The sequence below is a fragment of the Ruegeria sp. HU-ET01832 genome (assembly GCF_040371315.1).
In the GTDB taxonomy this organism is placed as follows: domain Bacteria; phylum Pseudomonadota; class Alphaproteobacteria; order Rhodobacterales; family Rhodobacteraceae; genus Ruegeria; species Ruegeria lacuscaerulensis_A.
The window spans coordinates 288358-402254 of record NZ_BAABWL010000003.1 but is presented as its reverse complement, the minus strand read 5'-3'; the positions used below and the strand labels follow the sequence as shown (position 1 = coordinate 402254).

The following is a 113897-nucleotide window of genomic DNA, read 5'->3' as shown; positions in this document are numbered from 1 at the left end:
CATGATCAGGCGGATCGTCTCGGGGCTTTCGGGCCTCGGGTCGGCACCGAACCACTGATCGCCCGTACCAACGACCGAGAAATCTTCGAGCGGATTACCGTCGATCAGCAGGATATCCGCATAGGCACCTTCTTCGATCACACCCAGTTTCCCGGCGGTATACGGGTTCATGAAGTCACCTGACAAAGCGACCACCTCGCCACCTGTCGATGTCAGCGTGACCATGGATGTGTAGGGCCCGAAAAACTCGTTGTTCAGGTGTTTTTCATAGGCAATCTGGATATTGCAGGCCTCGACGGAACCAACGCAGTCGGTCTGGAACCCTCGCTTCACCGGACATTCCTTCATATTGTCGATGTAGCCTGCAAACGTGGCCGAGGCCGACTTTGCTTTAGCAAGGCTCGACGGGACGTTTGCCACTGCAGGAATATCGAGCAAACCGGGATCGAAGGCCGTCAGGTTGGTGGTAATGTATGCCCCTTTTTCGTTCATGACTTGGGCGATTTCACAGTCAAACGAGAAGCCGTGTTCGATGGACATGACACCTGCGTCAAGCGCACTGAGGATCGCTTCCTTACGATAGGAATGCGCCATGACATAGCTGCCATACTCATTTGCCACTTGTACGGCGGCTCGGATTTCCTCGGGCGACCCAGCCAGCAATTGCCACGGGTCGAAGGCCGAAACGACACCCCCGGATTGCATGAATTTCAACTGTGTAGCACCCATGCGGAAATTGTTGCGTGCAAACCTGTAAACGTCGTCCACTCCGCTAACTTCCTGCGCCATATTCAGGCGGCTCATGTTGGTTTCTGAGCCCGGTGGAGCGGTGAAATTCGCGAAGTCAGCATGACCGCCGCGCGTTCCAATAAATGCACCGGACGGAAAGTAACGCGGTCCGTCAATTTGGCCTGCGTCAATTGCGCGGCGTAACCCGCCATTGGCCCCACCCGCGTCCCTGACTGTGGTGAAGCCCTGCATCAAATACATCTCGGCCATCCGCGCACCGTGTATGGCAAAGTCTTCCCACGTTGTGTTGGCCTCCATCGCGGGCAAGGTCGGCCCCATCAGCATCAGGTGCGCGTGCAGTTCGATAAACCCGGGGGTCAGTGTCCGTCCCTCTCCGTCAATGACCGTGGCATTGGGGGCATCGATCGCATCAGTTGAGACGGCCTTGATAAGATTGCCCTCAACCAGAACGCTCGCATTTTCGATACGCTGTTCATTCACACCGTCGAAGACATGCACGTTGGTAAACAGCGTTTGGGGTTCTTCTTGATCCTGAGCCTGCGCGGACGCAGAAAAAGAAAGACCGGCAGCGGCGATTACCGCCGAGCAAAGCGACATTCGTAGACCGGACATGGGTACTCCCTTCATATTCATGTTCTGCCAACTGTAGTCCGGAAAGTTTTGCCTTGGTTGCCACTTTTGAATTAGGATGTTCGAATGTGATTATAAAAATGGCCACTGAATAAAACTGCCAATCCTCACAAGGATGACGAGCTTGCCTTTCAACGCCACCTCCCGAGAGCATAGCGAGGGCTTTATTCGCCTCTCCTTAGCTGCTCCGTTTCTGCAATATCTCACCGAACGTAAGATCAATCCGCAACCAGCTTTGGATCAGGTCGGGTTGAAGGCCGAACTGTTGTCTGACCCATCCGTGTTCGTTCACTCAGAGTTGGTCTACGGCTTGGTAAATGCCTTCTCAGAAGTGTCAGGGGATCGATACCTTGGACTGAATGTAGGCGAGACGTTTAACCTGCAAGAGTGGCCTCCGTTCGCTCAAGCCCTGCAAACTACAAAAACGCTGTTCGAGTTCTTTACCCGCTTTGTTGGGCTTGTCCCGCAGGAATCCAATTCTGTGCGGCACAGCCTTATCATTGAAGCGGACAAAGCGACTTATCGTATCGATAGACAACAGGAACCAACCGTTCCACCCATTCAGGTGACCGGTTTTGGAGCCGCAATCTATGTACGCCTATTGCAGACCGTTGTCGGCGATTCCTGGGATTCTTCGCGCGTGCGATGGGAAAGCAGATACATCAATGGTCTACCGATCGACTACAAGGGGATCGAGGTTGGCCTTGGATCCGATCCCGGAATGCAAATTAGTTTTCCGGTGGAATGGTTGTTTTTGCACCATGTCTCTGACGGCTCTGCCAAGCCGATCGCCTCACCGCAACAAGATGAAGAAGTAACCGTGGTGGCTGCCTTGCGCTCTGTCTTGCGCGACAAACTGGATGAAACCGATTTGGGGCCGGAGATGGTGGCCAGGTTGCTGGGAATACAGCCGGAACGCTTCCTGAAAGCGCTTCAGCAACAAGGTACAACACTACCCCGCGAAATCAAACGGCTGCGTGTCGATATCGCCAAGGAGCACCTAAAAGAAGACCGGATGACAATTGCGGAGATTGGTCTGATGCTTGGCTATTCCGACAAGTCCCACTTCACTCGCTTTTTCCGAGGTCAAACCGGAATGACACCGACCAAGTTCCGCCTTGGCTTGTAATTAAGTAGCAAATACCTGGAGTGGTTATCCACTACTTAACAAGTGTGGGCCGACAAGACAGTGTCAGACTTCAAACACCTTCAAATCGGCGAAAAGCCAAAGCGATCAACCCGGCTAGGACCATATAGACCAAGGCTAGCAACAAAAGCGGCTCGTATACGATAAACGTGTCAGATCGAACCCGCGAAGAGACGGCGTAAATCTCGACCACCGTGATCGTTGCAACCAAGGGTGTCGCTTTGAGCTGCAGGATCGTTTCTCCGCCCAAGGTTGGCAGCACATTGCGCACAGCCTGGGGCAGCCATATCCGGCGGAACATCGTAAAACGTGGCATTCCAAAAGACTTTGCAGCCTCAAGCTGCCCTTTCGCTACACTGGAAAACGCACCCCGCATCACCTCGCCTTCATAACCAGCGAAGGACAAGGTCAATGCAAGCACCGCGTAAGGCCATGCTTGGCGCAGGTAGGGCCACAGCTCTGACGACCTAATCCAAGGAAACTGCGGAAACAGCGAACCCAGTCCGTAATACAACAGCCAAATCTGCAACAGCAGGGGTGTGCCTCGGATTATGGTGCAAAACACTCGGGCAGGTGTTGCCAGGTACCAAGGGCCGATCGCCTGCGCCAAGCCCAGCGGCACCGCGAATAAAAACCCCAGAACGGTTGTCACCACCAGCAGCCAGATCGTCGTCCAAAGGCCCTGCAACGCCAGCGGCGCGTATTGCGGGATCCAATCCCATCGCAACGAAAAGGCACACCAGATAATCAGGGCTGCAAACAACAGCATCATGACGATCCGGTGCGGCTGCATCAGCGCTTTCACGGTGATCATGAGGAACCCCCTTTCAACGAAGGCTGACCACGGCGCGCCCATTTCTCGATACGGGCAAAAACCGCACCCGAGAAAAGGGTGACCATGAGATACAGAAAGCCCGCCGCCAGAAAGAAGGTAAAGTAAGCACGGGTACTGCTTGCCGCCTGTCGTGTTTCAAGTGTCAATTCACTGAACCCGACAACGGCCAGCAAGGCCGTATCCTTGGTCGCTATAAGCCACAGATTGGCCAAGCCTGGCACCGCAAATCCCATCATTGCTGGGATCGTCACGCGACGCATGATCATAAATGCGGGCATTCCATAGGATTTTGCCGCTTCGATTTGCCCGACGGGAACCGCCTTGATAGCCCCACGAAGTACTTCGGTGGCATAGGCTCCCTGCACAACGCCCAAGACCCAGATGCCTGCGGCGACACCGCTGATTTCAACTCGACCTCCTCCGAACGCCTCAGAGATCTTGTTGATGATATCGCTGCCGACATAGTACAGGATCAGGATCAACACCAGTTCAGGCACTGCCCTGATCACCGTTGTATAAATGGCAAGAAGGTCACGTGTGACCTTCCCCCCATAGAGTTTCCCGTAGGCACCGAACAGCCCGATTACCAGCCCCATTCCAAAAGCGCCCACGGCGATCTGCAGGGAATTGGCAAGCCCGCGCAACAGGTTGCCGCCCCAGCTTGACAGCGACAGCAACTCGGCGCTGGCGCCGAGGCCCAGTGTCTCGAATAGTCCGGTCACAACAGCGCCTTAGTAGATGCTGGTGGTGAAATAGCCCTCGGTGATTTTCTCGTGCGTACCGTCAGCCAGAATCGCCGCAATCCCTTTGTTCAGTGCTTCCAGAAGCTCGGTATCGCCCTTGCGTACGCCTGCACCCACACCACGGCCCAGAATCGCCGGATCATCCGCAACGGCTCCCTTGATCTCGCAGCAGCTGCCATTGTCCGAGTTCACGAAGTCCGCCATCGCGATGCTGTCTGCCTGGGTCGCATCAATTCGGCCTGCGAACAGATCCTGATTGGCTTCGTCCTGAGTCTGGTAGACTTTCAACTCGGCGTCCTTGAAGTATTCCTGCGCATAGGCTTGGTGAATCGTCGAGGCCTGAATGCCAATGATCTTGCCAGCCAGCGATTCAGGCGTAGGCTCGATATCAATTGATTTGTCGGCCACAATCACCGCGGGCGTATTGTAGTAAGCATCACTGAAGTCGATGGTTTTCAACCGCTCTTCGGTGATCGACATCGAGGCCATGATCGCGTCGATCTGCTGACCAGTCAAAGAGGGAATGATGCCGTCCCAGGCAACAGGCGTAATCACGCAGTCAAGTTCGGCCGCAGCACAAACCGCTTCGATGACCTCAATTTCCCAGCCGACCCAGTTGCCCGCGCTGTCCGGCGAGGCGAATGGTGGATAGGGTTCAGCTGCAATACCAATCTTGACTTGCTCGGCTGCAGCACCGCCTGCCGCCAGCATGGCTGCGGCAGAGACTGCAGTCAGGAATGCTTTGATTTTCATAAGTTTCTCCGTGTTGATAGTGTTTATTTTTTTGTTTTATCCGACCGAGCTGAGGAATTGCTTCAGCCGCTCGGATTGCGGATTTCCAAAGATCTCGGCAGGTGGGCCCTGCTCTTCGATACGACCTTGATATAGGTAGACGACGTGGTTCGCGACCTCGCGGGCGAACTTCATCTCATGCGTGACCAGCAGCATGGTGCGCCCCTCAGCGGCCAGGTCACGGATCACGGTCAGAACTTCTCCGACCAGCTCAGGGTCCAGCGCGGATGTGGGTTCGTCAAACAGCATGGCAGACGGATCAACGGCCAACGCCCGTGCAATCGCGGCCCGCTGCTGCTGACCACCCGAAAGGTAAGCGGGAAACGTGTCCTCCTTACCGCCCAGGCCAACCCTGACCAGCAATTCGCGCGCGCGCTCGATCGCTTCTGCCTTTGGGACCTTCAGGACATGCACCGGCACCTCGATCACGTTTTCTAACAAGGTGCGGTGTGTCCACAGATTGAACTGCTGGAACACCATCGCCAGTTTGGAGCGAATGCGCTCGATTTGCTTCTGGCTGGCCGGGCTGCCATCTGCCCGCATTGCGACCTCTTCGCCGCCGATGACGATTTTGCCCGACGTTGGCGTCTCCAGAAAATTGATGCAGCGCAGCATGGTCGACTTACCAGAACCCGAACCACCGATGATCGCAACAACATCACCTTGATGCGCGATCAGATCCACGCCTTTCAGAACTTCTAAATCGCCAAAGGATTTATGCAAATCCTCTACCCGGATCGCCTCTCGGCGGGTGTCAGGTTGCTGTGCTGATGCGGCAGCGGCTGTGTCCATTTTTTGCGACCCCAATTTTCCGATTGCAGTAAGCCGCGAACATCGTAATTATGCAAGCGTATAATTAATGCAATCAGCGAAAACGAACCAGTTGTGAGCGAAGAACGCAAAAAATTCAGGCGCGAGTCGGCCGAATCCCGGCAGGAAGCTTTGATTCTAGCCACGCTGGAACTAGTTGCTGAACAGGGCGTGCGCGGCGCCACGGTGCGCGGAATCGCAGAACGCGCAAATGTGACGGGGGGGCTGATCCGCCACTACTTCAGCTCCAAAGAAGATCTGATCGTCGCCGCCTACGAGCACCACATGAACACGATGACCGACCAGACCTTTGCACTTGCGACGGGCACAGAGGTCAGCGCGCAAACCAGGCTCGCCGCTTTCGTGACGGCGTCTTTGACACCACCCGTTGTCGACCCCCGCGCCATCGCCCTGTGGGCCAGCTTTCTGAACAAGGTGCAGCACGACCCACAGATGAAAGCGACGCATGAACGGACATATGCCTATTTTCGGGACCAGCTTGAGGAACTGATTGCAGCCTCGCTGAACGAAGTTGACCGGCCCGCGCGCCCTGCCCGTTTGCGGCAATTGGCCATTGCGTGCAACGCGGTGATCGATGGTCTGTGGCTTGAAGGCGGGGCGCTGCCGGACGCATTTGAACAAGGTGAACTGGTTGAAATCGGGCTGCAATCCGTTTCCGCCATTCTCGATTTGGATCTAACGCAGGAGAGCAAGCCCAAATGAGGCTGACAGCAATCACCGAACGGCTGGCCGGATTGGGCGGCGGCAAGTGGGAAGTCCACCTGAAGGCGCGCGCATTGGCCGAGGCAGGCGCAGACCTCGTGGAAATGACGATCGGCGAACCGGACGTGCCAACACCGCAAGAGTTGTGCGACGCGGCGGCCTTGGCATTGAAATCGGGCCGTACCGGATATTCAAACGGGCGCGGAGAGGCTGGGCTTTGTGCGGCCTTGGCCGCAACATACACCGAAAGCCGTGGGCGGCAGTTTCTGCCTGAAAATATTCTGTGTTTTCCCGGCACGCAGACAGCACTTTTTGCGGTGATGCAGGGCGTCGCCGAAGCCGGGTCCGAAGTTCTGGTCGGCGATCCCATGTATGCGACCTATGAGGGCGTCATCCGCGCCAGCGGGGCTGAGCCGGTTCCGGTGCCGCTGCGCGCTGAAAACGGGTTTCGACTTCAGGCCGACGATCTTGCCGCGCGTATCACGCCGCGCAGCCGGGCGATACTGCTGACCACTCCTCACAACCCGACGGGCGCGATCCTGACCGCGGAAGATATCAATAAAATCGGTAAAATTGCGCAACAACATGACCTGTGGATCATCTCGGACGAAGTGTACGAGCATCTGGTGTTCGATGATGCCAACTTTGTGTCGCCGCTTTCTGATCCGCAGCTGGCAGACCGGGTCATCGCGGTCTCGTCGATATCGAAATCCCACGCCGCCCCCGGTTTTCGCAGCGGCTGGTGTGTGGGCCCGGCCGAGTTTTGTGCAGCGCTTCTGCCGGTCTCCGAAACCATGCTGTTCGGCAATCAACCCTTCATCGCGGACATGACGGAAAAAGCAGTACGGGACGGGTCGTCGGTCGCGGCGGGCATGGCGTCCCGCTTTGCAAGCCGCGCCCTGATCCTGGAACATCGGCTACACGCCGAAACCGGGCTTGTCGTACACCGCCCAGAGGCCGGCATGTTTGCGTTGGTCAACGTATCAGCCTGCGGCATGGACGGGGATACTTATGCTTGGGACCTGCTGGAGCATGGCGTTTCCGTCATGCCTGGCTCGGCCTTTGGCGAAAGCCTTACAGATTGGGTCCGGGTCGCTTTGACGATTGACGACGAGCGTTTCGCAAAAGCACTGGACCGCATCGTTGCCCATGCAAACCTCAGCGATCGGAACGTCGCATGACCAACCAAACATTGGGCGAAGCCTTGGTCGCAGGGCTGAAGCAGCGCGGCGTGTCTTGTGTCTTTGGCATTCCCGGAGTGCATACGGTCGAGCTGTACCGCGGCCTTGCGGCCTCTGGAATCCGTCATGTCACCCCTCGGCATGAACAGGGTGCGGGCTTTATGGCTGACGGCTATGCGCGCGCGTCGGGCAAACCTGGCGTAGCTTTTGTTATCACCGGTCCCGGCCTGACAAACACCCTGACCCCGATGGCGCAGGCACGCGCGGACTCGGTGCCAATGCTGGTGGTCTCTGGCGTCAACGAAACAGATACGCTCGGCCAAGGATATGGCCATTTGCATGAACTGCCCGATCAGCACGCCCTTGCCAAAACTGTGGCGCTGGTTTCTGAACATGTGAGCCTGCCCGGTGATTTGGACCCAGCTCTGGAACGCGCTTTTGCGACCTGCTGCTCGGAACGTCCCGGCCCCACTCATATTCAGATCCCACTGGATGTGGCAGGACACGCAGCCGAACGCGCCCCTGTCGCCAAGACCCCACCCAGCCGGACCCCGGACGGCGACGTGATCCAACAGGCTGCCGCGCAGCTCTTGGCCGCAAAACGCATTGTCATCCTGGCCGGTGGCGGTGCGAAAACCGGCGCCGAAGGTCTGAAAGCCTTAGCCGAGCGCCTAGACTCGCCAGTCGTGCAAACCGTCAACGCGCGTGGGTTGATGCATGATCATCCATTGACCGTTCCCGCTAGCCCCAGTTTGAAATCTGTACGCGCACTGATCGAAGACGCCGATTGCGTTCTCGCTTTAGGGACCGAGCTGGGCCCAACAGATTATGACATGTACGCTACGGGAAAGATGCCCATGATGCCCGGTCTGATACGTGTTGATGTTTGCCCGGATCAATTGGCCCGTCATGACACGAAAATTGCCATACAGGCCCGGACTGATCAGACAATATCCGCATTGCTTGCGACCCTGCCCGACCGGCCCGACCAGCGGGATGGCGCAGGTCGCGCCGAAAAAACCCGCGCCGCAGCTTATGAAGAGATCGGCCCGGACTACCGCGCCCAGGTCGAGATCCTGGCAGCCATGCGCGCGACTGTCCCCAACGCGCTTATAGTGGGCGATTCCACGCAACCGATCTACGCGGGTAACCTCTATTATGACCACGACCGTCCGGGCGGATGGTTCAATGCCGCCACCGGTTATGGCGCGCTTGGGTATGGCATTCCGGCCGCTATCGGTGCAGGAATTGCCGATCCTCAGGCCCCTGTGATCTGCATCGCCGGCGATGGTGGCGCCCAATTCTCGCTGCCCGAGATTATGGCCGCGGTGGATCACAACCTGCACATTACCTTTGTCTTGTGGAACAACCACGGCTACGGCGAAATCGCGACGTCAATGCAGGATGTTGGGGTTGAGGTGATCGGATGCGACCCGACTCCACCTGATTTTGCCGCCACCGCAGCCTCGTTTGGCATACCATATGAACGGGTTTCTCAGAATCCCGCTGAGATAGCGGCCGCGTTGGCTTCGGCCCGCGCGCGAAACTGCCCTTCAATTCTGGAAATCGACATTACCGGGGATCGCCCGGATCAGGAGTAACTCATGCGGAATCCTACCTTTGAATTTGCACGTGCCATCACCCGCAAGCCCGCCACGACAATTGCAGAAGGGTTGCGCGCCGAGGATATCGGCAATCCAAACCTGGACGGGATGCTGGCCGCGCATTCGGCCTATGTCAGTGCGCTGCGCAGCACTGGGGCAGAGGTGATCGAGCTTGAACCGCTTGACGCTTATCCTGACGCACAATTTGTCGAGGATACCGCACTTTGCCTTCCACAAGGTGCAATTCTGATGCGTCCCGGCGCGCCCTCTCGCATGGGTGAAGTGGCGGAAATAGCATCGACGATCCGTGCCTGCTATGACGACGTCCGCGAGATCAAAGGCCCCGGCCATGTCGAAGGCGGCGACATTCTGGTGACCGGAAAGGAAATCTTGGTGGGCCGTTCGGATCGCACCGACGCGGCAGGCGTGACCGAGCTGGCGGAAATTGCCAATGAGTGGGGCCATGCTTTGCGTGAGGTGTTTACGCCTGAAGGCGTGTTGCATTTCAAGACCGATTGTTCGCTGATGGATGCCGAGACCATCCTTGCAACCAAGCGCCTGGATGCGTCCGGGTGTTTTGAAGGCTATCGGGTTTTGCATGTCGCCGACGGTGAAGAAGCGGCTGCCAATGCAATTCGTTTCAATAATCTGGTACTGATGGCAGCAGGTTTCCCGCGCACAGCCGACACTCTGGACAAGGCGGGATTTGAGGTTGTTCAGATCGACAATACCGATTGCGCTAAACTGGATGGCGGGATGTCCTGCCTGTCCTTGAGGTTTTGAGGGTCTCAGGGACAGGCAGGACAACTGGACTTGAAGCATAGTTTATGTCTCAAGCCTTTTGACAATCTGTTCTGGTTTAGGCGAGCAATTCCCCAGATTGACCGACCATTAGCGTTCCACCATTGGCCACCTCGACATAGACACCCATGTCCATGTGACCCATCACCTTTCGAATAAGATAGGGTACATTTAAGTCCCGCTCGGCCGTTATCGGGTTAACTTCAGTTGCTGCGCACCTTTTGGTTCGCGAGAGAATCTTCAGCTTAACATCACCAAATCTCAAAACTGAACCAACGGATTCCAGCTCGGCAAACGCAGGTAACCCGTCAATCTCGATATTTGATCGGAAGCGCGCTGGGTGGACATTCGCGTTCAGTTGCTTGCCCAGTTCTTCCACAGAAGCCAGATTCAATACGGATATCGCGTTCATCATTTTCGGTGATACCACAGAAACATCCGTAAACCGATGAGGCGAAGACGAGACGAACATTGGCGGTTCGGGATCTTTTAAACCAATCTCCGACGAAAGAAAATTTGCCGCGCTCATCCGATCTTCGGGCGTTCGCATATTAAAGCGTCGTATCTTGCTGTCAGATTTGATCTCAAGAGCTTGGGTCTCGGGGTCAAAATTTGTTTGAATGCCTGCCAGAGCAGCCTCATTTAACAAAACGACAAAACGATCTTTCGGCAGTGGCTTGGGGTTCTGCTCATCGAAACCCGAATTGTATCTAGCAAATCCGAACAACCGATCACCAGGAATGCCCTCTCCTGCTCGCAGCGTCACAGTTTGCATAGGCTCCGAACTCAAGCCTTTTAATGGGTAGCGGCTCATTCGGACGATAGAGAGATTTTTCATACGTCTGCACCTTACCAATCGAGTGACCCAATACCCAGAGCAGGCTGCGCTGTTTGACGCTATCTACAATTCGCAAAGGTATCGACCAAATAATCTGTGAGCGCTTCAGACGCGGCTTAGCTAAACCTACTGGTTGCATGATGACTGCGATCACGAGCTTCGCCAATTTTAGTCGATATGGCCATTTAGAATATCTCCGCCAAAACCACTCATGCACAAAACTGATTTTATAATATGCATAATAATCAGACGCTTATAGTAAACCTTTGCGATTTTCTCCTGTCTATTGAGGTACGAACCTCAAAAATTTCTGGACTTGAGGTGCGTACCTCAAATAGCCTTGGTCATATGCCGCGATTCGCACATCCTCGATTGACGGCGCAAAAAAGGGAGGAATGGATGACTTACACAAAACTGGCTTCGGCCAGCGCAATAGTCCTTGCCGCTACTACTCTTTCTACCAAGGCAAATGCTGAAGATCTGACACTATGTTGGGCTGCGTGGGATCCGGCCAACGCGCTTGTTGAGCTGTCAAAAGAATTTGAAGCAGAGTCTGGCCACACGATGAACTTCGAATTTGTTCCATGGCCAAATTTTGCGGACCGGATGCTAAATGAGCTGAACTCTGGGGGTAAACTCTGCGACCTGTTAATTGGTGACAGCCAATGGATCGGCGGTGGTGCCGAAAACGGTCATTATGTCCAACTTAACGAATTCTTCGATGCTGAAGGCATCAGCATGGACGACTTCGCGCCAGCCACTGTCTACGCTTATTCGACCTGGCCCAAGGGTACACCAAACTACTATGCGCTGCCTGCGATGGGCGATGCGAATGGGTGGTTCTACCGCAAGGACTGGTTTGAAAACCCCGATATCCAAGCCGCCTACAAAGAGGCGACCGGTCAGGATCTGCGCGAGCCTCAATCGCAGAAAGAGCTCTTGCAGATCGCGCAGTTCTTCCAAGGTCGTGAGATCGACGGCAAGACGGTTTACGGGGCCGCAATTTTTACCGAGCGCGGCTCGGAAGGTATCACAATGGGTGTGACCGGGGCACTGTATCCATGGGGCTTCAAGTATGAAAACACACCTGGTTCGTATGATATGGAAGGTGCCGTAAATTCACCAGAAGCAGTTGAAGCACTGGAATTTTACAAAGAGTTCTACGAAACGGCTACACCTCCGGGATACACCAACTCTTACATGGGTGAGAGCTTGGACGCCTTTAAGTCCGGTCAGGTTGCCATGGCGATGAACTGGTTCGCCTTCTTCCCTGGTCTGTATGCCGACCCCAATACCGGCGGTGACAAGATCGACTTCTTCGTGAACCCACCGCAAAATCAAGCGGGTTCAACACTTGGTGGACAAGGAATTTCTGTAGTCAGTTACTCCGACAAACAGGACGCCGCGCTCGAGTACATAAAGTGGTTCGCGCAGCCAGACGTTCAGGCCAAATGGTGGGAGCTGGGCGGTTACTCGGCACATAACTCAGTGCTGGAAGATCCCGGTTTCGTAGACAGCCAGCCCTTTGCCGGTGACTTCCTGGAAGCCATGGGCGGTGTGCAGGATTTCTGGCAAGAGCCTGCTTATGCCGAGCTTCTGCTGGCCATGCAGAAACGCATCCACGACTACGTGGTCGCTGACCAAGGCACAGCTCAGGAAGCGTTGGATCTTCTGATCGAAGATTGGACGGAAGTCTTCGAAGACGAAGGCAAGCTGTAACCCGGACACAGGTACGAGCGGGAGCAATCCCGCTCCACCTTCACCCGTGAGTCCGAAACCAACAAGAACTGGCAAAGAGATGTCTGACAGGACCGTAGATCGCGTTGCGCAGGCAACGCCCGAGCGAGTTGCGCGAAAAATCCGGGGATTATCCGACCGCGCGATCGCCTGGATATTCATCTCCCCAACGATATTTCTATTGCTGGCGATCAATATCTTTCCGTTGATCTGGACCATCCAACTGAGCTTTACCAATTACAAGGCCAACCGGATCGGGCGTGAAGTCAAAGATGTCGGTCTCAGGAATTACGAGCGTATTCTGACGGACTCGGACACATGGCTGAACATGCAGGCGACCGCGCATTTCCTGTTCTGGACGATCTTCTTCCAGGTCCTGATCGGGTTCACGTTGGCGTGGTTAATCAACAAAAAATTCAAGGGCAACGATCTTTGGACAACGATCATCGTGCTGCCGATGATGTTGTCTCCGGCTGTTGTCGGGAATTTCTGGAAGTTCCTGTACCAGCCTCAGATTGGCCTGTTTAACTACATCGTGTCCTGGTTTACCGGCAAGGACCCATCGAGCTTTGAAATGCTGGGATCCGTAACGTTGGCCCCATGGGCGATTGTGATTGTCGACACCTGGATGTGGACCCCCTTTGTGATGCTGATCTGTCTGGCCGGGCTGCGCAGCATCCCAGATTACATATACGAGGCGGCTGAGATCGACAGGGCCAGCAAGCTGCGGCAGTTCTTTACGATTACCATCCCGATGGTGCTACCGTTCCTTATGTTGGCGGTGCTGTTCCGGGGAATTGAGAACTTCAAGATGTTCGACCTGGTGGTTCAGCTAACTGGCGGAGGTCCGGGTTCTGTTACGGAACTCACCTCGATCAATCTAAAACGAGAGGCGTTTGAAAAGTGGCGTACGGGCTATGCCTCGGCCTATGCGATCATCCTATTCGTCACCGTGTTCGGCCTTGCGTCGATCTACGTCAAAGCCCTGAACAAGGTGAAACAGAGATGAGTGGTTTTTCCGTCACTGAACCTTCCAACCGGTCTAAGTGGATCGCAGGCTTCTTGGTCGTTACTTATGCGTTGATTACGATGATCCCACTGGTCTGGATTTTGCTGACTGGCTTCAAATCCCCGGCCGATGCGATCAGCTATCCGCCCAAAGTGGTCTTTGGCCCAACGCTTGAAGGGTATGTAAACCTCTTCACCACGCGCACGCGGCAAACGCAGGAGTTTCTGGAAGCCAACCCGCCGCAGAACTGGGCCGATGAGATCGTGCGCCAATACGACATGGTGATTGTCGGGCCATCAAAGTTCGGTGAGCGTTTTATGAATTCGGTTATCATCGGGTTCGGCTCGACCTTCCTGAGTATTTTCCTTGGCACGCTGGCCGCCTATGCGTTCAGTAGGTTCAAGGTCCCGCTCAAGGACGACCTTCTGTTCTTCATCCTGAGTACAAGGATGATGCCGCCGGTTGCTGTTGCTATCCCAATCTTCCTGATGTTCAGGAACCTTGGATTGAGCGATACGCACCTGGGAATGATCCTGCTTTATACAGGGGTTAACATCTCACTGGCGGTTTGGTTGCTGAAGGGTTTCATCGACGAAATCCCACGAGAGTACGAAGAAGCCGCCCTTATAGATGGCTACACGAGGTTTCAGGCATTCTACAAAGTGGTGCTGCCGCAAGCCGCCACAGGCATCGCATCAACTGCGATCTTCTGCCTGATCTTCGCGTGGAATGAATACGCATTTGCCGTGCTGCTGACCTCCGCGAACGCGCAAACAGCGCCGCCATTCATCCCGACCATTATCGGTATTGGCGGCCTGGACTGGCCGGCTGTGGCGGCAGGTGCCACGATCTTCCTTATCCCGGTCATGATTTTCACCATCCTGATGCGCAAACACTTGCTGCGCGGGATCACGTTCGGAGCCGTACGCAAATGAGCGAATTTCTTAGCGGATTGATGCGGCTCCGCCGCGGCCCATGGGAGATGGTCGCAACCATCCTAATTGCACTGGGTGTCTTCATGCTGATGCAGCCCTTTGTCCTTTGGGCCTTCACCTACTCTTTCATCGTCACGCTGATCGGAACCGTCATGTTCATCATCGTCAGCCATTTCCCGGAGTAGAAATGGCCCAGATCGTAGTCAAAAACGTAAAAAAGATGTTCGGCGACTTCACCGCTGTACGCGAAAGCTCGTTCACGATTGAGGACGGTGAGTTTTTCATGCTTCTTGGGCCATCCGGTTGCGGAAAGACGACAACGCTGCGGATGATCGCAGGGTTGGAACTTCCAACCTCGGGTGAAATCTACTTGGACGGTGAAGAGATCGGCCAGCGACCGCCATCAGAGCGGGACATTGCTTTCGTGTTCCAGATGTTCGCGCTGTATCCCCACATGAACGTGCGCAAGAATATCAGCTATCCACTGATATCGCAGGGCATGCCGCGTGCTGCTGTCAAAGCCAAAGTCGAGGAAGTTGCACGAATTCTGGGGATCAAGGACATCCTCGATAGCCCAGTAGGTGGACTTTCAGGCGGCGACAGGCAGCGCGTGGCGCTGGGTCGCGCGATTGTTCGCGAGCCCAAGGCGTTCATGATGGACGAACCTCTTGGTGCCTTGGATGCCGAATTTCGCGAGCATATGGCAGAAGAACTGCGCGCTCTTCATGATCGCATGGGCGCAACCACTGTGTACGTTACACATGACCAGCTGGAAGCCATGCAAATGGGCGACAAGATCGTGGTGATGAACAACGCTGTGATCGAGCAATTCGGTACTCCTCAGGAAATCTACGACAAACCGGCCACAATGTTCGTTGCAGATTTTATTGGATCTCCTTCGATGAACTTCCTGCCGTTTCAGGGAAAGGTCGCGCCTGGCTCGGAAATGGTTCGACTGAATGGCCATGACGAAGCCGTGCCCAAGCTGATGGAAGGGGCGGAAGGTGACCTGGTTTTCGGCGTTCGTCCCGAGCATGTTTTTCTGTCAGACGACAGCGCCTACAGGGCCAAAGTCCTGGCAGCGGAATATCTGGGAACCACCCAGATCGTGACTCTGCAAAGCCCGAACGGAGAGCTGAAAGCCCGCATTGATGCGCGCAAAGTGGTTAATCCCGGCGAGACGGTAGGACTGGAATTCCGATCACCTGCAGTAACCCTGTTTGAAAAATCTACCGGACGCGCGTTGAGGTCCGCTTTGAACGACGAGGTACTAAGCAATGGCTGAAGTCGTTTTGCAAAATATCTCGAAGTCATTCGGTAGTCTAAAAGCGGTGGATGGTATATCGATGACGATCCCCAACGGTGCCTTTGTGGTGTTGTTGGGGCCGACGGGCGCAGGGAAAACAACGACGCTAAGATTGATATCCGGGCTTGAGAAACTGGATTCAGGAACGGTGCACATTGCCGGTCGTGACGTTGGAATAGATACTCCTGCCCAGCGTGATGTAGCGATGGTTTTCCAGCAATACTCGCTATACCCCCATATGACAGTACGAGAGAACCTGTCTTTTCCCCTGCGGTCACCGATCCTAAAAACACCCGAAGATGAGATCGTCAGGAAGGTTGGCGAGGTCGCGGAAATTCTCCAAATTCCGCACAAGCTGGATAACAAAGCAACTGAGCTGTCCGGCGGCGAAATGCAGCGCGTTTCAATTGGACGGGCGCTTGTGCGGGACCCCCAGATATTCCTGATGGACGAACCCCTCAGCTCTTTGGACGCCAAACTTCGAGCGGATTTGCGTGTGGAACTGAAAAGGATTCAGGCAGACCTGGGATCAACCTTACTATACGTGACCCATGATCAGGTCGAAGCCATGACAATGGCGACGCATATCGGCGTTTTGGAAAACGGCAGGCTGGTTCAGTACGGTACCCCTCGCGACATCTATGAAAATCCCGGAAGTGTGTATGTTGCCAGCCGCTTGGGACTGCCACGGATTAACATCCTTCCGTCCGCGTTGTTCGGAGGCGATCACAAAGGTCCGCAGATTGGTCTTCGCCCAGAAAACATCATCGAAGGTGAAGGCACGGATGCACGTGTAGTGCGTGCCGAACACTTGGGAGATCAAACGCGGCTGCACCTAGACTTAAACGGCCACCCGGTTGTGACCCTGATTGATATCCATCAGGACTACCCCTCTGGGAAAGTAATAAAAATCCGACCACACAACCCATTGTATTTTGACGCGTCCGGCACGCGAGTGACTTAAGGAGCAAAAGCATGGCCCAGTTCCTCAACACGAAAGAAACTCTGGTGACAGAGGCCATAGATGGTCTTCTTGCGTCATCCGGAGGACAACTAACCCGGCTGGACGGTTACCCGCACATCAAAGTCGTCTACAGGTCCGATTGGGACAAGTCGAAAGTCGCTTTGGTTTCCGGCGGAGGGTCTGGGCACGAGCCAGCCCACGCGGGTTTTGTTGGCGCTGGTATGCTGACAGCAGCAGTATGTGGAGAAGTTTTTGCGTCCCCTTCAGTAGAGGCGGTTTTGGCTGGCATTCTCGCCGTTACGGGGGAGGCCGGGTGCTTACTTATCGTCAAGAATTACACAGGTGATCGGTTGAACTTTGGTCTGGCGGCTGAGCGCGCCCGCGCATTGGGCCGCAAAGTAGAGATGGTTGTTGTCGACGATGACATCGCCCTGCCCGACCTTCCGCAACCGCGTGGCGTGGCAGGAACGCTGTTCGTGCACAAGATCGCTGGTGCGCTTGCTGAAGATGGTGCTGACTTGGACACCGTTACCAATGCCGCAAGAACCACTATAGCGAAGGTCGTCAGCATAGGTATGAGCCTGGACACCTGCACCGTCCCAGGTTCTCCGAAAGAGGACAGGATTGCGCCCGGAAAAGCGGAACTCGGCTTGGGCATCCATGGCGAGCCCGGTGTACAGCAGGTGGAATTCTCGAATGCTGTATCGGCCATGTCCACAGTGGTGGGGAAGCTGAAGCAACGGGTGGGTTCCGGGGATTGTGTGGCGTTGGTCAACAACCTTGGCTCTACAACACCATTAGAAATGGCTGTTCTCACACATGCCCTGTCTGAGACTGATATTGCCAGCCATATAATTGGCCCAGCACCAATGATGACATCGTTGGATATGCACGGATTTTCTGTTTCTATTCTGCCCGTAGATCAACACGAATTGTCAAAACTAGAAGCTCAGGTTGATCTGGTTGCTTGGCCCGGTGTCAATTCCATCACCCCAATAAAAGTAGCGCCTTTGCCTGATGGTTTGACTCCGATCGATCCAATTCCTTCGAATAATTCTGCGACGAAGGAAACGATCTCTCGTTTGTCTGAACTTCTCATCAACGCTGAGAAGAACCTGAACGAGCTGGACGCCAAATCCGGGGATGGCGACACGGGGAGCACTTTGGCGACTGCAGCAAGGGCGTTGCAAGGTAGCCTTGACCGAATGCCGCTTGCTGACTTGACACAACTGTTTCCAGCGTTGGGCAATGAATTGAGCCAGACGATGGGTGGTTCTTCCGGCGTAATACTTGCAATATTCTTTAACGCCGCTGGAGATGCCTGTGCGAGCGGCGCTTCGGTACCGAAGTCTTTGGTCGAAGGTCTGAACCGCGTTAGCCAAGTCGGCGGCGCCAAGGTCGGTGACAGGACCATGATTGACGCCTTGGCACCTGCGCTTGCCGCACTCCCATCTGGCCTTACTCACGCGGCAAAGGCAGCTCGCGAAGGTGCAGACAACACGGCCAAAATTCGCCGTGCGAAGGCGGGCCGGGCAGCCTATGTTCCCGAAGAAAACCTAGTTGGACATAACGATCCCGGCGCTGAGGCTGTTGCTTTGTTGTTTGAAGGCTTAGCGCGGGAGATTGAAGGCTGAAGAACACGTGGAAGACCAAAAGCAAAAACTAGAATTGGTTAAAAAGCCAACTGTCAATGACATCGCGCGTGTTGCGGGTGTCAGTCTGGCGACTGTTGACCGGGTCTTGAACAGACGCCCTGGCGTGCGGGCCGTAACCGTACAGAAAGTACAAAAGGCAATTGATGAGCTGGGCTATGTGCGCGACACGGCTGCGGCCAACCTTGCGCGAAACCGAGTTTACAACTTCCTCTTTGTGTTACCGGACACGGATAACGAGTTTGTAGAGGCGATTAGCAGTCAGATCGCAGAGCAATCTCGTGACCAATTCATCGAGCGGACACGTACTTCGATAAAGAAGGTAGCTCCGTTTGAGCCGCAGGATATCGTCAACATTCTGGATACTGTCGAAAGCTTGGACGTTGATGGAGTTGCCGTTTTCGGTCCTGAAACACCTTCTGTCCGCGACGCCGTAAAGAGGGTCAGAGATAAGGGCGTTCCAGTCGTCGCCTTGGTGTCTGACTTGCCGAGTTCTGAGCGGGACCATTTTGTGGGAATCGATAACGTGTCTGCAGGACGCACAGCTGCCCAGTTGATGGGGCGATTTGTAGATCGCAAAGGCAAAGTACTGGTCCTGACAGGCTCTCGTTTGGCACGTGACCACCTAGAGCGTCGCCAAGGCTTTGATCTAGTTGTGGCTGAGGAATTTCCACACCTCGAAGTCGTAGCGTCTGTCGAGGGCCGGGATGACCCGGATCTGATTTACACGATGATGCCCGAGATCTTTGAAACCTACCCGGATCTGGTTGGAATTTATTCCTCCGCCGCAGGCAATGCAGGACTGATTCAATTTCTTTCAGAAAACAAGCTCAGCAAAGATCTGGTGATCATAGCGCATGAGCTTACTCCGCTTAGTCGTGAGGCGCTTACGCTCGGTACATTTGACGCTCTTATCTCGCAAGACACTGGGCACATTGTTCGTTCAGCCGTCCGTCTGCTGCGTGCAACTTCGGACAAAGTGCCATTCAATAAAGCCCAGGAACGTATCCGTATCGACATCTATCTGAAGGAAAATTTACCGCCATAGAGGCTTAGGTTTTGGGGAGGAAATTTTATGAAAACGATCAAAGGGCCAGCTTTGTTTCTTGCGCAATTTGCGGGCGATGAGGCGCCGTTCAATTCGTGGGACGCGATAACTAAATGGGCAGCTGACTGTGGGTATAAGGGCGTTCAGGTTCCCAGTTGGGATGGCCGGTTGTTTGACCTTGAACTGGCCGCGTCCAGCACCGGTTATTGCGATGACTTCAAAGGCAAAGCCAGGGAAAATGGTGTCGAAGTCACTGAGCTGTCGACGCATCTTCAGGGCCAACTTGTGGCAGTTCACCCAGCCTATGACAGTGCGTTTGATGGCTTCGCGGCCGAAAGCGTCAGGGGAAACCCGAAAGCCCGGCAAGAATGGGCAGTAGACCAGGTCAAAAAAGCACTATCCGCTTCCAAAAATTTGGGCATTTCGGCACATGCGACATTCTCAGGCGCATTGGCGTGGCCCTATGTCTATCCATGGCCGCAGCGACCTGCAGGCTTGATTGAAACGGCGTTTGATGAACTCGCTCGTCGTTGGGTACCGATCCTTGATCACGCCGAAGAATGCGGCGTTGATGTCTGCTACGAAATTCACCCTGGAGAGGATCTCCACGACGGCGTGACCTACGAAATGTTTCTTGAGAGGACAGGCAATCACCCTCGCGCCTGCATGTTATACGACCCGTCGCATTACGTTCTTCAGTGCCTCGACTACCTGGACAACATCGACATCTACAAGGACCGAATACGCATGTTCCATGTTAAGGATGCCGAGTTTAATCCAACCGGTCGTCAGGGCGTTTATTCCGGGTATCAAAGCTGGGTAGATCGGGCCGGACGGTTTCGGTCGCTTGGTGATGGCCAAGTGGATTTCGGTGCAGTCTTCTCAAAGATGGCCGCGAATGACTTTGATGGCTGGGCTGTGGTCGAATGGGAATGCTGTCTCAAACACCCCGAGGATGGTGCGCGCGAAGGCGCTCGGTTTGTGTCAGATCACATTATCCGTGTGACCGAGAAAGCTTTTGATGACTTCGCGGATGGTGGTGCCGACGAAGCCGCAAATCGTGCAATGCTGGGGATTAAGTGATGGTCACAGGACGCAGTGAAGAAACGTCAGGACGCATTCGGCTTGGCATGGTTGGCGGCGGAAACGACGCTTTCATCGGCGGCGTTCATCGCATAGCCGCGCGACTGGACGACAAGTTCGAGCTGGTTGCTGGAGCTTTGTCTTCGACACCACAGAAATCTCTTGAAAGTGGTGAGGCATTGGGCCTCGAACGAGTTTATGAAGATTTCAAGCAGATGGCGATAAGAGAAGCCCGGCTGAAATCTGGGATCGAGGCGGTGTCAATCGTTACGCCAAATCACGTCCATTATGCAGCCGCACGTGAGTTCCTGAAACGCGGTATTCATGTCATTTGTGACAAGCCACTCACCTCGACCCTTGCCGATGCAAAAAAGCTGGTCAAAGCGGCAGAAAGCGCGAACGCCCTATTCATTTTGACCCACAATTATACCGGCTATCCAATGGTTCGGCAGGCGCGTGAAATGGTTGCCAACGGCGATATTGGCAAGATCCGCGTGGTTCAGGTTGAATACCCGCAGGACTGGCTGACCGAACAGCAGGACTTCAAACAGGCGGAATGGCGAACCGATCCCGAACGCTCGGGCGCGGGTGGATCAACCGGTGACATCGGAACCCATGCTTACAACCTTGCCTGCTTTGTGACCGGGCTGACAGCGGAAAGCTTGGCGGCGGACTTGCAAGCCTTTGTGCCGGGGCGCAAAGTCGATGACAACGCGCATGTCTTGCTTCGCTTCGTAGGCGGAGCGCGTGGGATGCTGTGGTCTTCTCAAGTGGCGCCCGGCAATGAAAACGCACTTCGTTTGCGCGTCTATGGCGAAAAAGGAGGATTGGAGTGGTCTCAGGAAGATCCCAATTATCTTTGGTTCACGCCATACAACGAGCCCAAGCGCCTGATCACCCGAAATGGAGCTGGAGCCGGTGACACTGCCAATCGGTTGAGCAGAGTTCCTCCGGGCCATCCCGAGGGATATCTAGAAGGTTTCGCTAATATCTATGGAGAAGCTGCTGAGGCGATCCTAGCTTTCCGAAACGGGATTTCACCTGACGCATCCGTTGTTTATCCAACGGTTCACGACGGGCTCAATGGTGTTAAGTTTGTAGCCGCTTGCGTGCAAAGCTCTTCAAGGAATGCGGCTTGGGTCAAGTTGGAATAAATCCCGGTGCAACGTTCAGATCACACACCACTGCGAGATCTTCGAAACCGGGGATGAAAGCTGGCGCTTCAAAAACCGCGAAAAACGTTAATCCCAAACCCCGGAGGCCCGCCACAACGGCGTTAAATGGAGGTTACGCAGCGCCGGGCCTGTTCATCACTAAGGGTGTCAAAATTGGATGACGACTGACACAGCCCTGATTTTGTAAGCGTTGCATGTAGCACCGGACCAGAGCCTTTCGGCGACAGAACCGTCGCAGTAAGTTGGCCCCACGAACAATATACAGCACCCAAAGCGATGGCTGGTTTCTTCAGCAAGTCTTTAGAAATTTGATCGCAGCGAAGTGAACTGATCAGCTTGTCCGTTGCTTGTAATAGGTGTCTTTGTGCACAATTAGCCCATCGCGATAGGTCAGGATGTCGACGCTGAGGAACTCTTCTTTCGAACCATCCTTATGCGTCGCGGTGCGCCGGTATTCACAGTAGGCTTTGTTGCCCGAGATCGCGCAGTCCAGCGTTTCCCAGTGCACGTTTTCGACTTTTTCGAACAGCGCAGAAAATGCACCCCGGATCGTTTCGGCGCCTTCCAGACGCACGCCATGCTCGTCCGGACCGACGGCGTGATCAAATGTGGCGTCGGCTGCGAAATGCTTCATAACGGCATCGATGTCATTGGCATTAAACGCGTCGCCGACGGCGTCGACGAGGGCTCGGGTCAAAGCGGTCATGATTGCGGTCCTTTTCCTTGAAGCATATCGCAAGTGTGCTTGAAGAACGGGCTTGCCGGGTCGACAAGCACGTTCAATTCGTCAAAGTGATCGACGTCCGGGACGATGTAGAGGCCGACCTCGCGGTCCGCGGTCCCAAATTTTTCGACATACATCCGAGCTTGCCGGTGAAATTCGTCGGTTTCCGCGCCACCGACAACGACCAGCTGCGGTGCATTCGTGATTGGCGGGTGGTTGGTCATCGGGCTTTCCGCTTCGGCCTCTTCCGGCGTCATCCGGACACCGGCATTCAGCGCTTCAGTCAGGCGCACCGGTTCCAGATAGCTGAGCGGGGACACCGGGATGCCAGATTTGATCAGGTCTGCAGGAAGATCGTCGCCAAGCGAGGGCCAATCGGTCGCCATCATCATCTGCGTAATATGCCCGCCAGCCGAATGACCCATCACGGTGATACGGTCTGGATTAAGACCCAAATCACGCGCATTGCGCCAAATAAAAGCCATCGCTTCGCGGATTTCTTCGGAAATACGCGTGATGGTTACCGATGGGCACAGGTCATAGCCGACGATTACAACATTGCACCCTGCCGCGACAAAGGGCGAGGAGATGAAGCTGTAAATCGACTTGTCGCCGCGTTGCCAATAGCCACCATGGACATACACCAGTGTTGGGGCATCCACATCCGGACAGCGGAAAACATCGAGCTTTTGTTTCTCACCTTCGCCATAGCGGATATCGAGGCTGCAATCGGATGTGGCGCGCGCGGCCTCGCTGTCGCGGCTCCATGCGGGAATGACAGTCTCTTCATAGTCAGGCCGCCCTGCCCGCAGATTGTATTGCGCGTCGAACTCCTCAGGACTGAAGCGGGTGTGATAGGTCAGATGATCTTTCATGGCAGAGCCTCGGGTTGGGGTGCTGAAAAGAACGCGCCGCGGGAAAAGACAAGGGGCGGAACAGGTACATGGGTGTAGTTGATGACACGGCCTAGAAGGATTTCATGATCATTTGCGTCGACCCTGCTGTGAACCATGCATTCCAACTGCGCCGAGGCTCCGGGGATCAGCGGGGTCGCGGTTCCAGCGGTCCATTCGGTATCGGTAAACCGGTTTTCGACATCACTGGCGAAGTGCATCGCCAGGTCTTTCTGATCGGCCGACAGGATATTGACGGCGAAATGATCGCATTGCGCCAGCGCCGGAAAGACACGGCCGGACTTTGCGACGCAAACCGAGACAACCGGCGGCTGCAATGAGACCGAGGTAAAGGAATTGGCGGTCAGGCCCCATGGCGCACCGTCCGCGTCATAGGTGGCGATGATGGTCACCCCCGTCGGAAAGGCACCAAGGGCGCGGCGATAGTCGCGGACGTCCATCATAGCACCCCTTCGTTGGCACAGGCTTTTTCCAACTCGGCCCATTCGTCGGGGTTGGTCCCGAAATGGCGCATGACGTGATCCTGATATGCGGGACGGCCCGCAAGTCGCTGGTACCAAGCCTCGACATGTGGCAGCGGCGGGCGGTCGACCTCGACGTTGAAGTAACGATAGGCCACACAGCCCAAGGGAATATCTGCCATCGTAAAGCTGTCCCCACAGACATAGGCACGATCGGCAAGGTGTTGATCCAGAAGGGTCAGGGCCTCATGCGCCTCATCACGCAGCTTTGCGATCTTTTCCGGGTCGCGCTGGTCCAGCTGCGTGCGCACCGTTGCGAAGAACAGGTAGATCACCGGCCCAAAGGCGCGGCTTGCCGACCACTCCATCCACTGATCCGCAGTCGCACGGGTTTGAACGTCCGACGGGCTCAGCGTTCCCGCACCGTAGCGGTCACAGAGATAACGTACGATGGCGAGGCTTTCCCACAATGCAAAGTCGCCATCCCGGATCGCCGGGATCATCCTGTTAGGATTGATCTGCGCGTACATTTCAGTGTCGAGCTTGCCAAAGCTGCCGCCGGCAAGTTGCAGCGTATAGTCCAACCCCAACTCATTCGCTGTCCAGATCACCGGAATCACATTCGATGAATAGGGACGTCCCCATATTTCAAGCATGTTCCAGCATCCTTTTTTGCGCGATGGATTGCGTGCCGAACTTTGGAACCACGTATTCGAACAGGCGATGCCAGCTGGCCAGGATTTTCTCGTAAGCCACACCGGTATATTGCTGCATCAGCATGAGGTGATCGAGGCCGATGGTTTCCTGCCGCTCGGCAAAGCGATCCGCAACGTATTCGGCATCGCCCACCACAATGATCCCGCGCTTGTTGAGGAAGTCGAACCAGTCCATATCCTCATCTTCGGGCGTCATCTGTTCACCGACATCCAGATAGCCATGCTTGGTCCATTCTCCTTTGGGACGCGACCCGCCGAGGAATTCATAATAGGCATTGATCGGGCCGCGGATCGTGTTCACCGCCTCTTCCATGCTTTCACCGACATAAAACGCCGTGCAAACACCAACGCCCTCGCCCAGCTTTACTTCACGCCCTTCGCGTTGCGACAGGGTCTGACGATAAGGCTCCCAACAGGCCAGCGTTGCCTTGAGACCCGCCGCCATCGAGATCACGCCCCAGCCACGTTCGCCCGCCAGTTTGAACGTGGGCGGAGCGTTCGACATCAGCCAGACCGGCGGATGGGGGTTGGAATAGGGGCGCGGATGCACATACATCGCTTTGTATTCGCCGTCTTCGTCGTGGTAGCGCGGGTCCAGAGGATCAAAGAACCGGTTGGTCTCTTTCCATCCGGGAACCGGGAACTGATAGAACTCACCGTGATGAGTGAACGCCTCGTTGGTCCAGGCTTTCAGGATGATCTCAAGGCTTTCCTGATACAGTCGCATTACTTTAGCATTGTCGCGCCGGTCCGCGTCCTTATTGAATTGAAGGGTCGAGCGTTCGTTGATGCCCTTGGCAACACCAAAATCAAACCGGCCTTGGGTCATATTATCCAACATTGCAGCATCTTCGGCGACACGCAGGGGGTGCCAATCGGGCAAGATGATGGGGGCGGTCCCAACCCGCAGTTTCTTGCAGTGCGCGGCCACATGCGTACCGATCTGGATCGGGTTGGGCGGCGCATTCATATAGCCGTTATGGGCAAAGTGATGCTCGGTGAACCATGCGGTTGTGAAACCAGCCTGCTCGGCTAAAGAACACTGTTCGAGGATCATTTCCAGCGTGCGCGCCCATGGAATCGTCTCGCCGGGGCTGAAATTGGCAATCAAATCAAAGCGCATAGCTTCCTCCCATGCAGTCCAAGCGTGGTTGATTTTTTTCCTATATTTCAACTAAGTTGATTTTGTATCGATAAGTCAACTGAAATCATTTATCCTGAACACATGAAAAATGACGTGTCCCAGACTGACGCCCAACGGCTCGGCAGTGAAATTCGCGAAGTGCGTAAAGCGCGTGGACTGACCCTGCAGCACCTGTCCGAAGCGGTGTCATGTTCCAAAGCCTATCTCAGCAGGATTGAACTTGGCGCGGCCAAGGTATCAGAGGACCTGCTTGCAGAAATCAGCGATGCGCTGGCTGTTGACCCGGGTTGGTTCTTTCCCACACAGTCGGGAGAAGGTCCGCTGGAACGCAAGCACGTCGTGCGACGCGAAAACCGCAGGGCGCTGTCTGCGATGTATACGCGGTCAACAGATGAACTGGGCTTTGAGGACGAACTACTTTCCAGCACGTTGTCCGGCCAGTGTTACCTGATACTGTCGCGATTCCGTCCCGGCGCAGGACAACCGCCCGAGCCGCTGGAAGGTTATTCCTTTGAAGGCGAGCAACACGCCATCGTCCTAAGCGGTGAAGTTGAACTGCGTCTCGGGGACGAGACCATTTCTTTGCGTGAAGGAGATAGCTTCTCCTACCCGTCCATGATCGCGCACCGCTTTCGCAACAAGACACAAAAAGAAGCGACAATGGTCTGGGCGATGTCACCTATACGCATCACCTGGTGACGTTTGGTCTTATCAAAGACGATCCAAGAAAAGCTTTGCGTATGTAGCGGTCGCAAACGTTTTGGCTGCCGTTCGTCCCATCTGCTTGCATTCGACGGTGACCAAGGATTTAAGTTCGGACATTGCTGCCGTCCGCTCTGTCAATTCGAGCATCAGCGAGCTGCGTATTTAAGATTTTCTTGTTTGTTAAGACAGCAATGATCCCGCTGCGGGAAAAAAAAGCGGCGTAGATTTTATTGAAAGTGCTGACAACTATTCGGTCAGACGGACGGCCTTGTAAAGCTGCCGAAACCGCGTCAATCTTTCGAACAACGGCGCCAAATCTGCGGGCTCGAACCTGTCGGTTGATGGCGGTTGAACTGCAAGATCAGTTCTCTCCAAAGCGCCTACACCCAAAGCTGCCAGCCTTGCCGCACCATAAGCCGGACCGGAATCTGCCCCAGCTGACCGCACAATTGGCTTTCCGGTCACCGTCGCGATCAGCCTCAACAACAGATCTGATTTGCTGCCTCCTCCTATCGCTGCGAGCTCCGGCAAATCTTCGATTGTGCCTCCGAAACTCTGCGCCGCATCGGCAAAGCAGAAAGCAATCGCCTCTACCACGGAACGGCAGATGTCTGCGCGTGTTGTGGAATCCTCCAGTCCAAAGAAACAGGCTCGGATATGCGGGTCGCCATGAGGGCTGCGCTCACCCGTCAGATAAGGTAGAAAGACTGGAACTCGATCCCTGCTGGCCGTTTCAGCAAGCGCGACAACCTCGGCCGCGGACAGTTCCAACTGGCTGCCTATCCATGAAATCGGCCGTGCACCATTCAACATTGCTGCCATTTGATACCATCGGTCGGGCAGTGTGTGCGCAAAAGCATGCACATAACGTTCGGGGTTCGGCTTGTAGCTGTGATCTGCCACAAACAACTGGCCAGAAGTCCCCAGGGATATAAATCCGCGACCCGGTTCGGTGGCGCCCAAAGACACAGCGCCTGTTGCTGCGTCTCCGCCTCCGGCAACAACTGGAGTTCCAGGTTTCAAGCCGGTCTCAGTCGCGGCTTGCGCTGTCACAGTCCCAACGACACTGTGCCCATCGAACACCTGCGGCAGCCAATCCAATACTACATCTGTGGCTTCGGCGATACCTGCGTGCCAGCCACGCGACGCCTGATCGAGCCACATTGTACCGGCGGCATCGGACGTATCAGTTCCCAATTCGCCATGCAGCCGTAAACCGATGTAGTCCTTGGGCAGCAGGATGTGAGCTAGTTGGGCATAGTGCTTTGGCTCATGCTGTTTTAGCCATGTAATCTTGGGTGCGGTAAAGCCCGGCAAAGGGAGGACCCCAGCGATTTGACCAATCTCCGGCAAGGTCGTTCGCAGTTCATCGCACTCTCGCGCTGCCCGGCTGTCATTCCACAAGATGGCCGGGCGGATTGGGCGCAGGTCACGATTCAGCAATACGGCCCCGTGCATCTGACCTGACAACCCGATTGCCTTCACCTCTGACAGTTTGGTTTGCTTAGAAAGCTGGCCTAAGGCGTCGCGTGTCGCCTGCCACCAAAGATCTGGGTGCTGCTCTGACCAACCGGGTTTAGGAGAAGAGGTCTTTATACTCACCGAAGACGTTTCAAGAATTCGACTGGAATCCACGCAGACAAGCTTGACCGCTGACGTGCCGATATCGATCCCGAGATACATTCAAACCCCTTACCTGCACAAAAGTCCGGAACTTGTCTTGCTATTGATCTTTTTAGCGCGCGCAAAGAATATGTAAAAATAGGATAAGATCAAGGCGGCTGAGATCCGCAGGCAGACTGGCATGACCAAGATAAAGAATATGGAAGAATTCGCAGCCCTCAGCGGGATCTCGCGTCCCACTGTGTCTAAATACTTCCACGATCCAGACAGTGTTCGCCCATCGACGAGGGCTCGCATCGAAGAGGCGCTGGAGCGGTTTGACTACCGTCCTAACATCTATGCTGTGAACCAGAACCGTAAACTGACCAAGAATATTGGCATCGTCGTACCTTATCTGGCCGATCCCTTCTTTGCCGAAATCGCGCGTTATCTGGAACAAAGTTGCATCGCGGCGGGGTATCGCCCGTTTCTGTTTAGCTCTCACGGTGAACAAAAGCTGGAAAACGAAATCCTGGACGGCTTGCAATCTTTAAAGCCCGCGGGCGTTTTGTTGGCGCCATTGGGACGTATCTCAGACAAGTCCGCGATTGAGAAATTCTGCGCCACCGTGCCCACGGTTCTGTTTGACAGCAACCTCGACGGTTTGGGCGCCGCATTTATCGGGTCAGATAATTTCAGCTTTGTGTCTCAGACCGTGGAATACATGACCCGTACTGGCGAGCCGCCTTCGTTCTTCGAAATGCGGACACCTGCAAACCCCAATGCAAACAAACGGCGAAAAGCTTATATCGATGTGATGGAACGTCTGGGTTTTGAGCCGCATGTGATCAAAATCGAAGGTACAGGTTGGGCCTTTGAAGAGATTGGGCGGCTCGGCGCGCTCAAGGTGCTGGATGAACGCAAGTTGCGCACGGATTCAGTTCTGTGCAGCAATGACCGATTGGCCATCGGCTTTCTGGCAGCGTGCTTTGAACAGGGGATTCGCGTCGGGCGAAAAGACGATTGCGCTTTGCGTGTGGCTTCAAATGACGATCATCCCTTTGCAAAATTTACCTGCCCGTCACTGACTACCGCAGCGCACGATTATGATAATGTGGCGGCGCGAAGCGTCGAAACACTTTTCGAACTCATTGAAAACGGAGGGAAATTTGAAAATCGGACGGAGACTCTGTTCCCGGCTCGGTTGGTTTTAAGAGAATCCGCATAACACTACAAAATTAACGCGCGTAAAGTTTTTATTGACTGCGCGACAATTTGCGATCTAACCTCTCTGCACGACATCCAAGCTCAGGGAGGACAGGGATGTATCTGAAGCACGCACTTCATGCGGCGACTGCAATGACTTTCGTCGCAACGGCAGCGGCCCATGCGCAATCCATCACTATCGCGACTGTAAACAACGGCGATATGATCCGGATGCAGGGCTATACAGACAAATTTACCGAAGCGACTGGAATTGACGTCGAGTGGGTAACGCTGGAAGAGAACGTCTTGCGCCAGCGCGTCACCACCGACATCACCACCAAGGGCGGTCAGTTCGACATCATGACAATCGGGATGTACGAAACCCCGATCTGGGGTGCGAACGGCTGGCTGGTTCCGCTGGATGGTTTGTCCGAGGACTATGACGTTGGCGATATCCTGCCCGCAATGTCAGGCGGCCTGAGCCATGAAGGGAAGCTCTACGCGGCGCCGTTCTATGGCGAAAGCTCGATGATCATGTATCGCACCGACCTGATGGAAAAAGCAGGCATGGAAATGCCCGAAGCGCCAAGCTGGCAATTCATCAAAGAGGCCGCGGCGGCCATGACCGACCGTGACGCTGACATCAACGGTATCTGCCTGCGCGGCAAAGCCGGTTGGGGCGAAGGTGGCGCGTTCATCACAGCCATGTCCAACTCGTTTGGCGCGCGCTGGTTTGACGAAGACTGGAAGCCCCAGTTCGACCAGCCAGAATGGGCCGACACGCTGAATTTCTACGTTGAAATGATGTCGGAATCTGGTCCCGCAGGCTATGCCACAAACGGTTTCAACGAGAACTTGTCCCTGTTCCAGCAGGGCAAATGTGGCATGTGGATCGACGCGACCGTTGCGGCGTCATTTGTGACCAACCCCACAGACTCGACCGTAGCGGATAGCGTTGGTTTTGCACTGGCACCTGACACCGGATTGGGCAAGCGCTCCAACTGGCTTTGGGCTTGGGCATTGGCTATTCCGGCCGGCACACAGCAAGAAGACGCAGCCAAACAGTTCATCGAATGGGCAACGTCCAAAGACTACATTGAGCTGGTTGCCGAAAACGAAGGTTGGGCAAATGTTCCGCCGGGTGCGCGCACCTCTTTGTATGAGAACCCGGAATACCAGAAGGTTCCCTTTGCCAAGATGACGCTGGACTCGATCCTGTCCGCTGATCCGAACAACCCGACGGTCAAGCCGGTTCCATATGTAGGTATCCAGTTCGCTGCGATCCCGGAATTCGCAGGCATCGCGACCCAGGTCAGCCAAGAGTTCTCGGCGGTCTATGCCGGGCAGCAAACGGTCGAGGAAGCACTGGCCAAGGCACAGGCGTTTACCGCAGAAGAAATGGAAGCCGCAGGGTACTGAGGTCTTCTCCCCGCGGGCGGGCAGTAATCTGCCCCCCGCCTTACCCTTCCACAATTCGCGTTTTTCTCGCAGGCTGAGTTACGCCTGAACAGAGAGGGTTTGCGTTATGGCTACTCAACATTCCCGATCCGTTGCTCGCCTGATGATGGCACCTGCAGTGGTCCTGCTACTTGGCTGGATGCTCGTGCCGCTGACGATGACGCTATATTTTTCCTTCAAGAAGTACCTGCCTCTGCGGGGCGGTGATCTGGGCTGGGTCGGTTTAGACAACTATGTTCGATTTGTTTCATCCAGTTCATTCTGGCCGGCAGTTCAAGCAACACTTGTGATTGTCGGAGGGGTCCTTGTCATCACTGTTGTTCTGGGCATCCTTCTCGCGATGCTTTTGGATCAACCGATGTGGGGTCAAGGTGTTGTCCGCATTCTTGTAATCGCTCCATTCTTCGTCATGCCCACCGTGTCCGCCTTGGTCTGGAAGAACATGTTCATGGACCCGGTCAACGGCCTGCTGGCGCATCTGTGGCGCTTTTTCGGGGCCGAGCCAGTCTCATGGCTGTCCGAAGCATCCATGACCTCGATCATCATGATCGTCTCGTGGCAGTGGCTGCCCTTTGCGACGCTGATCTTACTGACCGCTATCCAATCTCTGGACAGCGAACAGCTGGAAGCGGCCGAAATGGACGGCGCACCGGTTTTGAAGCGCTTCTACCACATCATTCTGCCGCATCTGAGCCGCGCGATCACCATCGTGATCCTGATCCAGACAATCTTCCTGTTGTCGATCTTCGCCGAGATCTTCGTGACCACCGGCGGCGCATTCGGCACCCGTACACTCACCTACCTGATCTTCCAGCGTGTATTGGAGAGCCAGAATGTTGGTCTCGGATCAGCCGGAGGTGTCTACGCAATCATCTTAGCCAACATCGTTGCGATCTTCCTGATGCGCATTGTCGGCAAGAACCTGGACGCGTGAGGAGGTAAGATAATGGCCCGCACCGTCACAACCCGCCGCAAATCGCTCAATACCGCCTTGGCCTGGGCCGTTGGTCTGCTGATCTTTTTCCCGATCCTCTGGACCATCCTGACCAGCTTTAAGACCGAGGCGCAGGCGATCGCCAGCCCACCGCTGTTTTTGAACTTCAACTGGACGTTGGAAAACTACGCCATCGTGCAGGAACGCTCGGACTATATGCGGTTCTTGTGGAATTCGGTCATTATCGCCGGAGGCTCGACTGTTCTGGGTGTCATCATCGCGGTGCCCGCCGCATGGGCAATGGCCTTTGTGCCGTCCAAGCGCACCAAGGACATTCTGCTGTGGATGCTGTCCACCAAGATGTTGCCTGCAGTTGGCGTTCTCTACCCGATCTACCTGCTATTCATTCGGCTGGGCCTGCTGGATACGCGCGGAGGGCTGGTCGTTGTCCTGATGCTGATCAACCTGCCGATCATTGTCTGGATGCTTTACACCTATTTCCGTGAAATCCCCGGCGAAATTCTGGAAGCCGCGCGGATGGACGGGGCGACGTTGAAAGAGGAAATCCTCTATGTGCTGACCCCCATGGCCATCCCCGGCATCGCCTCGACCGTTTTGCTGAACTTCATCCTGGCCTGGAACGAGGCATTCTGGACCCTCAACCTTACTGCCGTCGACGCGGCCCCGCTGACGGCCTTCATCGCCAGCTATTCCAGCCCCGAAGGCCTGTTCTTTGCCAAGCTTAGCGCAGCTTCGACAATGGCAATCGCACCAATCCTGATCCTTGGCTGGTTCAGCCAGAAACAACTTGTCCGCGGCCTGACCTTCGGCGCTGTGAAATAAGGAACACGACACATGGGACGTATTCAACTCAAGTCCGTGACCAAAAGCTTCGGCGATGTGCAGGTCATTCCGCCCCTGGACCTGACCATCGAAGATGGCGAGTTCACCGTCTTCGTCGGCCCCTCAGGCTGCGGTAAATCCACCCTTTTGCGTCTGATCGCTGGGTTGGAGGATATCACCTCGGGCTCTATCGACATTGACGGCGCGGACGCCACCGATGTCCCGCCCGCGAAACGAGGGCTGGCGATGGTGTTCCAGTCCTATGCTCTGTATCCCCATATGACCGTGCGCAAGAACATCGCCTTTCCCCTTCGTATGGCGAAACTGGATCAGGCCGAGATCGACAAGCGCGTCGAAGGCGCCGCCAGCGTCCTGAACCTGACCGACTATCTGGACCGCCGTCCAGGACAACTATCGGGCGGCCAACGCCAGCGGGTTGCGATCGGGCGCGCGATCGTGCGCGAACCGGCGGCATTTCTGTTCGACGAGCCTCTTTCCAACCTCGACGCGGCACTGCGCGTTGGCATGCGGCTGGAGATCAGCGAATTACACGAACGCCTCGCCACCACCATGATCTACGTAACCCACGATCAGGTCGAAGCCATGACCATGGCCGACAAGATCGTCGTCCTTCAGGCCGGGGTAATCGAGCAGGTCGGCAGCCCGCTAGAGCTGTATCGGACACCGCGCAACCTGTTTGTTGCGGGTTTCATTGGCTCCCCAAGAATGAACTTTATCGAGGGCGACGAGGCCGCAAAACACGGCGCTCAGACCATCGGAATACGGCCTGAACATATCACAGTCTCAGAAACCGAAGGGGACTGGTCCGGGGTGGTGAGCGTTTCCGAACATCTAGGCTCGGATACATTTTTCCATGTCCACGAGACCGGGCTGGCTGACACAATCACTGTCCGCGCTGATGGCGAGGTCGGTTTCCGTCACGGCGACCGCATTCACCTGACACCACGCGCCGATGTGATACACCGGTTTGATGCGAAAGGCTTGCGGATCGAATGACACGTCTGGCTGGCAAAACCGCCCTGATTACTGGGGCCGCGCGCGGCATAGGGCTGGCCTTTGCGAAAGCCTATGTTGCGGAGGGAGCCCGTGTCGCCATAGCCGATATCGACATCCAGCGTGCGCAGCAAGCCGCGACTGAGATTGGTACTGCGGCTTTGGCCGTGGAAATGGACGTCACAAACCAGCCGAGTATCGACGACGCCATCACCTGCACCGCAGCTCAATTCGGCCAGATCGATATTTTGATCAACAACGCAGCAATCTTCACCGCCGCCCCGATTGTTGAGATTGAGCGCGCCGACTACCAACGTGTCTTCGACATCAACGTCGCCGGCGCCTTGTTCACCATGCAGGCTGTCGCGTGCCATATGATCGAGCATGGCACCAAGGGCCGTATCATCAACATGGCGTCACAAGCAGGGCGGCGGGGTGAGCCTCTGGTCGCCGTTTATTGCGCCAGCAAGGCGGCGATCATTTCCCTGACTCAATCTGCAGGGCTGAACCTGATCGCACATGGGATAAATGTGAACGCCATATCTCCGGGTGTGGTGGATGGCGAGCACTGGGACGGGGTAGATGCGTTCTTCGCAAAACATGAAGGAAAACCCCCCGGACAGAAGAAATTAGAAGTGGCCGCAGAAGTTCCCTACGGCCGCATGGGCCGGGCCGAAGACCTGACGGGGATGGCGGTGTTTCTCGCCTCGGACGAGGCAAAATACATCGTTGCACAAACCTACAATGTCGATGGCGGAAATTGGATGAGCTGATGAGCCCTGTGACACACGCAACCCCACCGATCCAACTGCGGCGAGACAAGCTTGCAGAGCTGCCATCTACCGTTGGAACTCCTAGCTATCAGCATTCGGACTTGACGCCCGGTATCGTTCATATCGGCCTTGGTAATTTCCACCGTGCCCATCAGGCTTGGTACATTCATCAGCTCATGCAGCAAGGCAAGGCCCGCGATTGGGCCATCATCGGAGCAGGAGTACGCGGTTATGACGCCGAAATGCGCCAGAGGCTGCTAGCGCAGGGCTACCTGACCACACTGATTGAGCTAGACCCCAAAGGCGTATCGGCGGAAGTCATAGGCCCGATGATCGACTATCTGCCGATTGAGGCAGGAAACGCTGCACTGGTCCGCGGGATGGCTGATCCGTCTATCCGCATTGTATCTTTAACTGTGACTGAGGGCGGCTATTTTCCGGATGCCAACACCGGCGCTTTCGACACGGATCACGATGATATTCTCCACGATGCGGCAAACCCAAATCACCCCCGCACCGCTTTCGGCGCCATTGTCGCAGCGCTCGGGATACGTCGTGCAAATGGCTTGACCCCATTCACCGCGCTGAGCTGTGATAACCTTCAGGGCAATGGCACTATCCTTCGAAACTGTATCGTGGGGTTGGCGCGCCTGTCGGACCCTGATCTAGCCGATTGGATCGACCGGAACGGCGCGTTTCCCAATTCGATGGTAGACTGCATCGTGCCAGCGACTACAGATCAAGTGATTTCTCAATGCCACGCGCTTGGTGTTGACGACCACGCCCCAGTTTCACATGAGAACTTTCGCCAATGGGTCATCGAAGATGACTTTTGTGCAGGGCGTCCACCTTTTGAACAGGTTGGGGTCACACTGACCAAGGATGTTCACGGATATGAGGCACAGAAGCTACGCATATTGAACGGAGGCCACCAACTGCTTGCGAATGTTGGCGAGATACTAAATGTCCCGACGATTTCAGCCTGCATGCAAGACCCCGACATACTTGCGTTTTTTAAAAAGGTTCAAATCGAAGAAATTCTACCCCATGTCGACGCTGTTCCTGGAACGACCCCGCAAGACTACCTTGGGCTGGTTGAACGTCGATTTGAAAACACGGCAATTCACGACACAACGCGTCGGGTCGCGTTCGACGGATCGGCGCGTCACCCTGGGTTCGTGCTGCCGTCGATACGCGATGCAATTGCTTCAGGCGCTTCCATAAACGGACTGGCTCTAGCTGAAGCTTTATGGTGCAGGATGTGCGCTGGGATTCGCGAGGATGGCTCAGAAATCGCCGCCAATGATCCTGTTTGGGAAGATCTGAGAAAAACTGCGCTAGCAGCCAAAACTAATCCCGGACTTTGGCTTGCGCAGGACCTGTATTGCGGGGAATTCGGCGATGACTCACAGTTTACCGTAGCCTTTGACCATTGGTTAGACGGGATTTGGAAAAATGGGAGCAGAGCGGCCCTAGCTGAATATTCTTCTCATAGCTCTTCTTCGAACTAGCTTCCCGCAATTCCAATCAAGCAGCTGAGCGAACACCGGTTCTAGCCAAGTAAAACAGCGTCAATTTTTGAGACAGTACCTAACAAACGATGCAGCTACAGTGATTTTCAGCTTCGCGCTCAGCCTTAAGTTTAGACATGTCTGCTTCAGGTCGAGGCCAGTCATCAGCAACCATTGAGCCAACGGCAATCCTAAGACAGGACATCACCGGTGCGGGGTTGCGACCAGCGGTTTCAACAATTTTCATGCCGCCATCGATGATCACTTTGATCAACGCCGGATAGTCCGGCGCGTTGACGGTTGGCAGGAAGGTGACGTTCACGGCGACTGGTTTATCGGAAATGTCCTTGCATTGCGCGATCTCATGGGCGAGGTCGGCGGGCGTCTTTTGCGCCAGCCCCGTGATGGTGCCCAAACCACCTGCATTTGAAACGGCGGTCACCAGTCTCGCAATTCCTGCTCAGTGCGTTCCGCTTTGAATAATTGGATGCTCAATTCCAAACATTTCAGTGATTGCTGTCTTCATCATGATCAGGACGAAAATTTTTGGAGATAGGCCAGGGATCTTTCAATCTCTTCCTTCATTGGTAGTCTGGACGCAGGAGAATTCGATGTTTGTCCGGCTTGAAAAGATCAATCCCGAAAAACGGCAGCGGCGGTTCTACGTGATGCGCGTCGCACAAACCCTATTCGGTGAGTGGTGTCTGATCCGCGAATGGGGGAGGATTGGGGCAGCCGGAGGGCAACGGATGGTCGACTACGCGGCGTCAAAAGAGGATGCGAAGGCAGCCCTTGGCAAGCTCGCGGACCAGAAATACCGCTGTGGTTATAGGGCACGCTCGGAGTGAATAATAAGTGGCGCCCGGTCAGTTTGGCGCTACCGATTTTGCGAACTTTTTGGAAGTATTTTGACGCCTCGCAAAATAGAGCAACCGGGCTTGGTTATAGCCTTCGCGCTTGCTCGAGGTCGTCGTGCTCAAATGCCCCGGAGAGAAATTCGATCTCTCGCGCGGGTGTGTTGTGCTGGTGTGCAACGACTTGCCATGCTGAGACAGCCTGTCCAACTTCAGAGGTGATCTGTCGTGCATCCTTCGTAGAGAGGCCGAATTCTTCTGCGACGCTCAGTGCGAGATTGATGTCACAGGTCCCCTCATCGAAATCGATGTTGGTCTGTAGGACGCGGGGCTTTTCCAAGGGTGATGTTGGATTGATGTCAAAGGCAGGTGAAAGGTGCCAGCCGCCTTGGCCGTCCCAGAGAAACCCGTGGTTGCGCAGGTGGTCATCGACGTTGCTGACAAGAATTGTGAAGATGAGACGTCGAAATAGTTCAGCCCGGTCCTCTCGTGCATTTGAGCCGTGCGTTGTTATGGCGTCGACAATTTCGAGATAGCTACCGTGATCCCCATCTTGGTGCTGGGTCATGCTCATTGCGGAGGTGTAGGGCACGCGCTGGCCATCCTCATTCCGATCATAGCGGTGACTGAGAAAGACAGGGACGCTGTTGACGTTCTCAAGGCTGTGCGATGCCATGTTGATGCCGGCCTGCCGCGCAAGCGTCGCCGCGATGGCTTCCCATCTCTCAACCGAGTATTCGTCGTCCTGTTTTGGGAATTTAGCGATCGACAGGTGCCCATTCACGTCATGGACAGAGCATTTGGGTCGTGCGCCGCCCAGAGAGGCGCCGGGAGCAAAGATCATTTGGATGTCTTCGTCGGTTTCTTCGCCAGCCTCGATACGGCGCGTGACGTCAAGCAGGTCGCCAAGGGCGATGTGACCGGGAACGCCGGTATTGGTGGAGGCTTGGAATTCTTCCTGTCCGGCCCACCGCATGCGGAGTGCGCCGATGCGACTGACGTCAGAGACGCCCATCACATAGTCGGTCTCAAACAGGGTGCGCGCCGCGCGCTGCTCCTGATTTGCCAATCGGCGCTCTCTGCGCTGCATGAGGCGACGACCCCATCGATCCGGGGATGTGTCCCCGATGACCGGGAACATGTCCATTCCAGCAGACGGAGGGAAAATGCCTCCCGTTAGAGGAAGGGCCTGGTCGATGGGAAAATTGTCGTTTCGCGCCAGCCATGTGGCGTCATACTCGAAGAGGACACGTTCGGTCCCGCGTGCGGGCGCGCAGCGTAAGAGGCCAACGGCACGGATCTCGCCCCCATAGTCGAGAAAGATTTCAACCTCGCGTGTCACTTCAAGCTCCGGTCTTCTTGCTGGAGGACAGATGAACGCGTTTCGGCAGGCGCTCAAGGGAGGTGGCGGAGCCCGTGGGGTCGTTCTGGGAATCTGCGATGCCGGCAAGCCCGTCCAAAAGACCAAGGGCCTGAAGCACAGCTGCATAAATGCCGATGGAGACGCCGGGATCGCCTTTTTCAACCTTGACCATGGTAGGCTTGGAAATGCCTGCACGCTCTGCGATGATACCCGCAGGCAAGCCGCGACGGAGCCGGGCATCCTTGATGTCCAGACCGAGCTTTCTAACGGTGCGTTTGGCTGCCGGAGGCGGCAGGAATCTGGCAGGCAAAGTAAACATCCTTTAACTGTATTGCAGGATAAGATAAGCGTAAGCTTACCTTAAAGCAACTTCCAATTAGGGAAGTGGGTCCTATACAACCCCTTGGTGTAGGTTCGGGCACAACTTTGCATTTTGGCAAAACTTTGGACGCCGGCGCGAACGCTTGGAGAACCAGGACCATGGCAAAGCTCAGATTTGTAGAAGCGGTAGGCGCAGCACTGGCGGGTCGGGGCGGATTCTGTTGAAGAACTCGCCGCAAATGATGGTGGGTTCGTCATCCGAGCATCTGCGCGGGTTGTTTGGGCCGGAAGCTGGTCCGGTCGATGCTCAGATGGGCTAAACTGACGCCTCAGATCATGCCGTGGCCTCTGCTTGGACAGTCTTGGGCCTGAGCTTGGCGAGTTTTCTGAGGTTCTGTGCGATAGCTGCGAGTAGGAACTCGTCTTTGGCCCCGTTCGGTCCGCGTAGTCGCAACCTGGTCAGATTCAGGATGCGCTTCAGATGCGCGAAGAGCATCTCCACTTTCTTCCGTTTGTCGCGGCTGACCTTGTAGGCCTTCGTCTTCCGGCTGGAGCGTGCGAAGTCCCGCGCGTCCTCGTGCTCTTCCCGACTGATTGATCGGCAGGTCGCATTGGGGCAGCACTTCTCCTTCGATGGGCAACCCTGACAATCTGACTTGAGGGCCCGATACTTCCGGGTGCCGCGGATGTTCTTACCGCGATTAGGTTCGGAGTAGTTCCGGCGGAACTGTTTCAGTGCGAAGCCTTCTGGGCAAATGTACTGATCATTGGCCTCATCATATTCAAACTCAAAGCGCGTCCATGCCCCATCTTGGCTCTGTTGCGAAGTTTCTGACTAAACGAAGAGTTGACACCGAACCCGCTGCCTATGCCGCCAGTTCTGCAAATTGACGAAACGGACAGATTCCGGGCGTGAGTTGACCTTTGCGGATCATGTGCGCCACTTCAATTCCATCCAACGTTGCCGCTGCTGATGCGAAGGCTTTGAACCCCAGCATCGGGCGAGTTCGTCTTTTGATGAAACGGTGGTCCTGTTCCACAATGTTGTTCAAGTATTTCCGCCGGACCATTTCAATTTGGACTGGGCAACCAAAGCCTTTCAACATCTTGTTTATGGCCTTGATGCCGGCTGTGTTGGCTCCGCTCTTGTCGATGACAATCTTTCTTGGAAGGCCGTTGACCTCCAGTGCCCGGGCAAAGAATTTGGTGGCGGCGGGTTTGTTTCGACGCTGCGAAAGCATGAAATCAAGCGTCTTACCGTGCTTGTCGACAGCTCGGTAGAGGTATACCCACGCCCCTTTCACCTTGATGTAGGTCTCGTCCACTCTCCAAGAACGATCGCAAGATTTTTTGCGGCGACGCGCGGCCTCGGCAATCGCGCTAGAGTATCTCTTCACCCAGCGGTTCAGTGTAGTGTGGTCCACCGAAACACCGCGCTCACCCATGATTTCCTCCAGGTCACGGTATGAAACACCATATCGAACGTAGAAGAATACTGCGAATAGGATCACATCTTTCGGATACTGTGCACCCTTGAAAGAAATCATGAACTGACTTTCGGCTGAATTACACCGGCCGCTATTCACTCTCTGCGTTCTTGAGCGTCAATGGCAAAAAGTTTGCAACAGATCCCTCAGCAAACGGGTATCGCCGACATGCCTGGTGACCTTCGAACGCAACCGGTACAGCGTGCCGGCCAGCTTTGCCAACCAGCGTATCAGCCTGCATGTCCACCCCGAACGTCTGGTCATCGTGGCTGAGGGTCAAACCGTTTGTTCACATGAGCGGATCATAGAGCGGTCACACCGTAAGCCTGGCAGAGTGGTCTGCGATTGCGAAACCCGCGACAGGCCGCCCTGCCGTTCGCGGGCGCTTTGGGTGGCATGGTGGTGCCGGTCGCGCTCTATATTTTGTTGTTGTCCGGGCAGCCCGGGGCGCACGGCTGGGGAACCGTGATGGCAACCGATACGGCGTTCGTGATTGGGTGCCTGGCGCTTTTCGGAAGCCGGATGCCGTCCACCTTGCGTCTGTTCCTTCCTTCTCTTGCCATTTTTGACGATGTCGGCGCAATTCTCGTGGTCGCCTTCGGCTACGGGGAAGCGTTGAACTGGTCGGCGCTCGGTTAAGGTCTGCTGGGAATTTGTATCGTCGCAAGCGCCTCGCGTCTCGGGATCAGAAGTGTCCCGGTTTATTTCCTTCTCGGAGCGGCAGTCTGGCTATGCATCGACGCCTCCGGCGTTCACGCGACCATCGCAGGGGTCATTCTGGGCCTTATGACGCCGACGCGCATATGGGTATTGTCGGCCTGGTGTTAGGAAAAGCGCCACAAGCACCGCAGAACAAGACCGGGTACCCTAGAATGGGAAGAATACCGGGATCACCCCGACCACGGCTGCGCCGACGATAAGATTCATCGGAACGCCGATCCTCAGGAAGTCGGAAAACCTGTAGTTCCCTGCGCCATATACCAACGTGTTGGTCTGATAGCCGACCGGAGTGGCGAAACTTGCGCTAGCGCCAAACATCACAGCGACGACGAACGGCTTTGCGTCGACACCGAGCTGTTCCGCAACACCGATCGCGAGAGGTGTAACGACGACGGCTACGGCGTTGTTGGTAACCGCCTCGGTGAGCGCCGAAGACAGTATGTAGATCGCAGCGAGCGTGACAATTAGGGGCAACTCTACGAGAGTCGGCATCAATGTCTCCACGATCAGGTTGACAGCTCCTGCATTCTGGATACCACTGCCGACGATTAGCATGGAAAAGATCAGCACAAGGACGCTGGCGTCGATGGACGCCCAGGCCTCGCCACTGTCGATGCACCGGAGCACGAGGATGGCAGCGACCGCGACAAGTGCGAGCACGCTGATCTCGGCGAGCCCGGCAGCGGCGAGCGCCACAACCGCGAAAAGCGCGAACAGAGCCAGCGGCGCTTTCCCGCGGCGGAAGGCGCGCCCCCCGGCATCCGTGATCGCGGCAAGATCGCCCGCCTCGGTCATTCGGGCAAAGCCTTCAGGCGTACCTTCCAGAAGCAGCGTATCGGCGGGGCGCAAAAGCGCCGTCGACAGGTCGGGTCCAAGCACTTCCCCATGCCGGTGGGCGCCAAGAACACGCATGCCGTATCGGTGCCCCATGGCAAGCTGGGCAATGCGCACGCCGCGGCTTCGGCGTGAAAGCGTCACGATAGCTTCGGCGACGATCAGCTCCGAGGTGTTTTCGGCCGCTGGCCCCTGGCGCAACCCGACTTCGATCCCTTCAATTTTCCTGAGGGTGAGCAGTTCTGATGTCGCAACCTTGGCAATGATCCTGTCGCCCGGTTCGAGTATGTGTTCACCCAAACCCTGTCTCTTGACTCCAGAACGCGCACGGATGCCGACGATTTCAATACCTCTTCGGCTGAGGGTGGCGATTTCTTGAATCGGTCGACCAATATTCGTGTAGTCCTCTTGCGGGCGTACCTCGGTCAAAAAAGTCGCTTCATCGTCGCCGCCCTGTTCCGCAATATCCTTTCGGTCCGGCAGCAGGACAGGTCCCAGCAGGAGGAGCGCAACACCGCCTGTGGCCGCGGCCACCAGACCGACGGGTGTGATCTCGAAAATTGAAAACGGCTCCAAGCCAGACGCCTGGGAAACGCCGTCCACCAGAAGGTTGGTCGACGTGCCGATCAGAGTACACGTCCCGCCCAGGACGGACATGTAGGATAGCGGAATCAACAGGCGTGTCGCAGCAAAGCCCAGGCTCTGCGCCAAACGAATGGCCACCGGTATGAGGACGATGACGACCGGCGTGTTGTTAATCAGACCCGAGGCGACGAGTGTCGCGATGAGAAACGCCGCTATACCGGCGACCGGGCGCTTGCTCCCTGCGGCGACAACCTTGTTCGCAAGTGCGTCGAGAAGCCCGGTTCGGACCAGCGCGCCGCTGATCACGAACATCGCGGCGATCGTTATGGGTGCAGGGTTCGAAAACGCGGCCAAAACTTCATTCGTGGGGACAAACCCCAAGACGACAAACAGCGCGGCGGCCCCCGCAGCGGTTACGTCCGGTTCGAAGCGCTCGGAAAGAAATGCTGCGAACAGAAGGACGACAACTGCGAGCGCAAGATAGGGTTCATAGTCGGCGATGAGATCAATCAGTCCGCCCTCCTTCATTCATACCTTTACCGCTGACGATATGGCGGTCGCAGCATCCACCTTCCTGATTAGAGCGACAACTGAAAAATCAGCCCAATTGTCCCGACAATACTGGCTCAGAAAGAAACCCAACTGGCACAGACGTGGCCGTCCGTGGAGCGACAAATGTCCTATTTGGGTGCCCCCAGTTTCCTATCCAACGCGCCAATTCACTGACCAGTGGCAATATTTCGCAAGGCTCAGGCGGGAAGTGCCCGGGCCTCTGCAAACGATAGCAATCTGCGGCTTTTCTCATCCCAAAGGTGGAGTCGCGCGCAGCGGAAGCTTTCCCAAAGCGTAATGCGTCTGGTCTGCGCCAGGGCGTCGTGATCCTTAACTACGTCGTGCAAACGGTAAAAGGGGATGCGGCTGGCCAGATGATGCACATGGTGTACTCCGATGTTCCCGGTGATCCAGCGCAGGATGCCAGGCAGAGCGTAGTGCGAACTGCCGTGAAGGGACGCGTCCCGGATGTTCCAGTCTTCCTCGTGCCGCCAGCTGGTTTTCTCAAACTGATGCTGCATGTAGAAAAACCACATGCCGGCTATTGCGGCCAGAAGCATCGTCGGCAGGAAGACGAACAGCAGTACTTCCCACCCGCCCAGCAAGACAATCACTGTCAGAGTGAGGCCTATGGCAGCGTTTGTCGCCATCGCACTCAACCAGTAGCGCCAGCCGGACCGCATCAGATGGACGGGCAGCCGGTTGTGCAGAAAGAACGTGTAAAACGGCACCACCCCGAACAGGAAAACCGGATGGCGTAACAGGCGGTAAAGCGTACGGCCGGGCCATCCCTTCCCGCGGTACTCCCTGACTGTCAGCACCGGCAGGTCTCCGATGCCCCGCCGGTCCAGGTTTCCGCTCGTGGCGTGGTGGATCGCGTGGGTCTTGCGCCAGACGTCATAGGGCGTCAGCGTGATAACGCCGATCACGCGACCGATCCAATCGCACAGACGCCGGTCGCGGAACAGGGAACCATGTCCGCAGTCGTGCTGGATTATGAACAGCCGGAGCAGGAAGGCTGCATTCGCCAACGCGAGAGCCAGTGCCAACACGGTGCTGATCGAGAGCACCCACCAGGCAACCGCCCATATTGCCACGAAAGGCACGAGCGTGACCGTCAGTTCGAAAATGCTGCGGGAGGGGATTGGCTGCCGGTACTTCATCAGGGTTCGTGTCCAGTCTGATGCGGTCAGCTGCGCCTCTTCCTGTCTCGGACCGGTTACACCGGAGGGGTATCCCGCGCCGGGTGCCCCACCCGTGACGGGCAAGGGACCTGGCTGGACCCGCGCTTGCCGCGCGGTCGAGGCAGATCCGGCTTTCAACATGTCAGTTTGGACGCTGCCGTCTTGGTGGCATGTGCCAACTGGCATGTCTTGATGACCGGGCTGTTGGCCCTGTGCCTTGTACGAGTTGGACGAAAACGGCATAGGCAATGTCCAACCCGGTGCAATTGAGCATGTCATCCCGGCGGCCTCCGAACGGAGTTCCCGCCAGCAATGATCCGGTTGATCAGAGCCGCCGCGGCCAGGTGCGCCTCTATCTCGTTGTCAGTGCCAGCCGCGTTCTCATGTGTCTTTGCCGCATCGCGCAGGATACCCACGATCTCGTGTTCAGGCAGGACTTTGTTATCGTTCATAGCCAGCAGCAGTGCTTCGCAGATCGAGAGGGCGGCCACTCCCGGGAAGTCCTTCTCGCTAAGCATTTTGTGGTTTCCTTCCAGGTAACGCTTAGAGTTACGCGCGACCGGGCGGCCTCGCTTTTCACCAGCATCTTCGCAGAAAAAAGGCTAAGCTGGGCTAACCGAAAGCAGTCTCTGCACGATTGCGTCTGGAGCTTTTCCGGCTTGAGAGGCCCTTATGACGGATATCTTAGAAAGCCCGCTGACACGGAAGCTGCAAGTCTTCGTCGCCTTGTCTGACGACGAATTGGACGTTTTGAAGCGTTTGCATCTGCGCCGCCGGTCCTTCACGGCGGGGCGTGATCTCGTGCATCAGGGGCAGTCTGATCAGGCCGCTTACATTCTGGCCGCCGGCTGGGTTTGTTCCTACAAGCTTCAGCCGGACGGAACCCGCCAGATTGTGGACTTCCAGATACCAGGGGACTTTCTTGGATTGCGCAGCGTGCTGTTGCGCACCTCCGACCACAGTTTCGAGCCGGTCACGGACATTCAGGCGGTGGAGGTTCTGGCGGACGACCTTCTGGATGCATTCACGAAAACCCCTCGCCTGGCGGCAGCCTTTCTTTGGGCAGCATCACGGGACGAAGCCATGGTGGTCGAGCATCTCGTTGGAGTTGGTCGGCGGTCCGCGGATGCGCGCATGGCGCATTTTCTTCTGGAACTGGGGGCAAGGCTGAAGTTGGTCGGAATGGGGAGCAAGGAAGGGTACGCCTGCCCATTGACACAGTATCATCTTGCTGATGCACTCGGCCTAAGTGCTGTCCATGTGAACCGTGTTTTGCGGAAGCTTCGCGAAAGCGGTCTGCTGACCTTTCAGGACGGCCGCGTGACGTTCGACAATTATGACGGATTGGTGGGCTTTTCGGGTTTCGATCCGGCATATCTGGATCAGACCGACCCACTTCTGAAATGAAGAAGGCCGCCCTTCGCTAAACTTGGGCGGCCTGATTTTCTTCTAAGACGAGATAAGTCAGTAATAAGACGAGATCAGTCAGATAATCTCTTCTGCAGCCGCGTCGAGTTCCCGGTTCGTCTCGTCGTAGTTCTTCGCCGCGTGCGCTTTCTCGGCAGCCTGGTAGTGTTCCAGCGCCCGATCCTTTCTGGGACCGGCAGGCGCTTTGTCACAAGCTGCTTTGACCGAGGTCATCTTCTCGGTGACATTGGTTTGTTCAGGCGTCATTAGAATGTCCTTTCCTGGACATTCCGAGAATAGGAGACGCTGGGCAGTGCAGCCCGTTTCAAGAACCGCACGCTTCACGCGCTTCTATTTTGCTCGGAAATGAGTGCCGCCGGAGATTCGGCAGGCACGAAGCCATGTACTCATCTTCTCCGCTCCGTTGCACTGACGCAGGTTAGCCTGGGACACTCGAAAGTTGTACTGTCCGCTTGGGCATCGGCTGTAGTGGTCAAGTTCTGGTCCTGAATCCAGACCCCAGGGGCCGGTTCACATGTCAATAAGTTCGTTAGAGGTTTCGCCCCAAGGTGAAGATTTATCCTGCTGGAGTCAGGTGGTGGGGGTTTGCTGATGTGACAGCCGCAGCCACCGACCGTTGTCCAGAAAATATGTGGACGCGCAGAGCGCCTCATAGATTGGTGAACCCGACTTTTCAGCGAATACGCGATAGGCGAGCACGGCAATGGCTCCTTGCCTGATTTGGCTACGGTCTTTCATTTCCACGGTTCGCCAGCCCGTGTTTTTCTTCATATGCTCCAGGATCTGTCCGCCCTGAAGGATGCCTGGCGGATAGGGAAGTATCATCACTGCATTTGTTGCAGTCACCGTGCGAGCGCTGTCCGCGCCGCTGGTCCAGTGTCGCGCCTCCAGATCCCAGAGGATCGCATTGTCCAGACCGGGCGTGCCGCCCTGCCTGCGGTCGCCGTCCTGTGCTTTGCCCAAGGTCATTGGCCCGTTCCCGGAGTGCCAGCGAGTATTAATTGCACAATCAGAAAGAAGATCGTCAGTACCGCCCATATCAATCCAGGAAAATTTGCCGGCCGGTTTTCCACACCACCAGAATCAGCCCTCAAACGCTTACGTCGTTTGGGAAGAAGACGGGTCAGTTCCCGCGCGAGCGTTCCGCTATCCTGTTTGAGTTCGGGCACGTCACGGAATTGCGACAACAGCATCTCCAGTCGCGAACCAGCGGCCTTTTCCTCCAAAGCGGCAAGCGCGGCTGCCTCTTCCCAAGGTTCGAGTTTTAGCCTTGCAAGGGCCGAAAGTACCGTAACAGCATTGCCTTTCCGGTCTTCACCAACGAAGGCCTGCAAAAAACGATCGAACTCAGGGCTATGCGGGTAAAGAATGCCACCTGCGGGCATCACCGTTTCCTCCTTTTCAATGTTTTCGGATCTTGGGAGCGAACGTGCCGAATGACCGGGGCCTCCTCTGGCAGGATCAAAATGTTTCGGATTGTTTTGATCATACCCGCATCGCCTGGAGCATGCGCTGACGCAGATCAGCCGGTGTCCAAACCTCTGAAGTCAAGCATCAGGGCAGCTCCAAGGTTCGCCAGCACTGCCCAGGGCCCAGCGGCGCTAACATGGGTCAGCGCGCATCGCCCGGTTCTGGGATAATGTATGATGACCGCAAATGCAGGCTACCTCTCTGCAATCAGGATACGGCAGCCTTTGCAGCGCGGAAGGCACGTATACATCGAGGAGACCGGAGATGGCGCTGCGTTCAATCAGATCCACCGTGACCTTCCCGCGCCCGTTTACCCTATCCGGATATTCGGACGAGCTGCCTGCCGGTGAATACGAAGTATTGGTTGAGGAAGAACTTATCGAGACGCTGAGTTTCCCGGCTTACCGCAGAACAGCGATTTTCCTGACTATAAACGGCAAGGGGCGTTCGCTGGGCCGAACAGAAATGCGGCCAATTACCTGGACCGACCTGGAAACGGCACTTGGCCGCGGCATTCAATATGACACCTGAAGATAGCGAGGCGGCGCTTTGCCGCTGGAGGAACTACAATGAACACTCCCGAATGGCTTAAACCTGGCCTCTACGGCGCCGTCATCGGCGCGGTACTTGTTAGTGTAGCTGGATTTTCTTGGGGCGGCTGGGTAACCGACCGAACCTTGAACGACAGGTCCGTGGCGATGGCCCGCGAAAATGTTGTCACCGCATTGGTGCCTGTCTGTCTGGACATGGCCCGATCCGATCCGGAACGGGCTGCCAAGATGGCGGCGATCCGGGCAGCCTCTACCTTCCGGCAGCGAGAGGCCCTCATGGCGGCTGGCTGGGCGACGGTACCAGGCACAGAGACCCCGAACCGGGACATCGCGCACGCCTGCCTTGCAGCCCTTGACGTAAACAAGTCACCGGAGCGTCCGGAAAACACGATCAATGAAGGATGAGCAGCGCCATGTCACCACCTCTGCCTGAAACAACCGATCTTGAACGGCGCGTTCTAGCCCATGAACGGGTTCTCCAGTCGCTTATTGCTTACATGTCCCACACAGAACCGCGTTTCCTTGAGCACTTGAAAAAGCGTTTTGTTGAGCCGATGGCCATGGTGCGGCACGAGCATGACCACCGGAACGCGGATGATTACGCGGAGGAGTTCATTCGCGCCGTGATGGCCCTTGGAGAAACGCAATTGCCAAAGGCGGCGAGCTCCAGGGATCTCAAGAAGCCATTACACCAACCGAAAAAAAGACAAACTTCGGCACACCCCTATTATCCAACCGCGCAAGCTGATCGTGTCCGTGTCAGAGAGAGGAATGGGATCTGGGAGGTCAAGGTGGATGGTGTGTTCCACGGGGACTACCACGACAAGGGCATTGCTCTGGCGGCCGCAGCCTTGGCCCGCTTGTCGCTTTGATGAAAGGACTTCTCCTATGAACGAGCTAGTCAGAAAGTCCATTGCGGTTTTCACCCGGCCCTTCAGGTTGCCTGGCTTCGACGAGACGCTTCCGGCAGGAGAATACGATATTGAAACGGAACTGTCCTCACCGCCCGACCATCTGCACCCTGAAGCCTGGAAAGCATCTGTAGCGGTGAGACTGCATTCCCGGGCATCCCACCCCGGTCTGACGAGAACCTTGGCCGTTTCACTGGCGGACCTCGATGACGCCCTGGCAAAGGACAAGCTGACGGGAAAAGATCTGGCAGAACTTTTCCTGGAAGAGATGCTCGCAGACCCGATGGTTCGGCTGGTGATGGAGGCCGACGGTGTTTCCGAGATGCAGCTTCGGCATCTCTACGCGGGCGGGCGCGCATCTCAGGCGGACAAAGAGGCACGGGATGCGGATACAACAGGTACATCGCCACAAGAAAACTCACAAATACAGGCTGCGGAGAACGAAGGAATGCCGACACAGAGGGAATAAGACACGTGGATCTACCCCGCCGACCGCCAAGGTCTGCGCCGGGTGCCGGTTCGCACGAGCAAGGGAGAAAACGATATGCCCGACCAGAACGGCGGCCCGGAAGACCGTGGGCCATGGCAAAGCAAACAGAAGAGCAATCCTCCCGAGATTGACGATCTTCTTCGTCAAGGCCGCGACCGCCTGAGCGGATTACTCCCTGAAGGGCGGCCGCCTCTGAGAGGGGTACTGGTTGCAGGAGCGATAGTCTTGGCGGCGGTTGCAGCCTGGTCTTCTTATTACACAGTCCCGAGCGACTCGGTCGCCGTTGTCCAGCGTTTTGGCAAATACACTGCTGAGGTTTCGCCTGGCCTGCATTTCAAATTCCCGTTTGGCATCGACGTTGCCACACTGGTGCCCGTGAAACGGCAGCTGAAGCAGGAATTCGGATTCACCACGCCGGGCAGGAGTGATCCCTTCCAAAGCCCATCAGACGGCCAGCGCGAAACCGAAATGGTCACGGGAGATCTGAACGCCGCGCTTGTGGAATGGGTGGTGCAGTACCGGATCTCGGACCCCCTGAAGTTCCTGTTCGAGGTACGCGAGCCAAGCGCGACTTTGCGTTACGTCTCTGAGTCGGTGATGCGCGAGGTCGTTGGAGACCGCACGGTTGACGAGGTCATCACCATCGGCCGGCAAGAGATCGAGAGCGAGGCACTTTTTAAGATGCAGGCTCTGTCCACGAAATACGCCATGGGCATCAGCATCGACCAGGTGCAGCTGAAAAACATCAACCCGCCGGGACCCGTTCAGGCGTCGTTTAATGAGGTCAACCAGGCCCAGCAGGAAAAGGAACGCCTGATCAATGAGGCGCGCCGCGAATATAACAAAGTCATTCCGCTGGCCGAGGGCGAGAAAGATCAGCGGATCCGCGAGGCCGACGGCTATCGCCTGAAACGGATCAACGAGGCGGAAGGCGACGCCGCGCGGTTCACCGCGCTTTTGGCCGAATACGTCAAGGCACCAGAGGTCACGAGGCGGCGGATATACATAGAGACACTGCAGGATGTTCTGCCCACAATCCTGTCAAAAATCATTGTCGAAGGATCGACTGCGAGCATCCTGCCGCTTTTGAACCTCGACAGGCTTCAGGAGGATCCGTCATGAGCATCAGACTGGGTCTCATTGCAGGGATTGCGGCTGCAGTTGGCGTGATTGCCTCCGGTTCCCTCTACACAGTTGGCGAAGTCGAACAGGCCATTATCACCCAATTCGGCAAACCCGTGGGAGAACCAGTTATAACGGCCGGTTTAAAGCTAAAGCTGCCCATCGTTCAGGAAGTCAACCGGATCGACCGCCGGGTTCTTGAGTGGGATGGCAATCCGTCCGACATGCCCACCAAGGACAAGCTCTACATTTCCGTCGATCTTTTCGCCCGCTGGAAAATCACCGACCCGTTGCAATATTTCCTGCGGCTGCGCGATGAGCGCAGCGCGCAATCCCGACTAGACGATATTCTCGGCAGCGAAACCCGCAATGCCGTCGCCAAACACGAGTTGATAGAGATTATCCGGACTACGAAAGGCCGGATCCCGCTGCGGGACACGCTTCTAACCGATGAGGAGCGTGCGCAGGACATAGGTTCTCTGGTTCCTATCCAGAAAGGCCGCGCACTTGTAGAACAGGAGATTTTCGCAGCCGCCTCAGAGAAGGTTCGTGTATTTGGGATCGAGCTTCTCGATATCCGTTTCAAGCGGATCAATTACAATGAGAGTGTGCGTCCGAAGATCTATGACCGCATGATCTCCGAGCGTCGCCAGATCGCTGAACGTTTTCTTTCCGAAGGCAATGGCGAAGCCGCACGAATTCGCGGCAACCGGGTTCGCGATCTGAACAAGATACAATCCGAAGCGTATCGCGCCGTCGAGGAAATCCGCGGCGTGGCTGACGCCTCGGCGGCTGCGATCTACGCAAAAGCCTACAACATCGACGCCCAAGCAGCCGAATTCTATGCGTTTACCCGGACAATGCAGGCCTACAAGGACATGATTTCAGGCGGAACGACGCTGGTCCTGACAACCGATAGCGAACTTTTCAGGTTTCTGAGAGGAATGGAGGCCGGAGAGCCGTCTGGGAGTACGTCTCCTCCCCCTCCCGGCCTGACGGCTGCGGCCGAACGCTGATGAATCGGAGGACAAAGAGATGACGGAAGAACCGGTGGATTTAGACGAAACGCGAAGCGCCGAACGCCAGATTGCGACCGACACCCGTTGCCGCAAACGCGGCGTTTGGGAGCAGACGCCATCCACTCCATCCGCGTCTCGTTTGTCCGACCTGACTGCAGCGAAAGGGCGGTTTGAGATTTGGGCATCGACGTGTCATTGAATGACCGGTCTGGCGACATCGGCTGCAACGCAGCGAAGAACTTGCCGCGCCTGCGAGCAGATGCTGCGCCGGCAAACACCCGGAAGGGCAACGGCGGTTTAGTCCCGCAGAGCGTTCGTTCGTACAAAGTGCAACGAATGACCGCGTTGAGTCCAACTCGGACATAGCATAATTGTTTTGCGTGCGCTCGCGGCGCAGATTTCGCTGCAAGCCGATCTGGAAGAATGGCTGCACCACTACAACCAAGAGCACACTCATCAGGGCAAAATGTGTTGCAGAAGAATACCCTTCCAGACCATGATCGAGAGCAAAGAGATCAGGAAGGAAAAGATCCGGAACCAAACTTAATCTGGCATACACCACAGGAAAAACGGCCAACTGTCAGATCACATCGGAACCACTACATGTCAGTACATCAGCGACGCCGAGCAAACCCAGGGCTTTCCGATACGCCATTTCGCCACGCGTTCAACCCCTTGCAGCGTCGACAAATCCGCTCTCCGAACCCTTCGCTCCAGAATGGAGTTCTGCAACGAAGACACGGGCGTTCTTGCGGCACGTCATTGTGGGCGCGAGCCATGATCGTATCTGCTTCGTCGTCGGAGTCTTCCATCAGTTCTTAGCCTCGATTTCTGTTTTGGTTTATACAGCGACTGGAAAAGAAAGTTCCGAGCCCTAAGCCTTGAGATTGAAGGAGCTGCCCACTTCAGTCTGTCCAATGGGACGGCCTGTAATCCGAGGGGTTTTAATAGGACGAACCGGCATTCCTTCGTTCTCAGCAGCTTGGACAGCGAAAGTATACCGAGAACCGTTTCCGCATCCTCGCGGTAGGGCTCGTTGATCTGATGATATGTCGTCTGCCTCAGAGATGAGCGACTCCGAGTAGAGGTGCCGAAGTTGAGTCTCTGAAACGCCATCCGCTTCCATAATCAATTGCACCATGGGATCGGCCAAAAGTTGGTCGAGCAAGAACTGCGACAACTGCTTTGAAGACAATTTATCCTTTGCGCGGGCTCTCTCCAAATCAGTAAGAGAAACGGTCAAGGTACGCGCCAGACCGGGGTAAGATTTCCGTGGATGCAGACAGATTAACACCGAGGCCTTCCAGGCTTCTGGGTCCGAATAATCTGGTGGTGCGGAAAGCTCAGTTTCTATGTCGTACTCGCCTGCCGGGAGTAATTCGTCGAAGCCAGGGAAAGTAAACGGCCTGGAAAAGACTGCGATTGTCTTGCTGATTATCTGGTTCATTTGGGTAATTCTCCTTTGCTGATACCGCTCGCTCGGAGATGCAGACAAGAACAAGCCACCCACTCCCGGCAGGGTATTATCAGTTTTGAGGTTTAGGCTTTGGTTTTTCGGGGACGACGTCAGGCGCTTCAGACGTAACTTCTTTTTTCGGCGCGTCCGCATCGTTTTCCTTCAGTGCGGCAGCCGCTCTGGTCGTCAGGTCTTTGAAAGACATCATTTTGATCCTTTGATTGTCCGCAACACCCACGAGCCCAGATAGGGTGTGAAAAGTGAATGCGGCTACGTCCAATATAGGGATTGGGTGCCTCATTTACTACGTAAAGCCGTAGAATAAGACGGATGGCTGAAGCAGAACCGAGGCGGCGGCACCTTGGCGCGCTATTTTCGATTCGAGTATGGGCGATCAGTGTTCGCTGCGTTGCAGTCAACCAAAGCGCTATCACCATGGAAGACTTTTGCTACATCGGGTGCAGCCATGCCGCGCGAGAGCGCGCTATACTTCATTCTCAGCTTCACCTCGCCACCAGGGCGAAGCAGCCAATTGGTGTTTTCTACAACGATATGATCACTGGTGGCTCCGACGAACGTGACGCCAGCAGGGAATATTAGACCCGCCGCATCAGTGTCCTGGAGTCCGATCGCAAGGATCGACCGAGTATTCGAAGGACTGTCTAAAGTCACACACTGCATTGAAGGTATAGGATAATTCATTTGCAAGGGATTTGGATTTGATTTGGTCTTCGTTTCGATCACTTCCGCCCAAAGCGTAAAAACATCTGTGTAAAGCCCGTCGATCGCGTATCCCGAAACGGGATCGGTACCCAGCAGGATGGCCTCACCCAGACGCAGGTTGTTGATCTTTCCGGTCGCCCCCTTGCCAAGCGCCCATGGCAAACTGGCAGAGCCGCCGCCTGACACTGTTTCCAGAGCGGGTCCACTTGCAAGTTCGGTGTCGGCGGCAAGCGACGAAAGCAATTCCATTGCCCCTGCAGAGGGTGCCACATGACCCAGACAGGCAAAATTTGCGCCAATCCCCTTCAGAGAAATCCCTTCCATTCTAAGAATTTGAGACACAGTGCTTTCAAGGTGTTCAGGCAAGATGCCATCCCGCATATCCCCCATTTCCACCATCAGGATAATATTGTGAGTAATGTTCTTCCCCAGCGCCTCGATGGCCAGGCTGGCGATAATGTCCATCTCAGTGTTGAAGCTGACATCGCAGTTATCAAGGACTTGCGCGACCTGGCTCAGCATGGGCGTTCGGATCAAGGATATGGAGCACGAGATGCCAGCATCGCGCATACGCATGATATTGCTGATCCGCGCGTCCGCCAGCCCTGTCACGCCACCTTCAAGCATAGCATTCGCAATCTCAGGATGACCGCAAACGGCCTTTGTCACACCTGTCACCGATATTCCGCGGGGTCTAAGGTGGTCGACCAGGAACCGTGTGTTGTACCGAATCTTGTCCAGATCAACGTCGATACGCAGCTTGCTCATTCAATCGTCGTAACACGTACGGGTTGCAGGCGCGGAAAGGCAGATAGAACCATATTCACCAAGTTTTTTGGAGGACGGTTCAATGCGTCGGTGACCGGGAGATACAATTTGCAGTTGTAGTCTGTGATGGCCTTTGAAATCTCAACATCATTCATTCCTTCATGGTTGATCGTCATGCCAATTACCTCTGTGTTCGCAAATGCCTCGATCAGGGTGATTTCATCGCAAGGGGCGGGCATAGTCATGTTGGGGAAATCACATCGACGTTTTCGTTTAGGCGCGTGTTGAAGAATAACTGCATGTGGCTGACTGCCTCGCAGAATGAAGGCTGATGTGCAAAAAGCCGGATGGCTTAGCGCGCCCTGGCCCTCGATCACTATTACATCCGGGTGCTCACCCTCGGATGCCGCAACGACAGCGCGCTCAAGTTCGCCACAACAAAATTGCGGCGGCACCGAATCCATCGCGACACCATACTTGGCGCCCTGCATCAAGCCAGTTTGGCCGGTGCTGACCAAAACTGTTTTGATCCCATGCGCGTTAAGTGCGCCGGTCAGGATTGTCGCGGTTGTACGCTTTCCAATTGCACAATCGGTGCCGAACACCGCGATGCGGATCGCCTGGACGTCTCCAATACTGCCATCTAACAGGCGCAGGTCGGGATTTGGCCGCGGCTTGCGAATGTCGCGTATCGTGACATCGTGAATTTTGGCAAATCCGGCGAGCTCCTTGTCATCGCTAAGAAATTCATGCAGCCCACTGACGATGTTCATTCCGAGCGTTATCGCATCCAAAACAACTTCGCGATCCTCAAGGGACATTCTGCCGCTGGCCGGCGCCATTCCGTAAATAAAAGTGTCGGGGATCGTAGCTTCATTAGCGACGGCGGCATCAAGATCATCGAAGATGGGAACCTGATTTGCGATATTATCAAGCACTTTGCCACTGTCACAACCGCCATACGTGCTGTCGATCACCGAAAGAACGCGATAGGCCTGTGAATGTCGAACGAGACCATTAGCCGTCTTGCCATCGATCTTTGCGAAGTTTCCTTCGCAATACACAATTGCAGTCGGTGTATCTGTCACGAGTGTCTTGCGGTGAAGCTCTGGAAAAACTGCTTGTTCAGGCGCCAGCTTTTGCGCATCGCTGGCAATGAACTGCTTGGCATCCGACGCAATGGGTACGGGTTTCATATTTGTTCCTTTTTAGAGTGTGAAACGCGCGTCCTTGGTAAGGACGGGCAAAAATTGTGAAGTTTGGGAAAGTGGGCTTTCTGTCTGAATTCTCACTGGTTCAGAACACACAGCCCTTCTGATCGATGATAGTTTTTGTGGCATTGCCACCCATTGCCGGATCGGTCGATATGGGCATTTGCCGGTAGCTCGATTGCATTGCAGCGATCACCGGACGCCTCGTAGCCACGTTCGCATTTCCATCCAACTCCATGGATCGCGTCATCGTAGAAAGCATTTTCAGGCACAAAGACGGCATCGCACCGTCCGTCGCGCTCAAAATACCCACGCTCGCACGTCCAGGGACGCCCGCTGGTTGATGCGTTCAGAAAAGCGTTTTCCGGCACCGCTACTGCCACGCATGCTTCTCCGTCTTTTTCGTAGCCACGGTTGCAACGCCATGCAGATCCATAAGTGCTGTTCGTCAGGTAAGCATTATCCGGCACCACGATTTTCTGGCAGCTATCGTCTACTCTTGTGTATCCACGCAGGCACCGCCACCTCTCACCTGATGGATCGAGATATCCACCCTCAGGCACAATCACTTCAGTGCATGAGGTGCCGCCAACTTCAACAAAGCCATGCATACATGCCCACCCTGAGCCATAGGTTCTGTTTGTGGGGTAGGCATTTCCCGGCACGACAATGGCCACGCATTCTTCGCCTTTCAACCGATAGGACAAATCGCATTTCCAACCGTCGCCATACTTTTTGGGATGCGCGTTATCCGGGATCGAATTTGTTTCGGCCGATGCGGGACTTGATGAGATAAAGGAGCCCGCCAAACTGCTGAAGACGACAACAAACAACGCAGCCATTAAGTGAGCGCAAAACCGGTACTGATTTTTTCGATTTGCCCTGATGCAAACGGCGTTGTCCGAATGTTGAGTGATTGAGTTACGATCCATCCAGGTTCAGCCCCTCGATACAGGCCTGCGCCAGGTCTTTGTTAGGAGTTTGGGATCCCGGCACCGTTGCCCAGCCAGCCGCCATGACGGCATCCTTCTGCTTGAAAGAAGAAGCCTCTTTGATCGTCGTTATTTTTTCGGCGCGTTGGGCGTCAGTTCTCGCCATGTCGACGCAGACCGGAACCAACGCAGCGATTACATTGTCGCGGGACATGGCGTTGGCCATCTTGTCCGCGCTACCGCCGGTCATCCATCCACCCCATGAAAATCCAACGACGCCTACGAAAACCCCGCCGATCAGAGCACCGTAGATTCCGGGTTTAAGCCATTCGGGCGTGTTCATAATCTATTCCTCCTGCGGGGAAAGCGCCGCATCGCTGTGATTGTTAGATGTGGCCAAGGTCTGGTCGTGCTTAAGCGCCAGTTCAAAATCTTCTGGGTCAATTGGGCGCATTTCCGTGCGGCCTGGCTTGCTGCCTTTGCCCCGAACTGTCAGGTAGGTTCCGGTTCTGCGATAGGCTTCGAAACTCAGGCCCTGCAGTAGCTCTTCTTCGACAACTACTTCATACTCGCCTGCAGGAAGTACATCCGGGTAGCCGGACAAAGAGAACGGATTTGAAAACGTCACCAAAGAACTGGACGATCTTGTGCTCACCTTTGTCCTCCATTTAGTTTGTTGGATCTTCCCCGCGCAGTCTGCCGCGGTACACGCTCGTAAGCGCCGCGGTAGTACTGGCGTTGTAATTTAGAATAATGTGCAAATGTCAGGCGCGCGCTGATCGATGTTAGTCGGCGGCCAATGACCTGAGATTTTATTGGAATCTCAAATGCATTTGGTGCCCGAGGATCAGGCACACTGCCAAAAATTGACTAACCTGCGTCAGTGCAACGATGTTTGGATTCCGGCAACGTGATGTGTGTTGGCGGGATATTTGCTGGCGTGTTCTTAACGAGTAATTGAGAAGCGCAGGAAATCCAGTACCGCAATCGGACTGTATTTATCTTGCGCTTCTTTTTCAGTGAAATCCCAAATCTGCCGAAGCGAATTCCGTCTCTAACAGGCAACGATCATCAAAATCCCGGCATCGCTGTAGGGGTGAACTTATTGCTTCAACAGTGGCCCGGCCTGATCCAGATAAGTGGGGTCAAAACCGGCCAACGTCACCAGTCCTTCATAATCATCAAATACCACTTGCCCGGATTGAAAAGTAACCAGCCCCTTCTCCCGCAGTTGCCGTAGGACACGATTAACATGTACGGCACTCAGTCCCAGTGCATCGGCAAGGTGGTATTGTGTCAGTGGGCAGGCGTATCCCGTCTTGCTTGCCATCCCGACCTGAGACAGCCTCACACCAAGTTCCAATAGAAAATGCGCCATGCGCTCACCCGCATCTCGCCGTCCTATGTTGACCAGGTGCTCAACCACCATCGCTTCATCTCGAGAGACCGCCCAAAGAATTGCTGTCGCCAGCCGGGGCGTTTGCGCAAATGCGTCCAGGAGATCATCCACTACTACTTCAATGGCTTGGATTTCCATGATTGGTTCTATGCTGTGATCCGAGGTGTGCAGCAGAACGCTTCGCAAGCCCAGAAAGTCACCCGGTATTTGGAAATCGACGATCTGACGCGACCCGTCAGTCTGGGTTTTGTAGGAACAAACCCAGCCCGAGGCCAGAATGTAGGCAGCCTGCTCTGATTGCCCTTGATGCACAAGGTCACGTCCGGCTTCAAAGGTTCTGCGACGCTTGTGCAGGCGTGCCAATGCCGCAAGTTCAACCTCAGTAAGAGCGACGAAGTTTGAAAGCTTTCGGGTGAGTGGACTGTTTTTGATAGTGCGCAAGTGTTCTTCCTTCATCGATGAGCAGCCCGCGAAACTATCCGACGCCAAGACTGCTTTCGATCAGTTAAGTATACAGCAATCTATGCCAGTATGATGCAATTCATTGTGGCGCTTCCTTGCTTGGACGCCTGTTAAAAAAGGACGTCTACCATGGCTGACCGGCAAGACCACTCTGGAATGGCCGCACTCTCAATTTGTGAAGCGCTTTTGCTTGCAATCAAAGATCGTGAGCTCCTGCCCGAACATGAAATTGTGGGAGTTCTGCGTGACGCAGCTGCTGCCCACGAAACAGCGGTCGGCAATAACGATGAAAAGGATATGCACCAGGCCGTCGCCTTTCTCATTAACCGGATCATTGCTTCCGGCTATCGGGTTCGGCAGTAGCGTAAAGTCCCGTATCGGAAAAACAAGATTATGCTCGTCAAAAAAGCTTAACAGCAAGAAGACACAAAATTGGCGTCTCGTTTCTAATCAGTTCAAACACGAAGCAAAAACCAATGTTTCAATACTTGCCATATCCCGCGTCTTGCTCGTCCGACCGAGCCGCGGCGAAGGTACGGTTCCCGTTAACGCAAATACAACGGCTGCGAATGACCTGATTGGTGACACTTGCCGCGACGCAACAATAAGTATGCCGCGACCGCGAGCAAGTGCTGCTTTAGCGAAGGCTCCAGATCGAAAGACGGCAAAGTCAGCTTACCGTGAGTTCACCAAAGCCCAGATTTCGCTTGCGCAGCGAACGGCAGGAACGCAGGCAGCAGCAGCATCCGAGGGGTGCACTGGATGTCTCCTTTGGGCCGAAATTTAACCCAAAAACTCCAGTGACCAAATCACAGGGCAATCTGTGCGTCAAACCCAGGGAATTTTTAACATAACTATCATTAAGCCCATCTGGCGAGAGGAAGCGAACACGTCCTAAACTAGGGTCGCCACAAATACCCTACCTTGCTCAAAGCAACTGAAACGAGGATGGGCCCAAACAGAGCTCAGTCTATGTGAGTGTCTGTCTGATGTCAGCGCCAATGGGACAGTTCGGGTCGATTTGATATGAGCGAGTTTCTGGCTCATCGTACGGCCCCAATGGCGGGCCACTTTTTCCAGGTCAGGGTCATCGGAATCGGTAACCGCTTGTCCCACCCGACAAAGTCGTAGGAGTAGTTGATATCGGCCCTGCCGTGGAATTGCTTCCTGTCCACAACAGGTAAATCCCGTCACAAACAGACGAGCATTTTCTTTACCAAAGCTCACTCGACACTCTGAGCATTGGTTGTTGCCAACCTCTCGGCCATGTTCAAAATCTGGAGCTTTGCGTTCATAGCAGCCCCTTCTTTCTAAGCCAGCCCACAAAGCCGCCACGAGACCTTGGAGCCATTTTTACAGCAACCGTTGCTGCGGCCTTTAGCTCTGTATCAGAAGCACCAGTTGCCCAGAGAAGTGTGATACTCAGCGCGTCTGACACGCCTTGAGGTCCAATGGCGGAACCAGTCACTGTGGTGTCCGTTGGTTCTCTCTACTACGTCATACCCGGTCTCAGTGGGTAACGATCTGAGGCAAATGTAAGCAAATCCTGCCAAGTCTTCTTCGGACAACAGGCGCGCAAGGACGTTCTGAGACCTTAGCCAATTTTCGGTATCACCAAGCACAAAACAGGCCCTTGTAGTCATCATGGCGCGATCCCTGCGGTCCAGTTTTGCCCGCTCTGTGGGCCAGGAGGCAACAACTTCGGCAAAGTCCTTCATTCGCCCTGCCCCTCCACCATTTGAGTCGCTAAAGCGATGGATGCCGCCCTTGCCAACACAGGAGGGGAAGGATGGCGATTAAGACACCGATAATCACAGACGAAGCTAAGTTCGTTACAGGCACTCAAGCCATTAGTTCAACCCGCTGGCCATTCGGCAGGCGCAAATTCCATGAGATGATAAAAGCGAATCTCATAAAGCCGCATTTCGCGCGTGCCGGCGCCCGGCCGATCTATTACGTGGAAGAAATCGACGCCGTTTTTCAGCCTCTAGCGCGTGAAAAGGTGGGGCCACAGAGGGGGCCAATACTATACAAACACTAATTTAATTAATGATTACAATGTATACTTGGTGCGGGTGGAGGGACTTGAACCCCCACGCCTTGCGGCGCCAGAACCTAAATCTGGTGCGTCTACCAATTTCGCCACACCCGCATCCTAGACAGAACCTGTCAGAGTGATCGGGTGAATAGCAAAGCTTGAAAGCAAGTGCGAGAGGGAATTTCATCCAGAGCAAAGGTTTATTCCACGATTTTCAAAGAATCCTACGCACGAAATTCACGCACCACATTTGCGCCACAATTCAAACGCCAAAAAATCTTATTCGCGTCAAAATAACACCGCCTTGCCAGTAGTTGATGGGGGCTGAGGACTTACCGAGTCTTTTTGCCTCTGGGCCACATACGAGTTTCCAGCTCAACTTCAACAAAAGGGTCGTAACTGTGACCAACATGATGAACTCTGCTGCTACCGAGCAAGACGCCGTTGGTCTTGCACGCGAAAGTTTTCTTGGTGAACTCAAAACCCTGACCAAAGATCATCCCGACACAGGGTTTGGTATCTCATTGCGGACCCATTCGGGTGGCCACTACCTGTTAGCCAATTCCCGGATGCCTCTGCCCAAGACCAAATCCGCAGGTTTCCCGACCGGCCGTCGTCTTGCCTGCCTGGAAAACAGTGAGTGTTTCAGCTCGATCGAAGTGCTTGCCGATTCCGGAGCCTATGAAACGATCACCCCTGTCGATGAAGCGGCGATACTGGGGAATGCTTTGAACCTGATCGCACGCATCGATACGCTGACCAGCACCCAGCCCGATCAGGTCCCACACCATATCGCCGCGACCGGAACCGGAGGCTGAACTATGGCGCGCAATGACCATCTTTTGTCCGTTGGCAACGAAGCTCTGACGCCTATGACGTCGGCCATGTCCGCGCTGACGACGCAGATCGACCTGCTGACTGAGGTGGCAGACGCGCGCTCGACCGCCCGGCTTGCCACGCTAAAGACTAAGATCGAAAATTTCACTGCCAGCGTTACGTTGGTTGGTCAGGTTAAGGCGGGCAAGTCTTCGATTGTAAACATTTTGGCCGGGCGCCCTGCCCTGTTGCCCTCTGATGTAAACCCGTGGACCTCGGTGGTCACGACGTTGAACATAAACACCCGGACCGAAGGCGATACACGGTCCAAGTTCACGTTCTTCGAGCAGGAAGAATGGGACAACCTGATGATCGGTGGTGGTCGTTTGGGCGAACTGGCAAATCGTGCTGGGGCAGACGACGAAATGGACGATATCCGCCGTCAAATCGGCGAGATGAAGGATAAGTCAGAAGAACGCTTGGGCAAGCATTTCGACCTGATCCTGGGGCAAAGCCACCAATACGACTACTTCGACGAAGAGCTTATCCAGCGCTATGTTTGTCTGGGTGATGAGGATGATCCGGACATCAATCCGAAAACCGGACGATTTGCCGACGTCACCAAGTCCGCTGACCTGTTCATGGACATTCCGCAGTACCCCATTTCGTTGAAGCTCTGCGACACACCCGGCGTGAACGATACCTTCATGGTGCGCGAGCAGATCACTCTGCGCAGCCTGCGGGGGTCCGAAGTCTGCGTTGTTGTGCTGGCTGCAAGCCAGGCGTTGACAACTATGGACATGGCGCTGATGCGCATTATCGCGCAGTTTGAAAACCGCCAGATTATCCTTTTCGTCAACCGAATTGACGAACTGGCGGACCCTGTAAATCAGGTTCCGGAAATCCGAGATCGCATCCAAGACACGCTCAAGCAAAACAACATCGACGCCAACACCAGCGTCGTTTTCGGCAGCGCGCTATGGGCCGAGGCAGCGATCACCGGGAATCCCGATATCCTGACCGAGGAATCGCGCGAGGCTTTGAACACTTTCTATCTGGCCGCCGGGTTTGGCGATCAGGCACCCTCACTGGACAAAATCTGGGCGCTTTCGGGCTTGCCAGACCTTTTGCTGGCCATGAATGAACGGATAGCTGAGGGGGCAGGCAACCGCCTTCTCGAGCGCGTCCGCCACAGGGCGCGCAATATCGCAAGCCAAATTCGCGCCACTGCAGTCGCCAAGAGCCTGTCTAATAGCGACGGTATTGTCCGAGATCTGGATGGGGTTTCGACCGAAGAGGCAATCGCAAAGATCACCGAACAATACGAAAAGAAAGTGGCGGAACTGACCACGTCACTACGTGACAAAGTGATCGAACGTCTGAAGTCGGCGGAATCCAATTTTGTTAAACGTGCAACGGACTCTTTGATCTCTCATCTCGAGCAGAATGGAGAAGAAGGCACGTGGCAATATGATCCGGCAGGATTACGCACCTTGCAAAAAGCAGCCTATTTCAGCTTTGCACGCTCGATGCGCAAGGAAGCTGGTTCGCTGTACTCAACCGCGGCCTCGGATGTCGAGGCCCTGTATCAGAAGCTCTTGGGCAATCATCTAGGCGAGTTTGCCATCGAAGCCCCCATCGTGCCACGGGTCCCGCCCCCATTGGGAATTGGTCGGACCATCGCACTGGATCTGCAAAGCACATGGTGGCGTCGTTGGTGGCAGCGTCGTAAAGGGTTCGAAGCCTATGCCGCGGACTATACGCGGTTGATAGCTTCCGAGGCGAATTCGATCACCAAAGACATCGAAGAAAACCAGGTTGCTGCAGTGTTGGAAAATGTCCGTGCCGTTCTGTCAGACTTCTTGCGTGAGCAGAAAGAGACATTGCTGAGCATTTCGGCCTCGGCCGAAGCGGTTCCAAATCCAAACGCAGCACTGTTGGCGGGTGGGGCGCCCCAGAAATCGCGGGACGATATCCTGGGCGATATCCTGAAAGATCTTAGCAACGAGGCAGCATAAGTAGCGACATGGCAAAAGATTCACAAACCCGCTTCGTTTCATCCAAGGCATGGGAACGCGTCGAGCAGTGGTCCCGCCGCAAACCTATCTTCGCTCTTATGGGCGAATTCAGCGCCGGTAAATCCACCTTGATGAACTTTCTACTGCGGTCGCACACGCTGCCAACGCAGGTGACGGCAACTCAACTGCCGCCGGTTTGGTTCAGCTGGGGCGATCAATCTGCTTACGTTCAGCGCCACGATGGCTCGCGCGATGATATCACCCTGGATCAACTGGAAACCGTCGGAGTGAACGATGCTCAGTTCATTCGAATTTTCCTTGAAGCTGACATTCTGGAGGCCGTTGATCTAATTGACACGCCCGGTATTTCGGACCCCAAAATCTCGGACGATGTCTGGCGGCGCGCGGTTGGTCAGGCCAATGGTGTGTTGTGGTGTACCCACGCGACCCAGGCCTGGCGCGAGACCGAACGCGCAACATGGGTGGCGTTGCCAGAACGGCTTCAGAATAACTCGTTACTGTTGGTGACGCGTGCCGATGTGTTGGGCCCCAAGGATCGGCAAAAAGTCCTGCGCCGCGTCAATCGCGAGGCCGGGCATCTGTTCAATCGTTCGATCTTGTTCTCGGCTCGTGATGCAATTACCGCACGCGACAAAAGCGGCGATGCCGAGCTTTGGGCACGCAGCGGCGGCGGCAAGATGGTCGACAGCTTCCTTGAGATTACGGAACAGATCATGGACCATCGCGCCGATCTTCTGGCGCGGTACCAGATCGACGACAGCCTATCTCCCATGGCGTTGCATGATCGTGTTGACGAGATTCAGCAGGATCAGTCTTCTCCATTGCAGTTGTTGAACCCGGAAGTCGATCCATTCGAACCAGATCGCGACGAAGTTGTCACCAGTTTCCCCGTGCGCCCTGCCCGCGTGGAATTGCGCGCTGACGACAGTGAACGCGCTCCTCGTATCGAGCCCGATGAGGCAGATCGCCTGAGGGCCGAGATGACCACCAGTACAGTTGACGCGGCACCGATTGCGGACACGCAGGAAGAAGAGGACGATCTGCGCGCTTTCTTCCGCGAGTCGCCGAGCCCTACGCTGAATCTGGCCGATGCACCGCTAAACACGTCCGACGAAGATGAGTATGACCTGTTGGATGAAGAGGACTTCGAAGACGAAGACTTAGTCGCAGAGGTCGCGGCTGAAAACGCTGAACAGGATGAAGACGTTTCCGACACCTTTATGGTTTCGCTTGAAGACAAACTGTCGGCAACACCTGAACAGACGGAAGATACTCGGGAAGTTGCAGAAGAAACACCCGCTGAAACATCGGTTTCTTCTATCACGGCGCTCATGGCCGAGCAGGCGAAACATAGCGAAGAGTTCGAGCCAGAACCCGAGACCTCGGGTTTGATCGATATGCAGGTCGTTTCGCTGCCGAACGGGTCCGAACCACCGGTCCACAAGGAACGATTGGAGGATGTACTGAACGCTCCCGCAGGCTCTCCTCTCAGCGCCGCCGCCATGTGGCGCGAGATCTCTGAAGATGAGGAGCTGCCGCAGGACGCCGAAGGTTTGAAAAAAATGTTCATGTCTTTCCTGGACGAATACGATCAGATCGCGGCGGAACACTTTGCGCGCGGCACCAAATCCACGGTGACACCATTGCCTGAGGCAAACAAAAACGGCGGGGCCGAGTGGCATGTATTGTAACAGGTTTCTGAATTAGAAAAGCAGTACGTAAGATGAAAATCGAAGCCGCTTTGATCACAGCCACCGAGACCATACCCGACTGCATCGCAGCCGGGTATGTCGATATGGAAACGGGCATGTTGCTGGGTGCTCATGCGCCCGACCCGCAAGACCAGAGTGTTCTGGACACTCTGGCAATTGCTGTTGCCAACCTGTTTCAGGGGCGCGGTGTCCGTGGGTTTGAGGCGCTTTTGCGCAGTATTGGAACGGAAGACACACAGGAAGAGGGCTTTGGCGAAATCGCGGTATTGGCTGGCGACCGGATCAATATCTTCCTGCGCACTCCTGCGTACCCGGATCACGTTGTCTGCTACATCTGCCGCAGCAGCGCCAATATCGGTTTGGCCCTTACAAAATCACATCTAAGCCTCGCGCCGGTTACGGCGGCGGTTTGAGCGAGACCAGAGGAGGTATCAGTATGATGGATGCGGAAATACTCCACCTGCTCGAGGATATTGGACGTTCGTCCGTGGCACGCCAGAACCCCGCCGTTACGTTGACAGGTGATTCAGCGCAGACCCGGCGCGATCAGGTCCTGCGCACCATTCGGGGAACGATACTACCGCGCCGTCTGGAGTTTACAGCGGCAAATGGCGATTGCCTGGCTATCGAAGTGAACAGCTCTAGGGTGACGGATGTATTTCGCGTTCGAACCGGGATCGCCCCTGACTTCGAAACCCAACCGCGTGATACACTCGCTAAGAAACTGGCCGAAATCGTTACGGATATCGCGTCAGCTCCTGGACCGCTGAGTTTGATATCGTTGCAACCAGACGCCGTGCTAGAAGCCGACGACGTCGGCATCACTTTCAGCGAGATATCGAAAGCCTGTTCTCAGGTCGAACTGCCATCTGAACCGATCGTTTCAATCGTGCCAGAGCCCGCCACAGACGACGTGCCAGCCGACGAACAGTCTACACTGACGAGCGGGTTCTTCGACGGTGCGGCATCTTTTGCGCTTGGCCGCATCCATATCGGGGATAAGTTCGAAGTCCGCACCGATGGCGTTTGTGCATCAGGGCAGCCAGCCCACGCCGACCAAACCGTTTTGGAACAATTCGTCAAAGACCTAGCCGGTTGGAACGAGGATTCTACAAATGACGATTGTGGTCCTCAGTTGATCGTAATGCGACCAGCCGGCGGCAAGGGAACTGCGCTGGCCGCCCTCAAGGATGGTCAACAGACCGCTATTGTGATCCATGAAAGCCGCAAACTGGGTGCTGCGGTAAACTTGTGGAAGTCTCTAACAGGCTCAGGCAGATGACCGGGCCTCAAATGTTCAAATTTTCGGCGAATTCAATTTGTGAGTTCGAGTAACCAGGGTAAATGTTATGAGTGAAAATCAACGTCGCGAATTGATAAGGGTTGCCGAAGATCTGAAAGGTCTGAGCAACGAAGAAACACGTCAGTTTATTTCCCGTATTGTCGCTGATCTTACGGATCTCAAGCCCTCTATTGCCTTTGTCGGGCAGATCAAAGCGGGCAAATCGCGGCTGATTAACGGGTTCACCGGTCAGGCAGAGTTTCTGCCTTCGGATGTGAACCCGTGGACGACGGTCATTACTGACATGCATTTCGGGCATCCTTCGGGCCGCACTAGAGGGGCTGAGTTTCATTTCTTTGACAACCGGCAGTGGCAATCTCTGATCGCCGAAGGTGAAGAGCTGCGCAATATGTTCCCCGATGACGAGGACAGTTATAAGCGCGAGATGATCGAAGAGCAGGTTGATGCGATGAAAGCGCGCGCCAAACTGCGTCTGGGTATGAGTTACAAGGACCTATTGGGTCAGCACCACGACCTCGAAAATCTGACGACCGACGATTTGGCGCGGTACGTTTGTGCAGGCGACGACCCGACCGACGACGGGAACCATGACCCCGGCTCGGATCGTGGTCTTTACAGCGACATTACCCGAAAGGCTGAGGTCTATTTTGACATCGGCCATTTTCCTTTTCCGCTGACAGTCACGGACACACCCGGAGTAAACGACCCGCTTCTGATCCGCGAAGAAATCTCGCGCCAGTACCTTAAAGAATCAGACTTTTTCGTTGTCGTATTGTCGGCGCACCAAGCCTTGTCACGGGCGGACCTGAAATTGTTCCGCTTGATGCAGGCGCTCGAACTGGGTCAAATCGTAGTCTTTATCAACCGCGTGGACGAGTTGGGCGGTGGTGCGGAGGATGCCGTCAAGGTGCGCGCCGACGTAATAGATGGGCTGGACAAGGCACTTGGCAATTCGGACATCGATGTGCTGATGGGCAGTGCGCAGTGGGCCCACTACGCGCTTACGGGCGACGATACTGGCGTCAACCATGACCACGTCCTTGCATGGCTTCGCGCCCATCCCGAACAGATGAAGCAATATCTGGACGGTGTTGAAGAAATCAAACAAGGTCCCGGTCCGATCAGCCGCGAAGGCGTCCTGAGGTTTGCTGCGATGATCGCATCCGGGCTTCCCGATCTGCGTCGCCACGTTACCAGCGCTTTGACCCACGGCCCGCGCGATGAACAGCTTCGTATGGCATGGCAACACTTGGACAGTTTCGCCAAGGGAGAGTTGGAACGGTCTCGTGCGCATCTGCGGGCCATCGAGGAAGAAATTTCTGGCAAACCCGAAAGCGAAGATGACAACGACAAAACTCTGGCCGGGTTGCGCGCGAAAGTGGCTGACAAGACGTCTGAGATCATCGGCGGAATGGATGAAGTTCTAGCCAATCTGCGCGGTGTCATGGACGATACAGTGGCCGAAGCGGTATCGGACGTGGTGCGTGGACCCAATGGGGATTCACCCTTGCTGGCAAAGGGCGGCGAAACGGAACTGAATTTCGGCCCGCTGCGCGATAGTATGCGCGAACTTGTCCAAGGCGCCACTCAGGTCATTCGCCAGCGGATGCTCAGCGAACTGTACGCGATCGACATGCAAAGCAACGCCGCCTTGCGCGCCCTGCCCGGCTGGCAGGATCAGACCGACAACCGAATGAACACAAGCGCTGTACGGTGGTTCCGGCCTGACACAACGGCGCTGACACGCGGAATTACGGTTGAGCTGCGCGTGACATGGCTATCGCGCCTGATTTCGCGTAAAAGCGTTGTTACCCGCGCTGAGAACATGATCGTTCAGGAATTTGAAATGATCGGGGATGATCTGGTCGACACTGCTCGCAGTGACTTGCTTGAGCGGTTGAACACAGTTCTGGATCATTACATGGCACTTTTGGCAGGGCACCTTGAAAGTCGCTCTGGTTCAAGCGAAACAAATGCCAAGGCCGAAGCGCAAGAGGCGTATAACAATGCCCGACGTGTTGCAGATGAACTGGACACCGTTTTCGGAGCTGACGCCGCGAACGAGACTTTACCTGAGGCAGCTGAATGATCGAATTTCCGGGAACCGAGAAGGAAGTGCGTAAGCTTGAGCACTTTCTGACCGCGACTGAAGACCTTCCCACTGACGCCAAGCTGGACGACATGCGCAATCGCGCATTGGCCCATGCCGAGCGCCTTTCGAACGCGGTCAATATCGGCTTCGCCGGAGAATTTGGTGCCGGGAAATCCAGCCTTGCCAATATGCTGGCGGGTGCCGACATTCTACCGACCGGCCCGCAGCATCTGAAACTGCCGCTGGTGATCGTTGCCTATTCCGAAACTCCTGAAACGACAGTGGGGTGGTGGGGCAAAGAACCCAAAGTGTATTCCGGTATTGCGCTGGAAAAGGCGGCTCAGGAAAATCCAGATTTTATCTCTGTGGGGATTAACACCCCTGCCCTGCAGGAGATTTCGTTGTTTGATTTGCCTGGAACCGGCGCATTGGACGACAGTTACAAGCCAACACTGGATTTGTTGAAATTCGTCGATTGCGCGATCTGGTGTACCAACGGGACCCACGCCTGGCGTGAGACCGAGCGCCATCTGTGGTCCCAGGTTCCTCAGGAACTGCGCGCTAACAGTTTGCTTGCCGTAACGCATGCCGATTTGCCACCTGTCCGTGATGCGCTGGACCGGGTCCTTGCGCGATTGAACAAGGAAAACGGCGAAACGTTCCGTTCGGTGGTGCCAATTGGTACGCCGGTGGCAGTACGGGCCATGGCGCAGGAACCCGAACCAGACTTCGCCCTTTGGGAAACTTGCGGCGGGCAGAACTTGGCCGAACAGGTATTGGAAATCGCGTCAAACCGCCGCCAGCATGACATCTCCGCTGCGCAAAGAGATCTTGAAAACGACTTTTTACCCTATCTGCAAACGCTGGATATTGACGAACCCGAACCAGCGCAGCCTGACACAGCCAAGATGCAGGCGGTCCTGGAATCCGCGCTGCCACCGCTGGAAAATCCGATCCTTGAAGACTGGCTTGCCGCGATCGCCAGTATCTATGAGGACTTGCGAGAATCCTCCGAAATTGAACCCACGGCCTTTTTGACCAGTTGCCAAGAAATCGTCGAGGATTTCGCCGAACGTTTGGAACAGGGCGGAGAAATAGATCCGCAGGCCGATTGGATTCCAGCTGAATTCGAAAAAGCCACGGATTTGCTGTTGCTGCTGCAATTTGAAAGCGGCGATGCGCCTTTGAAGGATGCGGTCAGTATTCTGGCCCAGCTCAGCGATAACCTCGCTTGGGCAGGCAGCCGGGTTGAGTCATCACAACCGCGTACCGGCACTTAACGCAATCACGTTAGGATTGTGCCTTTAAGCTGCGATTCGTCGTGTCAAGAATCATGCGTTCATTGTTTCGGAATCAGTGAACAATCATTCCAAAACCGGCCTTCAGTCCGCATTCTTTTGCACCAACACATCAACATTTAGCTTTCTGCCTTAGCACACCACCAGATGTTGATTATTGCGCCTTCCCGTTCTCAGTGAAGCCATGAGGCGGCCCCAATAAAGTCAAATTTGAATCGTCTAACATTCTTAGTTGTCCTGCGGTTGTGTTTGTTTGTGAGTTGACGCGCTGTTTTAGCAAAAATGCGGCCGCAAAATGATTAGAATGGGCGGGAAGAAATGAGCCATAATCAGGCTGTCGATGCGAGGCACGACGAACCTAAAATTGAAGGTCTGCAACCGGGCGCAAAGCTATTGCGCGGCCAGTACGAGATCCTGCGGTTTCTCAGCAATGGCGGTTTTGGGATCACATATTTGGCGCGTAACAGCCTGGACCGTGAGGTCGTGATCAAGGAATGCTATCCGGGCGCTCTTTGCCAGCGTAACGGTGATGCGGTCGAACCCATCGACCCCCGGCAAAAGGAAGATTTGCGCGCAATCATTGATCTGTTCATTCAGGAAGCCCGCAATCACGCACGGCTGGTCCATCCCAATATTGTCGATGTGCATCAGGTGTTCGAAGACAACGACACCGCCTACATTGCAATGGACTTCATCCAGGGTTGCGATCTTCTGGACTACGTCGAGAACACCGACAACAACGCCGGACCTGACTTTATTGTTCAGGTAACCGAGAAAATGTTGTCGGCGGTGTCATTCATCCACCAAAGCGGAATGTTGCATCGCGACATCTCGCCCGACAACATCCTGATTGACAGCAACGGTGAACCCGAACTGATCGATTTTGGCGCCGCCCGCGAGCAGGCCGCGAACCAATCTGCTGCACTTTTGACACTGCGGGTGATCAAAGACGGCTACTCTCCGCATGAGTTTTACGTACGCGGAGCAGAACAAGGCCCCAGCAGCGATCTCTATGTACTGGCGGCGACTTTGTATCACGCGATCAGTGGCGAGCGTCCGGTCGATGGGCAATCCCGGTTGAACGCCTTCAACAATGGCACCAAAGATCCGTACCTTCCTCTGGCTGGACGGTACAAGGGATATCCCGACGGCTTCTTGGAAGCGATCGACAAAGCGATGGAGGTTCACGCTACAGACCGTCTGCAAACGGCATTGGACTGGTTGCGTATGTTCCGCGGCCCCGGCGTGATGTTCGATACGTTTGAATATCGCCCTGTTTCCGTCATCGTCGCGATGGATCGTTTGGACGAAGAGGCAGAAAAAGCTCGGGTCAAAGCAGAAAGCGAAAACGCCGAGGCTGTCGTGACAGCCTTGCTTGCGGGTAATCCTGACATCGCCCTTGGTCATGAAGACAAGAAAGAGGATGAACTGGCGACTTTTCAAGCACCCGAGGAGCCTCCGGTCGCAGTTGACACGATCGTAAAGAACGGCTCAGGCGGCGGGGCTAAACTGATGGCCGGAGTTGCGGTTGTTGCTATTGCCTTAGCCGCAGGCGGCTATTTCGCAATGTCTGGCAAAGACGAGCCCGCAATTCACCCAACCGACCCCGAGGTCGCCCTCGCGCAGATTGCGGCGGCCGCCGAGATCCCGGAACCCGCCGCTATAGATGAAGCCGAAGTTGCAGAACCAGCCAAAACAGACGACGCAGTCAACGTCGCGATCGAAGAAACACCCAAGCAGGTGGAGTCAGAGCCGGAACCTGTCGAGCAGACCCTGGCTGAACCGGCTGTCACACAAGAGGCAGAAGCCCAGACAGCCGAACTCCCTGCCTCTGCGGATGACACCCCAATTACCCTTGCCGAGGTCCAATTCGCCTTTTCACATTGGGACGTGGAAATCCCATTTCAGATTTCCAAACGGCGTGTCTCGACTGGCAATGTAATCGCCGTCACTGGAATCGACCCGACTCAAGATATGTCGGTGATCGGCGAATGGGTCGAACGTGGCGCCGCAATCTATACCCTCAACGGAGAGCCAGTACAGTCCGACGCTAGTTTTGCAGCACAGGTGTTGAACGACCTGAACGTCGACCCCGATGGCTATATCCGCGTCACAGCTCGGTATCGTCCGCTGGGTGAAAAACGAGCGATGAACGGCCTTCTGGCATTGCCGGCGATGCGTATGGTCGGCCTGGAAAACGGCTATGGCCTGACAATCCGAAATTCAGACGGCCAGGGGTGGTCAACGATAGTCAAGACAGTACCGACTGACACTGCAGGCGGACTGCGCGAAGGCGATGTTTTGGTATCGGAAGCGCAGACGGGAAATGTGTTGGATGGCCCTGAAAGCCTGGATGCAATGCTGACGGCTCTGGTCGCCGAGAACCAACCACAAGCCCGCCTGACCGTTTTGCGCAACGGAGCCCAAACCGATGCCGTCATGCAACTAGCGCAGGAGTAATTCACCCGGTTCGTTTTGTATCCGCCAGTGTGTGTTTGCTGAGGATCGTGCGCAAGTTCGTACATCTCTGTCGGGGCCCGGCCCGTCGCGGAAAGTAACAGTGACTATGGTTTCCAATCATCAGTGCCATTGCGCAGACCTGCGCGAAGGTGAGTAGCAGCCCCATGGGACTGACGTCCCGTGCACAGAAGCAAAGGTGTCGTCACCATGTTCAAATACAAAAGCCCTCTGAGCCGGCTTCTAGAAGGTGCCGGCAAGCCGAAGGAACCCGAAACCGAAGAGGTCACCGAGGTCAGCGCTGACAAACCCGAACCGATTGCGGATTTCAATGCGCTGCGAGTCGCACTGGCGGGTAACAACATGCCGTCATCGGGTAGCTACGAAGACACAGAAGATCTGCTTCCCGAAGAGGACATGCCAGAGTTCGCTGAGAGCGAAGACGCGGCCGACGCCTCGGATGACAAAATCCTGTCTGAAGTTGTTGCCGAAGCGCACGAGCCTGCAGACGAGATTGAGCCAGAACAGGTCGAAGAAGACCCAATTGTTACGCTCCACGTAGCCGCCGAGGAAACCATTGCCGAAACCGAGATCGTTCTGGTCGACGCCACCCCTTCGGAACCCGTGATCGAAGTCGTTGCCGAGGAACCCTCAGCCCAGATCGAAGAAGTTACCGCGGAAGTAGTCGATGGACCTCTGGCGCCTCAGTCAGAAGAAACCAAAGCCGAGGTGGTTGAGACACCTCCCGCCCCGCAACCGGTACAATCGGATCGTCGTGGACGGGTCAAAACCACCTTCTTGGGCTTTGAGCGTGCCGACACGCATGTGCAGGATCTGATGGAAACATCCGAACCAGTGGCCAAGACGGAAAGCGCGCAGCAATCATTCCCGGTTGGTTGGTTGGTTGTGACGGCCGGCCCAGGACGCGGAGCCTGCATAACGCTGACTGAGGGCCTGATGCAAATCGGGCGCAACGACGATCAGGCCATTCAGCTGGACTTTGGCGACACCGGCATTTCCCGCAGCAACCACGCTGTCATCGCCTATGACCCCGAAGATCGCAAATGCTATCTGGGTCATGGCGGCAAAGCCAATCTGGTGCGCCTGAACGGCAAGCCCGTCCTTAGCACCGTAGCGCTGAACAGCGGCGACTTGATCCGCATCAGCGAAACCTCGGTTCGGTTCGCGGCCTTCTGCGATGATGGCTTTGACTGGCGGGACGCCTGATAGATGCTGGCAACCCCGGCATATGACATTGCGCTGATCCTGGATCAGGGTCGGCGTGAATCGCAGGAAGACGCGGTCGCTGCGCGCATGTTCGATGCAGCGGGAGCCGGGTATATCGTGGTCGCCGACGGCATGGGAGGGCACGCGGCGGGCGATGTAGCATCAGAACTTGTCATAACCGCATGGCGCGAGGCGCTGGACGCTGAACTGGAAGAAACCGTACCGTCCGAGAGTGCGCTGATCGACGCGTTGCCATTGGCCGCCATGCAGGCCAATGCCGCCGTGGCACAGCATTCCGAAGAACAGGGTGAGGGGTTCAACATGGGTTCAACCATGCTGGGTATCCTGCTTTTGGAACAGCGGGTTTTTTGGATCTCGATTGGCGACAGCCCCTTGTACTTGTTTCGGGACGGAATGTTGCGGCAAGTCAACGAAGATCACTCGATGGCGCCGATCATCGACGCGCAACAGGCCGAGGGCAAGTTGACCCGAGAAGAGGCGCTGTCGCACCCGGATCGGAACCAATTGACCTCGGTCATCATGGGTGCCGCTATCCCGAAAGTGGATTGCCCTGAACTCCCGCTGGAACTGACCACATCGGACGTACTGATCGCTGGCAGCGATGGGCTTCAGTATCTTAGCAACCCCGAGATTGAGCACATCCTGCAGACGCAGTCGAAGGCTTTGGCACAAGATATCGCAGACGCGCTGTGGCGCGCCTTGCGCGACAAAAACGACCCCGATCAGGACAATGCGTCCATCGCAGTTCTGAAACTGACAAGAAACGATTAAAGGCAAAGCGACAGGACACATGAGACCTCATCTGATCATCTCCAGCCTGGCTCTTGCGGCTGCGACCGGCACCGTCTCGGCGCAAGAGGCGTGCTCGACTTACGAAATTCAGCGCGGCGACAGTCTGCGCGAGCTGGCTATTCAAGTTTATTCGACCGAAGATTTTGGCATCATCTTTGACGCCAACCGCGATGTAATCGGGAACAATCCGAACATAATTCGTGTGGGTGACGTACTAACTCTGCCTTGTCTTGAAGATGTAGGCCGGGCCCCCACACCCCCTGCAACCGAGGCTGAGGCAATGGCCGCCGAGATGGCGTCCGAACTGGTCAAGGCCGCAGAGGAGCGTGCTGCAAAGGCCATTGCCGAAGCTGAAGCGCGCGTCGCGGCAGCCGAGGCAGAAGCCGAGCAAGCCAGCCAGGAAGCAGTTTTGGAAGCCAAAGCTGCAGCCCGGCAGGAAATTGAAGCTGCTCGGGCCGAAGCGGCCGCGCTGATCCGGGATGCGGATGAAAGCGAGCAGCCTGAAATTCGCGACCGTCAGCTGTTGCTGATTACCGGCGGCAACTATGCACCTTTCACAGACGAAGCTCTGCCGCATCGGGGGCTATACACAAACCTTGTGGAAACCGCGATGCTACGTGCAGCGCCGGAACAGGGATACAAGATCCAGTTCGTCAACGACTGGTCCTCGCATCTGGACCTTCTGATGCCGACACTGGCCTTTGACGCAACCTTCCCTTGGTCGCGACCGAATTGCGACGAACCCGCGGCCTTGTCGGAAAAAGACCGCAGCCGTTGCGAAACCTACGACTTCTCGAACCCATTCTATGAAGTGGTCGACACCTATTTCGCACGCGAAGGTTCTGGCTATGAACAGACCCTGACCTATGCTGATTTCGCCGGCACTACGATCTGCCGACCCGAAGGTTGGACGTTGTCCCACATGGACGCGGTTGGCCTTTACGAACCGGCAATCTCACTTTTGCGCCCAGTGTCCCCTGACGACTGTTTTCATGCAGTTATGGAAGGCCGCGCAGATATCGTGGCAATCGAAGCCCATCTGGCTGTCGAGGCGATATCGCGCCTGGGATACGAACACCGCATCATCGAAAACCCCAACCTTGCGGCGATCAAGTCGCTTAACGTCATGACCCACAAAGATAATCCGGATGGGGAAGCGATCCTTGAGACGCTCAACCAGGGTCTGGCGATCATGCAGCAATCCGGAGAGTGGCGCGACATCGTGTCAAACGCTCTGCGGTATCAAATGGAAAATGGCTAAGGCCCCAATTGGCCTAACAACAATAATGTCTGGAGGATGAGGACATGTTTAATATTGATCTGAAGAAAGTTGCGCTGTCGGCCACCGCCGTCACTGCCCTGAGCGCCGGAGCCGCCGCGGCACAGGAAGCCTGCACAAACTACACCGTTTCCGATGGCGACACGATGGCGACCATTGCAATCGCAGCCTATGGCACATCAAACTACCAGCCGATCTTCAACGCGAACCGCAACATTATCACCAACCCGAACGCTCTGGAACCCGGCCTTGTTCTGGCTCTGCCCTGTGAAGATGGCAGCCTTCCCAACGGTCAGTCCGCGCAAGAGATCATTGCAGCCGAAGAACAGCGCGCGGCAAGCGTCAAACGTTCGAACGTATATGCGCCGCCCATCAAAATGGTTGCGGGCAACGGCTGGGAGCCCTTCACCACTGAAGGCCTGAGCGGCGGCGGCATTATGACCCGTCTGGCGACAACCAGCCTACAGCGTGCGGGCAACCAGCGTGACTATTCTGTCAGCTTTGTCGATGACTGGTCTTCGCACCTGGAAACTCTGCTGCCACTCGGCGCGTTTGACATTTCGATCGCCTGGACTGTGCCGGATTGCACGAACCGCACCTATGAATGGTCCCCCGAAACCGAAGCACGTTGTACGCAATTCGTGGCCTCGGTGCCAGTTTATGATGTGGTTGGCGGCTTCTATACCCTGCCCGAAAGTGACTACACAAACGCCACCACTTTCAAAGATTTCGAAGGTGCAACTGTCTGCCGTATGCAGGGTTGGAGCATGGTCGTTCTTGAAGAAGTTGGCCTGAACTACGACAACACAACTGTGGTTCAACCAAACTCGGCACGCGAATGCCTGGATGCGGTTTTGACCGGTACTGCAGATGTCGCCGCATTCGAAGTGGAACTGTTCGCTGCGACCATGAAAGACATGGGCCTGACCTCGAGCGACATCGTAGAAAACCCCTATGTCTCAACACTGTCGTCGATGAGCTTCCTGGCGCACCGCACCAACCCGTTCGCTCGTGAATACATCGCTATGATGAACAAGGGTCTTAACGAGATGCGTGAATCCGGCGAATGGTACGCGATCATCTCGGATACGTTGCGCGAGCAGAACGAAAAGCTCAACGCAGCGTCCAACTAAGGCTAAACAAGAAAGGGCTGGTTGAAAAACCCGCCCTTTCTTAGGTTACCAAGCCCTAAAAGGAATCCTCGAATTACCAGACTTTTCTGGAAGTATAGGATTCAGCTAACACACCCGGTGAGGTTTCGACCTCTCCACTCACTCTAAAAGGGGCCGACTTTGGGGGTCGGCCCCTTTTACTTTTCTAATTTCTTTGCGCCCCACGCCATAACGCGGGCCAACCGATGTTAATCGATCAAACCGTTCAAGGTTGCGCTCGGGCGCATAACCTTCGCGGTCTTAGCCGGATCGGTGTGATAGTACCCACCCAGATCAGCAGCACTGCCTTGCGCGGATGCCAATTCCGCCAGGATCGTCTCTTCTCCGTCTGCAAGTGCCGTCGCCAATGGTGCAAATTCGGCGGCCAGTTCGGCATCGTCCGATTGCGCGGCCAAAGCCTCGGCCCAGTAACGGGCGAACCAGTAGTGGCTATCGCGGTTGTCGGGCTGGCCAACTTTGCGGCTGGGCGAGCGATTGTGATCCAGAATACCTTGCGTTGCGGCCTCGGCCGCAGCACCCAGAACGCCTGCCTTGGCGTTGCCTTTGCTTTCGGCCAGGAAGTTCAGTGATTCACCCAGCGCGCAGAATTCACCCATCGAGTCCCAGCGCAGGTGGCTTTCCTCGACCAGCTGCTGCACATGTTTCGGGGCCGAACCGCCCGCACCGGTTTCAAACAGGCCGCCGCCATTCATCAGTTTGACGATGGACAGCATCTTGGCCGAGGTGCCCAGTTCCAGAATGGGGAACAGGTCGGTCAGATAGTCGCGCAAAACGTTTCCGGTGATCGCAATCGAGTCGTTGCCCGAAGTGATCGTCTCCAGCGATTGACGGGTCGCTTCACGCGGGGCCAGGATCATGAACTTGTCAGCCACGCCAGCCGCCTCAAGCGCCGGTGTGACGTATTTGATTAGTTCAGCATCATGGGCGCGATTGGCGTCCAGCCAGAAGATCGCTTCGGACCCGGTCAGGCGCTGACGGTCCATGGCCAGCTGGATCCAGTTCTCGATCGGGGCTTTCTTGACGGTGCAGGAACGCCAGATGTCACCCTGGTCGACGTCGTGCGAATGCAGCGTCTCGCCATTGGCCAGAACGATACGGATAGTGCCGTCGGCAGGTGCCTGGAACGTGGTCGGGTGGCTGCCGTATTCCTCAGCCTTCTGCGCCATCAGGCCCACATTGGCGACCGCACCGGCGGTGGCCGGGTTCAGCGCGCCATTGGCTTTGAAAAAGTTGATCGTCTCGTCATAGACGGGTGCATAGCAACGGTCGGGGATCACGCAGTTGGTGTCACCCTTGGCACCGGCCTCATCCCAGCCTTTACCGCCCGCGCGGATCACGGCGGGCATTGAGGCGTCGATGATCACGTCCGACGGTACGTGCAGGTTGGTGATGCCCTTGTCGCTGTCGACCATATACATGGACGGACGGTCGGCCTTAATCGCGTCGATGGCGGCTACAATCTCGGCATTGTCTTTGACCCGCTCCAGCAGATCACCAAGGCCCGAGTTCGGGTTCACACCCAGCGCATCCAGCTCAGCACCAAATTTGTCAAACACCGGAGCCAGCCACGCCTTAACCGCATAGCCGAAGATAATCGGGTCCGAGACCTTCATCATCGTGGCCTTCATATGCAGCGAGAACATGGTGCCGTCTTTTTTCGTGTCCTCAATGGCCTCAGCAAGAAACGCGGACAGAGCTTTGACGGACATGAATGTCGCGTCGGCCACGGTGCCCTCGGCCAGCGGCCAGCCGTCTTTCAGAACGGTGGTGCTGCCGTCTTTGCCGACGAATTCGATTTTGGCATCGCCTGCTTGGTCTGCGGTGATGGTGGCCGATTTCTCGTTTGCGTAGAAATCACTGCCGGACATGGACGACACTTTGGTTTTGCTGTCCGACACCCATTCACCCATGGAATGCGGGTTCTTTTGGGCGTAGTTTTTCACGGCTTTTGCAGCACGACGGTCGCTGTTGCCTTCGCGCAGAACCGGGTTCACGGCCGAACCCTTGATGGCGTCATAGCGCGCACGAATGGCCTTTTCTTCGTCGGTCGAAGGTTCTTCGGGATAGTTCGGAATGTCGTAACCCTGCGATTGCAGCTCTTCGACGGCGGCCACCAGCTGCGGGACCGAGGCCGAGATGTTGGGCAGCTTGATCACGTTGGCTTCGGGGGTTTTAACCAGCTCACCCAAAGCGGCCAGATCATCGGTGATGCGCTGTGCATCTGTAAGGTTCTCAGGGAAGGTCGCCAAAATGCGCCCGGCCAGAGAAATATCCTTGGTTCCAACGCTCACGCCTGCGGCCGAGGCGAACTTTCGAATGATGGGCAGGAACGAGGCGCTGGCCAGCTCGGGCGCTTCGTCTACAATGGTATACAATATGTCGAAGTCTGATTTATCTGCCATATTCTTTTACCTTTTTTAAAGCCTTTCGGGGCGTGCGTTCCAAGAGCTGGCCACTTCTGCGTGGCCAAAGCGGGGCGCGACAAGATTACCGCCCCGACGGTGACTCTGATTTGACAGGGCCTCCCTTAAATCAGGATCGCCTTGGGATCAATTCCCTATCTGGGGCGCAAATTGACACGGGTGGGTCGATTGTTCCGCATCCAGCACGACAAAAACACAAACCGAAGGAAAAAACGCAACTATTGGTCAGGCGATTCCGACACCGGTTTCTCAAGTTGGAAGAAGCTCATGTCCCAGGCAACTCGCTGGACGTAGACCCGGACCACCTGATCCAAATGATCTTCGGACCCGGCATAAGCCGCCCATGGAACGGAAACGCCAGCCGAAGCGAACAAACCGCTCAAGATTTCCTTTCGCCCGGCATATCCAAAACTTTGCAAAGCCGTTTTGATATCTGGCCTCGCCAAGTCTGGCCTGCCTGCAAAAGCAAAAAGATAACCGCAAAACAACGGCTCTATTTCGCCGCGCCACAAGTACCAAACAATCGCAGAAAAATACCATCGCGTGAAAAAGGTGCCCTTATCTTTTTCAACGTCACCCTTCTGAAGGACGGCAATCTTCTTTATATATTCTATCCCCTTGTTCTCATCACCGATCTTGAGATGAACCAAAGCCGGCCAGTACAAATCAGATGCTTTGCCCGGCTCTAGCCGCGCAAGGTTATGTGCCGCCTCAAGCGCACTGTCGTGGTTCCCGGTGTATTTCAGGTCGTAAAGCAGTTGAGAGAAATACACCCAATCTTCGTCCGGCCAGCGATCCTTGGCCTGTTTTAGGAACTCCTCAACCCCCTCAAAGCCGTTCAATTCATAGCTTAGATCCAGCAACTCATAACCCGCCTTTCCATAGCCCGAGTCGATCTTCAGGGCCGTTTGCAACCCGCGCCTTGCTGCCTGAGCACGCCCGTTCCGTCTGTCAAAACCGGATTTGCGGTACAGGGCAAACAAACTGTCAGGATCTATCTGCAACGCGCTGTCATAATCTGCTGCTGCCGCCTGAGTGTCACCAAGGGCGTCATAGGCGAACGCGCGTCTTAAGAGTGAATTTGCGTCATTGGGATACACGGCCAAAGCATGAGTGTAATCCGCTACCGCCATGTCAAATTGCCGGTCGCGGTGATACGCCCACCCTCTGAATCTAAAAAGCGCATTACGATTGGCCTCGTTAGCTCCGTTCCCATTCAACAGCGTCGTACACGCAGACACTGCCTCGGTGTGCTTTGCCTTGCCGCCGAAACAAGTCAGCGAAAGCTCGGAATAATTGACCGAGGATCGAGACAGCGCGGTTGCTGATAACAGCAGCGCGGTTGCGACAATAAACAGGGCGGCAATCCGAATTTTCATGAGTATCCCTTAGCAGAGGCAACTCTCCTTAAGGTAGTAATGAGGCCTGCCGCTAAAAAGGTTTGAGCCGTGCAACAGATCGCACATGATGCCTGCAAGGCACGGTGTCGTCTAAACGCCCCAAGTGTCGCTTAACCGATACCCGCCTTGCCATGGGTCATCGGGATCCAGCATGTGCTGATGGGTGCCGGTGATCCAACCTCGGCCGCTGATCTCGGGGATAATAGCAGGTCTGCCTTCCAGATCCGCATGCCCGGTAATGCAGCCTGTGAAACGCGAACCAATGATCGAAACGGCCTCGAATGTTTGACCAACAGCCAGTTCTCCCTTGGCGGCCATCAAGGCCATTCGAGCCGAGACAGCCGTTCCCGTTGGCGAGCGGTCGATCTTGCACGGTTGAATCGCCACGGCAGATTTTCCGGTCAAGCCAGTCAGAGTCGCCTGAACCGGACCACAAAACGCGCAGAATGAGATATGGGTCCAATCCGGGTTCTGAGGGTGGGTAAAACCCAGCTGTTCATTCGCAGCATTGGTAATCGCTACCCCAATGCGCGCGAGGTCCCGAGCCTCGTGCGCTACGATATCAAAACCCAATGTCGCCGCGTCGACCACGACAAAGCTGTCGCCGCCATATGCTGTGTCAACGACCAGCTCCCCCACACCGGGCACATCCAGTGTAGCGGCAATTTTGTCCGCGAAACTGGGCAGGTTCCGAACATGAATACGTTCGGCTTTGCCATCGCGACATTCAGCACGAACCCGGACCAGACCTCCTGGCGCTTCCAGCGTCAGATGCGTTTCCGGCTCTTGCATCGGGATCATACCGCTGTCCAGCAAAACGGTGGCAACGCAGATCGCGTTCGAACCGGACATGGGCGGCGTATCTTCGGGTTCCATGATAATGAATGCGGCATCCGCGTCGGGATGTTTGGGCGGCACCAAAAGGTTCACGTGGCGAAAGACACCACCGCGGGGTTCATTGAGAACAAAATTGCGCAAAGTCTGATCCTGCGCAACGAACGAGCGCTGTTCCCACAGGGTATCTCCGGGCGGGGGCAACACACCCCCTACGATGACGTCACCCACTTCACCCTCTGCATGGGCCGATATGACGTGGAGTGTTTTGACGCTGCGCATTTGACCTCTCTAAAATCGAGTAGCCGCGTAAGGCGTCATCGGGATGGGCAGTTCATCGCCGTCGACCAGCCCTGCTACAAGTTCAGCCGTACCCGCCGATTGAGTTAGCCCCAGATGCCCGTGCCCAAAGGCGTAGATAACGTCAGGTGCGTGCGCAGCCGCCCCAATGACCGGGATACTATCCGGCAGGGATGGCCTGAAGCCCATCCATTGCGTTCCCCCCGCCGTGTTCAACCCCGGCAGAAATTGAGTCGCTTTGTTCAGCAGCGTGTCGGCGCGCTTGAAATTAGGAGGCAAAGTCAGCCCACCCAATTCGACCGCACCACCGATGCGCACGCCGCCGTTGATGCGGCTGGCGACAAACCCGTGTCTTGAAAAGGTCAGATGCATCCGCAGATCGAAAGCGCCGGGTGGCAGGGTTGTGTTGTAGCCGCGCTCGGTTTCTAGCGGGATATGGTCGCCCAGTGTTTGCGCCAGATGATGCGACCAGGCACCCGCAGCCACAACAACTTTTGTTGCGTCCAGTGTCCCGTCGTCAACGGTTATCCGCACACCATGTTCTAACGGAGTCAACGCGCGAATATTGCGCGTTTCGATCCGCCCCTGCCTTTCACGAAACGATTTGGCCAAATGGTCGACCCACTGCTTTGGGTCGATCACGTTAAGCCAGTTTGGGGTGAAACCAGCATAGGTGAACCGTCGACTAAGTCCCGGCTGTTTCTCGGCGATCGCCTCGGGTGTCTCAAGCAGTTCAAATTCGATTCCGTGCGCGCGTCTAAGATCCCAGGTTGGCAGGCTGGCGCGATATTCGGTCTGGGACTCATACAATTGCAGTTGCCCATCGCGCTGCATCATCTCTTCGCCATTAACAGAAGGGATCAGTCGCTCCAGAGCGGCGCTGGAAATCTTCATAAGGTTCGACTGGGCGCCCAACAAATCCGCATAGCGCGATGGCTGGCTAGCCCGCCAAAAGCGATACATCCAAGGTGCAATCTTGAACGCATAAGCTGGAGGTATCGACAACGGGCCCAGCGGGTCCAGCAACCATTTCGGCGCTTTGCGCATGATGCCTGGAGTCGCCAACGGTTCGACCTCGGGGAAGGCAAAAGCCCCGGCATTTCCGGCCGAGGTTTGCGCGGCGACTCCGTCTTTGTCCAGCACCAGCACCGAGTGTCCCCGGCGCTGTAACTCCAGCGCGGTTGTGATGCCGATGACTCCGGCCCCAATGACAATAACTTGCTGAGTCATAGGTGAATGCCGTTGCGGAACGGATCAGCTGAGGCAAAAATCAGATTGGCCTGAGCCATTATATGAGCCTGCCCGGAAATCGAAGGGATAACTCCACCTTCTTTGCCAGGCTGATACGACAAGCGATACGTGCTACCAATAATGCTCTGTTGAACGATTTCCTCGCCTGGGACCAAAGCACCATCTGCCGCCATACAAGCCAACAGGGCCGAGCATCCCGTCCCGCAAGGCGAACGGTCGTAATTGTCGTCCGGGCACAGCACAAAGTTGCGCCTGTTAAGGTCCGGGTCGATTGGCGTGTCCTGAAGGATGACATGATCAATCAGCTCGCCCTTTTCGCCCCCAATGCCCTGAGCGATCGACGCCTGGCGGATGGCAACAGTCAGATCGGTCAACGCGCGAATTCTGTCAGACGTTACGGGGATCGGGCTAGGATCAACGATAAAGAACCAATTGCCCCCGTAGGCAACGTCGCCCACGATTTCACCGTGGCCCGGTACGCTTATTGTCACGCCACTATGGACCCGTCGGCTTTCGATATTCCTGACTGTCACAGTATTTTCGTCATGCAGAGTAACCGCCACCACACCGGCAGGAGTTTCAATTCGGTGCTCTCCGACATCAATACGGCCCAGATGAGCCAGTGTAACCGCCAGCCCGATTGTGCCGTGGCCACACATGCCCAACACCGCATCCACGTCGAAATAGATCACGCCAGTCACGCAGGTCGGGTCGACCGGTTCAACCAACAAAGCACCGACCATTGCCGGTTGTCCACGTGGTTCAAGAAGGATGGAGCGGTAGAACTCTCTGTGATCGGACTCCAACCTCCGTGCACGGTCAGCCAATGGACCAGTCCCCAGATCCGGCGCGCCGTCAAGGATGACCCGCGTGGGCTCCCCGCCGGTATGGCTGTCGATCACATGCATTCAGCGATCACTCCACCCTGTTTCGACCAGTTTGCGAACCATGCACCGAACAGCGCGTATTGCTGTTCGCAATAGTTGCGTTGTGCATCTGTCAGTTCATCTGTTTCGTTGAAGTGCAGACGGTATTCCTCTTCCCCGTTTAGAACCAGCAGGTGTTTGTAATAAAGCACCAGATCCGGCCCTTCGTCAAAGCTGGACAATACATGAATTGCCTCGGTCAGCTCTTGTGCACGTTGGCGCGCTCCGGCGTGGCCTTTGGCTGCCTTTTTGGACAACGCGGCCAGCAATAGCGCTTCGCGCGGCAATGCAGTCCCAATCCCGGTGATCGAGCCGGTGGCACCGCAATTGACAAAACCGTGGTAAACTTCGGTATCAACCCCGACCATAAGCGTGACTTGATCGTCTTGGCTGGTGATGTTTTCAGCCGCATATCGCAGGTCATCCTTGCCCCCGAACTCTTTGAAACCGATCAGGTTGGGATGTTCCGCGCGCAAAGCAAAGAACAGGTCAGCGCGCGTTGCGAACCCATAATAGGGACTATTGTAAATAATCGCGGGCACGTCGGGCGCGGCACTCAGGATCGCTTTGAAGTGATTCCGCTGCGCAGTTGGAGAGCTACCACGGGACAGAACACGTGGGATCACCATCAGCCCCACAGCTCCGACTTTTTGTGCGTGGGCGGCATGGGCAACAGCGGACTTGGTGTTGATTGCCCCGGTGCCGACAACGACGGGCAGACCGGCAGCGACCAGACGCTCTACCCCTTCCATGCGTTGGGCATCAGTCAACAGCGGCCAATCCCCCATCGAGCCGCAATAGACAACCGCCGACATGCCTGCGTCTATCATCTGACGTCCTTTGCGAACCAAAGCGTCAAAATCCGGCTGGCGATCCGCTGTGCTTGGGGTCATGAGCGCGGGCATAGTGCCGGTAAAAACGTTGGTGGTCATCGGACAATCCTTCGAAAACACAAGTTTGAGAACGCAGCGCATGCGCTGCTTTTCTTTGCGTTATCGGATATTGGATACAAAATCCACACTCAAATAACTAAAAAGGCGTCGGACTCAATGCACGACGCCCTTATAGCCCAAAATCTACAAAGACTATCGCAGCCGTTCGCCTGTTTCGTTGTCAAACAACATCGCCCGCTCGGCCGAGAACGAGATTCCGATTCGTGCGCCTTGCTTGCTGCGTTCATCGTCACGCTCTTCGATGATCAGCTTGTCGCCATTTGCGGTCAACAGATAAGAATAGCTGACACCGCCAAGCGCTTCGGTCAGGTCCACGGTGCAGGTATCACCTGTACGATCGACCAGAAGGTGCTCAGGCCGTATCCCCAATGTCACTTTCGTCGCATTTGCGGGGACAGAAGACGTCACCGGTACAGGATGATTGAACGCGGGGTGCGTTACACGGCCATCAACCACGTCACATTCCAAAAAGTTCATCGCTGGCGAACCAATGAACCCGGCAACGAATCTGTTGTCCGGGTCGCGGTACAAATCCATCGGAGCCCCGACCTGTTCGATCCGACCGTCTCGCAAAACAACGATCTTGTCGGCCATAGTCATCGCCTCGACCTGATCGTGGGTCACATAGATCATGGTTGCGCCGATTTCATTGTGAAGGCGCGCGATCTCAACCCGCATTTCGACCCGCAATTCGGCGTCAAGGTTCGACAACGGTTCGTCGAACAGGAACACGTCGGGACCGCGTACAATGGCCCGGCCAATGGCAACACGCTGACGCTGACCGCCGGACAAGGCCTTTGGTTTCCGTTTCAGGTATTGATCCAACTTCAGAATGGCTGAAGCCTCCTGAACCTTTTGGCTTATCTCGGCTTTCGCCACGCCGTTCATGCGCAGACCGAACCCCATATTCTCGGCCACAGTCATGTGCGGATAGAGTGCGTAAGTTTGGAACACCATCGCAACGCCACGCTTGGCTGGGTCCAGATGTGTCACATCTCTTGCGCCGATGTGGATTTCGCCTTCGGTGGTTTCCTCAAGTCCAGCAATCATCCGCAGCAGTGTGGACTTACCGCACCCTGAAGGGCCAACGAAAACACAAAACTCTCCGTCTTCGATCTGCAGATCGATTCCATGAATAACCTGCGTCTCGCCATATCGCTTGATCGCACCGTTCAGAGTGACCCCTGTCATGTCCCTTGCATCCTGTTGCTATTTCCGTTTGGGCGGGTTTCCGGGAACCGCCATGACTGCGCCTCAGCTCCGATCTGATCGGCCACGCGGCGGACCCGAGGCACCCAAGCTTGTAGCTGGGCAAAACTCATCCGCTCGGTTGACCCAGTGATCGAGATCGCCCCCAGCATGCGCCCCCCTTCTGTCAGGACCGGGCAGGCAACGCAGATGATGCCGGGCTCATGCTCTTCATCATCCACAGCATATCCGCGCTCTCGGATCGCATCCAAATCAGCACGCAATAGCTGCTCGGAAGCGAGCGTCTTGTCTGTAAAGCGGTGAAAGCTCTGCTGTGAAAGAGCTTTGGTCAGTTGGTCAGGCTCCAAATGTGCCATCATCGCCTTGCCGACACCCGTGCAATAGGCAGGACCCACCTTTCCCGCTTGCGAATACATTTCGACCGGCTGCGTCGCGTTTCTTTTGTCTACGTACAGAACCTGACCGGAATCTAGCTGCGCCAAATGAACAGTTTCCCCGGTTTCACGGCTAAGCGCGTCCAAAAATGGCCGGGCAATCGGCGCGAGCGAGCTTTGTGTCCACGCTGCGTGGGCCAGACGCACCAGACGCAGCCCCGGCGCATAGGTCTGTCTGTCGGGGTCATAAGACAACATACCCTGATTGGTCAGCGATTGGAGAAACCGATATAGCGTGGCCTTTGGGAAATCGCTGTGTTCGAGCAATTCGCCAAAGCGAACCGGACGCGCGAAAGCCGCAACCTGATCCAGCACATCACATGCTTTACCTATCGTTCCGTCACCAGCCACGGGCGCGCATTCTCCTCCACTTACCCAATGGCCGAGGCCACGAGGGTCTTGACAAGACTAACCGAGTCGATGTGTAGTTTTCAACATATAAAACTGAGTTCCACAATATGGAACCATATGGAAGCTAAGGGAGGAAACCATGCATTCCATCTACAAGCGCACAACGGCCGCGCTGGCCATGAGCGTTGCACTTGCTGTTCCGGCATATGCCGAACTGACCGGCGAGCTGCGAATCTTCCTCGATACATCGAACCCGGCGCCCCGCGCGACGATGGAAGCGATGATCGACCGTTTCGCAGCCGAGCACCCCGGACTGGAAATCGAAACCACGGTGATCGACCGTGAGGCGTACAAAACGCAGATCCGCAACTTCCTGACGGCTGACACGCCTGATGTTGCCACTTGGTATGCGGCCAACCGTATGAAACCCTATGTCGAAGCTGGCCTGTTCGAAGATGTCTCGGACCTGTGGGCGGAGCCTGAGATCGCGGAAAACCTTGCCTCGACCAAAGGTGCGATGACCATCGACGGCAAGCAGTGGGGCGTGCCCTATACCTATTACCAGTGGGGCGTTTACTACCGCAAAGACATCTTTGATGAGTTGGGCCTGTCCGAGCCGACCACCTGGGAAGAAGAACTGGCGAACTGCCAGAAGATCGTCGATTCAGGCCGCGCCTGCTACACGATCGGTACCAAGTTCCTTTGGACCGCAGGTGGCTGGTTCGATTATCTGAACATGCGTACCAACGGCTTCGATTTCCACAACCAGCTCGCCAATGGCGAAATCAGCTGGGAAGACGACCGCGTCAAACAGACTTTCGCCAACTGGAAACAGCTGATCGACATGGGCGCGTTCATCGACAATCACCAGACCTATAGCTGGCAAGAAGCCCTGCCCTTCATGGTCAATGGCGAAGCAGCGGCATATCTGATGGGTAACTTCGCCGTGGCGCCGCTGCGTGAAGCAGGCCTGTCCGACGACCAGCTGGACTTCTACCAGTTCGTGGCCATTAACCCGGACGTTGAACTGGCCGAGGACGCGCCGACCGACACGTTCCACATCCCTGCCAATGCTTCGAACAAAGAAGCCGCACGTGAATTCCTGCGCTTTGTGGTCTCGGCTGATGAACAGACCGAAATCAACAACGGTTCGAACCTTGGTCAGTTGCCGGTGAACGCCAAATCCTCGGTGGACAATGACAAGTTCCTGCAGCAGGGCTTCAACATGCTGTCATCGAACAGCCCCGGCGGCGTTGCCCAGTTCTGGGATCGTGATGCGCCTGCTGAAATGGCCAAAGTATCGATGGAAGGGTTCCAGGAATTCATGGTCAAGCCAGACAACGCTGACCGTATCCTGGCCAAGCTGGAACGCGCACGCCAGCGTATTTACGACAACTAATCCGGGCAGAGCGGGGCAAAGCCCGCTCTGATCCAGAACCTGCGTAAGGCGGGTGCCAACCCGCCTTACTCCATTGACCAAACCCCGAGATCCAAAATGTCCGCTGTCGACGTTCCCGAACAAGAAAGCTGGTTCCACAGAAACCAACAGCGTATCGCACCGTGGCTGTTTCTGGCCCCCGGCCTGCTGTTCTTCATGGTCTATGTGATCATCCCCGTCTTTCAGTCTTTCAACCTGTCGCTTTACGAATGGGACGGGCTGGGCGCGGCCGAATATGTGGGGTTTCGCAATTACGAAGACCTGTATTGGGAATGGGTCGACCGGGATGCGTTCTATACCTCGCTCAAGAACAATCTGATCTGGCTGATCCTCTATCTGGCCGCGATCCCGGCGGGCCTGTTCATCGCGCTATTTTTGAATCAGACAGTTGCGGGCATACGCCTTTATAAGTCGCTGTTCTTCTTTCCCTTCGTAATCTCTCAGGTCGTGGTAGGGCTGGTCTTTACATGGTTCTACGACCCAACCTTCGGCCTTCTGAACGAGTTTCTGGGCTTCTTCGGCCTAGGTCCGCTGAACGTGCTGGGGGATGAGCGGTTCGTGACCTATGGCATCATCGTCGCGGGCCTCTGGCCGCAGACGGCCTATTGCATGATCCTCTACCTGACCGGCCTGAACGCCGTGGACCCCGAACAGATCGAGGCCGGACGTCTGGACGGTGCAAAAGGTTGGCGGATGCTGTGGCACATCATCCTGCCCCAACTGCGCCCCGCCACCTTCATCGCCTTTGTCGTCACAATCATCGGCGCGCTGCGCAGTTTTGACCTGATCTCGATCATGACCCAGGGCGGACCGTTCGGATCGTCCCGCGTGCTGGCCTATTACATGTTCGAGGTCGCCCTGTCCGAATACGGCTTCCGCATGGGATATGGCGCCGCCATCGCCGTGATCCTGTTCCTGATCATGCTGTGTTTCATCGCTTATTTCCTGTGGTCGATGTACCGCGAAGAAAGGGGGCACTGACATGTTCCCCAAACCCATCGAAAAACAACCCCGCGCGGCCCAGATCACCTATCAGGCCATGCTGCCCATTGCCCTGCTGCTGTGGCTGGGGCCCTTGCTGGCGGTGGCGCTGTTTTCGGTCAAACCAGCGGCAGATTTCACCAATGCAAACTACTGGGGCCTGCCCTCCAGCTTTGAGGGCGCGGTCAACTATGGGCAGGTGTTCTTCAATTCCGACATGCCGCGCTACCTGCTGAATTCATTCCTGATCACCATCCCCACCGTGATCGGCGCGGTGGCGCTCAGCTGCATGACCGGCTTTGCATTGGGCATCTACAAGTTCCGCTCGAACCTGTGGATTTTCTTTCTGTTCGTCGCAGGCAATTTCGTACCCTTCCAGATCCTGATGGTGCCTGTGCGCGACCTGACGCTGGAACTTGGCCTCTACAACACCAAAACCGGGCTGGTGCTGTTTCACATCGCGTTCCAGACTGGGTTCTGCACGCTGTTCATGCGCAACTTCATCCGCGCCCTGCCCTTCGAGTTGATCGAAGCCGCACGGGTCGAAGGTATCAGCGAAGTCCGCATCTTCTGGTACGTGGTCCTGCCGCTGATGAAACCGGCGATTGCCGCGCTCAGCGTGCTGATCTTCACCTTCATCTGGAACGACTATTTCTGGGCCGTCGTGCTGACCCAAGGCGCCGAAAGCCAGCCTGTCACGGCGGGCATTACCAGCTTCAACGCCCAGTTCCGCGCAGCCTACCAACTGATGAGCGCGGGTTCGATCGTCGCAGCCCTGCCGCCTGTGGCCATGTTCTTCCTGATGCAGAAACACTTCATCGCGGGCCTGACGCTGGGGGCTGTGAAATGACATCAAATCAGAGGTTTGCAACATGGTAAAGATCGCCTTTATCGGCGCGGGCTCGACCATCTTCATGCGCAATATCGTGGGTGACGCGCTGCTGACCCCATCTCTGGCCGACAGCCACTTTGCCCTGATGGATATCGACCCCAACCGGCTGGCCGAAAGCGAGGTCGTCGCTCGCGCCATGATCCGATCGATTGGAACGGGGGCCAGTGTCACCACCCATACAGACCGCCGTGCGGCGCTGGAGGGCGCAGATTTCGTAATCACCGCCTTTCAGGTCGGTGGCTACAAGCCCTGCACGGTGACGGATTTCGAAATTCCCAAGCAATACGGCCTGCGCCAGACCATTGCCGATACTTTGGGTGTCGGCGGCATCATGCGCGGGCTGCGCACCGTGCCTGTGCTGTGGGACATCGCCCAGGACATGATGCAGCTGTGCCCCAATGCCACCCTGCTGCAATATGTGAACCCGATGGCCATCAACACCTGGGCCTTGGCCGAGCAATTTCCGGCGCTGAAGCATGTGGGCCTGTGCCATTCGGTCCAGAACACAGTCGAAGAGCTGGCCCATGATCTGGATCTGCCTAAGCACGACATCCGTTACAAGGTCGCCGGGGTGAACCACGTTGCCTTCTTCCTGCGGCTAGAGCATCAGGGGCGCGACCTCTACCCCGCCTTGCGGCAGGGATATGCCAGTGGGCAAATTCCGAAGCCACCGCTGCTGATGCCGCGATGCCCCAACAAGGTGCGGTATGAGGTGATGGATCATCTGGGGTATTTCTGCACTGAAAGTTCTGAACATCTGGCCGAATATGTGCCATGGTTCATCAAGGACGGACGCCCGGACCTGATCGAGCAGTTCTCGATCCCGCTGGACGAATATCCCACCCGCTGCGAGGAGCAGGTCGCCGCTTGGCAGGAACAGGCCAAGACACTGACGGATGGGCGCGATATCGACGTGACCCGCAGCCATGAATTCGCCGCCGACCTGATGAACGCCATCGTCACTGACACGCCCTATGTCGCTTACGGCAACCTTCCCAACACGGGCCAAATCCCGCAATTGCCGCTGGGCGCTGCGGTCGAAACCCCCTGTCTGGTGGACAGCAACGGTGTGCAGCCTTCGGTCGTGACCGACATCCCGCCGCAACTGATCGCGCTGATGCGCAGCCAGATCAACGTGCAGGAACTGACAGTCCGCGCGCTGGTCGACCAGAACCCTGAACACATCTATCACGCCGCGATGATGGACCCCCACACCGCCGCCGAGCTGGACCTGCGCCAGATCCGCCATCTGGTCAGTGATCTGCTGACCGCGCATTCCGACTGGTTGCCGGACTGGTGCCAGCCCGCCAAAGCCGCTTGAAAGGGCTTCGCAAATGACCAAGAAACGCCGATCAGAACATTGGTATGGAAAGCTGGACAAGGACGGGTTCATCCACCGCTCGTGGATGAAAAACCAGGGCTTTCCAGACCACGCTTTTGATGGCCGCCCCATCATCGGCATCTGCAACACATGGTCGGAACTGACACCCTGCAACTCGGGCCTGCGCGATCTGGCCGAGGGCGTAAAGCGTGGCGTGTGGGAGGCAGGTGGCTTCCCTGTCGAATTCCCGGTCATGTCGCTGGGCGAGACTCAGATGAAGCCCACCGCAATGCTGTTCCGCAACCTGCTGGCCATGGATGTAGAGGAATCCATCCGCGCCTATGGCATTGACGGTGTCGTCCTGCTGGGCGGGTGCGACAAGACCACGCCGGGCCAGTTGATGGGCGCGGCCTCGGTCGATCTGCCGTCGATCGTGGTCAGTTCCGGCCCGATGCTGAACGGCAAGTTCAAGGGCAAAGATATCGGCTCGGGCACGGATGTGTGGAAGTTCTCGGAAGAGGTCCGCGCTGGCGAAATGACCCTACAGGATTTCATGAACGCCGAATCCGGCATGTCGCGCAGTAAGGGTGTCTGCATGACCATGGGCACGGCCTCCACTATGGCGTCCTTGGTTGAGGCAATGGGCATGTCCCTGCCCACCAATGCTGCTCTGCCCGCAGTTGATGCGCGCCGCATGGCACTGGCGCATCTGACCGGAAAACGGATTGTCGAGATGGTGGACGAAGACCTCAAACCCTCAGATATCCTGACCAAAGAGGCATTTCAGAACGCAATCCTGACCAATGCCGCCGTGGGCGGGTCGACCAACGCGGTGGTTCACCTGCTGGCGCTGGCGGGTCGCGTGGGCGTGGACCTGACGCTGAAGGATTTTGAAATCGGGTCGGAAATCCCGCTGCTGGTGAACTGTATGCCCTCGGGCCAATACCTGATGGAGGATTTCTGCTATGCCGGTGGTGTTCCGGTGGTGCTGAACGAGCTCAAACCCTTCCTGCGGCCAGCGAAAACGGTTCTGAACAAGGATATCTCGGCCCATTTTGACGGTGCTGAGTGTTATAACTCCGATGTTATCCGGCCCTTTGACGATCCGGTCAAACCTGCGGCGGGCCTGCGGGTTTTACGCGGCAATCTCGCGCCCAACGGAGCCATCGTGAAACCTTCGGCGGCGACAGATGAATTGCTGGAAACCGAAGCCGAAGCCTATGTTTTTGAAAGCATCGAAGACCTGAAGGCCAATATCGACCGCGATGATCTGCCGGTGACGCCCGAGACCATTCTGGTGCTCAAGGGCTGCGGCCCCAAGGGCTATCCGGGCATGCCCGAGGTCGGCAACATGCCGATCCCGGCCAAGTTGGTCAAAGAAGGCGTGCGCGACATGATCCGCATCTCGGACGCGCGCATGTCGGGCACCGCCTTCGGCACCGTCATCCTGCATGTCAGCCCCGAGGCGCAGGCGGGCGGCACGCTGGCGTTGGTCAAGACCGGTGACCGCATCCGTGTATCGGCCAGCAATGGCGAACTGGAACTGCTGGTGGATGAAAAGGAGCTGGACGCCCGCCGCGCCGCGTGGCAACCGGACGATCCGCATTACACCCGCGGCTATGCCCGGCTTTACATCGACCATGTTCTGCAAGCCGATCAGGGCGCGGATCTTGATTTTCTGGTGGGCAAAGACACCCGCCTTGTCACCCGAGAGAGCCACTGATGACCCAACCCGCCACCTTCCACGACCTGAACGGGGCCTCGGTCTACATCACCGGCGGTGGGTCCGGCGTGGGTGCAGCCCTGACCGATGGGTTCATGGCGCAAGGGGCCAATGTAGCCTTTATCGGACGCTCAGACGCCAGCGAATTTGTCGAGCAGATGCGCGACAAGCACGGTCGCGCACCCTTGTTCCTGCAAGGAGACATGACCGATACCGACTTGCTGCACGCCACCATGCAACAGGCCGCCCAGGCACATGGCCCCCTGAACGTGCTGGTCAACAACGCTGCCAATGACAAGCGCCACTCGCTTGAAGAAACAACGCCCGAATTCTGGGACTGGATGATCGAGGTCAACCTGAAAGCTTATTTCTTTGCCTGCCAGCAGGCCGCGCAGCAGATGACGGCGGGCGGGGCGATCATCAATTTCAGCTCGATCAGCTACATGATGGGGAATGCGGGCTATCCCATCTACACCACCGCGAATGCCGGTATCACCGGCATGACCCGGTCGCTTGCGCGTGAGCTCGGGCCCCAGAACATCCGTGTCAACGCCCTGGCCCCCGGCTGGGTTCTGACGCAAAAACAGCTTGATATGTGGGCCACGCCCGACGATCTGGCCGCCCACATGGAACGGCAGTGCCTCAAGGAGCACTTGACCCCCGAAGACATGATTGCGCCTACCTTGTTTCTGGCCTCAAACGCCAGCCGCGCCATGACCGGACAGTGCATGGTGGTGGATGGCGGCGTCGTGGTAACGGGGTAGCACCATGAGTATTGAATGGATTGCAGCGGATTGGGGCACCTCTCACTTGCGGGTTTGGGCCATGCAGGGCGGCAACGTTCTGGATCAGGCTCAATCCGACAAAGGGATGGGTAAGCTTCCGAAAGATGGGTTTCAAAACGCGCTGTTGGAACTGATCGATGACTGGTTAGGTGACGCACCGGTCGATGTCGTCGCTTGCGGCATGGTCGGTGCGCGCCAGGGTTGGGTTGAGGCCCCCTACTCGGCCGTGCCAACGGCCCCGGTGCCCGAAACGCCTATTCGTGTACCAAATACAGACCCACGCATTCGCGCTTTTGTAGTGCCCGGCCTGAAACAGGCTGCCCCGCCAGATGTGATGCGTGGCGAGGAAACGCAAATCGCTGGTTTCCTGTCTGGGCGCAAGAACTGGGATGGTGTGATATGCCTGCCCGGAACGCATACCAAATGGGTTCAAGTCAGCGCCGACGAGGTCGTCAGCTTCCGAACTTTCATGACCGGCGAGATGTTCAGTCTGCTTAGTGAGCAATCTGTTCTCAGACACTCAGTCGGTGACGGCTGGGATCAGGACGCTTTTGCCGAGGCCACGGCAGACACCCTGTCGAAACCCGAACAGATGGCGGCACGCTTGTTTGGGCTGCGCGCATCGGATTTGTTGAACGCAGATGATCCGGGCGCCGCGCGCGCGCGATTGTCCGGTTACCTCATCGGGGCAGAACTGGCCGCCACCCGCCCCTACTGGCTGGGGCAACAAATCGCAATCATCGGGGCCGACAACCTTTCTAAAATCTATGCGCACGCGCTTAAACAGCAGGGCGCATTTGTTGAAATTGCGAACAATACCCAGGCCACTCTGGAGGGTCTGCGGCAAGCCCGGAACCGCACGAGGCAAACAGCATGAGCAGACCCATTATCGCCATTCTCAGAGGGCTGCGTCCTACCGAAGCTGCAGATGTAGGCGCCGCCCTGATCGACGCTGGCATCGACAAAATCGAAGTTCCGCTGAACTCTCCCGACCCGCTCGAAAGCATCGGGATTCTAGCCGACAAATACGGCGAAAAATCCCTGATTGGCGCTGGTACGGTCTTGGCCACAGATCAAGTGGAAGCCGTGGCCGGTGTCGGAGGTAAGCTGATCGTTTCACCGAATTGCGACATCGACGTCATCAAACGATCGGTCAGGCTGAACCTTCAAAGCTGGCCAGGCATCTATACACCTACCGAGGCGTTCAATGCTCTCAAGGCCGGGGCAACCGGCCTTAAGCTGTTTCCCGGCGTAATGGCAGGCCCCGCGGGTTTGGCTGCATTGCGCCCCATTTTGCCTGGAGGCACACAAGTCTTCGCCGTCGGTGGCGCAGGCCCTGAAAACTTTGGAGAGTGGATCAACGCCGGCGCAGATGGGTTCGGCATAGGATCAGCCCTGTTCAAACCGGGTATGTCAGTGTCCGAGATTGCCGAGCGCGCCCGCAAGATCGTTGCGGCCTATGACAAGGCGGTTGGATGAACTCCGTCTACGACGATCGCCCCTGCGAGCTGGGCGAGGGGCCGCTGTGGCACCCCGGTCGGCGACAGCTGTTCTGGTTCGACATTCTTGGCAAACGGCTGCTCACGCAACGTGACGGTGTGCCCCAAAGCTGGCAATTCGATGAACATGTCTCAGCCGCAGGGTGGGTCAACCGGGGCGTGCTGCTTATTGCGTCTGAAACCGGCCTGTGGCGGTTCAGCCTGGACACTGGCGAAAAAGAGTTGATCGCAACACTAGAGGCAGAGAATTCCATAACGCGCTCGAATGATGGCCGGGCTGATCCGTGGGGCGGGTTCTGGATCGGAACGATGGGCAAGAACGCGGAACATGGGGCTGGATCGATCTATCGGTTCTGGCGCGGCGAAGTCCGCCGTTTGGTGCCAGATGTCACGATCTCGAACGCCATCTGTTTCGCGCCGGACCGATCCTGTGCCTATTTTTCTGACACAATGACCAAACAGGTTATGCGCTGGTCGCTGAACCCTCAGACTGGCTGGCCGGAAGGCGACAGCGCCGTTTTCCTTGACCTGCGCGATGATCACCTGAACCCTGACGGCGCGGTGGTAGATACCGAAGGCCAGATATGGATCGCGCAATGGGGTGCGCATCGCGTCGCAGTGTATTCTCCTGACGGGCAGTTCCTGAAAGCCGTGACCTTTGACGCAGCGCATACGTCATGCCCGGCGTTTGGAGGCGACGATTTGACAACCCTTTTCTGCACAACCGCGCGCCAAGGGCTGGATGCCGAAACGCTTAGAAACCATCCCACAAACGGTATGACCTTTGCCGCACCAAATGCGGGGCAAGGACAGCCAGAACACAGAGTGATCCTATGACTCCCGAACTCGGCGTCTGCTATTACCCCGAACACTGGCCAGAAGAAAATTGGGCTGAGGATGCCGCCCGCATGGTCGAGACCGGGCTGTCCTGGGTACGCATTGGCGAATTCGCCTGGAGTCGGATGGAGCCTACTCCAGGCGATTTGCAATTCGACTGGCTGGATCGGGCCATTGAAACACTCGGTGCAGCCGGTCTGAAAGTGGTTCTGGGAACCCCGACTGCCACACCTCCGCGGTGGATGATTGAGAAACATCCTGACATGCTGGCAATGAATCCGGATGGAAGCCCGCGCAAATTTGGTTCTCGCAGGCACTACTGCTTTAGCCATGAAGGTTATGTCGCGGAATGCGCGCGGATCACCCGTATCATGGGCGAACGCTATGGCCGAAACGCTCATATCGCAGCATGGCAGATCGACAATGAATACGGCTGCCACGAAACCACCCTCAGCTATAGCCCAGTCGCGCTTGCCGCGTTTCAGAACTGGCTTGAAGCGGAATATGGCTCGATTGACACGTTAAATACGGCGTGGGGTAATGTGTTCTGGTCGATGGAATATGACGGGTTCGACCAGATTGACCTGCCCAACCTGACTGTGACTGAACCCAACCCCGCCCATGTTCTGGCCTTTCGCCGGTTCAGCTCGGATCAGGTGGTGGTGTTCAACAAAGCACAAGTGGACGTGTTACGCGGGCAGACCGACGCGCCGTTGTTGCACAATTACATGGGTCGCGTGCTGGAGTTCGACCATTTCAAGGTGGGCGAGGACTTGGATATCGCCACGTGGGATAGCTATCCGATCGGTTTTCTGTCGGACCGTCTTGAGGAGGATGAGGCGCACAAGACCGCCTTTTTGCAACAGGGTGATCCTGACATGCAAGCCTTCCACCACGACCTCTACCGCGCCGTGGGGCGGGGCCGCTGGTGGGTGATGGAGCAACAACCCGGCCCGGTGAACTGGGCCCCATACAACCCGGCGCCGCTGCCGGGTATGGTCAAGCTCTGGTCGCTTGAGGCTGTCGCCCATGGGGCCGAAGTGGTCAGCTACTTCCGCTGGCGTCAGGCACCGTTCGCACAAGAACAGATGCATGCCGGGCTTTTGACGCCGAATGATCGCCCGGCCCCCGGATTAGCTGAGGCGCGGGAAACTGCAGACACCTTAGCCGAAATCGGTCAAGTGGCCCAAACAAGGGCGGACGCTGCCATTCTGTTCGACTATGCCTCGGATTGGGCATGGGCGACACAACCTCAAGGCGCTGGGTTTGATTACTTCCGGCTGGTGTTCTCGGCCTATCGCGCCCTGCGCCGGGCGGGGCTGTCGGTGGATTTCCTTTCACCCGACACAATCCCAGAGAACGGATACAAAATCATTCTGGCACCGGGCCTGGCGACAATCGACAAAGACCTTGAACATCGCATCCGACAGGGATGCACTCTGGCGATCCTTGGACCGCGCAGCGGGGCGATCACCCACGATTTTCAGATCCCAAGCACAGGCCGCCCCGGATTAACCGGATTGGACAGCGAAGTTGATCTGATTGAGACCTTGCCACCGTCGATCCAACGAAACGTCACAGGTGGTGGTGCGGCCCAGCATTGGGTCGAGCGGTTGTCGGGCACAGCTCCGGCCTTGTTGACTCATGCGGATGGAACCCCAGTACTTACAGGTACAGATACCCTTTGGTACCTCGCTGGGTTTCCCGATGAGCCTCTATGGGATCGCGTCGTTCAAATGGCGGCCCAACATACCGGATTGAAACTGCATCCTGTTCCCGGTGGCCTGCGCCGCCGCGAGACTGAACACCACGTGTTCCTGATCAACTACAACGCGACACCGGTCACGTGGAACGGGCACGTGATTGATGCCTGTGATGTATTGATCGTTGAGAAAGAAACGCCCGCCGAAGGATAATTCCGGCGCGCGTGATTGACGTCGCTAGTCTGTCTTCAGACTGTTCGGATCAAAGGCCCCGCCGAACCCACCGTTTGTCGACGGCTGCGGCTCCGAGCTCGACTCCTCGTCGCCTCCGCCCAACGTGTTCGGTGCAAACACATTGCCAAACCCGCTGTTGTTTGACGGTTTCGGCGTTGATTGCGCACCACCCTGTTCGGCCTCTTCCGCTTCGCGCTGTTTGCGGCGTTCTTCACGTTGCTTGCGCAGTTCTTGAATACGTTGCTCTGCCTCAAGCTGCTTTTGCTCTTTGACGCTGGCGATGCATTGCGCAGGATTATAGGCTGTCGCGGTACCAACCACGGTGATCGTGGCCACGCCGAAGACAACCACCAAAAGGGCCGCCACGTTGCCCGCGAAGAAGCTGGGCAACTTGATCTTGCCCGCCAATTCCTCGACCGTGGCGTTCTTGCGCGCGGCGGCCACCAGCTCCTGCCGTTTCAGCTTGGCCTCATTCAGCAGAGCAAAGAACACAGTTAGCGCCACGATGATGAAGGCCAAAGCCGAGATCGAAGGCGTGATGCCGTACCGCACCTTTTGCGCCAGTTCGATGGTCAGCGTCGGGTATTCGCCAAAGGTGAAAGTGGTGGTGTTGTAGTTTTCGAACGATGCAAGAAACGCCAGCACTGCGGCGCTTGCAATCGCCGGACGCATGAAGGGCAGCAGGATCTTGCGGAATGCCTGTGCATGGGTCGCGCCAAGGTCCAGCGCGGCCTCGGTCAAGGCCACGTCATACCGCTGCAGACGCGCCACCAGAACCAGCATGCAGTAACTGGCGATAAAGGTGGACTGGCCAATCACCGTCAGGAAGATGCCGTTCGACAACACACTATCCGCGCCCAGCCCGAGCATCCGGTTGATCCGGTCCCAGAACACCAGTGTCGAAATCCCCAGCACAACGCCGGGGATCAGGATCGGCGCGATGATGATAGTGTAATAAGTCGCGCGCAGCTTGGGCCAGATTTGGGTCAGCATCAGCGCCCCCGCCAGCCCCATCGCAACCGACAAAACCACCGTACCGGCCCCGATGATCAGCGAGTTCTTGATGCCATTCAGGATACGCTGATCCTGAAACAGTTCTCCGAACCACTGGAAGGTCAGACATTCCCACGGGGTCATCCGTGGGAACGCGGACGAGTTGAAGGCTGTGACTGACATGATCACCAGCGGGCCCAGCAGATACAGGAAGAAGATCGCCAGATAGACCCAGATGCTAATACGCAGGAAGGACAGGTTCATTTCCCGATATCCCCCATATTCACCTTGAACAGGCGCATCACGGCCAGCACGAACAGGATACAGGTCACCAGCAGCACGATGGCGTAGGCGGCCCCCTGCGGCCAGTCATTATTATCGTTGAACTGCTGATAGATCAGCTGCGTGAACCACAAGCTGGACGGCCCGCCCAGAATCTGCGGCGCGGCCAGCGCACCGGCCGACAGCATGAACACCATCGTACAGCCCGAGCTGATCCCCGGCTTGGCGTAAGGAATAACTACCCGCCAGTGAATACGCCACCAGGGCGCACCCAGATCCCGTGCGGCCTCGATCTGGTTGTGGTCCAGACTTTCGATCACGTTATAGATCGGGAAAATCATCAGCAGGATGTAGGCATAGCCAAGCCCTGCATAGAGCGCGATATCGTTGCGGATAAAGTCAAACGGCGTATCCCAGATGCCCAGCCCCATGAACAAGGTATTCAGCACACCTGTCTCGCCAAAGATAATCCGCAAAGCAAAGGCACGCAGGATTTCGTTAATCCAGTAGGGGATGATCAGCATGATCGCAAAGATGCGGATGTGGCTGCCTTTGGACTGTCCCAGATAATAGGCGATCGGGTAGCACAGGATCAGGTTGAAAATCGTCACACAGACCGCAGCCAGCAAAGTGCGGAAAAACACGCGCAGATCAACTGCGTTATAGTCCTGACTGCCGCCTTCGGGGCCGTAGATCAGGTATTTGTAGTTCTCCAGCGTATAGACATCCTTTGGCCCGCCAATCTCGGGCGGAGGCAGGTTGGGCCGGAACGAGAAATCCAGCATCGACAACTGAGGCAAAATGATCAGACCGATGGTCCAGAAGATCACCAGACCCAGGATCGCCAACCCCATGCCGGTGCCGTTGCGGTTGAAGAATTCTTTCAGAAAACGGGGCATGTGATTTCCCCTATTCCGCAGCCAGCTCACCTGCCGGAACCAGAACCGCGTTGCGGGTCTCGTATTCCAGCCGGATGGTCTGGCCTGTGTGATCCTCGAAGGATTGCCCGACATTGGGCAGGGATACCTTGATCTCTTTACCACCGTCGCCTTCGGTGAAGATGTTGAAGACGTTGCCTTCGAATTCCTCATGCTTCACACGTGCCGTAACGCAGTGGTCGCCCGGGGCGTCATCGGAAGCGATAGCAAAAGCTTCGGGCCGGACGAACATCATTGCGTCATCTCCTTCGCGCATCTTCCCTTGATTGGCGGTTGAAATCCGCGCTACAAGATCGCCCGTGCGATTGGTCGAGATCACGGCTTCAGTCCCCATGACCTGCTTGATCTTTCCTCGGAACACGTTGTTTTCCCCAACGAACGAGGCCGCAAAAGCCGTGTTTGGGTCATTGTAAATCGTCTTGCCGTCAGCAATCTGGTCGATCACACCCGCCCGCATCACGGCGATGTTGTCGGACATGGTCAGCGCCTCGCCTTGATCGTGGGTGATGTAAATAAAAGTAATCCCCACACGTTGCTGAATCTCGCGCAGTTCGGTGCGCATATGCTGGCGCAGCTTCAGGTCCAGCGCCGAGAGCGGCTCGTCCAGCAGCAATACGTCGGGTTCGGCGCACAGGGCGCGCGCGATGGCCACACGCTGACGCTGGCCGCCTGAGAGTTCACTAGGCAGTTTGTCGCCCTGCCCCGGCAAGGCGATCATGTCCAGCAACTCATCCGCGCGTTTGCGGCGCTCTCTGGCACTGGCTCCTTTGATTTCCATTGAGAAGGTGATGTTCTCCCAGACCTTCATCAGCGGAAACAGCGCGAGGTTCTGGAAGATCAGTGCAGTGGGCCGTTTGTTCGGGCCGATCCCGCGCATGTCGTTGCCACCGATCAGAACCTTGCCTTCGCTGGGATCAAGAAAGCCGGAAACAGCCCGCAAGATCGTCGTCTTGCCGCAGCCCGAGGGGCCAAGGAACGAAAAGAAATCCCCCCCGTTGATGTTCACATTAGCATCCCGCACGGCGACGAAATCGCCGAACCGAATCCACAGGTTTTCCAGATCTACACCGACCCCTGCACTCATTTTAGGTATCTCCGTCTGGTGCGGATAGGGACCACACCGATATTGGGTCCGTCACGCCAAAGCGCACGGATGGATGGCCCCCCGCGACATCGCGGAGGGCTTCGTTTCAAAGCGATCAGGCGCTTTTGAACTTGTTGACGAACTCAGTCCGGGTTTCGGCGTACCACGGTGCCTCAGCCGGCCACGGGTTGAGGTTGGCCAGCGAGTCGCCCGGATAAGCCTCGGCAAAGTTCTTCTTGTAGGTGTCGCCCGAATATTGATCGGCACCCAGAACGGGCGAGTTATAGCCGTGGCTGTCGATCGCCACACCAGCCGGCTTCGCCTGATAGGCAAAGTCGATGAAGGCGTAGATCTGATCGATATTTGTCGCACCGGTCGGAATCGACATACCGTCAACCCAGGCCATCGCACCTTCGACAGGGGCTTGGTAGTGTACAGGCTCGCCTGCTGATTTCAGCGCCAGCGGTGGGCCGTCCCAAGTCTGACCAACCACAACACCTTCGTTCAGCAGACCGTTTTTCTGAGTATCCGCGTCATTCCAGATCAGCTTGATCCGGTTCTTGCGCTCGATGCACCAGTCGGCGATCTGGCCCCAAACCTTGCGCATGGTGTCTTCGTCACCATAAGCGGCCCAGACCGAACCCGGTTCCATCTCACCGGAACGTTCCATGTAAAGACCTGCGCCCAGCATCATCGAATGCGCGCGACCCATGGTTTTGCCCGCGTTCTCCTCGGACCATACATCGCCATAAGACGGCGCATCGCCTTCGGGCAGCCATAGATCGGTGCGATAGGCAATGCCCTCGGTGCCCCAGATATGCGGCAGCCAATGCACGCCCGCATCGCCAAAGTTCCACGCATCCGTGCCAATTGCGGCCATCGCCGGGTTCACCAGATCAATCGGCACCTTGTTCATGTCGAAGGGCTGCAACAGCTCCAGCGGTTCCCACTGCAAGGACCGGTTGTTGGTGGGCGAGACGATGTCAAAGCCCTGGCCTTTGGTGGCCTTCATCTTGTTGATGATCTCTTCGTTCGAACCAATACCAGTATAGTTGACCTTGATTCCGGTCAGGGTTTCAAACTCCTGCAGGAAGGACGGCGGCAGGTAGTCCGACCACATCAGGATGTTGATTTCACCCGACGAGGCCAGCGCGCTTTTGCTATAAAGCGGGGCAGCCAGCGCCGCCGCACCAGCGCCTTTCAGGACTGTCCGCCGGGACAGGGTCTTGAATTCAGTCATAGTTGTATCTCCCGTTTTCATTAGTTTTTTGTTTTTGTGTTTACACGCTAGACCTTTGCGAGACCTCTGTCAGTCCAAAAGTGACAGTTATCAGTTTTCATAGGTCCAGTTTGCGCTGCTCTCTTGCACGATCCTGTGCGCAATTCAGCAAATGCACGGCTCTGGCCCGAAAAACATCAAAATTGCAGAAACGTTAAAAATATGCCGCTTGATCCACATGCCGATAAATGAGGCAAAACGGAGCAGACCCGCTTACATGTCGAGTGAAGCAGGCAAAACCAGATATGAGAGTGCTTTAGTGATTTCCAGAAGAATCAGGATGTTGCGCGCATGCTTTTGCCATCATGGAACAAGTGAACTTTCTCAGGGCTAGCCGAGACTCCGACTGTTTGCCCTCTTTTGCCGCGTTGAATCCCTTGCAATTTGGCAATGACGGCTTCGGCGCCTTTACGACTCTCGAAATACAGCAAAGTCACCTCGCCCAATGCTTCTGTGAAATCGACAACGCCTTCGAACGCAGGGTTTTCATCGGTGGGTACAAAGTCTTCGGGCCGGATGCCAACATTGACCTGCTTGCCAATGTCTTGCTCTTGGGTCGCGATACTGCTTGTAACCGTTCCGCCTGAATCCAGATCAACCACCGTCTCGGAACCAGTTTGCACGATGACACCTGGCAACAGGTTCATCGCCGGAGAGCCTATGAACTGCGCGACAAACTCATTGTCGGGTGTTTCATACAACTCCAACGGAGTACCAACCTGTGCGATACCCTTGTTGGCCAGAACAACAATCCGAGTGGCCAGTGTCATGGCCTCAACTTGATCGTGGGTCACGTAGATCATTGTGCTGTCGGGCATCGCCTCTTTCAGGCGCGCAATTTCAATGCGCGTCGCAACACGCAGGGCCGCGTCGAGGTTCGAAAGCGGTTCGTCGAACAGATAGACCTTGGGATCGCGCACAATGGCCCGCCCAATGGCAACCCGCTGACGCTGCCCCCCGGACAGAGCCTTGGGCAAACGGTCCAGAAACGGTTCAAGCTGAAGTATACGCGCGGCGCGTTCGACAGCGGCATCCACATCCGCCGCAGGCATTTTGGCGATCTTGAGGGCAAAGGCCATATTCTCGCGCACGGTCATGTGGGGATAAAGCGCATAGCTTTGGAACACCATCGCAATGCCGCGCTGCGCCGGGGGCACATCGTTCATCACCTGCCCTTCGATCTCAAGCGTCCCGCCCGAGATCTTCTCCAGCCCTGCAATCATACGTAGCAAGGTGGACTTACCGCAGCCCGAAGGGCCGACGAAAACGATCAGCTCGCCCCGGTCAATGTCCAGATTGATGTTCTTCAGAACATCCACATGACCATATGTCTTGGCCACGTCCGTGAGTTTGAGTTCAGACATAACCTACCCCTTGTCCCGCGCCAGCAGACAGAATTGCGCAGCGTCGAGGGACAATGCCCCTTCCCCGTCGACGCTGCCCAACTCCTCCCCGATTATGTGCCATTTTCCGTCCGGCAGAGTGACCTCAGCCGGGTCCGAGCCCAGGTTGAAGGCGCAGAAAACCTGCTCGGTCGGCGCGTCGCGCAGAAAAGTCAGAACAGGACCGATTTGGGTCATCTGCATCTGCTCCCCGGACATCAGTGCCGGATGCGCATGCCGCAGCGCAATTGCGCGACGATAGTGGCGCAGCATCGAGTTCGGGTCCTGTTCCAGCCTGTCTACCGCGCGCTCGGCTTGCAGCGGGCTGACGGGCAGCCAAGGACGACCGGCGCTAAATCCCGATTGCTCGTCCTGCGCGGCCCAGACCATCGGCGTGCGGCATCCGTCGCGGCCTTTGAATTCTGGCCAGAACTCGATGCCGTAGGGATCTTGCAGGTCTTCGAATGCCACATCGGCCTCGGGCAGGCCCAGTTCCTCACCCTGATACAGGCAGGCAGAGCCGCGAAGGCACATCATCAGCACCGCGTGCTGTCGAACGGCCTCGTCGCTTAATCCCCAACGTGTCGCGTGTCGCTGAACGTCGTGGTTCGAGAAGGCCCAGCAAGGCCACGCATCACCGGCCTTGTCCTCTAACTGATCGAAAACCTGTTTGGCGTAAGACGCAGTCAATGCGCGTTTTTCCAGAAACTCGAAGGCGTAGCACGTGTGCATCCGTTTATCGCCGGTGGTGTATTCGCCCATGATCTCAAGCCCGCGCTGCGCGTCGCCGACCTCACCCAGACAAGCGCGGCCTTCATATTCGTCGGTCAACGCACGCAACCGTTCGAGGAAGGCGATATTCTCAGGCTGGCTTTTGGAGAAAAGGTGATCTTGATGGTTATAGGGGTTCACCATCGGCGCAATCGAGGCGTTGCGCTGATCCATCGGCAGGCCGGGGTTGTCGCGCAGCTGCTTGTCGTGGAAGTAGAAGTTGATCGTATCCAGCCGGAACCCATCGACACCCAAATCCAGCCAGAACCGGGCCACATCCAGCAAGGCGTCCTGAACCGCCGGGCAATGGAAATTCAAGTCGGGCTGCGAAGTCAGGAAGTTGTGCAGATAATACTGCAACCGCCGCGAGTCCCACTGCCAGGCCGAGCCTCCGAAGATTGACAACCAGTTGTTTGGCGGCGTTCCGTCCGGTTTCGGGTCCGCCCAGACATACCAATCGGACTTTTCGTTTTCGCGGTTGGACCTGCTCTCACTGAACCACGGGTGCTGATCCGAGGTGTGCGACAATACAAGGTCAATCATCACTTTCAGCTCAAGCCCATGCGCCCGATCCAGAAGCTCTTTGAAATCAGCCATCGTTCCGAACATCGGATCGACATCGCGGTAATCGCTGACATCATAACCGAAATCCTTCATCGGAGATTTGAAGAACGGTGATATCCAGATCGCATCGACCCCAAGCGAGGCGATATAGCCCAGACGCTGAGTAATCCCTTTCAGGTCGCCAATTCCGTCGCCGTTGCTGTCCTGAAAGCTGCGGGGATAGATCTGATAGATCACACCGCCGCGCCACCAATCGGACGCTGCTTGGGTTACCTTGGTTGTGTTCACAGTGTTCTGCACGTTCATCAGAAGCCTCTATTTGACGGATCCGGCCAGCAAGCCCCGGACCAGATATTTTTGCATTGCGAAGAAAACGATCAGCGGTACGGCGATCGACACGAACGCCGCCGTGGCCAGAATTTCCCAGTTGCCGCCCCGCGTGCCCAGCAACTCGACAATTTGGTTGGTCATGACGGTGGTCTGACCCGACGCGTCGATCAAAAAGACCTTGGCGACCAGCAGATCATTCCAAGTCCACAGGAACTGGAAGATCGCGAAAGAGGCCAGCGCCGGGAAACTCAGCGGAAGGATCAGTTTGGTGAAGATCTGGAACTCGGTCGCTCCGTCGACCCGCGCGTTTTCGATAAGGTCTCGGGGAAGGCCAGCCATGTAGTTGCGCAGCAGGTAGATTGCCAGCGGCATCCCGAACCCGGTATGGGCCATCCAAACCCCAAGATATCCTTTCCCGATCCCGATATTGAGGTGGAATTTCAAGAGTGGGATCAGCGCCAGTTGCAACGGCACCACCAACAATCCAACTACGGCAGCAATCAGCAGGGCACGGCCGGGGAAATCCATCCACGCCAACGCATAGGCCGCAAAGGCGGCCACCAAGATCGGAATGATTGTCGCCGGGATGGTCACAGTCAAAGTATTGAAGAACGCCCGCCCCATGCTGTCAGAGGAATCTTCGGCCAACAAAACCTTGTGGTAATTGGCCAACGTGAACTCGGGCGGCAATTCTGCGGTCACGAACACACGGGCACCTCGGCTGCCGGTGAATTCTTCCGAATTCTCCATCCTGTAGTTGCCTTGCGCGTCCACGGTGATCGTACCACCCCGACGCAGCTCAGCAGTGTCACCCGGATCAAACGCATCCACAGCCCGAGAGCTGACACCCCATTGAGAGATCGTAGCCGTCGTGCCCGAGTCGAACAGATTACCCTCGATCACGTAAATCCCGTTTTCCAGCACCTGTGTGTCCGGCGCGGCGGACCGCAAAGTCAGGTTCTGTTCAGACGGGAAGAGAGATTTCCACCAGCCGCTTGTGGCAATCTGATCCGCCGTGCGAAAAGACGAGATCAACAGCCCAAGTGTTGGCACCACCCAAAGCACGACCAGAAATATGACCGAGGCATGGACGACCCAGCGCAGCGCCGGTTTGGTTCCTGCAATATCGCTCATGGCCTCACTCCATCTCTTTGCGCGCGTTGCGCACGTTCCAGATAAGGATCGGAGTGACCAGCAGCATGATCACCATGGCCGAGGCCGACCCCACACCCCAGTCATTGGCGCGGAACAGCTTGTCATACATGTAGTTGGCCAGAACCTGTGTCTCCCACTGGCCGTTGGTCATGGCAAAGACGATGTCAAAGACCTTGAGCACGGTGATGGTGATCGTGGTCCATACGACCAGGATTGTGGTCTTGATCTGCGGCACCTTGATACGGAAGAAAATCTGGAACGGGTTGGCGCCGTCCAGAATGGCGGCCTCGACGGTTTCTTCGGGGATGCCACGCAAGGCCGCGGACAGGATCACCATGGCAAAACCGGTTTGTATCCAGATCAGGACGACCATCAGGAAGAAACTGTTCCAGAACGGGATAGTCAGCCAAGTTTGCGGCTCGGTCCAGCCAAAGAAAATGTAAAGCGCGTTCAGCATCCCGATCTGATCCTGTTCGGCCGGGCGAGTGTCATAGACCAGCTTCCAGATCACCGATGCACCCACAAAAGAAATCGCCATCGGCATGAAGATCAGCGACTTGGCGATATTGCCCCAACGAATGCGGTCGGTCAGTTGCGCAACCAAAAGACCCAAAGCGGTGGACATCGCCGGCACGATGATCAACCAGAACATGTTGTTGCGCATGGCTTCCCAGAATTTGGGCTCATTCGCCATCTGGATGTAGTTTTCCAGGCCCACCCATTCATAGCCCCCACCGGGTACCCGATCCGTAAGGGACAAGCGCAGCGTTTCGACCACCGGATAGGCCAGATACAGGCCCAACGCCGCCAACGCCGGGAACAGGAACAGCCACGGGCGGATCATGTTGGCGCGGTTGATATTGCGTCCTGCATTCGGGCCGCGCGCCGGGAACAGCACTTTGTCCAGAAATTGGTTGGAGAGGTAGAAATAGCCCACACACCCTGACACGCCGATGGCGATGGTCAGCAGGCCCTGTAATGCCGGATGCATGCCGCGTCTCCCTTGCGACGGTGGCAGGCAACCCGAACTGGCGGGTTGCCCGATCAGGAACGCTTAGTCCAGCGCGTCCCAGGAGGATTGGATTTCGTTGGCAACCTCTTCCGCCGAGGCCCCGCCAGCATAGTCGACCATGCCGGTCCAGAACGTCCCTGCGCCAACACCGCCGGGCATTAGGTCAGACCCGTCAAACCGGAAAGTGGTCGCACCCAGAAGGATGTCGTTCATCTTCTTCAACGTCGGGTCCGAGAACAGCGAGGTATCAACACCCTTATGCGGTGTCAGGAACCCGGTTAGCTGCATCCAGGTCTCGTGCGCTTCGGGGGTCTGCAGATACTCGATCAAAGCATGAGCGCCTGGGCTGTCATTGGTGATCGCCCAAAGCGTGCCCGCACCCAGAACCGGGCTGCCCAAGTTCTTGCTTTCATAGGCCGGGAAGTAGAAGAAGTCCGCGTCCTCACCCACGACCGTGCCTTCCGGGAAGAAAGCCGGAATGAACGATGCCTGACGGTGCAGATAGCATTGCGGCGGAGAGCTGAACATGCCTTTGGGACTGTCGCGGAAATCGGTTGTGGCTACGGCCCCTGCCCCACCAGCGACATAGTCGTCATTGCGGGCGAAGGCTCCGAATTCTTCGATGGCCGCGATGACCTTTGGGTCATTGAACTTCATCTCATTTGCGACCCAGGCGTCATAATCCGCGGGCGATTGTGTGCGCAGCATCATGTCCTCGACCCAGTCGGTCGCGGGCCAGCCGGTCGCTCCGCCAGACCCCAGACCGATGCACCAAGGCGTCTCGCCGTCCGCCACGATCTGGTCCGTCAAAGCTTTGAGTTCTTCCATCGTGGTCGGCACTTCGTACCCGGCGTCTTCGAAGTTCTCGGGAACATACCAGACCAGCGATTTTACATCGACCTTGTAGAAAAATCCGTAAAGATTGTCTGCGCCGTCCGGACCTGCGTAAGTCCCCAGATCGACCCAGGATTGACCCGCAGCGTAATTGTCGCGAATCCAATCGGATGTGCCATCTGCCAAAGGCGTCAGAAAGCCGGATTTGGCCATATCCGCCGCCAGACCGGGCTGCGGGAACACCGCAACGTTAGGGGCAGATCCTGCTTCCGCATCGATGCGGATCTGCTGTTCGAAACTATCCGAGCCGACATAGGCGTACTCATGCCCGGTCGCGGCAGCAAAGCCGTCCAGCACCTTTTCGACATTTTCCTGATCCGGCCCCAACCAGGGGCCAAACACCGTGACCTTGTCGGCATGCGCCGCGCCCGCCATCAGGGCGAACGTTGCCGCGCCTGCGTAAAGCGAGTGTTTCATGAATTCTCCTCCCAACTCTGTCGCGCCCGTGAGACTCAATTTTCAAAGCGCTTTGAATGACGGGTTTTATCCGCTAACATTCAAGTTCTGTCAATATTGGGTTTGAAATTCGCCAAAAAATTAATAAAACACACGGTATGTAGAAACAAGTTGACCCAATAGGAAAACCCATTCACAACAGTTTTGCCACCAATTTGAAGGCGCTTTGAAACTAAATGAACCTAAAGCAGCTCTCAGAAATCCTTGGTCTTTCGCAGACAACGGTCAGTCGCGCGCTGAACGGATACCCCGAGGTGAACGAAGCCACGCGAGAGCGGGTTCAGGCTGCGGCGACCGAACACGGCTACCGTCCGAACAGCCGCGCCAAAGGGCTGGCCACGGGGCGTTCTATGGTGATCGGGCATGTGATTCCCAGCTCAGCGCAACATGAAATGGTGAACCCGATCTTTGGGGATTTTGTAGCGGGGGCCGCTCGGACCTATGGCGCGCATGGCTATGACATGATGTTCACCAATGCCGACGATACCTCGATCGAACGCACCTATCGGGACTTGTTCCAACGCGGCGCTGTCGACGGGGTCGTTCTGCAAGGCCCCAAGGTCAACGAACACCGGATCGAGGTTTTGACCCGCATGGCGGTTCCGTTCATCGTCCATGGCCGCTCGACCGGGATCGAGGTGCCGTATGACTGGGTCGATGTGAACAACAAAAGCTCATTCCTGAGGGCGACCCGATTTCTGATTGATCTGGGGCATAGACGTATCGCGCTGATCAATGGGTTAGAGGATATGGATTTCGCCCAACGTCGCCGCGAAGGATATCTGCAGGCTCTGCAAGAAGCCGATCTGACGCCCGAACCCGCCCTGATGCGCAGCGCCGAGATGACCGAGGTTTACGGCCATCACGAAGCCCGCGACATGCTGCAACTGGATAACCCCCCGACGGCCATATTGGTCTCGTCAATGATTTCTGCCATTGGGGTGCGGCGCGCCTTGAATGAGGCTGGGCTGAAAATGGGTCGCGATGTATCGGTCATCGCGCATGATGACGACCTTTCCTATCTCAAGAATGGACAGGACGTACCGATCTTTACTGCAACGCGATCCTCGGTCAGGCAGGCTGGGGAGATCGCCGCCGAAATGCTGATTGACCGGATCAAAACACCGGACGACCCGGTTAAAACTAGATTGCTGGAGGCCGAACTGGTAGTTGGCGGCTCGACCGGCCCCGCTCCTGACAGGTTCTGAACATGAAATATACCCGTGCTGATTTCCCCAAAGATTTCCTCTTTGGTGTCGCAACCTCTGCCTATCAGATCGAAGGCCACGCGCAGGGTGGCGCAGGTCAGACCCATTGGGACACGTTTGCGAACACGCCCGGCAACGTGGTGCGCGGCGAAAACGGAGACCTCGCCTGCGATCACCTCAACCGTTTCGATCAGGACTTTGATCTGGTGCGCGAAGCGGGGTTTGATTGCTATCGCTTTTCAACCAGTTGGGCACGGGTTTTGCCAGAAGGACGCGGTCAGGTTAACGAAGCCGGGTTGGACTATTACGACCGGCTGACCGATGCGCTACTGGAACGCGGTATTCGCCCCTGTGCGACGCTCTATCATTGGGAACTGCCCTCGCAGCTGGCGGATCTGGGCGGGTGGCGCAACCGGGATATTGCCGGATGGTTCGCCGATTTCACCGAGGTCATCATGGGCCGCATCGGCGACCGGATGTTCAGTGTTGCCCCCATCAATGAGCCCTGGTGCGTCAGCTGGCTGAGCCATTTCGACGGCCACCACGCCCCCGGCCTGCGTGACATCCGCGCGACGGCCCGCGCGATGCATCATGTTCTGCTGGCGCATGGCCGTGCGATCGAGGCGATGCGCGGTCTGGGCATGTCCAATCTGGGCGCGGTGTTCAATCTGGAATGGGCCGAACCCGCCGATGACAGCGCCGAGGCGCGCAAGGCCGCTGACCTCTATGACGGTATCTACAACCGGTTCTTTTTGGGCGGCGTGTTCAACAGAGCCTATCCTCAAAATGTTCTGGACGGGCTGGAACCCTATCTGCCAACCGGCTGGCAGGATGATTTCGACACGATCGGCGCGCCGGTCGACTGGTGCGGACTGAACTACTACACCCGCAAACTGGTCGCGCCCGCCGACACCGCCTGGCCCGGCCTGCAAGAGGTTCCCGGCCCCCTGCCCAAAACGCAAATGGGGTGGGAGATTGAACCTTCCGCCCTGACACGTTTCCTGACCCGGGCCGCGCGGGAATATACCGGCGATCTGCCGATCTATGTGACCGAAAATGGCATGGCCAGCTCTGAGCGCCAGCAAGATAAGGACCGGATCGACTACCTCAACCAGCATTGGGCCGCTGTGAAAGACGCGTTGGATCAGGATGTGCCCGTCAAAGGCTATTTTGTCTGGTCGCTTCTGGACAATTACGAATGGGCCTTGGGCTACGAAAAACGCTTTGGTCTGGTTGATGTGGATTTCGACACAATGGAGCGGACGCCCAAAGCGTCCTTTGAGGCGGTGAAAACTGCCCTCGCCGGTGCACAAGTCTCCGTCCCCCTGGCACAACCCGCCGGAGCCATGCATGAACACTGGAATCTGGTGGCTGATATCGGCGGGACCAACACCCGTTTGGGCGTTATCTCAAACGGAAAGCTCACCGATCTGCGCAAATATCCGACGGGTCAACTGCCGCAACTGCTTGAGGCGTTTCACAGCCTGCGCGACGAGATTGGCACCGACCCCCGCGCGGTTGTCGCCGCCGGGGCGGGCCCGGTGCGGGATGGTACGATCCGCCTGACCAACGCGCAGCTTGATTTGTCCGAGGATGACATCGGACGCGCGACTGGCGCGCAACATACTTTTGTGATCAATGATTTCACCGCAGCGGCGTGGTCTGTGGCCGAAATCGGTGCCGGTGACGTCGAGGTCTTGCAGGGTGCGGAAACCCCACCGGTCGGCACCCGCTTGGTCGTTGGGCCGGGCACCGGCCTAGGGGTGGGGTCGTTGCTCTATTCCGAGGGACACTATCATACAGTATCCGGCGAAGGCGGCCATGTGGGCCTATCCCCGCGCCACGCTGACGAGGTCGAAGTGTTTCGCGCCGCCCGCGAGGTCGCGCCCGAGTGTTTCTTTGACGACTCGCTAACCCTTGAAGCCGAGATGTTCCTGAGCGGCACCGGCCTGCCCATCCTCTACCAAGCCATCCAACTCGCAGCCGGTCAAACCAGTGCGGAAACCCGGCCTGCAAAGGATATCCTGCAAGACGCGCTGGCCCAAACCAACCCTCATGCGGTACGCGCGGCCCATATGTTCACCACTCATCTGGGGGCCGTCATGGGCGATATGGCTGTGACCATGATGCCAGCGGGCGGCGTTTTTCTGGTGGGCGGCGTGGCCGAAAAGAACCGTTGGCTGTTCAAGGACGCCTTCCGCGACGCTTTCAACGCCGGGGGGCGGTTCAGTGAGCTACGCCGGTCGATGAACCTCTATGTCTCGGAACAGGATGAATTTGGCATTGTTGGCGCTAACAATTTCTGCAAAAGTGCCCTCGCGCGTCGGATGGCCTGACGCGGCCAAACTGGAAAGGTCCCGGCATGATCCTGTGCTGCGGTGAAGCGCTGATCGACATGATCCCCACCCCAATCACCGACGGGGCACAGGGCTTTGTCCCCCATTCAGGCGGAGCGATCTTCAATACCGCCATCGCGTTGGGTCGTTTGGGCGCATCGGTCGGAATGCTCACTGGTTTGTCCCGCGATATGTTCGGCGATCAGCTTGTCGACGCCCTAACCAACAGCCACGTAGATCAGACGCATGTCATTCGCTCGGATCGTCCAACGACTTTGGCATTCGTACAGTTGAAAAACGGCCACGCGACCTACTCGTTTAACGACGAAAACACAGCGGGCCGAATGCTGATGCCCAAAGACATGCCGCCGCAGTTGGCCGGTGTTACGGCCCTTTATTTTGGCGGGATAAGTCTTGCTTGCGAACCCTGCGCTGATGCCTACGCTTCAGTTCTGGAGCGGCATGGTTCTGACCGCGCCGTTATGCTGGACCCTAATATCAGGCCGGGCTTCATCAAGGATGAGTCACGGTATCGAACGCGGTTGAACCGGATGATATCGCAGTCGGATATTGTAAAAGTATCGGACGAGGATCTTGATTGGATTCTTCCCGGACAAAAAGGTACCGCTGACAAAGCCCGGCGATTGCTACAAGACGGACCTACCGCCTTGATTGTAACGAAAGGCAGCGATGGGGCTTCGGGCTATTTGGCAGACGGAACAGAAATATCGACACCCTCCAACCCGGTAGAAGTTGTCGATACGGTCGGCGCTGGCGACACGTTCAATGCGGGCGTTCTTGCAGAGTTGCAGAAATCCGGTCACTTGACCAAGTCAGCCGTACGCCATCTCACAACTGATACGCTAGGCGCGGCCCTCATCAAAGGGGCACAGGTTGCTGCGATCACCGTATCACGCGCCGGAGCAAACCCACCATGGGCGCATGAGCTTTGAGCTGAAGAGGCACAGATGAAACGATCTGAAATTAATTCCATCAAATCCGAAGCAGAGGCATTCATTCACTCTTTCGGGGCTGTATTGCCTCCGTTCGCCACGTGGTCGCCTGACCGTATGCGCAGCGATGATGCGCAAGGGATTCGAGACCGTAGTTTGGGCTGGGATATCACCGATTACGGGCAAGGCCGGTTTGATGAGCTGGGATTATTCCTTTTCACCTTGCGCAACGGCGACGTGACCGATCTGAATAAAGGCCGGGGGATGCTCTATGCCGAAAAGCTGTTGGTGTCTCGCGACAAACAGCTTTCGCCGATGCATCGCCACATCATCAAGGCCGAAGACATCATCAACCGCGGCGGCGGCGATCTTGTGATGGAGATTTATGCGTCGGACCCGGATGGCGGTATTGACCGTGACAACCCTGTCGTCGTCCCCAGCGACAGTTGTCCTGTAACCATCAAACCCGGAGAGCTATTGCGCCTGCAACCGGGAGAAAGCGTTACGCTAATGCCCGGGATATGGCACGCCTTCTGGGCGGAAAAGGGCGACTGCTTGATCGGCGAGGTCTCCACAGTTAACGACGACCGCACGGACAATGTATTCGAAGACCCTATCCCGCGTTTTGCAACGATCGAAGAAGATGTTGCGCCTGACTTCTTGCTGGTATCGGACTACTAGCCACATAAGTCCGTTTTACTAAACGGAAAAACTCGGTATCATTCTCAGGCGCACTGCAAAGCTGTGATAGTATGTCAGCGGTGAAAGGGCCCGAGGATGGTAACAAAAGCCGAGTTGGAAGCAGAAGTTGCGGAGCTCCGTCGACAACTGGAAGATAGGTCCCAGACTGAAAACCCTGCCAAAAGCGAAAGCGTAACCGAACAGATTTCGGACACACTGGATCAATGGA

General features: G+C 56.2%; 107 protein-coding genes, 1 tRNA gene and 5 pseudogenes (2 of these 113 only partly in view). 65 read left to right on the top strand and 48 right to left on the bottom strand.

All coding sequences use genetic code 11. The features are described 5' to 3' along the window. A protein-coding gene (locus ABWV79_RS11845; RefSeq protein ID WP_353392133.1) for an amidohydrolase family protein crosses the window boundary here: on the bottom strand, window positions 1-1362 show its 5' portion. It extends 36 nt beyond the left edge of the window; only the first 1362 of its 1398 coding nucleotides appear in the window; it begins with the start codon at window positions 1360-1362; its stop codon lies beyond the left edge, outside the window. A gap of 142 nt (window positions 1363-1504) precedes the next feature. Here ABWV79_RS11845 and ABWV79_RS11840 point away from each other — a divergent pair, with 142 nt between their 5' ends. Beyond that, on the top strand, window positions 1505-2509 hold the full coding sequence (locus tag ABWV79_RS11840; protein WP_353392131.1) for an AraC family transcriptional regulator: 1005 nt from the start codon (window positions 1505-1507) through the stop codon (window positions 2507-2509). Between the two features lie 70 nt (window positions 2510-2579). On the opposite strand, the gene ABWV79_RS11835 is transcribed toward ABWV79_RS11840, so the two are convergent. The 4 genes from ABWV79_RS11835 to ABWV79_RS11820 are packed head-to-tail and all read right to left on the bottom strand — an operon-like array spanning window position 2580 to window position 5689. Beyond that, window positions 2580-3341 carry an ABC transporter permease gene (locus ABWV79_RS11835; RefSeq protein WP_170356312.1) on the bottom strand — a complete coding sequence of 254 codons (762 nt, stop codon included), beginning with the start codon at window positions 3339-3341 and terminating at the stop codon, window positions 2580-2582. Next, window positions 3338-4084 (bottom strand): ABC transporter permease, encoded by a 747-nt coding sequence (locus ABWV79_RS11830; protein WP_170356311.1) that lies wholly within the window; start codon window positions 4082-4084, stop codon window positions 3338-3340. The genes ABWV79_RS11835 and ABWV79_RS11830 overlap by 4 nt, the downstream gene beginning before the upstream one ends. Window positions 4085-4093: 9 nt before the next feature. Continuing rightward, complete coding sequence (locus ABWV79_RS11825) at window positions 4094-4858, bottom strand: transporter substrate-binding domain-containing protein (RefSeq protein WP_170356310.1); 765 nt, start codon at window positions 4856-4858, stop codon at window positions 4094-4096. 36 nt (window positions 4859-4894) lie between these two features. Continuing rightward, the gene (locus ABWV79_RS11820; RefSeq protein ID WP_170356309.1) at window positions 4895-5689 is read right to left on the bottom strand and encodes an ABC transporter ATP-binding protein; all 795 of its coding nucleotides are present in this window, start codon (window positions 5687-5689) and stop codon (window positions 4895-4897) included. A gap of 93 nt (window positions 5690-5782) precedes the next feature. Between ABWV79_RS11820 and ABWV79_RS11815 the strand changes: the two genes are divergently transcribed. Genes ABWV79_RS11815 through ABWV79_RS11800 form a run of 4 tightly spaced genes read left to right on the top strand, consistent with a single transcriptional unit; the run spans window position 5783 to window position 9998 of the window. Further along, window positions 5783-6430 (top strand): TetR/AcrR family transcriptional regulator, encoded by a 648-nt coding sequence (locus ABWV79_RS11815; RefSeq protein ID WP_353392129.1) that lies wholly within the window; start codon window positions 5783-5785, stop codon window positions 6428-6430. Next, window positions 6427-7611 carry a pyridoxal phosphate-dependent aminotransferase gene (locus tag ABWV79_RS11810; protein ID WP_353392127.1) on the top strand — a complete coding sequence of 395 codons (1185 nt, stop codon included), beginning with the start codon at window positions 6427-6429 and terminating at the stop codon, window positions 7609-7611. The genes ABWV79_RS11815 and ABWV79_RS11810 overlap by 4 nt, the downstream gene beginning before the upstream one ends. After that, complete coding sequence (locus ABWV79_RS11805) at window positions 7608-9212, top strand: 5-guanidino-2-oxopentanoate decarboxylase (protein ID WP_353392125.1); 1605 nt, start codon at window positions 7608-7610, stop codon at window positions 9210-9212. The genes ABWV79_RS11810 and ABWV79_RS11805 overlap by 4 nt, the downstream gene beginning before the upstream one ends. Window positions 9213-9215: 3 nt before the next feature. Next, window positions 9216-9998: an arginine deiminase family protein gene (locus tag ABWV79_RS11800; RefSeq protein WP_353392123.1), complete on the top strand. Its 783-nt coding sequence runs from the start codon at window positions 9216-9218 to the stop codon at window positions 9996-9998. Between the two features lie 76 nt (window positions 9999-10074). Here the strand turns inward: ABWV79_RS11800 and ABWV79_RS11795 are convergent, their stop codons facing one another. After that, window positions 10075-10854, bottom strand: coding sequence for an MOSC domain-containing protein (locus ABWV79_RS11795; RefSeq protein WP_353392121.1), 780 nt, complete (start codon window positions 10852-10854; stop codon window positions 10075-10077). A 399-nt stretch (window positions 10855-11253) separates the two neighbouring features. On the opposite strand from ABWV79_RS11795, the gene ABWV79_RS11790 reads away from it, so the two are divergent. The 10 genes from ABWV79_RS11790 (at window position 11254) to ABWV79_RS11745 (ending at window position 21742) form a co-directional block, all read left to right on the top strand. Beyond that, window positions 11254-12573, top strand: coding sequence for an ABC transporter substrate-binding protein (locus ABWV79_RS11790; protein ID WP_170724798.1), 1320 nt, complete (start codon window positions 11254-11256; stop codon window positions 12571-12573). A gap of 79 nt (window positions 12574-12652) precedes the next feature. After that, a complete protein-coding gene (locus ABWV79_RS11785) occupies window positions 12653-13600 on the top strand; it encodes a carbohydrate ABC transporter permease (protein ID WP_170332156.1) in 948 nt (315 codons plus the stop codon). Next, window positions 13597-14535 (top strand): carbohydrate ABC transporter permease, encoded by a 939-nt coding sequence (locus tag ABWV79_RS11780; protein ID WP_353392119.1) that lies wholly within the window; start codon window positions 13597-13599, stop codon window positions 14533-14535. The genes ABWV79_RS11785 and ABWV79_RS11780 overlap by 4 nt, the downstream gene beginning before the upstream one ends. Then, the gene (locus ABWV79_RS11775; protein WP_093965435.1) at window positions 14532-14720 is read left to right on the top strand and encodes a hypothetical protein; all 189 of its coding nucleotides are present in this window, start codon (window positions 14532-14534) and stop codon (window positions 14718-14720) included. Before ABWV79_RS11780 ends, ABWV79_RS11775 begins: the two co-directional genes overlap by 4 nt. A gap of 2 nt (window positions 14721-14722) precedes the next feature. Then, a complete protein-coding gene (locus ABWV79_RS11770) occupies window positions 14723-15820 on the top strand; it encodes an ABC transporter ATP-binding protein (RefSeq protein WP_353392117.1) in 1098 nt (365 codons plus the stop codon). Further along, entirely contained in the window at window positions 15813-16805 is a 993-nt protein-coding gene (locus tag ABWV79_RS11765) for an ABC transporter ATP-binding protein (RefSeq protein ID WP_170356301.1), read from the top strand. The genes ABWV79_RS11770 and ABWV79_RS11765 overlap by 8 nt, the downstream gene beginning before the upstream one ends. An 11-nt stretch (window positions 16806-16816) precedes the next feature. Then, window positions 16817-18439: a dihydroxyacetone kinase subunit DhaK gene (locus ABWV79_RS11760; RefSeq protein WP_353392115.1), complete on the top strand. Its 1623-nt coding sequence runs from the start codon at window positions 16817-16819 to the stop codon at window positions 18437-18439. 7 nt (window positions 18440-18446) lie between these two features. After that, window positions 18447-19505, top strand: a complete 1059-nt coding sequence (locus ABWV79_RS11755; RefSeq protein ID WP_353392113.1) for a LacI family DNA-binding transcriptional regulator — start codon at window positions 18447-18449, stop codon at window positions 19503-19505. A 27-nt stretch (window positions 19506-19532) separates the two neighbouring features. Further along, a complete protein-coding gene (locus ABWV79_RS11750; protein ID WP_353392110.1) occupies window positions 19533-20588 on the top strand; it encodes a sugar phosphate isomerase/epimerase family protein in 1056 nt (351 codons plus the stop codon). After that, complete coding sequence (locus ABWV79_RS11745; RefSeq protein WP_353392109.1) at window positions 20588-21742, top strand: Gfo/Idh/MocA family protein; 1155 nt, start codon at window positions 20588-20590, stop codon at window positions 21740-21742. The genes ABWV79_RS11750 and ABWV79_RS11745 overlap by 1 nt, the downstream gene beginning before the upstream one ends. Before the next feature lie 352 nt (window positions 21743-22094). On the opposite strand, the gene ABWV79_RS11740 is transcribed toward ABWV79_RS11745, so the two are convergent. From ABWV79_RS11740 to ABWV79_RS11720, 5 genes are read right to left on the bottom strand one after another with little or no spacing between them, the layout of a single operon-like run. Then, the gene (locus tag ABWV79_RS11740) at window positions 22095-22469 is read right to left on the bottom strand and encodes a nuclear transport factor 2 family protein (protein WP_353392107.1); all 375 of its coding nucleotides are present in this window, start codon (window positions 22467-22469) and stop codon (window positions 22095-22097) included. Further along, complete coding sequence (locus tag ABWV79_RS11735; RefSeq protein ID WP_353392105.1) at window positions 22466-23362, bottom strand: alpha/beta hydrolase; 897 nt, start codon at window positions 23360-23362, stop codon at window positions 22466-22468. The genes ABWV79_RS11740 and ABWV79_RS11735 overlap by 4 nt, the downstream gene beginning before the upstream one ends. After that, window positions 23359-23844, bottom strand: a complete 486-nt coding sequence (locus tag ABWV79_RS11730; protein ID WP_353392103.1) for a flavin reductase family protein — start codon at window positions 23842-23844, stop codon at window positions 23359-23361. Before ABWV79_RS11730 ends, ABWV79_RS11735 begins: the two co-directional genes overlap by 4 nt. Then, complete coding sequence (locus ABWV79_RS11725; protein WP_353392101.1) at window positions 23841-24518, bottom strand: glutathione S-transferase family protein; 678 nt, start codon at window positions 24516-24518, stop codon at window positions 23841-23843. Before ABWV79_RS11725 ends, ABWV79_RS11730 begins: the two co-directional genes overlap by 4 nt. Continuing rightward, window positions 24511-25701 (bottom strand): LLM class flavin-dependent oxidoreductase, encoded by a 1191-nt coding sequence (locus ABWV79_RS11720; RefSeq protein WP_353392099.1) that lies wholly within the window; start codon window positions 25699-25701, stop codon window positions 24511-24513. Before ABWV79_RS11720 ends, ABWV79_RS11725 begins: the two co-directional genes overlap by 8 nt. A 114-nt stretch (window positions 25702-25815) precedes the next feature. On the opposite strand from ABWV79_RS11720, the gene ABWV79_RS11715 reads away from it, so the two are divergent. After that, on the top strand, window positions 25816-26421 hold the full coding sequence (locus ABWV79_RS11715; RefSeq protein WP_353392097.1) for a helix-turn-helix domain-containing protein: 606 nt from the start codon (window positions 25816-25818) through the stop codon (window positions 26419-26421). A 252-nt stretch (window positions 26422-26673) separates the two neighbouring features. On the opposite strand, the gene xylB is transcribed toward ABWV79_RS11715, so the two are convergent. Further along, a complete protein-coding gene (gene xylB / locus ABWV79_RS11710) occupies window positions 26674-28110 on the bottom strand; it encodes a xylulokinase (RefSeq protein WP_353392095.1) in 1437 nt (478 codons plus the stop codon). A gap of 121 nt (window positions 28111-28231) precedes the next feature. Here xylB and ABWV79_RS11705 point away from each other — a divergent pair, with 121 nt between their 5' ends. The 7 genes from ABWV79_RS11705 to ABWV79_RS11675 all read left to right on the top strand — a co-directional run bounded on the left by ABWV79_RS11705 (window position 28232) and on the right by ABWV79_RS11675 (window position 35768). Next, complete coding sequence (locus ABWV79_RS11705) at window positions 28232-29257, top strand: LacI family DNA-binding transcriptional regulator (RefSeq protein WP_353392093.1); 1026 nt, start codon at window positions 28232-28234, stop codon at window positions 29255-29257. A 95-nt stretch (window positions 29258-29352) separates the two neighbouring features. Continuing rightward, window positions 29353-30654 carry an ABC transporter substrate-binding protein gene (locus tag ABWV79_RS11700; RefSeq protein WP_353392091.1) on the top strand — a complete coding sequence of 434 codons (1302 nt, stop codon included), beginning with the start codon at window positions 29353-29355 and terminating at the stop codon, window positions 30652-30654. Window positions 30655-30760: 106 nt separating this feature from the next. Continuing rightward, window positions 30761-31627, top strand: coding sequence for a carbohydrate ABC transporter permease (locus tag ABWV79_RS11695; RefSeq protein WP_170356288.1), 867 nt, complete (start codon window positions 30761-30763; stop codon window positions 31625-31627). A gap of 12 nt (window positions 31628-31639) precedes the next feature. Continuing rightward, window positions 31640-32470 (top strand): carbohydrate ABC transporter permease, encoded by an 831-nt coding sequence (locus ABWV79_RS11690; RefSeq protein WP_170356287.1) that lies wholly within the window; start codon window positions 31640-31642, stop codon window positions 32468-32470. Window positions 32471-32482: 12 nt separating this feature from the next. Continuing rightward, the gene (locus ABWV79_RS11685; protein WP_353392089.1) at window positions 32483-33487 is read left to right on the top strand and encodes an ABC transporter ATP-binding protein; all 1005 of its coding nucleotides are present in this window, start codon (window positions 32483-32485) and stop codon (window positions 33485-33487) included. Continuing rightward, window positions 33484-34257, top strand: coding sequence for an L-iditol 2-dehydrogenase (locus ABWV79_RS11680; protein WP_353392087.1), 774 nt, complete (start codon window positions 33484-33486; stop codon window positions 34255-34257). Before ABWV79_RS11685 ends, ABWV79_RS11680 begins: the two co-directional genes overlap by 4 nt. Next, window positions 34257-35768, top strand: a complete 1512-nt coding sequence (locus tag ABWV79_RS11675; protein ID WP_353392086.1) for a mannitol dehydrogenase family protein — start codon at window positions 34257-34259, stop codon at window positions 35766-35768. The genes ABWV79_RS11680 and ABWV79_RS11675 overlap by 1 nt, the downstream gene beginning before the upstream one ends. 79 nt (window positions 35769-35847) lie before the next feature. Here ABWV79_RS11675 and ABWV79_RS11670 read toward each other — a convergent pair whose 3' ends face one another. Beyond that, entirely contained in the window at window positions 35848-36210 is a 363-nt protein-coding gene (locus tag ABWV79_RS11670) for a nitronate monooxygenase (protein WP_353392084.1), read from the bottom strand. A 169-nt stretch (window positions 36211-36379) separates the two neighbouring features. Here ABWV79_RS11670 and ABWV79_RS11665 point away from each other — a divergent pair, with 169 nt between their 5' ends. Then, a complete protein-coding gene (locus ABWV79_RS11665) occupies window positions 36380-36616 on the top strand; it encodes a WGR domain-containing protein (RefSeq protein WP_353392082.1) in 237 nt (78 codons plus the stop codon). Window positions 36617-36710: 94 nt separating this feature from the next. On the opposite strand, the gene ABWV79_RS11660 is transcribed toward ABWV79_RS11665, so the two are convergent. From ABWV79_RS11660 to ABWV79_RS11645, 4 genes and pseudogenes are all read right to left on the bottom strand, one after another. Next, on the bottom strand, window positions 36711-37964 hold the full coding sequence (locus ABWV79_RS11660; protein WP_353392080.1) for a type II toxin-antitoxin system HipA family toxin: 1254 nt from the start codon (window positions 37962-37964) through the stop codon (window positions 36711-36713). A 1-nt stretch (window position 37965) separates the two neighbouring features. Next, window positions 37966-38295 (bottom strand): helix-turn-helix domain-containing protein, encoded by a 330-nt coding sequence (locus ABWV79_RS11655; RefSeq protein WP_353392078.1) that lies wholly within the window; start codon window positions 38293-38295, stop codon window positions 37966-37968. Between the two features lie 345 nt (window positions 38296-38640). Continuing rightward, window positions 38641-39117: pseudogene (locus ABWV79_RS11650) on the bottom strand (transposase); the annotation flags it as partial. A 55-nt stretch (window positions 39118-39172) separates the two neighbouring features. Next, on the bottom strand, window positions 39173-39853 hold the full coding sequence (locus tag ABWV79_RS11645) for an IS6 family transposase (RefSeq protein WP_353392075.1): 681 nt from the start codon (window positions 39851-39853) through the stop codon (window positions 39173-39175). 88 nt (window positions 39854-39941) lie between these two features. On the opposite strand from ABWV79_RS11645, the pseudogene ABWV79_RS11640 reads away from it, so the two are divergent. Then, window positions 39942-40139 (top strand): annotated as a pseudogene (locus ABWV79_RS11640) (Mu transposase domain-containing protein); the annotation flags it as partial. Between the two features lie 50 nt (window positions 40140-40189). Then, window positions 40190-40621 (top strand): annotated as a pseudogene (locus tag ABWV79_RS11635) (Na+/H+ antiporter NhaA). Between the two features lie 39 nt (window positions 40622-40660). Here the strand turns inward: ABWV79_RS11635 and ABWV79_RS11630 are convergent. The 3 genes from ABWV79_RS11630 to ABWV79_RS11620 all read right to left on the bottom strand — a co-directional run bounded on the left by ABWV79_RS11630 (window position 40661) and on the right by ABWV79_RS11620 (window position 44186). Next, a complete protein-coding gene (locus ABWV79_RS11630) occupies window positions 40661-42460 on the bottom strand; it encodes an SLC13 family permease (protein WP_353392074.1) in 1800 nt (599 codons plus the stop codon). A gap of 221 nt (window positions 42461-42681) precedes the next feature. Continuing rightward, window positions 42682-43947: a fatty acid desaturase gene (locus ABWV79_RS11625; protein WP_353392072.1), complete on the bottom strand. Its 1266-nt coding sequence runs from the start codon at window positions 43945-43947 to the stop codon at window positions 42682-42684. Then, window positions 43944-44186 (bottom strand): hypothetical protein, encoded by a 243-nt coding sequence (locus tag ABWV79_RS11620; RefSeq protein ID WP_353392070.1) that lies wholly within the window; start codon window positions 44184-44186, stop codon window positions 43944-43946. Before ABWV79_RS11620 ends, ABWV79_RS11625 begins: the two co-directional genes overlap by 4 nt. Before the next feature lie 154 nt (window positions 44187-44340). Between ABWV79_RS11620 and ABWV79_RS11615 the strand changes: the two genes are divergently transcribed. Further along, window positions 44341-45075 (top strand): Crp/Fnr family transcriptional regulator, encoded by a 735-nt coding sequence (locus ABWV79_RS11615; RefSeq protein ID WP_353392069.1) that lies wholly within the window; start codon window positions 44341-44343, stop codon window positions 45073-45075. Between the two features lie 78 nt (window positions 45076-45153). Here the strand turns inward: ABWV79_RS11615 and ABWV79_RS11610 are convergent, their stop codons facing one another. From ABWV79_RS11610 to ABWV79_RS11600, 3 genes are all read right to left on the bottom strand, one after another. After that, entirely contained in the window at window positions 45154-45342 is a 189-nt protein-coding gene (locus tag ABWV79_RS11610; protein WP_010442277.1) for a hypothetical protein, read from the bottom strand. Between the two features lie 324 nt (window positions 45343-45666). Further along, window positions 45667-46065, bottom strand: coding sequence for a hypothetical protein (locus ABWV79_RS11605; protein WP_299900798.1), 399 nt, complete (start codon window positions 46063-46065; stop codon window positions 45667-45669). Beyond that, a complete protein-coding gene (locus tag ABWV79_RS11600) occupies window positions 46062-46481 on the bottom strand; it encodes a hypothetical protein (protein WP_010442279.1) in 420 nt (139 codons plus the stop codon). Before ABWV79_RS11600 ends, ABWV79_RS11605 begins: the two co-directional genes overlap by 4 nt. A 349-nt stretch (window positions 46482-46830) precedes the next feature. Here ABWV79_RS11600 and ABWV79_RS11595 point away from each other — a divergent pair, with 349 nt between their 5' ends. The 8 genes and pseudogenes from ABWV79_RS11595 to ABWV79_RS11560 form a co-directional block, all read left to right on the top strand. Continuing rightward, window positions 46831-47097 (top strand): hypothetical protein, encoded by a 267-nt coding sequence (locus ABWV79_RS11595; protein ID WP_010442281.1) that lies wholly within the window; start codon window positions 46831-46833, stop codon window positions 47095-47097. A 38-nt stretch (window positions 47098-47135) separates the two neighbouring features. Further along, entirely contained in the window at window positions 47136-47522 is a 387-nt protein-coding gene (locus tag ABWV79_RS11590) for a hypothetical protein (protein WP_353392066.1), read from the top strand. Window positions 47523-47530: 8 nt separating this feature from the next. Next, window positions 47531-47989 (top strand): hypothetical protein, encoded by a 459-nt coding sequence (locus ABWV79_RS11585; protein WP_120981224.1) that lies wholly within the window; start codon window positions 47531-47533, stop codon window positions 47987-47989. 16 nt (window positions 47990-48005) lie between these two features. Further along, a complete protein-coding gene (locus tag ABWV79_RS11580) occupies window positions 48006-48497 on the top strand; it encodes a hypothetical protein (RefSeq protein WP_010442284.1) in 492 nt (163 codons plus the stop codon). Window positions 48498-48572: 75 nt separating this feature from the next. Beyond that, window positions 48573-49640, top strand: a complete 1068-nt coding sequence (gene hflK / locus ABWV79_RS11575) for an FtsH protease activity modulator HflK (RefSeq protein ID WP_260027325.1) — start codon at window positions 48573-48575, stop codon at window positions 49638-49640. Next, a complete protein-coding gene (hflC, locus tag ABWV79_RS11570) occupies window positions 49637-50656 on the top strand; it encodes a protease modulator HflC (protein WP_010442286.1) in 1020 nt (339 codons plus the stop codon). The genes hflK and hflC overlap by 4 nt, the downstream gene beginning before the upstream one ends. 19 nt (window positions 50657-50675) lie before the next feature. Next, window positions 50676-50858, top strand: coding sequence for a hypothetical protein (locus ABWV79_RS11565; RefSeq protein ID WP_010442287.1), 183 nt, complete (start codon window positions 50676-50678; stop codon window positions 50856-50858). Between the two features lie 201 nt (window positions 50859-51059). Continuing rightward, a pseudogene (locus tag ABWV79_RS11560) lies at window positions 51060-51206 on the top strand (IS481 family transposase); the annotation flags it as partial. A 327-nt stretch (window positions 51207-51533) separates the two neighbouring features. Here the strand turns inward: ABWV79_RS11560 and ABWV79_RS11555 are convergent. The 7 genes from ABWV79_RS11555 to ABWV79_RS11525 all read right to left on the bottom strand — a co-directional run bounded on the left by ABWV79_RS11555 (window position 51534) and on the right by ABWV79_RS11525 (window position 57604). Further along, window positions 51534-52106 carry a hypothetical protein gene (locus tag ABWV79_RS11555; protein WP_353392063.1) on the bottom strand — a complete coding sequence of 191 codons (573 nt, stop codon included), beginning with the start codon at window positions 52104-52106 and terminating at the stop codon, window positions 51534-51536. 378 nt (window positions 52107-52484) lie between these two features. Further along, complete coding sequence (locus ABWV79_RS11550; RefSeq protein WP_170486376.1) at window positions 52485-53606, bottom strand: alanine/ornithine racemase family PLP-dependent enzyme; 1122 nt, start codon at window positions 53604-53606, stop codon at window positions 52485-52487. Then, a complete protein-coding gene (locus ABWV79_RS11545; RefSeq protein ID WP_170356898.1) occupies window positions 53603-54802 on the bottom strand; it encodes an N-acetyltransferase DgcN family protein in 1200 nt (399 codons plus the stop codon). Before ABWV79_RS11545 ends, ABWV79_RS11550 begins: the two co-directional genes overlap by 4 nt. Before the next feature lie 92 nt (window positions 54803-54894). After that, complete coding sequence (locus ABWV79_RS11540) at window positions 54895-55659, bottom strand: hypothetical protein (RefSeq protein ID WP_353392061.1); 765 nt, start codon at window positions 55657-55659, stop codon at window positions 54895-54897. A 79-nt stretch (window positions 55660-55738) separates the two neighbouring features. Next, window positions 55739-56092: a hypothetical protein gene (locus ABWV79_RS11535; RefSeq protein ID WP_170329075.1), complete on the bottom strand. Its 354-nt coding sequence runs from the start codon at window positions 56090-56092 to the stop codon at window positions 55739-55741. A gap of 3 nt (window positions 56093-56095) precedes the next feature. After that, window positions 56096-56404, bottom strand: coding sequence for a hypothetical protein (locus ABWV79_RS11530; RefSeq protein WP_353392059.1), 309 nt, complete (start codon window positions 56402-56404; stop codon window positions 56096-56098). Between the two features lie 447 nt (window positions 56405-56851). Then, the gene (locus ABWV79_RS11525; protein ID WP_171240065.1) at window positions 56852-57604 is read right to left on the bottom strand and encodes a Crp/Fnr family transcriptional regulator; all 753 of its coding nucleotides are present in this window, start codon (window positions 57602-57604) and stop codon (window positions 56852-56854) included. A gap of 135 nt (window positions 57605-57739) precedes the next feature. On the opposite strand from ABWV79_RS11525, the gene ABWV79_RS11520 reads away from it, so the two are divergent. Both ABWV79_RS11520 and ABWV79_RS11515 read left to right on the top strand, forming a co-directional pair. Next, window positions 57740-57973 carry a hypothetical protein gene (locus ABWV79_RS11520; RefSeq protein ID WP_170336649.1) on the top strand — a complete coding sequence of 78 codons (234 nt, stop codon included), beginning with the start codon at window positions 57740-57742 and terminating at the stop codon, window positions 57971-57973. A 1426-nt stretch (window positions 57974-59399) separates the two neighbouring features. Then, on the top strand, window positions 59400-59651 hold the full coding sequence (locus ABWV79_RS11515) for a hypothetical protein (protein ID WP_170355091.1): 252 nt from the start codon (window positions 59400-59402) through the stop codon (window positions 59649-59651). A 26-nt stretch (window positions 59652-59677) separates the two neighbouring features. Here ABWV79_RS11515 and ABWV79_RS11510 read toward each other — a convergent pair. Continuing rightward, a tRNA-Leu gene (locus ABWV79_RS11510) sits at window positions 59678-59762 on the bottom strand. Window positions 59763-60058: 296 nt separating this feature from the next. Between ABWV79_RS11510 and ABWV79_RS11505 the strand changes: the two genes are divergently transcribed. The 12 genes from ABWV79_RS11505 (at window position 60059) to ABWV79_RS11450 (ending at window position 75817) form a co-directional block, all read left to right on the top strand. Beyond that, the gene (locus tag ABWV79_RS11505; protein ID WP_174821893.1) at window positions 60059-60466 is read left to right on the top strand and encodes a hypothetical protein; all 408 of its coding nucleotides are present in this window, start codon (window positions 60059-60061) and stop codon (window positions 60464-60466) included. 3 nt (window positions 60467-60469) lie between these two features. Then, window positions 60470-62482 carry a dynamin family protein gene (locus ABWV79_RS11500; RefSeq protein ID WP_353392056.1) on the top strand — a complete coding sequence of 671 codons (2013 nt, stop codon included), beginning with the start codon at window positions 60470-60472 and terminating at the stop codon, window positions 62480-62482. A gap of 8 nt (window positions 62483-62490) precedes the next feature. Further along, the gene (locus tag ABWV79_RS11495; protein WP_353392055.1) at window positions 62491-64194 is read left to right on the top strand and encodes a dynamin family protein; all 1704 of its coding nucleotides are present in this window, start codon (window positions 62491-62493) and stop codon (window positions 64192-64194) included. 32 nt (window positions 64195-64226) lie between these two features. After that, window positions 64227-64628, top strand: a complete 402-nt coding sequence (locus tag ABWV79_RS11490) for a hypothetical protein (protein WP_170355095.1) — start codon at window positions 64227-64229, stop codon at window positions 64626-64628. A gap of 23 nt (window positions 64629-64651) precedes the next feature. Then, window positions 64652-65497: a hypothetical protein gene (locus ABWV79_RS11485; RefSeq protein WP_353392054.1), complete on the top strand. Its 846-nt coding sequence runs from the start codon at window positions 64652-64654 to the stop codon at window positions 65495-65497. A 67-nt stretch (window positions 65498-65564) separates the two neighbouring features. Further along, entirely contained in the window at window positions 65565-67607 is a 2043-nt protein-coding gene (locus ABWV79_RS11480; protein ID WP_353392052.1) for a dynamin family protein, read from the top strand. Continuing rightward, a complete protein-coding gene (locus ABWV79_RS11475; protein WP_170754073.1) occupies window positions 67604-68890 on the top strand; it encodes a dynamin family protein in 1287 nt (428 codons plus the stop codon). Before ABWV79_RS11480 ends, ABWV79_RS11475 begins: the two co-directional genes overlap by 4 nt. Window positions 68891-69226: 336 nt before the next feature. After that, on the top strand, window positions 69227-71368 hold the full coding sequence (locus ABWV79_RS11470; RefSeq protein ID WP_353392051.1) for a serine/threonine protein kinase: 2142 nt from the start codon (window positions 69227-69229) through the stop codon (window positions 71366-71368). Window positions 71369-71575: 207 nt separating this feature from the next. Beyond that, the gene (locus ABWV79_RS11465; RefSeq protein ID WP_353392050.1) at window positions 71576-72592 is read left to right on the top strand and encodes an FHA domain-containing protein; all 1017 of its coding nucleotides are present in this window, start codon (window positions 71576-71578) and stop codon (window positions 72590-72592) included. Window positions 72593-72595: 3 nt separating this feature from the next. Further along, a complete protein-coding gene (locus ABWV79_RS11460; protein WP_170355101.1) occupies window positions 72596-73384 on the top strand; it encodes a PP2C family protein-serine/threonine phosphatase in 789 nt (262 codons plus the stop codon). 19 nt (window positions 73385-73403) lie between these two features. Then, window positions 73404-74666 (top strand): transporter substrate-binding domain-containing protein, encoded by a 1263-nt coding sequence (locus tag ABWV79_RS11455; RefSeq protein ID WP_353392048.1) that lies wholly within the window; start codon window positions 73404-73406, stop codon window positions 74664-74666. Window positions 74667-74710: 44 nt separating this feature from the next. Further along, window positions 74711-75817: a transporter substrate-binding domain-containing protein gene (locus ABWV79_RS11450; protein ID WP_170355103.1), complete on the top strand. Its 1107-nt coding sequence runs from the start codon at window positions 74711-74713 to the stop codon at window positions 75815-75817. A gap of 227 nt (window positions 75818-76044) precedes the next feature. Here the strand turns inward: ABWV79_RS11450 and ABWV79_RS11445 are convergent, their stop codons facing one another. The 8 genes from ABWV79_RS11445 to ABWV79_RS11410 form a co-directional block, all read right to left on the bottom strand. Further along, window positions 76045-78258: an NADP-dependent isocitrate dehydrogenase gene (locus ABWV79_RS11445; protein ID WP_353392047.1), complete on the bottom strand. Its 2214-nt coding sequence runs from the start codon at window positions 78256-78258 to the stop codon at window positions 76045-76047. A gap of 239 nt (window positions 78259-78497) precedes the next feature. Beyond that, the gene (locus tag ABWV79_RS11440; protein WP_353392046.1) at window positions 78498-79658 is read right to left on the bottom strand and encodes a tetratricopeptide repeat protein; all 1161 of its coding nucleotides are present in this window, start codon (window positions 79656-79658) and stop codon (window positions 78498-78500) included. Window positions 79659-79769: 111 nt separating this feature from the next. Next, window positions 79770-80795: a trans-3-hydroxy-L-proline dehydratase gene (locus tag ABWV79_RS11435; protein WP_353392045.1), complete on the bottom strand. Its 1026-nt coding sequence runs from the start codon at window positions 80793-80795 to the stop codon at window positions 79770-79772. A 9-nt stretch (window positions 80796-80804) separates the two neighbouring features. Then, window positions 80805-82043: an NAD(P)/FAD-dependent oxidoreductase gene (locus tag ABWV79_RS11430; protein ID WP_353392044.1), complete on the bottom strand. Its 1239-nt coding sequence runs from the start codon at window positions 82041-82043 to the stop codon at window positions 80805-80807. Next, window positions 82040-82972, bottom strand: a complete 933-nt coding sequence (locus ABWV79_RS11425) for a 4-hydroxyproline epimerase (RefSeq protein WP_353392043.1) — start codon at window positions 82970-82972, stop codon at window positions 82040-82042. Before ABWV79_RS11425 ends, ABWV79_RS11430 begins: the two co-directional genes overlap by 4 nt. Then, window positions 82963-83922, bottom strand: a complete 960-nt coding sequence (locus ABWV79_RS11420) for a dihydrodipicolinate synthase family protein (RefSeq protein WP_353392041.1) — start codon at window positions 83920-83922, stop codon at window positions 82963-82965. The genes ABWV79_RS11425 and ABWV79_RS11420 overlap by 10 nt, the downstream gene beginning before the upstream one ends. Window positions 83923-84075: 153 nt before the next feature. After that, complete coding sequence (locus ABWV79_RS11415; protein ID WP_353392039.1) at window positions 84076-85134, bottom strand: ABC transporter ATP-binding protein; 1059 nt, start codon at window positions 85132-85134, stop codon at window positions 84076-84078. After that, window positions 85131-85937, bottom strand: a complete 807-nt coding sequence (locus ABWV79_RS11410; protein ID WP_353392037.1) for an IclR family transcriptional regulator — start codon at window positions 85935-85937, stop codon at window positions 85131-85133. The genes ABWV79_RS11415 and ABWV79_RS11410 overlap by 4 nt, the downstream gene beginning before the upstream one ends. A gap of 139 nt (window positions 85938-86076) precedes the next feature. Here ABWV79_RS11410 and ABWV79_RS11405 point away from each other — a divergent pair, with 139 nt between their 5' ends. The 10 genes from ABWV79_RS11405 to ABWV79_RS11360 all read left to right on the top strand — a co-directional run bounded on the left by ABWV79_RS11405 (window position 86077) and on the right by ABWV79_RS11360 (window position 97329). Further along, window positions 86077-87336 (top strand): ABC transporter substrate-binding protein, encoded by a 1260-nt coding sequence (locus tag ABWV79_RS11405; RefSeq protein ID WP_170355111.1) that lies wholly within the window; start codon window positions 86077-86079, stop codon window positions 87334-87336. Window positions 87337-87432: 96 nt separating this feature from the next. After that, a complete protein-coding gene (locus ABWV79_RS11400; RefSeq protein ID WP_353392034.1) occupies window positions 87433-88356 on the top strand; it encodes a carbohydrate ABC transporter permease in 924 nt (307 codons plus the stop codon). Between the two features lies 1 nt (window position 88357). Then, entirely contained in the window at window positions 88358-89206 is an 849-nt protein-coding gene (locus tag ABWV79_RS11395; protein WP_170355113.1) for a carbohydrate ABC transporter permease, read from the top strand. A 22-nt stretch (window positions 89207-89228) separates the two neighbouring features. Beyond that, window positions 89229-90569, top strand: a complete 1341-nt coding sequence (locus ABWV79_RS11390) for an alpha-glucosidase/alpha-galactosidase (protein ID WP_353392032.1) — start codon at window positions 89229-89231, stop codon at window positions 90567-90569. Window positions 90570-90582: 13 nt separating this feature from the next. Further along, window positions 90583-92292 (top strand): IlvD/Edd family dehydratase, encoded by a 1710-nt coding sequence (locus tag ABWV79_RS11385; RefSeq protein ID WP_353392030.1) that lies wholly within the window; start codon window positions 90583-90585, stop codon window positions 92290-92292. Then, on the top strand, window positions 92292-93056 hold the full coding sequence (locus ABWV79_RS11380; protein WP_170355116.1) for an SDR family NAD(P)-dependent oxidoreductase: 765 nt from the start codon (window positions 92292-92294) through the stop codon (window positions 93054-93056). The genes ABWV79_RS11385 and ABWV79_RS11380 overlap by 1 nt, the downstream gene beginning before the upstream one ends. 4 nt (window positions 93057-93060) lie before the next feature. Further along, window positions 93061-93954, top strand: a complete 894-nt coding sequence (locus ABWV79_RS11375) for a 2-dehydro-3-deoxygalactonokinase (RefSeq protein WP_353392028.1) — start codon at window positions 93061-93063, stop codon at window positions 93952-93954. Beyond that, window positions 93951-94556 carry a 2-dehydro-3-deoxy-6-phosphogalactonate aldolase gene (locus ABWV79_RS11370; RefSeq protein ID WP_353392026.1) on the top strand — a complete coding sequence of 202 codons (606 nt, stop codon included), beginning with the start codon at window positions 93951-93953 and terminating at the stop codon, window positions 94554-94556. The genes ABWV79_RS11375 and ABWV79_RS11370 overlap by 4 nt, the downstream gene beginning before the upstream one ends. Next, complete coding sequence (locus tag ABWV79_RS11365; RefSeq protein ID WP_353392024.1) at window positions 94553-95413, top strand: SMP-30/gluconolactonase/LRE family protein; 861 nt, start codon at window positions 94553-94555, stop codon at window positions 95411-95413. Before ABWV79_RS11370 ends, ABWV79_RS11365 begins: the two co-directional genes overlap by 4 nt. Further along, entirely contained in the window at window positions 95410-97329 is a 1920-nt protein-coding gene (locus ABWV79_RS11360; RefSeq protein ID WP_353392022.1) for a beta-galactosidase, read from the top strand. The genes ABWV79_RS11365 and ABWV79_RS11360 overlap by 4 nt, the downstream gene beginning before the upstream one ends. A gap of 24 nt (window positions 97330-97353) precedes the next feature. Here ABWV79_RS11360 and ABWV79_RS11355 read toward each other — a convergent pair whose 3' ends face one another. The 9 genes from ABWV79_RS11355 to ABWV79_RS11315 form a co-directional block, all read right to left on the bottom strand. After that, window positions 97354-98607, bottom strand: coding sequence for an ABC transporter permease (locus tag ABWV79_RS11355; protein ID WP_353392020.1), 1254 nt, complete (start codon window positions 98605-98607; stop codon window positions 97354-97356). Next, window positions 98604-99524: an ABC transporter permease gene (locus tag ABWV79_RS11350; protein ID WP_170355122.1), complete on the bottom strand. Its 921-nt coding sequence runs from the start codon at window positions 99522-99524 to the stop codon at window positions 98604-98606. The genes ABWV79_RS11355 and ABWV79_RS11350 overlap by 4 nt, the downstream gene beginning before the upstream one ends. 10 nt (window positions 99525-99534) lie before the next feature. Beyond that, a complete protein-coding gene (locus ABWV79_RS11345) occupies window positions 99535-100647 on the bottom strand; it encodes an ABC transporter ATP-binding protein (RefSeq protein ID WP_353392018.1) in 1113 nt (370 codons plus the stop codon). Window positions 100648-100762: 115 nt separating this feature from the next. After that, window positions 100763-101887 carry an extracellular solute-binding protein gene (locus ABWV79_RS11340; protein WP_170355124.1) on the bottom strand — a complete coding sequence of 375 codons (1125 nt, stop codon included), beginning with the start codon at window positions 101885-101887 and terminating at the stop codon, window positions 100763-100765. Window positions 101888-102201: 314 nt separating this feature from the next. Continuing rightward, window positions 102202-103290 carry an ABC transporter ATP-binding protein gene (locus ABWV79_RS11335; protein WP_170355125.1) on the bottom strand — a complete coding sequence of 363 codons (1089 nt, stop codon included), beginning with the start codon at window positions 103288-103290 and terminating at the stop codon, window positions 102202-102204. 3 nt (window positions 103291-103293) lie between these two features. Beyond that, a complete protein-coding gene (locus ABWV79_RS11330) occupies window positions 103294-104949 on the bottom strand; it encodes an alpha-glucosidase (RefSeq protein ID WP_353392015.1) in 1656 nt (551 codons plus the stop codon). A gap of 9 nt (window positions 104950-104958) precedes the next feature. Further along, window positions 104959-106107 carry a carbohydrate ABC transporter permease gene (locus tag ABWV79_RS11325; RefSeq protein WP_353392013.1) on the bottom strand — a complete coding sequence of 383 codons (1149 nt, stop codon included), beginning with the start codon at window positions 106105-106107 and terminating at the stop codon, window positions 104959-104961. Between the two features lie 4 nt (window positions 106108-106111). Next, a complete protein-coding gene (locus ABWV79_RS11320; RefSeq protein ID WP_353392011.1) occupies window positions 106112-107119 on the bottom strand; it encodes a carbohydrate ABC transporter permease in 1008 nt (335 codons plus the stop codon). Between the two features lie 63 nt (window positions 107120-107182). Beyond that, window positions 107183-108451 (bottom strand): ABC transporter substrate-binding protein, encoded by a 1269-nt coding sequence (locus ABWV79_RS11315; RefSeq protein WP_353392009.1) that lies wholly within the window; start codon window positions 108449-108451, stop codon window positions 107183-107185. Between the two features lie 215 nt (window positions 108452-108666). Between ABWV79_RS11315 and ABWV79_RS11310 the strand changes: the two genes are divergently transcribed. The 6 genes and pseudogenes from ABWV79_RS11310 to ABWV79_RS11285 all read left to right on the top strand — a co-directional run. Next, window positions 108667-109698, top strand: a complete 1032-nt coding sequence (locus tag ABWV79_RS11310; protein WP_353392007.1) for a LacI family DNA-binding transcriptional regulator — start codon at window positions 108667-108669, stop codon at window positions 109696-109698. A gap of 2 nt (window positions 109699-109700) precedes the next feature. Next, window positions 109701-111002 (top strand): annotated as a pseudogene (locus ABWV79_RS11305) (GH1 family beta-glucosidase); the annotation flags it as partial. Window positions 111003-111044: 42 nt separating this feature from the next. Then, window positions 111045-112034 (top strand): glucokinase, encoded by a 990-nt coding sequence (locus ABWV79_RS11300; RefSeq protein WP_353392386.1) that lies wholly within the window; start codon window positions 111045-111047, stop codon window positions 112032-112034. Between the two features lie 26 nt (window positions 112035-112060). Next, a complete protein-coding gene (locus tag ABWV79_RS11295) occupies window positions 112061-112987 on the top strand; it encodes a carbohydrate kinase family protein (protein WP_353392005.1) in 927 nt (308 codons plus the stop codon). A 15-nt stretch (window positions 112988-113002) separates the two neighbouring features. After that, a complete protein-coding gene (locus ABWV79_RS11290; RefSeq protein WP_209196269.1) occupies window positions 113003-113668 on the top strand; it encodes a D-lyxose/D-mannose family sugar isomerase in 666 nt (221 codons plus the stop codon). Window positions 113669-113764: 96 nt separating this feature from the next. After that, window positions 113765-113897 carry the 5' portion of a hypothetical protein gene (locus tag ABWV79_RS11285; RefSeq protein ID WP_170355134.1) on the top strand. 113 nt of this gene lie beyond the right edge of the window, so 133 of the gene's 246 nt are visible here — the first part of the coding sequence; it begins with the start codon at window positions 113765-113767; the stop codon falls past the right edge of the window.

What these genes read in the sequence shown, in the direction of transcription:
- ABWV79_RS11835 (WP_170356312.1), bottom strand. Translation starts at nt 3,341, where the DNA reads ATGATCACCGTGAAAGCGCTGATGCAGCCGCACCGGATCGTCATGATG.
- ABWV79_RS11825 (WP_170356310.1), bottom strand. Translation starts at nt 4,858, where the DNA reads ATGAAAATCAAAGCATTCCTGACTGCAGTCTCTGCCGCAGCCATGCTG.
- ABWV79_RS11820 (WP_170356309.1), bottom strand. Translation starts at nt 5,689, where the DNA reads ATGGACACAGCCGCTGCCGCATCAGCACAGCAACCTGACACCCGCCGA.
- ABWV79_RS11810 (WP_353392127.1), top strand. Translation starts at nt 6,427, where the DNA reads ATGAGGCTGACAGCAATCACCGAACGGCTGGCCGGATTGGGCGGCGGC.
- ABWV79_RS11805 (WP_353392125.1), top strand. Translation starts at nt 7,608, where the DNA reads ATGACCAACCAAACATTGGGCGAAGCCTTGGTCGCAGGGCTGAAGCAG.
- ABWV79_RS11800 (WP_353392123.1), top strand. Translation starts at nt 9,216, where the DNA reads ATGCGGAATCCTACCTTTGAATTTGCACGTGCCATCACCCGCAAGCCC.
- ABWV79_RS11795 (WP_353392121.1), bottom strand. Translation starts at nt 10,854, where the DNA reads ATGAAAAATCTCTCTATCGTCCGAATGAGCCGCTACCCATTAAAAGGC.
- ABWV79_RS11790 (WP_170724798.1), top strand. Translation starts at nt 11,254, where the DNA reads ATGACTTACACAAAACTGGCTTCGGCCAGCGCAATAGTCCTTGCCGCT.
- ABWV79_RS11785 (WP_170332156.1), top strand. Translation starts at nt 12,653, where the DNA reads ATGTCTGACAGGACCGTAGATCGCGTTGCGCAGGCAACGCCCGAGCGA.
- ABWV79_RS11780 (WP_353392119.1), top strand. Translation starts at nt 13,597, where the DNA reads ATGAGTGGTTTTTCCGTCACTGAACCTTCCAACCGGTCTAAGTGGATC.
- ABWV79_RS11775 (WP_093965435.1), top strand. Translation starts at nt 14,532, where the DNA reads ATGAGCGAATTTCTTAGCGGATTGATGCGGCTCCGCCGCGGCCCATGG.
- ABWV79_RS11770 (WP_353392117.1), top strand. Translation starts at nt 14,723, where the DNA reads ATGGCCCAGATCGTAGTCAAAAACGTAAAAAAGATGTTCGGCGACTTC.
- ABWV79_RS11765 (WP_170356301.1), top strand. Translation starts at nt 15,813, where the DNA reads ATGGCTGAAGTCGTTTTGCAAAATATCTCGAAGTCATTCGGTAGTCTA.
- ABWV79_RS11760 (WP_353392115.1), top strand. Translation starts at nt 16,817, where the DNA reads ATGGCCCAGTTCCTCAACACGAAAGAAACTCTGGTGACAGAGGCCATA.
- ABWV79_RS11750 (WP_353392110.1), top strand. Translation starts at nt 19,533, where the DNA reads ATGAAAACGATCAAAGGGCCAGCTTTGTTTCTTGCGCAATTTGCGGGC.
- ABWV79_RS11745 (WP_353392109.1), top strand. Translation starts at nt 20,588, where the DNA reads ATGGTCACAGGACGCAGTGAAGAAACGTCAGGACGCATTCGGCTTGGC.
- ABWV79_RS11740 (WP_353392107.1), bottom strand. Translation starts at nt 22,469, where the DNA reads ATGACCGCTTTGACCCGAGCCCTCGTCGACGCCGTCGGCGACGCGTTT.
- ABWV79_RS11735 (WP_353392105.1), bottom strand. Translation starts at nt 23,362, where the DNA reads ATGAAAGATCATCTGACCTATCACACCCGCTTCAGTCCTGAGGAGTTC.
- ABWV79_RS11730 (WP_353392103.1), bottom strand. Translation starts at nt 23,844, where the DNA reads ATGATGGACGTCCGCGACTATCGCCGCGCCCTTGGTGCCTTTCCGACG.
- ABWV79_RS11725 (WP_353392101.1), bottom strand. Translation starts at nt 24,518, where the DNA reads ATGCTTGAAATATGGGGACGTCCCTATTCATCGAATGTGATTCCGGTG.
- ABWV79_RS11720 (WP_353392099.1), bottom strand. Translation starts at nt 25,701, where the DNA reads ATGCGCTTTGATTTGATTGCCAATTTCAGCCCCGGCGAGACGATTCCA.
- xylB (WP_353392095.1), bottom strand. Translation starts at nt 28,110, where the DNA reads ATGTATCTCGGGATCGATATCGGCACGTCAGCGGTCAAGCTTGTCTGC.
- ABWV79_RS11705 (WP_353392093.1), top strand. Translation starts at nt 28,232, where the DNA reads ATGACCAAGATAAAGAATATGGAAGAATTCGCAGCCCTCAGCGGGATC.
- ABWV79_RS11700 (WP_353392091.1), top strand. Translation starts at nt 29,353, where the DNA reads ATGTATCTGAAGCACGCACTTCATGCGGCGACTGCAATGACTTTCGTC.
- ABWV79_RS11695 (WP_170356288.1), top strand. Translation starts at nt 30,761, where the DNA reads ATGGCTACTCAACATTCCCGATCCGTTGCTCGCCTGATGATGGCACCT.
- ABWV79_RS11690 (WP_170356287.1), top strand. Translation starts at nt 31,640, where the DNA reads ATGGCCCGCACCGTCACAACCCGCCGCAAATCGCTCAATACCGCCTTG.
- ABWV79_RS11685 (WP_353392089.1), top strand. Translation starts at nt 32,483, where the DNA reads ATGGGACGTATTCAACTCAAGTCCGTGACCAAAAGCTTCGGCGATGTG.
- ABWV79_RS11680 (WP_353392087.1), top strand. Translation starts at nt 33,484, where the DNA reads ATGACACGTCTGGCTGGCAAAACCGCCCTGATTACTGGGGCCGCGCGC.
- ABWV79_RS11675 (WP_353392086.1), top strand. Translation starts at nt 34,257, where the DNA reads ATGAGCCCTGTGACACACGCAACCCCACCGATCCAACTGCGGCGAGAC.
- ABWV79_RS11665 (WP_353392082.1), top strand. Translation starts at nt 36,380, where the DNA reads ATGTTTGTCCGGCTTGAAAAGATCAATCCCGAAAAACGGCAGCGGCGG.
- ABWV79_RS11645 (WP_353392075.1), bottom strand. Translation starts at nt 39,853, where the DNA reads ATGATTTCTTTCAAGGGTGCACAGTATCCGAAAGATGTGATCCTATTC.
- ABWV79_RS11630 (WP_353392074.1), bottom strand. Translation starts at nt 42,460, where the DNA reads ATGAAGGAGGGCGGACTGATTGATCTCATCGCCGACTATGAACCCTAT.
- ABWV79_RS11625 (WP_353392072.1), bottom strand. Translation starts at nt 43,947, where the DNA reads ATGACATGCTCAATTGCACCGGGTTGGACATTGCCTATGCCGTTTTCG.
- ABWV79_RS11620 (WP_353392070.1), bottom strand. Translation starts at nt 44,186, where the DNA reads ATGCTTAGCGAGAAGGACTTCCCGGGAGTGGCCGCCCTCTCGATCTGC.
- ABWV79_RS11615 (WP_353392069.1), top strand. Translation starts at nt 44,341, where the DNA reads ATGACGGATATCTTAGAAAGCCCGCTGACACGGAAGCTGCAAGTCTTC.
- ABWV79_RS11610 (WP_010442277.1), bottom strand. Translation starts at nt 45,342, where the DNA reads ATGACGCCTGAACAAACCAATGTCACCGAGAAGATGACCTCGGTCAAA.
- ABWV79_RS11605 (WP_299900798.1), bottom strand. Translation starts at nt 46,065, where the DNA reads ATGACCTTGGGCAAAGCACAGGACGGCGACCGCAGGCAGGGCGGCACG.
- ABWV79_RS11600 (WP_010442279.1), bottom strand. Translation starts at nt 46,481, where the DNA reads ATGCCCGCAGGTGGCATTCTTTACCCGCATAGCCCTGAGTTCGATCGT.
- ABWV79_RS11595 (WP_010442281.1), top strand. Translation starts at nt 46,831, where the DNA reads ATGGCGCTGCGTTCAATCAGATCCACCGTGACCTTCCCGCGCCCGTTT.
- ABWV79_RS11590 (WP_353392066.1), top strand. Translation starts at nt 47,136, where the DNA reads ATGAACACTCCCGAATGGCTTAAACCTGGCCTCTACGGCGCCGTCATC.
- ABWV79_RS11585 (WP_120981224.1), top strand. Translation starts at nt 47,531, where the DNA reads ATGTCACCACCTCTGCCTGAAACAACCGATCTTGAACGGCGCGTTCTA.
- ABWV79_RS11580 (WP_010442284.1), top strand. Translation starts at nt 48,006, where the DNA reads ATGAACGAGCTAGTCAGAAAGTCCATTGCGGTTTTCACCCGGCCCTTC.
- hflK (WP_260027325.1), top strand. Translation starts at nt 48,573, where the DNA reads ATGCCCGACCAGAACGGCGGCCCGGAAGACCGTGGGCCATGGCAAAGC.
- hflC (WP_010442286.1), top strand. Translation starts at nt 49,637, where the DNA reads ATGAGCATCAGACTGGGTCTCATTGCAGGGATTGCGGCTGCAGTTGGC.
- ABWV79_RS11565 (WP_010442287.1), top strand. Translation starts at nt 50,676, where the DNA reads ATGACGGAAGAACCGGTGGATTTAGACGAAACGCGAAGCGCCGAACGC.
- ABWV79_RS11555 (WP_353392063.1), bottom strand. Translation starts at nt 52,106, where the DNA reads ATGAACCAGATAATCAGCAAGACAATCGCAGTCTTTTCCAGGCCGTTT.
- ABWV79_RS11550 (WP_170486376.1), bottom strand. Translation starts at nt 53,606, where the DNA reads ATGAGCAAGCTGCGTATCGACGTTGATCTGGACAAGATTCGGTACAAC.
- ABWV79_RS11545 (WP_170356898.1), bottom strand. Translation starts at nt 54,802, where the DNA reads ATGAAACCCGTACCCATTGCGTCGGATGCCAAGCAGTTCATTGCCAGC.
- ABWV79_RS11540 (WP_353392061.1), bottom strand. Translation starts at nt 55,659, where the DNA reads ATGGCTGCGTTGTTTGTTGTCGTCTTCAGCAGTTTGGCGGGCTCCTTT.
- ABWV79_RS11535 (WP_170329075.1), bottom strand. Translation starts at nt 56,092, where the DNA reads ATGAACACGCCCGAATGGCTTAAACCCGGAATCTACGGTGCTCTGATC.
- ABWV79_RS11525 (WP_171240065.1), bottom strand. Translation starts at nt 57,604, where the DNA reads ATGAAGGAAGAACACTTGCGCACTATCAAAAACAGTCCACTCACCCGA.
- ABWV79_RS11520 (WP_170336649.1), top strand. Translation starts at nt 57,740, where the DNA reads ATGGCTGACCGGCAAGACCACTCTGGAATGGCCGCACTCTCAATTTGT.
- ABWV79_RS11515 (WP_170355091.1), top strand. Translation starts at nt 59,400, where the DNA reads ATGGCGATTAAGACACCGATAATCACAGACGAAGCTAAGTTCGTTACA.
- ABWV79_RS11505 (WP_174821893.1), top strand. Translation starts at nt 60,059, where the DNA reads ATGATGAACTCTGCTGCTACCGAGCAAGACGCCGTTGGTCTTGCACGC.
- ABWV79_RS11500 (WP_353392056.1), top strand. Translation starts at nt 60,470, where the DNA reads ATGGCGCGCAATGACCATCTTTTGTCCGTTGGCAACGAAGCTCTGACG.
- ABWV79_RS11495 (WP_353392055.1), top strand. Translation starts at nt 62,491, where the DNA reads ATGGCAAAAGATTCACAAACCCGCTTCGTTTCATCCAAGGCATGGGAA.
- ABWV79_RS11490 (WP_170355095.1), top strand. Translation starts at nt 64,227, where the DNA reads ATGAAAATCGAAGCCGCTTTGATCACAGCCACCGAGACCATACCCGAC.
- ABWV79_RS11485 (WP_353392054.1), top strand. Translation starts at nt 64,652, where the DNA reads ATGATGGATGCGGAAATACTCCACCTGCTCGAGGATATTGGACGTTCG.
- ABWV79_RS11480 (WP_353392052.1), top strand. Translation starts at nt 65,565, where the DNA reads ATGAGTGAAAATCAACGTCGCGAATTGATAAGGGTTGCCGAAGATCTG.
- ABWV79_RS11475 (WP_170754073.1), top strand. Translation starts at nt 67,604, where the DNA reads ATGATCGAATTTCCGGGAACCGAGAAGGAAGTGCGTAAGCTTGAGCAC.
- ABWV79_RS11470 (WP_353392051.1), top strand. Translation starts at nt 69,227, where the DNA reads ATGAGCCATAATCAGGCTGTCGATGCGAGGCACGACGAACCTAAAATT.
- ABWV79_RS11465 (WP_353392050.1), top strand. Translation starts at nt 71,576, where the DNA reads ATGTTCAAATACAAAAGCCCTCTGAGCCGGCTTCTAGAAGGTGCCGGC.
- ABWV79_RS11460 (WP_170355101.1), top strand. Translation starts at nt 72,596, where the DNA reads ATGCTGGCAACCCCGGCATATGACATTGCGCTGATCCTGGATCAGGGT.
- ABWV79_RS11455 (WP_353392048.1), top strand. Translation starts at nt 73,404, where the DNA reads ATGAGACCTCATCTGATCATCTCCAGCCTGGCTCTTGCGGCTGCGACC.
- ABWV79_RS11450 (WP_170355103.1), top strand. Translation starts at nt 74,711, where the DNA reads ATGTTTAATATTGATCTGAAGAAAGTTGCGCTGTCGGCCACCGCCGTC.
- ABWV79_RS11445 (WP_353392047.1), bottom strand. Translation starts at nt 78,258, where the DNA reads ATGGCAGATAAATCAGACTTCGACATATTGTATACCATTGTAGACGAA.
- ABWV79_RS11440 (WP_353392046.1), bottom strand. Translation starts at nt 79,658, where the DNA reads ATGAAAATTCGGATTGCCGCCCTGTTTATTGTCGCAACCGCGCTGCTG.
- ABWV79_RS11435 (WP_353392045.1), bottom strand. Translation starts at nt 80,795, where the DNA reads ATGCGCAGCGTCAAAACACTCCACGTCATATCGGCCCATGCAGAGGGT.
- ABWV79_RS11430 (WP_353392044.1), bottom strand. Translation starts at nt 82,043, where the DNA reads ATGACTCAGCAAGTTATTGTCATTGGGGCCGGAGTCATCGGCATCACA.
- ABWV79_RS11425 (WP_353392043.1), bottom strand. Translation starts at nt 82,972, where the DNA reads ATGCATGTGATCGACAGCCATACCGGCGGGGAGCCCACGCGGGTCATC.
- ABWV79_RS11420 (WP_353392041.1), bottom strand. Translation starts at nt 83,922, where the DNA reads ATGACCACCAACGTTTTTACCGGCACTATGCCCGCGCTCATGACCCCA.
- ABWV79_RS11415 (WP_353392039.1), bottom strand. Translation starts at nt 85,134, where the DNA reads ATGACAGGGGTCACTCTGAACGGTGCGATCAAGCGATATGGCGAGACG.
- ABWV79_RS11405 (WP_170355111.1), top strand. Translation starts at nt 86,077, where the DNA reads ATGCATTCCATCTACAAGCGCACAACGGCCGCGCTGGCCATGAGCGTT.
- ABWV79_RS11400 (WP_353392034.1), top strand. Translation starts at nt 87,433, where the DNA reads ATGTCCGCTGTCGACGTTCCCGAACAAGAAAGCTGGTTCCACAGAAAC.
- ABWV79_RS11395 (WP_170355113.1), top strand. Translation starts at nt 88,358, where the DNA reads ATGTTCCCCAAACCCATCGAAAAACAACCCCGCGCGGCCCAGATCACC.
- ABWV79_RS11390 (WP_353392032.1), top strand. Translation starts at nt 89,229, where the DNA reads ATGGTAAAGATCGCCTTTATCGGCGCGGGCTCGACCATCTTCATGCGC.
- ABWV79_RS11385 (WP_353392030.1), top strand. Translation starts at nt 90,583, where the DNA reads ATGACCAAGAAACGCCGATCAGAACATTGGTATGGAAAGCTGGACAAG.
- ABWV79_RS11380 (WP_170355116.1), top strand. Translation starts at nt 92,292, where the DNA reads ATGACCCAACCCGCCACCTTCCACGACCTGAACGGGGCCTCGGTCTAC.
- ABWV79_RS11375 (WP_353392028.1), top strand. Translation starts at nt 93,061, where the DNA reads ATGAGTATTGAATGGATTGCAGCGGATTGGGGCACCTCTCACTTGCGG.
- ABWV79_RS11370 (WP_353392026.1), top strand. Translation starts at nt 93,951, where the DNA reads ATGAGCAGACCCATTATCGCCATTCTCAGAGGGCTGCGTCCTACCGAA.
- ABWV79_RS11365 (WP_353392024.1), top strand. Translation starts at nt 94,553, where the DNA reads ATGAACTCCGTCTACGACGATCGCCCCTGCGAGCTGGGCGAGGGGCCG.
- ABWV79_RS11360 (WP_353392022.1), top strand. Translation starts at nt 95,410, where the DNA reads ATGACTCCCGAACTCGGCGTCTGCTATTACCCCGAACACTGGCCAGAA.
- ABWV79_RS11355 (WP_353392020.1), bottom strand. Translation starts at nt 98,607, where the DNA reads ATGAACCTGTCCTTCCTGCGTATTAGCATCTGGGTCTATCTGGCGATC.
- ABWV79_RS11350 (WP_170355122.1), bottom strand. Translation starts at nt 99,524, where the DNA reads ATGCCCCGTTTTCTGAAAGAATTCTTCAACCGCAACGGCACCGGCATG.
- ABWV79_RS11345 (WP_353392018.1), bottom strand. Translation starts at nt 100,647, where the DNA reads ATGAGTGCAGGGGTCGGTGTAGATCTGGAAAACCTGTGGATTCGGTTC.
- ABWV79_RS11340 (WP_170355124.1), bottom strand. Translation starts at nt 101,887, where the DNA reads ATGACTGAATTCAAGACCCTGTCCCGGCGGACAGTCCTGAAAGGCGCT.
- ABWV79_RS11335 (WP_170355125.1), bottom strand. Translation starts at nt 103,290, where the DNA reads ATGTCTGAACTCAAACTCACGGACGTGGCCAAGACATATGGTCATGTG.
- ABWV79_RS11330 (WP_353392015.1), bottom strand. Translation starts at nt 104,949, where the DNA reads ATGAACGTGCAGAACACTGTGAACACAACCAAGGTAACCCAAGCAGCG.
- ABWV79_RS11325 (WP_353392013.1), bottom strand. Translation starts at nt 106,107, where the DNA reads ATGAGCGATATTGCAGGAACCAAACCGGCGCTGCGCTGGGTCGTCCAT.
- ABWV79_RS11320 (WP_353392011.1), bottom strand. Translation starts at nt 107,119, where the DNA reads ATGCATCCGGCATTACAGGGCCTGCTGACCATCGCCATCGGCGTGTCA.
- ABWV79_RS11315 (WP_353392009.1), bottom strand. Translation starts at nt 108,451, where the DNA reads ATGAAACACTCGCTTTACGCAGGCGCGGCAACGTTCGCCCTGATGGCG.
- ABWV79_RS11310 (WP_353392007.1), top strand. Translation starts at nt 108,667, where the DNA reads ATGAACCTAAAGCAGCTCTCAGAAATCCTTGGTCTTTCGCAGACAACG.
- ABWV79_RS11300 (WP_353392386.1), top strand. Translation starts at nt 111,045, where the DNA reads ATGCATGAACACTGGAATCTGGTGGCTGATATCGGCGGGACCAACACC.
- ABWV79_RS11295 (WP_353392005.1), top strand. Translation starts at nt 112,061, where the DNA reads ATGATCCTGTGCTGCGGTGAAGCGCTGATCGACATGATCCCCACCCCA.
- ABWV79_RS11290 (WP_209196269.1), top strand. Translation starts at nt 113,003, where the DNA reads ATGAAACGATCTGAAATTAATTCCATCAAATCCGAAGCAGAGGCATTC.